The 115,343-nt window shown below is 59.0% G+C and carries 104 protein-coding genes and 2 pseudogenes (2 of these 106 cut by a window edge); 65 read left to right on the forward strand and 41 right to left on the reverse strand.

Annotated features, from left to right (window positions below; all coding sequences use genetic code 11):
• Positions 1-923: the 5' portion of a LysR family transcriptional regulator gene (locus ACR9YP_RS15240; protein WP_474220323.1), read on the reverse strand. 58 nt of this gene lie to the left of the window's left edge; the window shows 923 of its 981 coding nt (coding positions 1-923); the start codon lies at positions 921-923; its stop codon lies beyond the left edge, outside the window.
• 102 nt (positions 924-1,025) lie between these two features.
• Here ACR9YP_RS15240 and ACR9YP_RS15245 point away from each other — a divergent pair, with 102 nt between their 5' ends.
• The 13 genes from ACR9YP_RS15245 (at position 1,026) to ACR9YP_RS15305 (ending at position 11,220) form a co-directional block, all read left to right on the forward strand.
• Positions 1,026-1,970, forward strand: coding sequence for a ketopantoate reductase family protein (locus ACR9YP_RS15245; protein ID WP_474220325.1), 945 nt, complete (start codon positions 1,026-1,028; stop codon positions 1,968-1,970).
• A gap of 4 nt (positions 1,971-1,974) precedes the next feature.
• Entirely contained in the window at positions 1,975-2,361 is a 387-nt protein-coding gene (locus ACR9YP_RS15250) for a VOC family protein (RefSeq protein ID WP_128945180.1), read from the forward strand.
• 19 nt (positions 2,362-2,380) lie between these two features.
• Positions 2,381-2,851, forward strand: a complete 471-nt coding sequence (locus tag ACR9YP_RS15255; protein ID WP_128932302.1) for a MaoC family dehydratase — start codon at positions 2,381-2,383, stop codon at positions 2,849-2,851.
• A complete protein-coding gene (locus ACR9YP_RS15260; RefSeq protein WP_091878459.1) occupies positions 2,848-4,074 on the forward strand; it encodes a CaiB/BaiF CoA transferase family protein in 1,227 nt (408 codons plus the stop codon). The genes ACR9YP_RS15255 and ACR9YP_RS15260 overlap by 4 nt, the downstream gene beginning before the upstream one ends.
• Positions 4,075-4,077: 3 nt before the next feature.
• Positions 4,078-4,905, forward strand: coding sequence for a shikimate dehydrogenase (gene aroE, locus ACR9YP_RS15265; protein WP_091878457.1), 828 nt, complete (start codon positions 4,078-4,080; stop codon positions 4,903-4,905).
• Between the two features lie 15 nt (positions 4,906-4,920).
• Complete coding sequence (locus ACR9YP_RS15270) at positions 4,921-5,775, forward strand: shikimate dehydrogenase (protein WP_091878455.1); 855 nt, start codon at positions 4,921-4,923, stop codon at positions 5,773-5,775.
• A 51-nt stretch (positions 5,776-5,826) separates the two neighbouring features.
• Positions 5,827-6,495 carry an amino acid ABC transporter permease gene (locus ACR9YP_RS15275; protein ID WP_091878454.1) on the forward strand — a complete coding sequence of 223 codons (669 nt, stop codon included), beginning with the start codon at positions 5,827-5,829 and terminating at the stop codon, positions 6,493-6,495.
• Positions 6,496-6,505: 10 nt separating this feature from the next.
• On the forward strand, positions 6,506-7,162 hold the full coding sequence (locus tag ACR9YP_RS15280; protein WP_091878452.1) for an amino acid ABC transporter permease: 657 nt from the start codon (positions 6,506-6,508) through the stop codon (positions 7,160-7,162).
• A gap of 57 nt (positions 7,163-7,219) precedes the next feature.
• Positions 7,220-8,047: a transporter substrate-binding domain-containing protein gene (locus ACR9YP_RS15285; RefSeq protein WP_091878450.1), complete on the forward strand. Its 828-nt coding sequence runs from the start codon at positions 7,220-7,222 to the stop codon at positions 8,045-8,047.
• Positions 8,048-8,109: 62 nt separating this feature from the next.
• Positions 8,110-8,853, forward strand: coding sequence for an amino acid ABC transporter ATP-binding protein (locus ACR9YP_RS15290; protein ID WP_091880228.1), 744 nt, complete (start codon positions 8,110-8,112; stop codon positions 8,851-8,853).
• Positions 8,854-8,866: 13 nt separating this feature from the next.
• Positions 8,867-9,316: a type II 3-dehydroquinate dehydratase gene (gene aroQ / locus ACR9YP_RS15295; protein ID WP_091878448.1), complete on the forward strand. Its 450-nt coding sequence runs from the start codon at positions 8,867-8,869 to the stop codon at positions 9,314-9,316.
• Between the two features lie 191 nt (positions 9,317-9,507).
• Positions 9,508-10,632, forward strand: a complete 1,125-nt coding sequence (locus tag ACR9YP_RS15300; protein ID WP_091878446.1) for an AI-2E family transporter — start codon at positions 9,508-9,510, stop codon at positions 10,630-10,632.
• A 108-nt stretch (positions 10,633-10,740) separates the two neighbouring features.
• Positions 10,741-11,220: a potassium channel family protein gene (locus ACR9YP_RS15305; RefSeq protein ID WP_091878444.1), complete on the forward strand. Its 480-nt coding sequence runs from the start codon at positions 10,741-10,743 to the stop codon at positions 11,218-11,220.
• Positions 11,221-11,253: 33 nt separating this feature from the next.
• Here the strand turns inward: ACR9YP_RS15305 and ACR9YP_RS15310 are convergent, their stop codons facing one another.
• On the reverse strand, positions 11,254-11,937 hold the full coding sequence (locus tag ACR9YP_RS15310) for a helix-turn-helix domain-containing protein (protein WP_091880224.1): 684 nt from the start codon (positions 11,935-11,937) through the stop codon (positions 11,254-11,256).
• A 304-nt stretch (positions 11,938-12,241) separates the two neighbouring features.
• Here ACR9YP_RS15310 and ACR9YP_RS15315 point away from each other — a divergent pair, with 304 nt between their 5' ends.
• A complete protein-coding gene (locus tag ACR9YP_RS15315; protein ID WP_091878442.1) occupies positions 12,242-12,865 on the forward strand; it encodes a response regulator transcription factor in 624 nt (207 codons plus the stop codon).
• Between the two features lie 187 nt (positions 12,866-13,052).
• A complete protein-coding gene (locus tag ACR9YP_RS15320) occupies positions 13,053-13,421 on the forward strand; it encodes a response regulator transcription factor (protein WP_176945332.1) in 369 nt (122 codons plus the stop codon).
• A gap of 11 nt (positions 13,422-13,432) precedes the next feature.
• Here the strand turns inward: ACR9YP_RS15320 and ACR9YP_RS15325 are convergent, their stop codons facing one another.
• The 3 genes from ACR9YP_RS15325 to ACR9YP_RS15335 all read right to left on the reverse strand — a co-directional run bounded on the left by ACR9YP_RS15325 (position 13,433) and on the right by ACR9YP_RS15335 (position 15,149).
• The gene (locus ACR9YP_RS15325) at positions 13,433-14,017 is read right to left on the reverse strand and encodes an invasion associated locus B family protein (protein ID WP_474220330.1); all 585 of its coding nucleotides are present in this window, start codon (positions 14,015-14,017) and stop codon (positions 13,433-13,435) included.
• A 24-nt stretch (positions 14,018-14,041) separates the two neighbouring features.
• Complete coding sequence (locus ACR9YP_RS15330) at positions 14,042-14,917, reverse strand: alpha/beta hydrolase family protein (protein WP_474221062.1); 876 nt, start codon at positions 14,915-14,917, stop codon at positions 14,042-14,044.
• A 64-nt stretch (positions 14,918-14,981) separates the two neighbouring features.
• Positions 14,982-15,149, reverse strand: a complete 168-nt coding sequence (locus ACR9YP_RS15335) for a hypothetical protein (RefSeq protein ID WP_474220331.1) — start codon at positions 15,147-15,149, stop codon at positions 14,982-14,984.
• Positions 15,150-15,276: 127 nt separating this feature from the next.
• On the opposite strand from ACR9YP_RS15335, the gene ACR9YP_RS15340 reads away from it, so the two are divergent.
• The 3 genes from ACR9YP_RS15340 (at position 15,277) to ACR9YP_RS15350 (ending at position 17,888) form a co-directional block, all read left to right on the forward strand.
• The gene (locus ACR9YP_RS15340) at positions 15,277-15,432 is read left to right on the forward strand and encodes a hypothetical protein (RefSeq protein ID WP_176945276.1); all 156 of its coding nucleotides are present in this window, start codon (positions 15,277-15,279) and stop codon (positions 15,430-15,432) included.
• Positions 15,429-17,132: a SulP family inorganic anion transporter gene (locus ACR9YP_RS15345; RefSeq protein WP_091878435.1), complete on the forward strand. Its 1,704-nt coding sequence runs from the start codon at positions 15,429-15,431 to the stop codon at positions 17,130-17,132. Before ACR9YP_RS15340 ends, ACR9YP_RS15345 begins: the two co-directional genes overlap by 4 nt.
• A gap of 321 nt (positions 17,133-17,453) precedes the next feature.
• A complete protein-coding gene (locus ACR9YP_RS15350) occupies positions 17,454-17,888 on the forward strand; it encodes a hypothetical protein (RefSeq protein WP_091880218.1) in 435 nt (144 codons plus the stop codon).
• Between the two features lie 43 nt (positions 17,889-17,931).
• Here the strand turns inward: ACR9YP_RS15350 and ppk2 are convergent, their stop codons facing one another.
• Together ppk2 and ACR9YP_RS15360 are read right to left on the reverse strand one after the other, a co-directional pair.
• Positions 17,932-18,732: a polyphosphate kinase 2 gene (gene ppk2 / locus ACR9YP_RS15355; RefSeq protein WP_091878432.1), complete on the reverse strand. Its 801-nt coding sequence runs from the start codon at positions 18,730-18,732 to the stop codon at positions 17,932-17,934.
• 21 nt (positions 18,733-18,753) lie between these two features.
• A complete protein-coding gene (locus tag ACR9YP_RS15360; protein WP_091878430.1) occupies positions 18,754-19,206 on the reverse strand; it encodes a hypothetical protein in 453 nt (150 codons plus the stop codon).
• Between the two features lie 162 nt (positions 19,207-19,368).
• Between ACR9YP_RS15360 and ACR9YP_RS15365 the strand changes: the two genes are divergently transcribed.
• From ACR9YP_RS15365 to ACR9YP_RS15405, 9 genes are all read left to right on the forward strand, one after another.
• On the forward strand, positions 19,369-19,794 hold the full coding sequence (locus ACR9YP_RS15365) for a hypothetical protein (RefSeq protein WP_091880215.1): 426 nt from the start codon (positions 19,369-19,371) through the stop codon (positions 19,792-19,794).
• Positions 19,787-21,019, forward strand: a complete 1,233-nt coding sequence (locus ACR9YP_RS15370; RefSeq protein ID WP_091878428.1) for an HlyD family secretion protein — start codon at positions 19,787-19,789, stop codon at positions 21,017-21,019. The genes ACR9YP_RS15365 and ACR9YP_RS15370 overlap by 8 nt, the downstream gene beginning before the upstream one ends.
• Positions 21,020-21,056: 37 nt before the next feature.
• Positions 21,057-21,455 (forward strand): hypothetical protein, encoded by a 399-nt coding sequence (locus ACR9YP_RS15375; RefSeq protein WP_244550928.1) that lies wholly within the window; start codon positions 21,057-21,059, stop codon positions 21,453-21,455.
• A gap of 84 nt (positions 21,456-21,539) precedes the next feature.
• Positions 21,540-22,325: a DUF2092 domain-containing protein gene (locus ACR9YP_RS15380; RefSeq protein ID WP_091878424.1), complete on the forward strand. Its 786-nt coding sequence runs from the start codon at positions 21,540-21,542 to the stop codon at positions 22,323-22,325.
• A gap of 2 nt (positions 22,326-22,327) precedes the next feature.
• Positions 22,328-22,606: a hypothetical protein gene (locus ACR9YP_RS15385; RefSeq protein WP_474220333.1), complete on the forward strand. Its 279-nt coding sequence runs from the start codon at positions 22,328-22,330 to the stop codon at positions 22,604-22,606.
• A gap of 83 nt (positions 22,607-22,689) precedes the next feature.
• Complete coding sequence (locus ACR9YP_RS15390) at positions 22,690-24,582, forward strand: ATP-binding protein (RefSeq protein ID WP_091878420.1); 1,893 nt, start codon at positions 22,690-22,692, stop codon at positions 24,580-24,582.
• Between the two features lie 187 nt (positions 24,583-24,769).
• Complete coding sequence (locus ACR9YP_RS15395) at positions 24,770-26,443, forward strand: DUF3300 domain-containing protein (RefSeq protein ID WP_091878418.1); 1,674 nt, start codon at positions 24,770-24,772, stop codon at positions 26,441-26,443.
• The gene (locus ACR9YP_RS15400; protein WP_091878416.1) at positions 26,440-27,357 is read left to right on the forward strand and encodes a DUF2950 domain-containing protein; all 918 of its coding nucleotides are present in this window, start codon (positions 26,440-26,442) and stop codon (positions 27,355-27,357) included. The genes ACR9YP_RS15395 and ACR9YP_RS15400 overlap by 4 nt, the downstream gene beginning before the upstream one ends.
• Complete coding sequence (locus ACR9YP_RS15405; protein ID WP_091878414.1) at positions 27,341-27,805, forward strand: hypothetical protein; 465 nt, start codon at positions 27,341-27,343, stop codon at positions 27,803-27,805. The genes ACR9YP_RS15400 and ACR9YP_RS15405 overlap by 17 nt, the downstream gene beginning before the upstream one ends.
• Before the next feature lie 3 nt (positions 27,806-27,808).
• Here the strand turns inward: ACR9YP_RS15405 and ACR9YP_RS15410 are convergent, their stop codons facing one another.
• Positions 27,809-28,393, reverse strand: a complete 585-nt coding sequence (locus ACR9YP_RS15410; protein ID WP_474220334.1) for an N-acetyltransferase family protein — start codon at positions 28,391-28,393, stop codon at positions 27,809-27,811.
• Between the two features lie 113 nt (positions 28,394-28,506).
• Between ACR9YP_RS15410 and ACR9YP_RS15415 the strand changes: the two genes are divergently transcribed.
• From ACR9YP_RS15415 to fabI, 4 genes are read left to right on the forward strand one after another with little or no spacing between them, the layout of a single operon-like run.
• Positions 28,507-30,735, forward strand: coding sequence for a DUF3141 domain-containing protein (locus ACR9YP_RS15415; RefSeq protein ID WP_474220335.1), 2,229 nt, complete (start codon positions 28,507-28,509; stop codon positions 30,733-30,735).
• A 29-nt stretch (positions 30,736-30,764) separates the two neighbouring features.
• On the forward strand, positions 30,765-31,727 hold the full coding sequence (locus ACR9YP_RS15420; RefSeq protein ID WP_091878409.1) for a phosphate acetyltransferase: 963 nt from the start codon (positions 30,765-30,767) through the stop codon (positions 31,725-31,727).
• A 5-nt stretch (positions 31,728-31,732) separates the two neighbouring features.
• Complete coding sequence (locus ACR9YP_RS15425; RefSeq protein WP_091878407.1) at positions 31,733-32,947, forward strand: acetate/propionate family kinase; 1,215 nt, start codon at positions 31,733-31,735, stop codon at positions 32,945-32,947.
• Positions 32,944-33,732: an enoyl-ACP reductase FabI gene (fabI, locus tag ACR9YP_RS15430; protein WP_091878405.1), complete on the forward strand. Its 789-nt coding sequence runs from the start codon at positions 32,944-32,946 to the stop codon at positions 33,730-33,732. Before ACR9YP_RS15425 ends, fabI begins: the two co-directional genes overlap by 4 nt.
• A 166-nt stretch (positions 33,733-33,898) precedes the next feature.
• Here the strand turns inward: fabI and ACR9YP_RS15435 are convergent, their stop codons facing one another.
• The 5 genes from ACR9YP_RS15435 to ACR9YP_RS15455 all read right to left on the reverse strand — a co-directional run bounded on the left by ACR9YP_RS15435 (position 33,899) and on the right by ACR9YP_RS15455 (position 37,418).
• A complete protein-coding gene (locus tag ACR9YP_RS15435) occupies positions 33,899-34,357 on the reverse strand; it encodes a MaoC family dehydratase (RefSeq protein ID WP_091878402.1) in 459 nt (152 codons plus the stop codon).
• 12 nt (positions 34,358-34,369) lie between these two features.
• Positions 34,370-35,020, reverse strand: coding sequence for a 3-oxoacid CoA-transferase subunit B (locus ACR9YP_RS15440; protein ID WP_091878400.1), 651 nt, complete (start codon positions 35,018-35,020; stop codon positions 34,370-34,372).
• Positions 35,021-35,024: 4 nt separating this feature from the next.
• Positions 35,025-35,672 (reverse strand): CoA transferase subunit A, encoded by a 648-nt coding sequence (locus ACR9YP_RS15445; protein ID WP_091878398.1) that lies wholly within the window; start codon positions 35,670-35,672, stop codon positions 35,025-35,027.
• Between the two features lie 263 nt (positions 35,673-35,935).
• Positions 35,936-36,880 (reverse strand): alpha/beta fold hydrolase, encoded by a 945-nt coding sequence (locus tag ACR9YP_RS15450; protein ID WP_474220338.1) that lies wholly within the window; start codon positions 36,878-36,880, stop codon positions 35,936-35,938.
• Positions 36,840-37,418 carry a TetR/AcrR family transcriptional regulator gene (locus ACR9YP_RS15455; RefSeq protein ID WP_091880209.1) on the reverse strand — a complete coding sequence of 193 codons (579 nt, stop codon included), beginning with the start codon at positions 37,416-37,418 and terminating at the stop codon, positions 36,840-36,842. The genes ACR9YP_RS15450 and ACR9YP_RS15455 overlap by 41 nt, the downstream gene beginning before the upstream one ends.
• A gap of 220 nt (positions 37,419-37,638) precedes the next feature.
• Here ACR9YP_RS15455 and ACR9YP_RS15460 point away from each other — a divergent pair, with 220 nt between their 5' ends.
• The 5 genes from ACR9YP_RS15460 (at position 37,639) to ACR9YP_RS15480 (ending at position 44,368) form a co-directional block, all read left to right on the forward strand.
• On the forward strand, positions 37,639-38,745 hold the full coding sequence (locus ACR9YP_RS15460; protein WP_091878394.1) for an efflux RND transporter periplasmic adaptor subunit: 1,107 nt from the start codon (positions 37,639-37,641) through the stop codon (positions 38,743-38,745).
• Entirely contained in the window at positions 38,745-41,855 is a 3,111-nt protein-coding gene (locus tag ACR9YP_RS15465) for an efflux RND transporter permease subunit (RefSeq protein ID WP_091878392.1), read from the forward strand. Before ACR9YP_RS15460 ends, ACR9YP_RS15465 begins: the two co-directional genes overlap by 1 nt.
• Before the next feature lie 15 nt (positions 41,856-41,870).
• Entirely contained in the window at positions 41,871-42,509 is a 639-nt protein-coding gene (locus ACR9YP_RS15470; protein WP_474220340.1) for a TetR/AcrR family transcriptional regulator, read from the forward strand.
• Between the two features lie 343 nt (positions 42,510-42,852).
• Positions 42,853-44,031 (forward strand): MFS transporter, encoded by a 1,179-nt coding sequence (locus tag ACR9YP_RS15475; RefSeq protein WP_091878388.1) that lies wholly within the window; start codon positions 42,853-42,855, stop codon positions 44,029-44,031.
• Between the two features lie 118 nt (positions 44,032-44,149).
• Positions 44,150-44,368: a hypothetical protein gene (locus tag ACR9YP_RS15480; protein WP_474220342.1), complete on the forward strand. Its 219-nt coding sequence runs from the start codon at positions 44,150-44,152 to the stop codon at positions 44,366-44,368.
• Here the strand turns inward: ACR9YP_RS15480 and ACR9YP_RS15485 are convergent.
• From ACR9YP_RS15485 to ACR9YP_RS15515, 7 genes and pseudogenes are all read right to left on the reverse strand, one after another.
• Positions 44,357-44,800, reverse strand: a complete 444-nt coding sequence (locus ACR9YP_RS15485; RefSeq protein ID WP_091878386.1) for a DUF2267 domain-containing protein — start codon at positions 44,798-44,800, stop codon at positions 44,357-44,359. The genes ACR9YP_RS15480 and ACR9YP_RS15485 overlap by 12 nt on opposite strands.
• A 337-nt stretch (positions 44,801-45,137) precedes the next feature.
• On the reverse strand, positions 45,138-45,278 hold the full coding sequence (locus ACR9YP_RS15490; RefSeq protein WP_474220343.1) for a hypothetical protein: 141 nt from the start codon (positions 45,276-45,278) through the stop codon (positions 45,138-45,140).
• Positions 45,279-45,506: 228 nt separating this feature from the next.
• Positions 45,507-45,968: pseudogene (locus ACR9YP_RS15495) on the reverse strand (NuoB/complex I 20 kDa subunit family protein); the annotation flags it as partial.
• Positions 45,969-46,445: 477 nt separating this feature from the next.
• Complete coding sequence (locus ACR9YP_RS15500) at positions 46,446-46,925, reverse strand: YbhB/YbcL family Raf kinase inhibitor-like protein (RefSeq protein WP_091878383.1); 480 nt, start codon at positions 46,923-46,925, stop codon at positions 46,446-46,448.
• 17 nt (positions 46,926-46,942) lie between these two features.
• A complete protein-coding gene (locus ACR9YP_RS15505; protein ID WP_091878381.1) occupies positions 46,943-47,386 on the reverse strand; it encodes a CBS domain-containing protein in 444 nt (147 codons plus the stop codon).
• A gap of 47 nt (positions 47,387-47,433) precedes the next feature.
• On the reverse strand, positions 47,434-48,378 hold the full coding sequence (locus tag ACR9YP_RS15510; RefSeq protein ID WP_474220344.1) for an alpha/beta hydrolase: 945 nt from the start codon (positions 48,376-48,378) through the stop codon (positions 47,434-47,436).
• Positions 48,379-48,559: 181 nt separating this feature from the next.
• The gene (locus ACR9YP_RS15515) at positions 48,560-50,080 is read right to left on the reverse strand and encodes a S1C family serine protease (protein ID WP_176945275.1); all 1,521 of its coding nucleotides are present in this window, start codon (positions 50,078-50,080) and stop codon (positions 48,560-48,562) included.
• Between the two features lie 124 nt (positions 50,081-50,204).
• Between ACR9YP_RS15515 and ACR9YP_RS15520 the strand changes: the two genes are divergently transcribed.
• The gene (locus tag ACR9YP_RS15520; protein ID WP_474220345.1) at positions 50,205-51,542 is read left to right on the forward strand and encodes an erythromycin esterase family protein; all 1,338 of its coding nucleotides are present in this window, start codon (positions 50,205-50,207) and stop codon (positions 51,540-51,542) included.
• Between the two features lie 348 nt (positions 51,543-51,890).
• A complete protein-coding gene (locus ACR9YP_RS15525; RefSeq protein ID WP_164934580.1) occupies positions 51,891-52,061 on the forward strand; it encodes a hypothetical protein in 171 nt (56 codons plus the stop codon).
• A 631-nt stretch (positions 52,062-52,692) separates the two neighbouring features.
• Here ACR9YP_RS15525 and ACR9YP_RS15530 read toward each other — a convergent pair.
• The gene (locus ACR9YP_RS15530) at positions 52,693-52,851 is read right to left on the reverse strand and encodes a hypothetical protein (RefSeq protein ID WP_474220347.1); all 159 of its coding nucleotides are present in this window, start codon (positions 52,849-52,851) and stop codon (positions 52,693-52,695) included.
• A gap of 2,506 nt (positions 52,852-55,357) precedes the next feature.
• A complete protein-coding gene (locus ACR9YP_RS15535; RefSeq protein ID WP_370987610.1) occupies positions 55,358-55,579 on the reverse strand; it encodes a hypothetical protein in 222 nt (73 codons plus the stop codon).
• A 708-nt stretch (positions 55,580-56,287) separates the two neighbouring features.
• Here ACR9YP_RS15535 and ACR9YP_RS15540 point away from each other — a divergent pair.
• The 3 genes from ACR9YP_RS15540 (at position 56,288) to ACR9YP_RS15550 (ending at position 58,915) form a co-directional block, all read left to right on the forward strand.
• On the forward strand, positions 56,288-56,530 hold the full coding sequence (locus ACR9YP_RS15540; protein WP_091878366.1) for a hypothetical protein: 243 nt from the start codon (positions 56,288-56,290) through the stop codon (positions 56,528-56,530).
• Between the two features lie 203 nt (positions 56,531-56,733).
• Positions 56,734-57,849, forward strand: a complete 1,116-nt coding sequence (locus ACR9YP_RS15545; protein ID WP_438106234.1) for a serine/threonine protein kinase — start codon at positions 56,734-56,736, stop codon at positions 57,847-57,849.
• A 37-nt stretch (positions 57,850-57,886) separates the two neighbouring features.
• Positions 57,887-58,915: a nucleotidyltransferase family protein gene (locus ACR9YP_RS15550; protein ID WP_438110622.1), complete on the forward strand. Its 1,029-nt coding sequence runs from the start codon at positions 57,887-57,889 to the stop codon at positions 58,913-58,915.
• A 125-nt stretch (positions 58,916-59,040) separates the two neighbouring features.
• Here ACR9YP_RS15550 and ACR9YP_RS15555 read toward each other — a convergent pair whose 3' ends face one another.
• Positions 59,041-59,430, reverse strand: coding sequence for an H-NS histone family protein (locus ACR9YP_RS15555; RefSeq protein WP_474220349.1), 390 nt, complete (start codon positions 59,428-59,430; stop codon positions 59,041-59,043).
• A gap of 733 nt (positions 59,431-60,163) precedes the next feature.
• Here ACR9YP_RS15555 and ACR9YP_RS15560 point away from each other — a divergent pair.
• Positions 60,164-60,535 (forward strand): H-NS histone family protein, encoded by a 372-nt coding sequence (locus ACR9YP_RS15560; RefSeq protein ID WP_438106238.1) that lies wholly within the window; start codon positions 60,164-60,166, stop codon positions 60,533-60,535.
• Between the two features lie 76 nt (positions 60,536-60,611).
• Here ACR9YP_RS15560 and ACR9YP_RS15565 read toward each other — a convergent pair whose 3' ends face one another.
• From ACR9YP_RS15565 to ACR9YP_RS15575, 3 genes are all read right to left on the reverse strand, one after another.
• The gene (locus ACR9YP_RS15565) at positions 60,612-62,078 is read right to left on the reverse strand and encodes an exopolysaccharide biosynthesis polyprenyl glycosylphosphotransferase (RefSeq protein WP_474220351.1); all 1,467 of its coding nucleotides are present in this window, start codon (positions 62,076-62,078) and stop codon (positions 60,612-60,614) included.
• A 171-nt stretch (positions 62,079-62,249) separates the two neighbouring features.
• A complete protein-coding gene (locus ACR9YP_RS15570; protein ID WP_474220352.1) occupies positions 62,250-64,244 on the reverse strand; it encodes a hypothetical protein in 1,995 nt (664 codons plus the stop codon).
• A gap of 115 nt (positions 64,245-64,359) precedes the next feature.
• The gene (locus ACR9YP_RS15575; protein ID WP_474220353.1) at positions 64,360-66,684 is read right to left on the reverse strand and encodes an AAA family ATPase; all 2,325 of its coding nucleotides are present in this window, start codon (positions 66,682-66,684) and stop codon (positions 64,360-64,362) included.
• 537 nt (positions 66,685-67,221) lie between these two features.
• Between ACR9YP_RS15575 and rfbC the strand changes: the two genes are divergently transcribed.
• The 8 genes from rfbC to ACR9YP_RS15615 all read left to right on the forward strand — a co-directional run bounded on the left by rfbC (position 67,222) and on the right by ACR9YP_RS15615 (position 75,633).
• A complete protein-coding gene (gene rfbC, locus ACR9YP_RS15580) occupies positions 67,222-67,779 on the forward strand; it encodes a dTDP-4-dehydrorhamnose 3,5-epimerase (protein ID WP_438106245.1) in 558 nt (185 codons plus the stop codon).
• A 14-nt stretch (positions 67,780-67,793) separates the two neighbouring features.
• Entirely contained in the window at positions 67,794-68,852 is a 1,059-nt protein-coding gene (rfbB, locus tag ACR9YP_RS15585) for a dTDP-glucose 4,6-dehydratase (protein WP_438106247.1), read from the forward strand.
• Positions 68,853-68,860: 8 nt separating this feature from the next.
• Positions 68,861-69,847, forward strand: coding sequence for a dTDP-4-dehydrorhamnose reductase (gene rfbD / locus ACR9YP_RS15590; RefSeq protein WP_438106249.1), 987 nt, complete (start codon positions 68,861-68,863; stop codon positions 69,845-69,847).
• Positions 69,756-70,631: a glucose-1-phosphate thymidylyltransferase RfbA gene (rfbA, locus tag ACR9YP_RS15595; RefSeq protein ID WP_438106251.1), complete on the forward strand. Its 876-nt coding sequence runs from the start codon at positions 69,756-69,758 to the stop codon at positions 70,629-70,631. Before rfbD ends, rfbA begins: the two co-directional genes overlap by 92 nt.
• Positions 70,632-70,886: 255 nt before the next feature.
• Positions 70,887-72,053: a DegT/DnrJ/EryC1/StrS family aminotransferase gene (locus ACR9YP_RS15600; RefSeq protein ID WP_474221064.1), complete on the forward strand. Its 1,167-nt coding sequence runs from the start codon at positions 70,887-70,889 to the stop codon at positions 72,051-72,053.
• A 19-nt stretch (positions 72,054-72,072) separates the two neighbouring features.
• The gene (locus tag ACR9YP_RS15605) at positions 72,073-73,071 is read left to right on the forward strand and encodes an NAD-dependent epimerase/dehydratase family protein (protein ID WP_438106252.1); all 999 of its coding nucleotides are present in this window, start codon (positions 72,073-72,075) and stop codon (positions 73,069-73,071) included.
• 181 nt (positions 73,072-73,252) lie between these two features.
• A complete protein-coding gene (locus ACR9YP_RS15610; RefSeq protein ID WP_438106254.1) occupies positions 73,253-74,302 on the forward strand; it encodes an NAD-dependent epimerase/dehydratase family protein in 1,050 nt (349 codons plus the stop codon).
• Positions 74,299-75,633: a DUF4910 domain-containing protein gene (locus ACR9YP_RS15615; RefSeq protein ID WP_474220354.1), complete on the forward strand. Its 1,335-nt coding sequence runs from the start codon at positions 74,299-74,301 to the stop codon at positions 75,631-75,633. Before ACR9YP_RS15610 ends, ACR9YP_RS15615 begins: the two co-directional genes overlap by 4 nt.
• A gap of 252 nt (positions 75,634-75,885) precedes the next feature.
• Here ACR9YP_RS15615 and ACR9YP_RS15620 read toward each other — a convergent pair whose 3' ends face one another.
• Entirely contained in the window at positions 75,886-76,731 is an 846-nt protein-coding gene (locus tag ACR9YP_RS15620) for a thioesterase domain-containing protein (RefSeq protein ID WP_438106257.1), read from the reverse strand.
• Positions 76,732-76,805: 74 nt separating this feature from the next.
• Positions 76,806-77,336 (reverse strand): dTDP-4-dehydrorhamnose 3,5-epimerase family protein, encoded by a 531-nt coding sequence (locus ACR9YP_RS15625; protein WP_438106259.1) that lies wholly within the window; start codon positions 77,334-77,336, stop codon positions 76,806-76,808.
• Positions 77,337-77,557: 221 nt separating this feature from the next.
• On the opposite strand from ACR9YP_RS15625, the gene ACR9YP_RS15630 reads away from it, so the two are divergent.
• From ACR9YP_RS15630 to ACR9YP_RS15645, 4 genes are all read left to right on the forward strand, one after another.
• Positions 77,558-78,877, forward strand: coding sequence for a methyltransferase domain-containing protein (locus ACR9YP_RS15630; protein ID WP_474220356.1), 1,320 nt, complete (start codon positions 77,558-77,560; stop codon positions 78,875-78,877).
• Positions 78,874-79,671, forward strand: a complete 798-nt coding sequence (locus ACR9YP_RS15635) for a glucose-1-phosphate cytidylyltransferase (RefSeq protein ID WP_438106260.1) — start codon at positions 78,874-78,876, stop codon at positions 79,669-79,671. Before ACR9YP_RS15630 ends, ACR9YP_RS15635 begins: the two co-directional genes overlap by 4 nt.
• Positions 79,668-80,321 carry a PIG-L deacetylase family protein gene (locus ACR9YP_RS15640; RefSeq protein ID WP_438106262.1) on the forward strand — a complete coding sequence of 218 codons (654 nt, stop codon included), beginning with the start codon at positions 79,668-79,670 and terminating at the stop codon, positions 80,319-80,321. Before ACR9YP_RS15635 ends, ACR9YP_RS15640 begins: the two co-directional genes overlap by 4 nt.
• Positions 80,322-80,498: 177 nt before the next feature.
• Positions 80,499-81,479, forward strand: a complete 981-nt coding sequence (locus ACR9YP_RS15645) for an NAD-dependent epimerase/dehydratase family protein (RefSeq protein ID WP_474220358.1) — start codon at positions 80,499-80,501, stop codon at positions 81,477-81,479.
• Positions 81,480-81,694: 215 nt separating this feature from the next.
• On the opposite strand, the gene ACR9YP_RS15650 is transcribed toward ACR9YP_RS15645, so the two are convergent.
• Positions 81,695-82,642, reverse strand: coding sequence for a 2OG-Fe(II) oxygenase family protein (locus ACR9YP_RS15650; RefSeq protein ID WP_438106267.1), 948 nt, complete (start codon positions 82,640-82,642; stop codon positions 81,695-81,697).
• A gap of 147 nt (positions 82,643-82,789) precedes the next feature.
• Here ACR9YP_RS15650 and ACR9YP_RS15655 point away from each other — a divergent pair, with 147 nt between their 5' ends.
• Positions 82,790-83,932, forward strand: a complete 1,143-nt coding sequence (locus ACR9YP_RS15655; RefSeq protein ID WP_474220359.1) for a hypothetical protein — start codon at positions 82,790-82,792, stop codon at positions 83,930-83,932.
• 115 nt (positions 83,933-84,047) lie between these two features.
• Positions 84,048-84,965, forward strand: a complete 918-nt coding sequence (locus tag ACR9YP_RS15660; RefSeq protein ID WP_438106270.1) for a hypothetical protein — start codon at positions 84,048-84,050, stop codon at positions 84,963-84,965.
• Positions 84,966-85,171: 206 nt separating this feature from the next.
• Here the strand turns inward: ACR9YP_RS15660 and ACR9YP_RS15665 are convergent, their stop codons facing one another.
• Positions 85,172-86,065, reverse strand: a complete 894-nt coding sequence (locus ACR9YP_RS15665; protein ID WP_474220360.1) for a glycosyltransferase family 2 protein — start codon at positions 86,063-86,065, stop codon at positions 85,172-85,174.
• A 41-nt stretch (positions 86,066-86,106) separates the two neighbouring features.
• Positions 86,107-87,630 (reverse strand): lipopolysaccharide biosynthesis protein, encoded by a 1,524-nt coding sequence (locus ACR9YP_RS15670; RefSeq protein ID WP_474220362.1) that lies wholly within the window; start codon positions 87,628-87,630, stop codon positions 86,107-86,109.
• Between the two features lie 663 nt (positions 87,631-88,293).
• Here ACR9YP_RS15670 and ACR9YP_RS15675 point away from each other — a divergent pair.
• Entirely contained in the window at positions 88,294-89,439 is a 1,146-nt protein-coding gene (locus tag ACR9YP_RS15675; RefSeq protein WP_438106276.1) for an acyltransferase family protein, read from the forward strand.
• A gap of 65 nt (positions 89,440-89,504) precedes the next feature.
• Here ACR9YP_RS15675 and ACR9YP_RS15680 read toward each other — a convergent pair whose 3' ends face one another.
• Positions 89,505-90,881 (reverse strand): O-antigen ligase family protein, encoded by a 1,377-nt coding sequence (locus ACR9YP_RS15680; RefSeq protein ID WP_438106278.1) that lies wholly within the window; start codon positions 90,879-90,881, stop codon positions 89,505-89,507.
• A gap of 342 nt (positions 90,882-91,223) precedes the next feature.
• Positions 91,224-91,349, reverse strand: coding sequence for a hypothetical protein (locus ACR9YP_RS15685; RefSeq protein WP_474220364.1), 126 nt, complete (start codon positions 91,347-91,349; stop codon positions 91,224-91,226).
• A 1,054-nt stretch (positions 91,350-92,403) separates the two neighbouring features.
• Here ACR9YP_RS15685 and ACR9YP_RS15690 point away from each other — a divergent pair.
• Positions 92,404-93,294, forward strand: coding sequence for a polysaccharide deacetylase family protein (locus ACR9YP_RS15690; RefSeq protein ID WP_474220365.1), 891 nt, complete (start codon positions 92,404-92,406; stop codon positions 93,292-93,294).
• 126 nt (positions 93,295-93,420) lie between these two features.
• On the opposite strand, the gene ACR9YP_RS15695 is transcribed toward ACR9YP_RS15690, so the two are convergent.
• Both ACR9YP_RS15695 and ACR9YP_RS15700 read right to left on the reverse strand, forming a co-directional pair.
• Positions 93,421-94,446, reverse strand: a complete 1,026-nt coding sequence (locus ACR9YP_RS15695; protein WP_438106284.1) for a lipid II:glycine glycyltransferase FemX — start codon at positions 94,444-94,446, stop codon at positions 93,421-93,423.
• Positions 94,443-95,303, reverse strand: a complete 861-nt coding sequence (locus ACR9YP_RS15700; RefSeq protein WP_438106285.1) for a glycosyltransferase family 2 protein — start codon at positions 95,301-95,303, stop codon at positions 94,443-94,445. The genes ACR9YP_RS15695 and ACR9YP_RS15700 overlap by 4 nt, the downstream gene beginning before the upstream one ends.
• A gap of 267 nt (positions 95,304-95,570) precedes the next feature.
• On the opposite strand from ACR9YP_RS15700, the gene ACR9YP_RS15705 reads away from it, so the two are divergent.
• A complete protein-coding gene (locus tag ACR9YP_RS15705) occupies positions 95,571-96,983 on the forward strand; it encodes a nucleotide sugar dehydrogenase (protein ID WP_474220367.1) in 1,413 nt (470 codons plus the stop codon).
• Positions 96,984-97,001: 18 nt separating this feature from the next.
• Positions 97,002-98,225: a glycosyltransferase family 4 protein gene (locus tag ACR9YP_RS15710; protein ID WP_438106290.1), complete on the forward strand. Its 1,224-nt coding sequence runs from the start codon at positions 97,002-97,004 to the stop codon at positions 98,223-98,225.
• Positions 98,226-98,585: 360 nt separating this feature from the next.
• Here ACR9YP_RS15710 and ACR9YP_RS15715 read toward each other — a convergent pair whose 3' ends face one another.
• From ACR9YP_RS15715 to ACR9YP_RS15725, 3 genes are all read right to left on the reverse strand, one after another.
• Complete coding sequence (locus ACR9YP_RS15715) at positions 98,586-99,494, reverse strand: DUF6492 family protein (protein WP_474220368.1); 909 nt, start codon at positions 99,492-99,494, stop codon at positions 98,586-98,588.
• Positions 99,495-99,638: 144 nt separating this feature from the next.
• Positions 99,639-100,568 (reverse strand): glycosyltransferase, encoded by a 930-nt coding sequence (locus ACR9YP_RS15720; protein WP_474220369.1) that lies wholly within the window; start codon positions 100,566-100,568, stop codon positions 99,639-99,641.
• Positions 100,569-100,956: 388 nt separating this feature from the next.
• A complete protein-coding gene (locus ACR9YP_RS15725; protein WP_474220370.1) occupies positions 100,957-102,591 on the reverse strand; it encodes a hypothetical protein in 1,635 nt (544 codons plus the stop codon).
• Between the two features lie 667 nt (positions 102,592-103,258).
• Here ACR9YP_RS15725 and ACR9YP_RS15730 point away from each other — a divergent pair.
• A complete protein-coding gene (locus ACR9YP_RS15730) occupies positions 103,259-103,873 on the forward strand; it encodes a class I SAM-dependent methyltransferase (protein ID WP_438106297.1) in 615 nt (204 codons plus the stop codon).
• A gap of 412 nt (positions 103,874-104,285) precedes the next feature.
• Here the strand turns inward: ACR9YP_RS15730 and tnpC are convergent.
• Positions 104,286-105,619, reverse strand: a pseudogene (gene tnpC / locus ACR9YP_RS15735) (IS66 family transposase); the annotation flags it as partial.
• An 814-nt stretch (positions 105,620-106,433) separates the two neighbouring features.
• Between tnpC and ACR9YP_RS15740 the strand changes: the two are divergent.
• The 3 genes from ACR9YP_RS15740 (at position 106,434) to ACR9YP_RS15750 (ending at position 113,046) form a co-directional block, all read left to right on the forward strand.
• Entirely contained in the window at positions 106,434-109,022 is a 2,589-nt protein-coding gene (locus tag ACR9YP_RS15740; protein WP_474220372.1) for an Ig-like domain-containing protein, read from the forward strand.
• 767 nt (positions 109,023-109,789) lie between these two features.
• Positions 109,790-111,724, forward strand: a complete 1,935-nt coding sequence (locus ACR9YP_RS15745; RefSeq protein ID WP_474220374.1) for a type I secretion system permease/ATPase — start codon at positions 109,790-109,792, stop codon at positions 111,722-111,724.
• Positions 111,721-113,046, forward strand: a complete 1,326-nt coding sequence (locus ACR9YP_RS15750; RefSeq protein WP_438106303.1) for an HlyD family type I secretion periplasmic adaptor subunit — start codon at positions 111,721-111,723, stop codon at positions 113,044-113,046. The genes ACR9YP_RS15745 and ACR9YP_RS15750 overlap by 4 nt, the downstream gene beginning before the upstream one ends.
• A 337-nt stretch (positions 113,047-113,383) precedes the next feature.
• Here the strand turns inward: ACR9YP_RS15750 and ACR9YP_RS15755 are convergent, their stop codons facing one another.
• Both ACR9YP_RS15755 and ACR9YP_RS15760 read right to left on the reverse strand, forming a co-directional pair.
• Entirely contained in the window at positions 113,384-113,617 is a 234-nt protein-coding gene (locus ACR9YP_RS15755; protein WP_438106304.1) for a hypothetical protein, read from the reverse strand.
• A 664-nt stretch (positions 113,618-114,281) separates the two neighbouring features.
• A complete protein-coding gene (locus tag ACR9YP_RS15760) occupies positions 114,282-115,136 on the reverse strand; it encodes a hypothetical protein (RefSeq protein WP_438106306.1) in 855 nt (284 codons plus the stop codon).
• Between the two features lie 181 nt (positions 115,137-115,317).
• Between ACR9YP_RS15760 and ACR9YP_RS15765 the strand changes: the two genes are divergently transcribed.
• A protein-coding gene (locus ACR9YP_RS15765) for a hypothetical protein (RefSeq protein WP_474220375.1) crosses the window boundary here: on the forward strand, positions 115,318-115,343 show its beginning. The gene runs 340 nt beyond the window's last position; the window shows 26 of its 366 coding nt (coding positions 1-26); its start codon is at positions 115,318-115,320; the stop codon falls past the right edge of the window.

Raw genomic sequence — 115,343 nt, forward strand, 5'->3', positions numbered from 1 at the left:
CGTACTTCCTGCTGTTGAAAGAGCTCACCGCACACGTCACGCAGCCATTGGCTTGCCGGGTCGTGATGGAAGCGGGCGTGCCAATATTGCTTCACCGTAAAGCCGGCGATCGCCAGCGGGCAGTCGAGCACGCGCAGTCCGTAATAGTGAGCCAACGTTTCGCCGATGTGCCTTGGAAGGGTGGCGATCAGGTCAGTTGTCCCGACGATTGCGGGTAACCCCAAAAAGCCCGGTAGCTCAAGCGCAACGTCGAGGACTATCCGCTGCTCCTGTAGCGCGGCCGCGAGCAACTGATGTCCAGTGCCGGACCGAATGAGGACGTGCGCCTCGCGCCTGAAATCCTTTGCGGTGATGCGGTCGCGGATCCGGGCATGTTTTGCGTTCGCCAAGCAGACCCAATCCTGCGGAAAGAGTGCCTGTTGGAAGTGCCCAGCGTCGAGGTCCGAGATGTAGCCGAGCGCCAGATCGGCCTCGCCAGACTGCAGCATTCGTGGGGTATCGCCGCCGATCTGCGCCGCCTCGATGCGGATGCCCGGAGCAACACGACGAACGTAGGCGAGGATGGCCGGAAGCAGCGTGATGTGGCTCGCATCCGTCATGCAGATGACGAAGCGGCGCTTTGCAGTCGCCGGATCAAACTCGGGGCGAAGTTCTGCCAGACGACGCAGCATCTCCAACGCCTGTCTGGCCGTGCCGATGAGAGCCTCGGCGCGCGGAGTCGGCAGCATTCCCTCAGCCGACCGGATAAAGAGCGGATCGTCCAGTTCCTTTCGCAGGCGCGCCAGCCAGATCGAAATGGTCGGCTGGCTTTGACCGAGCTTCTCGGCTGCCTTGGTCACGCTACCCGTGGTGAACAATGCATCGAAGAGCCGGAGCAGGCGCGGCTCCAGCAGGTTCGTCTCGGAGAGGTCCCGGTGCTTCATTGCGATATGCAATAATGGATATAAGGATCATAGCATATCCAAATACTGAGCCGACTGCTACCACGCTTCCGACGCCAAAAAGGGCGCGGGAGAAGCGTTCGGATGAGGATCTGCTTTATCGGAGCGGGAGCCCTAGGCTCGACCATCGGTGGCACGCTGGCGCGCGGTGGTGCTGAGGTTTGGTTGATCGATCCGTTCCAGGCTCATGTCGACGCGATCAATGCTGATGGTCTCCGGATGCTCGAAGGCGACGCCGAGACCGTTGTGAAGGTCTCTGCCTGCACTTCCGCGACCCAGGTCGGCATCGTGGCGGACCTCGTCATCGTCCTCGTCAAATCCTATCACACGCGGGATGCGATCCGGGCGGCAGCGCCGATCATCGGGCCGCAGACAGTCGTGATGTCGCTTCAAAACGGTCTTGGTCACGAGGATATTCTTTCGGAGGAAGTTGGTCGTGACCGGGTCATGGCAGGCAAGACCTACGTTGGCGGCGTGCTGCTCGGCCCCGGTCATGTCCGCTCCGGGGTCATCGGCAAGGAAACCATCATCGGCGAGCTCGATGGACGCCTGACGGAACGCGCTCAGCGAATTTCCGAGACGTTCAATCGTGCCGGCATTCTCACGCTGCTCAGCGACAACATCTTGGGCACGATGTGGGACAAGTTGTTCATCAATGTCGCCGGAGGAGGAATTACCGCCGTTACCGGGCTGACGTATGGCGGTCTCTATTCGCTGCCGATCCTGGAAGATTGCGCGCTGGCCGCGATCTCAGAGGGCATCGCGGTCGCGCAGGCGGCCGGCGTGAAGATCTCGATCACCGATCCGCGACGCGCTTGGACGATGGCATCCGCTGGTCTACCGCCCGAGTTCAAGACGTCGATGTTGCAGAGTTTGCAGTCCGGCAACCTGACCGAGGTCGACTACATTCACGGCTCCGTCGTGCGTTGGGGTTCCAGGCTCAACGTCCCAACTCCCGTAAATTCCACCCTCGTCGCGTTAGTCAAGGGCATCGAATACGCCCGCAGCGACTATCCTGGAAGGTCCTGAGACGATGTCGCCGCCCCGTGCCTATGTCGAACACGTCGCCATCCGTGTGCCTGACGTTGATCGTCACGTCGACTTCTTTCGTGAGGTGCTTGGTCTTGCCATTCGCGACGAGCAACCCGCCGATGGCGCGCGCCCACGTCAGGTGTGGGTGCTCGGAAGCGTGCAACTCATCGAAGATCCGAACTTCGTGGGACCGGAGGGGCGTCTCGCCCATCTCGGCATCATGGTCGACGATTACGAAGGTGTGCTCGCCCGTGCGGCCGCGTGGGGCGCCAAGGCGTTGCCTGCCGGGCCGAACTGGCTCGAGCTGCCGGGTGGGCTCAACGTCGAAATCTTGCAAGCCAGTGCAGGCGCCGTGGAAGCTGCCCTGGCGATCAATCCCCGTGCCTAGAGTTAGAGGAAGACGCGACATGACCGGTGAGCGCTACTGGGACGATGCCAGAGTCGGTGACGAATGCATCACCCCCTCGGTGACGGTCACCGAAGCGATGGTGAATGCCTATGCCGAACTGACGGGTGATTTCACGCCGGTCCATGTCGACGAGGAATACGCCAAGACCACACCATTCGGCACGCGCGTCGCGCACGGGCTGTTCGGTCTGTCGCTGGCCGACGGTTTGAAGACCCGTGCCGACTACCGTTTCCTTCCGGGAATGTCGCTGGGCTGGACGTGGGATTTCAAGCTACCGATCAAGCTCGGTGACACCGTGCACGTGAAGTTCCGCGTCGGTTCAATGCGCGCCACGAAGCGTGATGGATGGGGCATCGTGGTGCTGCCGTCAGAGCTGATCAATCAGCGCGGCGACGTGGTGCAGACTGGTGAGCATCGACTGATGATTCCGATGCGCCCGAAGACCAACGCCGCAGGAGAGCAGGCATGACGGCGCAAGATCTGCCGCTCAAAGGCATTCGCGTCATCGACTACAGCCATTTCCTGGCCGGCCCGTTCATGGGCCGTTGCCTCGCTGCGATGGGCGCTGAGGTCATCAAGGTGGAGCGTCCTAGGCAAGGCGATGCGGGCCGAGCCCATGGGTATTTCAAGGACGGACAATCCGGCTACTTCCTGCAGCAGAACATGGGGAAGCAGGGATTGTGTATCGATCTGCGCGACACGCGTGGTCTCGACATGATGATGAAGCTAGTCGACACAGCCGACGTCTTCATCGAGAACTACCGCCCCGGCGCACTCGACCGCCTCGGGCTCGGTTACAAGGCGCTGTCGACGCGGAATCCGGGACTGATCTACTGCTCGGTCTCCGCCTATGGCCACACCGGTCCCTATGCCGACCGTCCGGGCTTCGGCCTGATCGCAGAGGCGATGTCGGGGGCTCTGGCGCAACTGGGCTCTCCCGGTGAAGCGCCGCCGCTGCTGCGGATGCCACTGGCCGACATGTATACCGGCATTCACGGTGTGGCTGCCATCAATGCAGCGCTGGTCGGCCGCGCGTCGTCCGGCCGCGGCCAGCATATCGATCTGGCGCTGTACGACTGCATGGTCTCGATGCACGACTATGCGGTTCAGCGTTACTTCCTCTCCGGCGGTACCGACCTGCCGAAGCAGACCGGCAGCGGACAGCCGGACTCGACCGTTTACGGGGTCTTTCCGGCCAAGGACGGCAATCTTGTCATCGCTGCGCAAGTCGATGATGCGTGGCGACGATTGGCGGCGCTGATCGGAGGAAGCAGCTTGTCATCCGACGAACGCTTCACCACGCCTGCCGCGCGGAACGCCCATTATGCCGAGGCGATGGAAATTGTGCGCAACTGGACGCTTTCGCAGCCGTCTCGGGATGCCTGTCTTGCCGCACTCGAGCAAGCAGGTGTGCCGTCCGCTCCTGTGCAGACCATCGAAGAGGTCGTGAAGGATCCGCAGATCCACGCGCGCGGCATGCTGGTCGAGCAGGAGCATCCTGTTCTCGGCAGGGTGACTTTGCCGAACCTGCCCTTCCGCTTCTCCAGCTGCGACATCACGGTGCGCACTCCGGCACCACTGCTCGGCCAGGACAATCGCCGCATTGCAGAGTCGCTGGGACTGTCGGCCCAAACCATCGACGCGATGGTGCGAGACGGTGTTCTCTACAACGAAACTGCAGTGCAGGAGTAAGCCATGAGCGATCGTTATGCGGTGATTGGCAATCCGATCGGCTTCAGCAAATCACCCCTCATCCATGGCACTTTCGCCAAAATGACGGGACAGGACCTTGTCTATGAGGCGATCGAGGGACCACTCGATGGCTTCAACGAACGGGTTGATCAATTCCGGACGGAGGGCGCCAAGGGGCTGAACATCACAGCCCCGTTCAAGCTCGATGCTTTCGCCTACGCAAATGAGCTTTCAGAGAGCGCCAAACGAGCAGGCGCCGCAAACTGCCTGAAGTTCGAGGGCGATCGGATCATTGCCGAGAATTTCGACGGGATCGGCCTAGTGCGTGACATCACCGTCAATCTCGGCGTCAAAATGGCCGGCCGGCGCGTCCTAATGCTCGGCGCTGGAGGAGCAGCGCGTGGCGCGCTGCTGCCGTTCCTGCGCCAGGAGCCGTCCGAGCTGGTTCTGGTCAACCGAACGCTGTCGAAAGCGGTGGCATTGGCCGAAGAGTTTGCCGGCTGTGGTCCCCTGATTGTCAGCGGCTATGCTGAACTGGCCGATCTTGCCGAGGGCTATGACGTCGTCGTCAACGCGACGTCGGCCAGCCTGCGGGGTGAAATGCCGCCGCTTCCAGGCAATGTCTTCCGCGGTGCGGCGCTGGCGTACGAACTAGCCTATGGCAAAGGGCTGACGCCCTTTCTGCAAGCGGCCCGCGCCGAAGGCGTAACCAAGCTGGCCGACGGCGTCGGCATGCTGGTCGAGCAGGCGGCCGAAGCTTTTTCCTGGTGGCGCGGCGTTCGACCGAGCACGGCTCAGGTCATCGCCGAACTGACCGTCCCATTGAGCTGACGGGCGATACCGAGCATGCATCCGAAGTCCAGTTTTCTCGTCGGCCTGATCGGCAGTGGCATCGCTGCGTCCCGCACCCCGCCCATGCACGAAGCGGCCGCAGACGCCGCTGGCATCCGCTATATCTACAAAAAGATCGATCTGACAGAGTTGAAGCTCGGTGTGGAGGCGTTGCCGGAATTGCTCACGGCCGCAAGGCGGATGGGCTTTGACGGGTTGAACGTGACCCATCCCTGCAAGCAGGCGATCCTTCCACACTTGGACGAGCTTTCGCCTGACGCAGAGGCGCTTGGCGCCGTGAACACCGTGGTCATCAGGAACGGTCGAATGACCGGCCACAACACGGACTGGTTCGGCTTCGCCGAGAACTTTCGCCGCAACATGCAAGGTGCATCGCTCGGTCGCGTCGTCCAGTTCGGCGCGGGCGGCGCAGGCTCGGCGGTCGCTTTCGCGCTCATGAAGCTGGGCGTGCGGGAACTAACCATCATCGACGTCGACGTGGCCAAGGCGCAGAGTTTGGTGGATAGCTTGTCCCCTCGATTTGTAGAGGGGCGCTTGAGGGCCGGCCAGGATGTCGCGGCGGCCGTCGCTGCCGCAGACGGAATTGTCAACGCGACGCCGATCGGCATGGACAAGTATCCGGGCACGCCGCTGCCGACGGCCCTGCTGCGTCCCGATCTGTGGGTCGCCGAGATCGTCTACTTCCCGCTGGAAACCGCGCTGCTGCGCGCGGCGCGTGCCCTCGGCTGCCGCACCGTCGATGGTGGTGGCATGGCGATCTTCCAGGGTACCGAGGCATTCCGCCTGTTCACGGGCATCTCACCTGATCCAGACGTCTTCTTCGCCACTTTTGCATCCCGGGGAGGGTGACACCCGGCCGATGGGCGAGCGGCACGTACAACGCCCGAGAGGAAACGCAAGATGGGCTACACGCTCGATTTCTCGGTGGTTTGGCATGCGATGCCCGCGCTGCTGTGGGGGTGCGTGGGTACGTTGGGCCTGGCGCTTGCCGGCATGACGCTCGCAATGATGATCGGTGTCGCCGGCGTCGCGGCACGCGATTCGAAGGCGGCGTGGTTGCGTGCTCTCGTGATCGGCTTCGTCGAGACCGTGCGCAATACGCCTTTCCTGGTGCAGATCTTCTTTCTGTTCTTCGCCCTGCCGCTCGTCGGATTGAAGCTCAATCCGACAGCCACCGCCGTCATCGCACTCGGTGTCAATGGCGGCGCCTACGCCATCGAGATCATCCGCGGCGGGGTGCAGTCCATTCATAAGGGACAGGTAGAAGCCGGCTACGCGCTCGGACTGCACAAAGGGCAGGTATTCCGGTTCGTTGTGCTCAAGCCAGCGCTTCGCGCGATCTACCCCTCGCTCACGGGTCAGTTCATCATGCTGACGCTGACCTCGTCGATCTGTTCGGCCGTATCGGCCTACGAATTGACGTCGGTTGCGCAGCGCATCGAAAGCGACACATTCCGCAGCTTCGAGGTCTACTTCTTCGTCACTTTCCTCTACCTCGCGATCTCCTGGCTGTTGATGCTGGGCTTCGCGGTCATCTCTCACCGCTTCTTCTCATATCCGACACGCTGAGGGGGAGATGATGGCACCGCATTTTGGCCTCCCTGAGTTCGGTTTCCTGTTGCGTGGGCTGCAATGGACGATGCTGCTGACGCTGGTCGCGTTTGCGGGCGGCTGCACGGCGGGTCTGGCGGTCGCATTGCTGCGCACCTGTGGTCATAAGGGCGTGGAATGGGTCATCCGCATCTACATCGGGATATTCCAAGGCACCCCGCTGCTGCTGCAGCTCTTCGTCGTGTATTACGGATTGGCGCTGACCGGGCTGAAGCTCGACGCCTTCGTCGCGGTGGCGATCGGCTTCACCGTGAATGCCTCCGCCTTCCTTGGTGAGATTTGGCGCGGTGCGATACAGGCCGTGCCGCGTGGCCAGACCGAGGCGGCGATGGCGCTTGGACTGCACTATTCGTCCCGCATGCGCGACATCGTGCTGCCGCAGGCGATCCGCATCTCGCTGCCGGCGACCATCGGCTATCTCGTGCAGCTCATCAAGGGCACTTCGCTCGCTGCCATCGTCGGCTTCATCGAACTCGCCCGCGCCGGTCAAATCGTATCGAACCAGACCTTCCAGCCGTTGCTCGTCTTCGGCGTGGTCGGCGCGATGTATTTCATCCTCTGCTGGCCACTGTCGTGGTGGGGCAGCCGGATGGAGGCCAGGCTCGCCCTGGCCAATCAAAGGTAGGAACGGCCGCAATCTACCCAATCAAACACAGCCATCACCAGCAGGAGGAAACATCAGATGTTATTTTCGATCAATCGTCGCCAGCTCGGCATCGCGCTGCTGATGCTGGGGGCCATCGCTGTCGCAGGTAAATCGCAGGCGGGCATCCTGGAAGACGTGAAGAAGAAGGGCGTCGTCGTCATCGGCATTCAGGGCGATAATCCTCCATGGGGCTATGTCGATAGCTCAGGAAAGCAGGATGGCATCGATGCCGATATGGGGCGCGCCTTCGCTGAATATCTTGGCGTGAAGGCCGAGTTCGTCCCGCTGGCAGTGGCCAATCGTATTCCGGCGCTGACCACAGGCCGCGTGGACATTCTGTTCGCAACCATGGCGATGCTGCCCGAGCGTGCCAAGGCGGTGCAGTATTCCAAGCCGTATGTTGCCAACGAGATCACCCTTGTCGCTGCCCAGGCAACGCCGATCAGCAGCAATGCCGATATGGGCAAGTACGTTATAGGCGTTCCGAGGTCCTCCACGCAGGACACCCAGGTCACCAATAGTGCTCCAGCGGGCACCGAAATCCGCAGATTTGATGATGATGCGGCCACAATCCAGGCGCTGCTCTCGGGTCAGGTGCAGGCCGTCGGCGCAAATAGCTTCTACCCGCAGCGTCTGAACGCCGCAAAGCCGGAATTTGGGTTCGAGCCCAAGCTTCACTTCACTGCCCTGTACAACGGAGCCTGCACCCGCCTGGGGGAGAAGGAGTGGAACGAGACCGCCAACAAGTTCATCGACCAGATCAAGTCTAACGGCAAGTTGGCCGGCTTCTACGCCAAATGGATGAAGGCGCCCGTGCCGACCTTCCCCGACTCGGTCCCCGGCGTTCCGTTCACAGTCCAGTAAATACCGTTAAGCGGCCGACGCGCTGCGCGCGTTGGCCGCTGTCGATGTCGGAGGCCGAATTCATGCAGGACCAGATCCTGATCGAAATGACGGGTGTGCAGAAGTGGTACGGCGGGTACCAAGCTCTCCGCAACGTTGATCTCACTGTGCGCAAGGGTGAAAAAATCGTGCTCTGCGGTCCGTCCGGCTCAGGCAAGTCGACACTGATCCGCTGCATCAACCGCCTCGAGGCGATCCAGCAGGGCAGTATCGTAGTAAACGGTCATCGGCTGGACGACAGCAAGGCAATCGATGTCGTACGTCAGGACGTCGGCATGGTCTTTCAGAGCTTCAACCTCTTTCCGCATATGACGGTGTTGCAGAATTGCATGCTCGCCCCCATTCGCGCGCGCCGCATCAGCAAGACCGAGGCGGAGGCGACCGCGCGAAAATATCTCGAGCGCGTGCGCATCGGTGACCAGGCTAACAAGTATCCGGCTCAGCTTTCGGGCGGTCAGCAACAGCGCGTCGCGATTGCGCGCGCGCTCTGCATGCAGCCTAAGGTGATGCTGTTTGACGAACCGACCTCGGCTCTCGATCCCGAAATGGTCAAGGAGGTGCTCGATACAATGATAGGCCTCGCCAACGACGGCATGACCATGATTTGCGTCACCCACGAGATGGGCTTTGCCCGCCAGGTTGCCGACCGGGTCATCTTCATGGCTGAAGGCCAGATCATCGAAGAAGGCGAGCCCGGCGCTTTCTTCCGCAATCCACAGCACGCCCGCACCAGGCAGTTCCTTGGTGAGATCCTCGCCCATCACTGAACGGAGTACTTCCATGAGTCGTCTTGTCTACGTCCTCAACGGGCCAAATCTCAATTTGCTTGGCAAGCGCCAGCCCCACATCTATGGCCACGAGACGCTTTCGGATGTGGAGCGAGATTGCCGGGCGCTGGCCGGGGAGCTTGGCCTGGAGATTCGCTTTCATCAATCCAACAGAGAATACGAGCTGATCGACTGGATCCACGAGGCGCGCGAGACGGCGGCCGGTATCGTGATGAATCCCGCGGCTTTCACCCATACGTCGGTCGCCATCCTGGATGCTCTAAACACGTTCGAGGGGACAGTGATCGAGGTGCACATTTCCAACGTGCACAAACGCGAGGAATTCCGCCACCACTCGTTTGCGTCCAAACGAGCTGATGGAGTCATCGCAGGCTTCGGGACCCAGGGTTATCTGCTCGGCTTGCGTCGTGTGGCCAAGCTGCTTGATGAGAAGAAGGGGTAGCATCGTATGAGTGCACCCGTCCGTCGTGATGCGCCAACGTCTCATGCCGATCGCTGCGGATGTTTGGTAGTCTGCGCCGGCGTCGGCGGAGGGCAATAGTGGTCGGAACCGCTCGTTTGATCTGGATCAAGTCTCAGGCCCCCGCGGTCTTCAAGCTGTAAGCTGTCTGGCCTCTGAGATCCGGCAAAGCCTTGAAGACACTTCGCCAGCTTCTGTCCACCGACGGTGTTGTCCAGCTTGTGATCCGGCTGGCGCTGCTCGGCCTGCTGATCCTATGGACATTTCTGATCATCCGACCGTTCGTGCCGATCCTGACTTGGAGCGCGGTGCTGGCGGTGGCGTTCTACCCGGTTTTCGCCTGGCTCGCACAACGCCTCGGCGATCGTCCCCGGATCGCCTCGGCCGTTCTCACCCTCGTCACGCTAGGCATCGTCATCGGTCCCGCCGCCTGGCTGGGCCTGAGTGCGGTTGAAGGGCTCCGGGACCTTGCGGGCCAGATCGGCAGCGGGGATCTCGTGCTTCAGGCGGCGCCAGAGCAGATCAGGGATTGGCCCTTGATCGGTCCGCAGCTCTACGCGTTCTGGGATGAGGCCTACACGAATATCCGTGCTGCGCTGCGCGAGGTGGCGCCGTATTTGAAACCGCTCGCCGGGACGATGTTGTCGTTTGCGGGCGACACCGGCATCGGAATGCTCCAATTCCTGCTGTCGGTGGTCGTCACCGGTTTCCTGCTTCCGTACGGGGCGCAGCTTGTTGCCGCGCTCCGGGGCTTCCTGTTGCGCATCGTGCCCGACCAGAGCGAGCACTTCCTGGAGCTCGCCGGGGCCACCATACGCGCGGTCTCACAGGGTGTCATCGGTGTCGCCATCGTGCAGGCCCTGCTGGCGGGCATCGGTTTCAAGCTCGCTGGCCTCCCAAGCGCAGGGCTGCTCGCAATCATCGTGCTCTTGCTATCGATCGTTCAGATCGGCGCGGCTATCGTGCTTCTTCCCGTGGTCGTTTGGATATGGATGGACAAGGACGTGACCGTAGCCCTGCTCTTGACGGTCTATCTCGTCGCCGTCGGTCTTCTTGATAACGTCCTGAAGCCGCTTCTCATGGGGCGAGGCCTGACGACGCCGACGCTCGTGATCCTGATCGGGGTCATCGGTGGTACGCTCGCGCATGGGATCATCGGCCTGTTCATCGGGCCGATCATCCTGTCGGTTGCTTGGGAGTTAGCGGCTGCATGGATCGGGATCGACCGGGCTACGCCGATTCCGGTGGACCAGGCTGCCGTTGCCGCAACGGAAACCGTCGACGCACCGTTGACCTAGATCAATCGTCCCCTTCGTCGATAGGCGCGAGCATGGTCACCATAGATACGATTCTCATCGTCGATCATAACGAATTGGGTCTGCCGAATTGAGGTCGGGTTCGACGCTATGATGCTACAATTCCTTGTCGGCATCCTGGTCAGTGTGATCAATATCGGGCTCCACGCGCTGGTGACGGTGGTCGCGGTCGCCATCGCTCGCAGTGCAGGCCTGCGTCATACCAATCGGCCGAGGTTGCATCTCATGGGCGTCATGATCGCGGCCGCCGTCGTGTTGAAGATCGCCCACATGCTCGAAATCCTGATGTGGGCCGCGACCTACAATGTCGTCCAGGCTGCTGCCGTCGACACGGACTTGCTCTACTTTGCTTTCGTCAACTACACCACGCTGGGCTACGGCGACATCACGCCGGTGCGCGAATGGCGGCTGATCGGCCCGTTGACCGCCATGAATGGTGTTCTGCTGTTCGGCTGGTCCGCCGCCATTCTGTTCGAAGTCTTGCGCAAGACACTCGAACATCTCGGGCTGACGGAAGCGCCCGGCACAAGTTTACCACGGATCCAACGCAGTCGCGTGGACCCATCTTGATGGCCGTGGATTGTGGACCAGCACTCCGCCGGTTCAGGGCTGCAGATCGAGACTGGCGAGCTGGTGCCGGTCGAGCAGCACGATCTGACGCTGAGTGTTGCCGACGAAGCCGAGAACGCCAAGCTCATGCAGCCGCGACAGAGCGCGCGAGACAGTCTCCAGCGTCAGGCCGAGATAGTCGGCGATATCGCGCCGCGACATCGGAAGTGCCATGACGCCGGCGGCCGTCAGGCGCTTGTCCATTTCAAGCAGGAACGCCGCGACCCGCTCCAGGGAGGTCTTGCGGCCGAGAAGCAGCATGTGGTCTTCCGCATGCTGGAGGTTATCTGTCGTCATGCTGAGCAGGTTTCTGGTTACCATGACATCGCTCTCGGCCACGGTTTCGAGACTTTGCCGTCTGATCAGGCGTACCGTGGTGTCGATGATCGCTTCCGTCGTGAACCGGTGCTCGCTGCCGTTCTCGAGCCCGAAGATGTCGCCAACGAGGTGAAATGCGCCGATCTGCCTGCGGCCATCCGACAGCAGCTTGTAACTTCGTACCGCTCCGGACTTGACCTGGTAAACATACTCGGCCGGCTCTTTCTCGCCGTAGATCTCGGATCCTTTTCGGTACGAGAATTCGCTTAAATTGACCAGCGCATTTGAATGATTTGTCATGCCGAGGTCGCGGAGGGTATTGGGACGCAGGGTGGAATCCGTTGTGATGCGAACGAACATGGGCCAACTCCTCAGCTTGTCGCCGAATTGGTCGGTCGGATGAAATATTCTCAGCTGGAAATGCGCCGCGCTATCCCACTCCCGCCACAGTTGATTTTCGGCCAAGGTGGTAGTTCAATCCATTGTCCCAAGGTTCATTGTACCAAAGGACAGTACTGCTGATTGTTGCGCGGGATGAGAAGCTTGCCGCGGTGGAGATGCGACATATTGCGAAGCAGATATTCCGACTTCCAAACGTGAAGATGACTTGAAGAATGAGAGGGACGTCGAGCCGTCCTCATTAAATTGAGCGAGAGGTAAAAAAGTGCCAGGCCTCGTTCACGTTGTTGACGACGACGAGTCCTTTCGGACCGCGATCGAGCGCAGGCTGAAGCTCGCAGGATATGAGGTCGCGACCTATGCCTCAGCACTGGAGCTGCTGGATTCGGCGCCGGATGACGAGCAAGTGGGGTGTATCCTGCTCGACGTACGGATTCCGGGACTGAGCGGTCCCGACCTGCAGACCCGGTTGATCGCGTCTGGTTCGATGCTGCCGATCGTCTTCCTGACCGGCCATGCCGACACGCCAACCACCGTACGCGCGATCAAGGCGGGAGCGGAAGACTTCCTGACCAAACCTATATCCTCCGAGCAGTTGCTCGACGCGATCGAGCGCGCGTTGGCCAGTCAGCAAACGGCGCGCACCCAGCGCAGCAGACTTGATGCTTTTCGTGGTCATCTGGCCACGCTGACGCAGCGCGAGCGACAGGTGTTTGATCTCATTGTGCGCGGCCGGATCAACAAGCAGATCGCGCATGAACTCGGAACCGCCGAACGCACAGTGAAAGCGCACCGTCATCAAGTGATGGAGAAGATGCAGGTTCATTCGCTGGCGGAACTCGTTTCGATCGCAGAGCGGCTCGGAATACTCGATTCGAACGAGCATTAGCCGCATCGTCACAGCGGTACGGTTCTCCCCGCTGTGACTGCCCCAAAGGACAATGCTGAGGCGTGTTGACAGTGCACGGCGAGCCGTGCGCTATAGTGCATTAGATGTCCGCTCGGAAATGCGGAGCAATCGTATCCAGTATCCCACCATCGTAGCAGTTCGTCATCTCCCGGAAAGGCAGATCGCCTTGCCCCTACGCGAGTCCGTTTTCGTCGTCGATGACGATCCGTCCATGCGTGCCAGCATGGACAGACTTCTGCGAGGGTACGGTTTCGACACCACGCTGTTCGACACTGCGAGTGCCTTGCTCGATCATGGCAAGTTCTACACCGCGATTTGCATCATCCTCGACATCAATCTTGGCGCAAAGTCCGGCATCGAGGTACGGCGAAGACTGGCTGAGAACGGCGTCATGGCGCCCGTGATCTATGTAACCGGTAATGATTGCCCCGCGAACCGTACCGCGGCGATCGCGTCGGGCTGCATCGCTTATCTGACAAAGCCATTTTCCGCAGAATCGCTGATCGAATCGGTAACGCGCGCCACTGTCGCATAGGCCGCGAGCGCTCACTCCTCGACATACTGCTCCAGCGTCTTCGCCGGCGCACCGTTGCGCACGGACGCGAACTGAGCCAGCGGAACCGAGGTCGTGAGGGCCAGGAGATTCGAATCGACGAGCTCGAGCGTCAGCGCCTTGCCTGATGCCATCTCCTTGAGGGTCTTTGGCGCCGCCACGTCGGCTGCGATGCAGAGGTTGGTGACACACCAGGTATAGGGCACGCGGAAGGGAGTGCCGTGGTCGACCGTCAATTTGGGGGCTTGTTGCAGGTACATGCCGACAGGCACGAACAATTGCAGCCGGGCTGTGGAAGCGTCCTCGCGCTCGATCAGGTCGATGCGCACGGCCGTCTGACCGGTCGGGAATTTGCCTGTTATCGAAGTCCGGCACAGCATCGGCGCACCGCCGGCCTTGAAGCAGAGTTTCTGCCAAGCGCCATAGCTGATATCCTTTTCTTCGCGCTGGCCGCGCGTTGCGACCTCGGCGGGCTTGTCGGCTTGCGCGGCCTTCGGCGCGGCGACGCCTGAGCCTGTGGCTGTTCCGACGGCTGCAACCATCAAAAGGCCAGAGAGACAATCAAGAGGGCGAGGCATCGTCGCGTCTCCGGGATATGGCAATCACTTCTGCGCATCCAAGAACCTCGTCACCAGCGGCGACCAGAGCGGGATCGCGTCCGGCGAGCCGATGAAGAAATGACCTTCATTGCCGAACGGCGGCATCAGATGATATTCGGCGCGGCCGCCGGCGGTGGTGAAGGCGGCATGCATGCGCTTGGACAGATCGGGTCCGAAGAACGTGTCGTTCTCGATGTAGATCCACAGCATCGGCACGCGCGAGGTGCGGCCGAAATCCGCGGTGGCCTCGACCAGCTTGTCGGGTGCGCAATTGTTGTTGGGCTTGCCGCCGACCCGGCCGCCGCGGCCTGCGGCGAAGGTGATGATCGCTTTCACCTGCGGCGGGTTCACGCTCGACAAGGCGATCGAAGCCCAGCCGCCGGCGGACTGCCCGACCACGATCACGTCCTTCGGGATGATCCGCTTCTCGACGGCGAGGTAGTCGATGATCCAGAGATCGACCTGGGCGACAGCAAGGCCCGCATCATGAAAGTTGGGATTGGTGCACTTACCGACTTTGGAGAAGAACGGGCCAAACAGTGCGCGCTCGGGAATGTCGATCGCCTGTGCGCCATAACCGCTGCCGACCGGCGCCACCACGAGATAGCCGCGCCTGGCGAACCATTTGGCGGCATCACGGAATTCCACCAATGGAAAGAAGCTGCGATCAGTCGGGTTGAGCGAGACGCCATGGTTCATGATCACCAGCGGGAAGGGGCCGTCGCCGACCGGGCGCACCAGATAGGCGAACATCGGCAGCGGCAGCGGGAGTGCCCAGACTTCTTCCTGGATGCGGACCTCGTCCTCGGCGCGCACGGGCGATGCGACGACGAGAAGGACGAGGAGGGTGGTCGCAAGAGCCTGGAGCAATGCAGGCATGCGATGCATCGCGACCTCCCTCATCCCGAAAACGTTGCGGCCACCACGATCGGACCGAGCACCGTCAGCACGACGTTGCCGACCGCGTAGGGCACGGCGACGCCGAGCACCAGGCGGTGATGCCGATCGAGAAGCCGCGAGCCCTGATGCAGCCGAGGATGGTGCCGATCGCAATCGCCAGCAGCAGGAAGATTTCCGGTGCGGCGGTGATGATCCACCTGACGGTTTCCATGGTCGCGTTCCCCCGGCGCGTTGGTGCGATTTGATTGGCGGTGCGGGGACATTGCTTGATCCAGATCAAGGCTCGGCAGAGACGAGGCGATGCCCTATGACCTCATGAAATGTTTGCGACAGCCGCGATGTTCGTCAAGGTCGAGGGCGAGAACATCTTCGCGGTCGCATCCGGGGGCGCGCCGCTGGGGATGTTGCGCCGCTCGCGCTGGGGCCTGCCGGTGGTCGCGCTGTTGATTGTGCTGCCGCGCTGCGAAGCGTCTCGTTCGGAGGAGGGTCGATGAACACACCGTCCGATCCGACGTGGATGCGGTTCTTTCCGCCGGCCGGCTGGCTTGGCGCTTACAAGCGCGAATGGCTGCCATCCGACGCGATCGCCGGCATCACGCTCGCCGCTTATGCCATCCCGGTCTCGCTCGCCTATGCCGCGCTCGCCGGCTTGCCGCCGCAAGTCGGCGTCTATGGCTACATGCTCGGCGGCATCGGCTACGCCTTGTTGGGGTCATCGCGGCAGCTTGCGATCGGCCCGACCTCGGCGATTTCCCTGATGATCGCCGGCACCGTCGGCGCGCTGGCCGGCGGCGATGCACTGCGTTATGCCCAGATCGCGAGCCTCGCAGCCTTTGCGGTGGCCGTGTTGTGCTTCATCGCCTGGCTGTTCAAGCTCAGTGTGCTGGTCCGCCTCGTCAGCGACAGCATTCTGGTCGGCTTCAAGGCCGGCGCCGGGCTCACCATCATCATGAGCCAATTGCCGAGCCTCCTCGGTGTTGCCGGTGGCGGCCATAATTTCTTCGATCGCGCCATCAAGCTGGTCGGTCAGCTGGGCAGCATCGATCCGCTTGTGCTCGCGATCGGCGCCGTCGCGCTGTTATTGCTCCTGCTTGGCGAGCGGCTTTTGCCGGGCAAGCCCGTCGGCATCACCATCGTTGCGCTCGCGATCATTCTGGCAACACTTCTGGGCCTCCCGGCCCTCGGTGTGCCCGTCACCGGGAAGATACCGGAAGGACTGCCGGCGCTGGGGATCCCGACATTCGGCCTGCTGGAGTTCGACGATCTGTTTCCGCTCGCGGCGGGTTGCGTGCTGCTGGCCTATATCGAAGGCGTATCGGCGGCCCGCAGCTTTGCTGCCAAGCACGGCTACCCGCTCGATGTCCGTCAGGAGTTCCTGGGATTGGGCGCGGCGAACCTCGCCGCTGCCTTAGGCCATGTCTATCCCGTCGCCGGCGGCCTGTCGCAATCGGCCGTCAACGACAGTGCCGGCGCGCGGACACCGCTGGCGCTGGTGATCTGCTCGGTGGCGCTCGGGCTGTGCCTATTGTTCTTCACGGGGCTGCTGACCAATCTCCCCAAGGCGGTGCTCGGGGCGATCGTCTTCGCCGCCGTCTACAGGCTGGTCGACGTTCGTGCACTGCTACGAATGTGGCAGGTCAGTCGGATCGATTTCTACGCCGCGGCGATTGCCCTGATCTCCGTGCTGCTGCTCGGCATCCTCCAGGGCATTCTGCTGGCATCGATCGCGTCGATCTTCCTGCTGCTGGCGCGGGCATCGCGGCCAAACGTCGCATTCCTCGGCCGCTTGCCCGGCAGCGGCCGTTACTCGGACAGTGCGAGGCATGAGGGCGTCGAGCCGCTGATTGGAATCATCGCCTTCCGGCCCGAAGCGTCACTGCTCTACATCAATGCCGAGACGATCCTGGAAACCGTTCTGATCGCCCTCCGGGGGTCGCCGGGCGTCCGGCTGGTAGCCTGCGACTTATCGGCGTCGCCCTATATCGATCTGGCAGGCGCGCGCATGCTGCACGATCTCCACGACGAACTTGCGTCACGCAGGGTGACCTTCTGCATCGTCGGCGCGCATGCGCAGCTCCGCGACCTCTTGCGCGCCGAAGGACTCGCGGCCAAGACCGACAGCGGCCAGTGGCTGCGGTCGCTCGATAGCCTGCTGAGCGATGATCAGGCGAGCACTGCGCAACGAACGGTCTGACGCCTTCCTATTGCGTTGCGAACGGCATGGCATTGCCGATCAGAATGGACACGACCGTTGACTTGGATCAATGGAGCGACCGGCGCCGCACTCACGATCCCGCATCACCTTCGCCCTCAAGGATCGGGACAGACAGATGTCCAAAGAGCCCAAGGCCGCGCACTGCTCTTGGCGCAGCTCACCGGTCCGCTCGCCCTGAAGATCCTTATCGTTGGTTTCATTGCCTGCACCATCCCGTCGTTCATCGTCTGGGCGATCGGATTCCACGTCTTCAAGATCAATGATCCTGGCGCAATGACCAGAAGAGGGGAAGGAAACATCATGAGGAAAGTTACTATCGGCGCCGTCCTGATTGCATCGATCGCAGCCGCTACCGGTGTCAGCACGCCGTCGCGTGCTGACACCGGCCAGGTTGCCGTCGTGTTCACCAAGGGCGGATTTATCGTCGGTGTCGGGGGCGGCGAAGGCGTCCTGCTATACCGGGGCAAGAAATATCCCTTCACTGTGTCCGGCATGAGCGTCGGCTTGACGGTCGGAGCGTCGACCACGAAGTTCGTCGGCCGAGCCCTCAATCTGAAGGGGCCGGCGTCCATCGAAGGCTCTTATGCCGTGGGGGGAGCGGGTGGGGCAGTCGCCGCAGGCGCTGGTGGCGTTCAGTTGCAGAACAGCAATGGCGTGATCCTCCAGCTCAGCGGCCCGCGGGTCGGCGCGGAAGTATCGGCGGCCGTCGGCGGCGTCACAATCCGCTTGAAGTGATCCGAACACGCAACGGGCTGCGCCACCGCAGCCCGTTCGCGTTTCAATATCGCTCGGCGACGAAATTCATTCCCTTTAGGCTGGCTTGGTCGTTGTAGCGTCCCTTCTCGGAGCGCTTCGGCAGCTTGATCGTGTCCTTCTTGATGCGCTTGTAGGGGATCGCGCCGAGGAGATGCGAGATGCAGTTCAGCCGTGCCTTTCGCTTGTCATCGGAGCGGATGATGTACCACGGCGCTTCCTTGGTGCTGGTCTGCTTGAGCATCAGATCGCGAGCTCGCGAATAGTCGTACCAGCGCCGGTAGGACTCCAGATCCATCGGGCTCAGCTTCCATTGCCGCACGGGATCATCGATGCGCGCATGGAAGCGGCGTTCCTGCTCGTCCATGCCCACTTCGAGCCAGATCTTGATCAAGATGATGCCGCCATCGATGACGTATCTCTCCATCTGCGGGCACAGCGTGAGGAAGCGCTCGTGCTCGGCGGGGGTGCAGAAGCCCATGACGTATTCCACGCCCGCGCGATTGTACCAGCTTCGGTCGAAGATCACGATCTCACCGCCGGCCGGAAATCTCTCCATGTAGCGCTGGAAGAAGAGCTGCGTCTTCTCACGGTCGGATGGCGCGGGCAGGGCAACGACGCGGAACACGCGCGGGCTGACCTTCTCGGTGATGGCCTTGATCGTTCCACCCTTGCCGGCGGCGTCCCGGCCTTCGAACAGGACGATGACCCGCAGCTTGTTCTCCCGCACATAATCCTGAAGGTGGCACAGCTCGACCTGGAGCTTTTCAAGCTCCTTCTCGTAGTCCTTACGCTTCATCCGCTCCGCAGATACGTCCTTGGCCATGCCGATCCTTCCTGTTGCTCGTCAATCGTCCCAGGAAATGGTCACGCCGATATCGCCGGGCACACCGCCAGGGAACTCGATGATCTGATAGGAAATGCGATAGCCGCGTGGTTTCAGGTAGTCGGTCCAGAGCTGGAAGATCTCCTTGGGAATGCCGGTTAGGGTGTTCTCCCAGCCCTTTTCCATCTGATTGATAGCGCGGCCTTTGTCGGTGCAGAGGGAGTTGGGAAAACGATACACCAGCACTTCCGTCAGGCCGTTTCGCACCGCACGCTGGATGATGGTCGAGGCGAGCTTGATCTTCTCCTCCTCGGTCTTGCCGGAAGGTTTGCTCAAGCGCTCGATCAGCGCGCGCTTCTCGGCCTCGGCAGCGGCTGCGAGGCGGACATATTCGTCAGCCTTCTCAGCCTCCTTGAGGGCGGCTTCCTTTCGAATCTGGGCGGCGTTGGGGATGAGATCGTCGAGGCCGGGCATGGCTGCGGCTCCTGATGGTTATCAAATCAGCATCCGAGGAACGCTAAGCCCGGCGGAGGGCGTTCCCTTGATTCAAATCAAGCAAACCGGAAGCCTGTCTGAGCAGAGTGGCACACATGCGCATTTGACTGGGAGAGACGTTTGAGCGACCAGCTTCATCCGATGGCCCCGCACCATCTGCCATTCTATCTCGCGCCGGGCAGCGGGACCGATACGCTGATGGTGGTGATGGGCATATTTCTGATCGGGACTGTGCTCTGGGTCGGCACGCTCTATTGGAAGCTGCACAGCCTGCCGGAGCGGATGGCGCACAAATCGCAAAAATTGCAGTTCGAGTTCGTTGCGGTGCTCGGTCTGATCTCGCTATTTACGCACATGCATATCTTCTGGATTGCGGGGCTCCTGCTGGCTTTGATCGATCTCCCCGATTTCGGCACACCGCTGCGCAGCATTGCCGGGTCGGTCGAGAAGATTGCAGAGGCGACGCCGGCCGGAAATGGCGAGGAAATCCCGACAGACGCTGCGGCTACGCCGCCTCCAGCGGAAAAGCCCGGGTCTGCCAAGGAGAAGGAGCCCAGCCATGCTTGAGCTGCTGATCTGCTCCCTTGTCACGATCCTGCCGGACTACCTCTACCGTCGCTACGCCCAGGGCAAGCGCTTTGGCAAGGAGATCACCTTCTTCTCGATCTGGTACGAGCTGCGCTGGGGCATCACCGCCTGCCTGATGCTGACGGTGTCGCTGATCACGATGATCTTCTATTTCCATCCGTCTACGTCGTCGGCGACGCTCTATTTCCGTACCGTGCCGATCCTGCCCGAAGGCTCGGGCCGCGTGGCTGAGGTCAAGGTCGGCTTCACTGCTCCGGTGAAGAAGGGCGATGTGCTGTTCACGCTGGACGCCTCGAAGCAGCGGGCCGCCTACGAGACGGCGAAGCGAAAGGTCGCGGAGGTCGACGCCGCCATGCAGACGGCGCAGGCCGACGTGGTCAAGGCCGAGGCGCAGATCGGGGAAGCGAAAGCCAACTACCAGCAGGCCAAGGACGAACTCGAGGTCAAGAGCGAACTCCAGCGTCGCAATCCCGGCATCGTCCCGCAACGTGATATCGACAAGCTCCAGGTCCTGGTTGACCAGCGCCAGTCCGGCATCGATGCGGCGACGGCCGCGAAGCAATCGGCATCCTTGCAGGTCTCCATCCTGCTGCCGGCACAGAAGGCCAGTGCGGAGGCCGCGCTCGACCAGGCCCAGGTCGATCTCGACAAGACCCTCGTGCGCGCCGGCGTCGACGGGCGCGTCGAGCAGTTCCTGGTTCGCCCCGGCGACGTTGTCAATCAGCTGATGCGCCCCGCAGGCGTTCTCGTTCCCGAAGGTGCTGGCCGCAAGGCGCTTCAGGCCGGTTTCGGCCAGATCGAGGCGCAGGTGATGAAGGAAGGCATGGTGGCGGAAGCGACCTGCATCTCGAAGCCATGGGTGATCATCCCGATGGTGATCACCACGGTGCAGGACTACATCGCTGCCGGACAGTTCCGATCCGGCGAGCAGCTGATCGATCCACAGAACGCCGTCCGTCCCGGCACCATCCTGGTATTTCTGGAGCCGCTTTACAAAGGCGGCCTGGATGGGGTCACACCCGGCAGCAGCTGCATCGTCAATGCCTACACCAGCAATCACGAGGAAATCTCGGCCAAGGACACTCCGACCAGCCGGAAGATCGCGCTGCACGTCGTGGACGGCGTCGGCCTCGTACACGCGCTGCTGCTGCGTATCCAGGCGCTGTTGCTGCCGATCCAGACACTTGTGCTGAGCGGTCATTGAACGGCCTAGGAAGGAAGACGATATGTGTTCACGGAAGGTGGTCGCGCTCGGCACGGCGTTGCTGGTCCCGCTGCTTGTCATGGGTGGCCGTGCCGTTGCTCTCGACCTCAACGGTGCATGGGTGACCGATTCCGACAATTGCCCCAAGGTGTTCGCGCGCAAGGGGATGCAGCTCGGCTTCACCGACATGTCCGATGTTTATGGCGGCGGCTTCATTGTCGATGGCGAACAGATCATCGGCAAGTTCGCCCGCTGCCGGATCAAGGCGCGGAAGGACGACGGCCCGACCGTCAACCTGGTTGCGGCCTGCGCGACCGACATGATGCTCTCCAGCGTTCAATTCAGCCTGAAAGAGCTGGATGCAAACAGCCTCGTCCGGCTGTTCCCAGGCATGGAGGACATGGAGATTCGCTATCACCGTTGCCCGGCGCCCTAGCGACAAGTTATGCCAGCTTTGAATCAAGTCAAACAAGCGGACCGCCAGCGCATTTCAATGTCCTTCATTCTAGGAGGACTCGCAATGAAACCAATAACAGGCTTTGGAAGGACATTGTTCGCTACCGGCGCAGCGTTGCTGCTTGCTGCGACCTCGCCGGCACGTGCGGATGACCCGGCCAAGATCCTCAAGTCGATGACGGACTATCTCGGCAGCCAGACGACACTGTCCGCCTCATTCGACAGCGATATCGAGATCATCACCCCCGAGCTCCAGAAGATCCAGTTCGCAAGCTCCGGCCAGTTCAAGCTGGGGCGGCCCGACAAGCTGCGCGTCAGGCGCACCGGCGGCTATGCCGATGTCGAGCTGGTCTATGACGGAAAGACCGTCTCGCTCTACGGCAACGACGCCAAATCCTACATGCAGGCCGAGATGGCAGGCACGGTGGATCAGATGATCACTGAGATGCAGACCCATTCCGGACTCGGCATGCCCGGTACCGATTTGCTGCTCACCAACGCATTCGAGGAGCTGATGGCCACGGCCGCCGACGGCAAGCATGTCGGGCAGGGCGTGATCGACGGCGTCGAATGCGAGCATCTCGCATTTCGCACGGCCGACACGGACTGGCAGATCTGGATCGAAACGGGTGCAAAGCCGGTGCCGCGCAAATACGTGATCACCAGCAAAACGGTCACGGGCGCACCGCAATACACGTTGCGGACCAGAGACTGGAAGATCGACGCCTTTGCCGAGGATACGTTTGTATTCAAGGCGCCAGCCGGCACCACCAAGGTCGACATCAACTCGGTCGCGATGGCGGATTTCGACGAACTTCCTCCGGGCACACCGACAGGAGCCAAGAAATGATCATGCTGCGGAAAACCTTGATCGGCGCGGCTGCAATGGTCGCTTTTGCCGCCGGACTGTCCTGGAGCGATGCGCCGCGTATCGACGAGAGCGGCTTTCTTTCGGAGGCGCAGGCGAGGGTGGGACGCCCCCTCACGCCCATGAGCTATGCCGGCGTCGCGCGTCGAACGACGCGCCGGGCGGTTGCGGTTGGCGCCGCGGCGGGAGCCGCCGGGGCCTATTATGCGCCCTCCTGCGCGCAGGTCGTGGACGCTTATGGGCGGGTCGTCACGCGGTGCTGAGGCCCGCCTCGGGGCTGTCCGTGCGGTGCAATCCCCGCTAAAATTGCCTGGAAAGCAGCTGCCGGAAGCTGCGAGGGTGTAGCATGAGCGGGGGCGCGTCCATTAACGGGGTGAGGCCGCGGCTCGTGGCCGCGTTACTCTGTCTCGGCCTGCTCGTTGCCGAGTGCCTGTCGCCCGAGCGGGCCGGGGCCGTCGAGCGAAGTCTGCGCGGCGAGCTCAAGCGCGTGCTGGTGTTGCATTCCTTCGGTCGCGAGTTTCGGCCGTGGAGTGAGTATGCGCGTGACATCAAGGCCGAACTGGAGCGGCAATCGCCCTGGCCGCTCGATATCCAGGAGCACGCGCTGCTCACCGCGCGCTTCAACAATCCTGGTCCCGAGGCGCCTTTCGTCGAGTATCTGCACTCGCTGTACCAGGGCGCGATGCCCGACATCGTGTTGAGCATCGGCGCGCCTGCCGCGCGGTTTGCGCAGAAATACCGCGCCAGACTGTTCCCCCACACGCCGTTGATTCTCTCTGCAGTCGAGCATCGACTGATCAATCGCGCCGATCTCGGCGACAACGATGTCGTCGTGGCGATCCGGAACGATTTCGTGGCGGCCTTCGACAACATCCTTCAGGTTCTGCCGGACACCAGGTCGGTTGCGGTCGTCATCGGTGCCTCGCCGCTCGAGAAGTTTTGGCTAGAGGAGGTGAAGCGGGAGCTGAAATCTTTCGGCGAGCGGGTAGAGCTCGTCTGGTATTCGGATTTGTCGTTCGAGGAAATACTGAAACGCGCATCAAAACTCCCGCCGCACACTGTGCTGTTTTGGGGCCTGATGTCGGTCGATGCGGCTGGGGTCGTCCACGAGAGCGACATCGCCTTGCGCAGCCTGCACGCAGTCGCGAATGCTCCGATCTTCTCCTACCAGGAGCCGTTCTTCGGTAACAGCACGGTCGGTGGGCCGATGCATTTGATTGCGGACACGAGTTCGAGGACCGTCACCGCCGCGCTCGGCGTTCTCGGCGGCGCGAAGCCGGCGAGCATCCATTATGAGCCGATCGGCTTCGCTGCGCCGAGATATGATTGGCGGGAATTGCAGCGCTGGGGCATCAGCGAGAGTCGTTTGCCTCCCGGCAGCGAGATCCTGTTTCGCGAGCCGAACATCTGGGTGCGCTATCGTTGGCAGATGTTGATGATCGCGGCGGTATTTCTGGTACAGGCAGGTCTCATCAGCGGGTTGCTGCACGAGCGTCGCCGCCGCCGCGTCGCCGAAGTGGAATCGCGCCAGCGGCTCACAGAGCTGGCCCACGTCAATCGCTATTCGACTGTCGGCGAGCTCACGACCTCGATTGCCCATGAATTGAACCAGCCGCTCGGCTCCATCCTGACTAATGCCGAGACGGCTGAGCTGATGCTCAAGGCCAGTTCGCCGGACATCAACGAGATTCGTCAGATTCTTGCCGACATCAGACGTGACGATCAACGTGCAAGCGAGGTGATCCGCAGGCTGCGCAGCGTTCTGAGAAAGACGCCGTTTGAGGTCAAGGACATCGAGCTCAACGATACGGTCCGCGAAGCGATCGGCCTTGTGAAGGCCGTCGCCGACGGACGCCGGATCACGCTGATCTACATGCCTGTGCTGGCCGATCTGCGCGTCAAGGGCGATCCGGTCCAGCTTCAGCAGATCATCCTCAACCTGATCATCAATGCGATGGATGCGATCTCCGATGCGGACACCGGAAAGCGCGAGGTCAGCGTTTCAACCCTCCGTGCCGGCAATCAGGCCGAGATCAGGATCGCCGATACCGGACCCGGAATAGCGGCCTCAGATCTCGCAAACGTCTTCGATCCGTTCTTCACGACCAAGCCGCAAGGCATGGGCATGGGACTCGCGATCGCCAGAACCATCATCGAGGCCCATCACGGCGCAATTGTCGCGGCGAACCAGCTCGCTGGCGGAGCCCTGTTCACGATCCGGCTTCCGATCGCCCGCTGACAGGCGGTACTTTGATGATCATGCCTCTGGATCGGTGGGGGAAAGTCGTCCTGGCCTAAAATCTGGGCGGATGATCGTGCGTCCTCGCGCTGCAGCAGCCGCGACGAATTCGTTTCGTTGATCTCGATCAACAAACGCCTGCGCTCCGGCCTGATCTTCCCACATTGGAAGTCTGAGGGAGGATGTGATGTTTCGCTGTGGCAAGACCCTGATGGCGCTTGCGCTCGTAATGGCGACTTCGGTCGCTGCAACGGCGCAGACCACAACGACACCTGCAGCCCCAAATCCGCAGGCGCAATCAGCGAGCCCGCCTGCGGCGACTGCCGAGCTCTTGAAGCCCGAGCAACTTGAGGCCCTCGTCGCGCCGATCGCGCTCTATCCCGACGAGCTGCTGGCCAACGTGCTGGCGGCCTCAACTTATCCGCTGGAGGTGGTGCAAGCCGACCGCTGGCTGAAGGGGCGCAAGCAGCTCAAGGGTGATGCGCTCAAGACGGAGGTCGACAAGCAGAGCTGGGACGACAGCGTCAAGGCGCTGGCCAGCACTGCCGACGTGTTGACTATGATGAGCGACCAGCTCGACTGGACCAAGAAACTCGGCGACGCCTTTCTCGCGCAGCAACCCGATGTGATGGACGCGATCCAGCGTCTGCGCACCAAGGCCTATGACAACAAGAAGCTGGTCACGACCAAGCAGCAGAAGGTCAGTGTCCAGTCCCAGGAAGGCAAGCAGGTTGTCGTGATCCAGCAGGCCGATCCTTCAGCGATGTACGTGCCGTATTACGATCCGGCGACGGTCTACGGCAGCTGGCCCTATGCCGAGTATCCGCCGTACTATTGGGGCTATCCGTCCTATATCGGCGCCGGCATGGTTGCGGCCGGAATCGCCTTCGGCACCGCTTGGGCGATCGGACGCTGGGGCAATTACTGGGGCGGCGGCTGCAACTGGGGCAACCGCAATGTCTACGTCAACCATCGCACCACCAACATCGGCAATGGCTGGCAGCACAATCCGGCGCATCGCCAGGGCGTTCGCTACAACAACACCAACGTTCAGCAGCGCTTCGGCAACAACAATCTGAAGGCCGGCGTGTCGGACCGGATGGATTTCCGCGGTCGTGACGGAAATCAGGTCTTGCGACCCAATCAAGGTGCGGGAGATCGGGCGGGCGACCGTGCCGGTGATCGTGGGGGTCCGGGTGATCGCGCAGGTGACCGTGCGGGCAACCGCGGCGATCGGCCCGGCGGTGGCGATCGCGCTGGGGCCGCGGATCGTGCCAAGGGCGGCGGCGACCGGGCCAAGGGCGCAAACAAGGGCGGCGGAGATCGCGCCAAGGCTGCCAATCGAGCCGGCGGCGGTGCTGCCGCCAATCGTGGCGGTAGCGGCAACCGCGGCGGGGCAATGAACGTTTCCTCCGGCCGATCGGCGGCCGCGGCATCGGCGCGCGGGCGTTCGAGTATGGCAAGCATGCCGCGCGGTGGCGGCGGCGGTGGCTTTGCCGGGCGGGGCGGTGGTGGCGGAATGGCCATGCATGGTGGCGGCGGTTTCCGTGGTGGCGGCGGAGGAGGCGGCTTCCGCGGCGGTGGCGGCGGCCGGCGCTCCGATATCGCGCTGAAGCACGACGTTGTGCTGCTCGGTCAGCTCTCAAACGGCCTCGGCTACTATCGCTTCAGCTACATCGGCAGCGACAAGGCCTATGTCGGCGTGATGGCGCAGGAAGTCGAGCAGGTGATGCCTGCCGCCGTGACCCGTGGCAGCGATGGATATCTGCGTGTCCATTACGAAAAACTCGGGCTGACATTCCGCAGCTATGCTGAATGGCTCGCCGGCGGCGCGAAGATTCCTGCGGAGGTGACGCCATGACGGGCCTGAAATCGTTCCGCCGCGCGGTGTTGCCGGGCATCATGGCGCTGGCGCTTCTTGGCTCTGCGTCACAGGCACAGCAATCCTACAAGACGCCGGAGGACGCGGCGGCTGCGCTTGCGGCCGCAGTCAAGAGCGGACCAAGCGACATTCTGAAGGTGCTTGGGCGCGCTGCCGAAGATATCGTCTCGTCCGGCGACGAGATCGCTGACAACGACATCCGCCAGCGCTTCTCGTCGATGTATGACGCCAAGCACGGCATCAAGGCCGAGGGCAACAAGACTGCGACCCTGATGCTGGGGCCGGACGATTTCCCGTTCCCGATTCCGCTGGTCAACACCAAGAGCGGTTGGGAGTTCGACACCGACGAGGGACGGATCGAGGTGCTGCGCCGTCGCATCGGCCGCAACGAGCTCGACGCAATCCAGACCGCGCTCGCCTTTGTCGACGCGCAGAACGAATATGCCGACAAGGACCGCGGCGAAGGCGCCGGCGTCTATGCGCAGCGCATCGTTTCATCGCCCGGCAAGAAGGACGGCCTGTTCTGGCGCGACGACAGCGACCCGAGCCCGCTCGGCGCGCTGGCGGCCGAAGCCTCGAAGGAGGGCTATCGCGCGGGCGATGTCGGACCTGCGCCCTATCATGGCTACTACTTCCGCATCCTCAAAGGCCAGGGGCGGGACGCACCCGGCGGCGCGCTCAACTACGTCGTCAAGGGCAAGATGATCGGCGGCTTCGCCTTGATCGCCTGGCCGGCGGAGTACGGCAATTCGGGCGTGATGACGTTTCTGGTCAACCATGCCGGCACCGTTTACCAGAAGGATATCGGCAAGCGCACGGCCTTCATCGCCGAGCGGATCACGCTATTCGATCCCGACGAGACCTGGAAGAAGGTCGATGCCCAAAAACCGTGAACGGCGCGCGCACCGGCGCGCATTTCGCCTGATCGCGCTCCTGCTGCTGGCACTCGGGCTGACCATGCCGGCGACGCCATCTTTTGCGCAAGCGGCCGGTCACGTCAGTGCCAAGATCGTCAAGGCCGGTCTCCTCGTCGGCGGTGGCGCCGGCAACGGCGTGCTGACGTACCGCGGTAAGACCTATCCGTTCAAGATCAGCGGCCTGAGTTTCGGCATCACGGTCGGCGCCACGGTCGGCCGTCTCGACGGCTGGGCCTCGGGCATCCGCGAGATCAGTGACTTCGCTGGGACCTACAGCTCCGTCGGTGGCGGTTTTGCGCTGGTCGGCGGCGTCAGCGGCGTTCACCTTCGCAACGAAAAGGGCGTGACGATGGTGCTGCAGGGCCCGAAGGCGGGACTCGAGCTGGCGGCCAATATCAGTCAGATCACGATCGCCTTGAGATGAAGCTCAAGCCGGGCGCGCGGATCCAAGAGTGAGAGTCAGGCGTACTGTCCTCGGATCATCGCTTCTCGCAGGCTTGAAGCCTGACTTCGCGAACACGCCGCGCATGGGCGCGTTGTCGGACAGAACCTCGGCCGTAAGCTCTTGCATCCCATGCTCTTGCGCGATGTCGATGAGGTGCCGCAGCAGCAGGGAGCCGATCCCGCGGCCTTGCCAGGCATCCACCACTACGAAGGCCATCTCGGCCCGTCCGGGATCTGTGACGATATATCGCCCGCCGCCGATGATGGTGAGACGACCCTGTTCTTCGACGAGGGCGGCCAGCGCAACGTGATTGCTGAAATCCACGTCCATGAAGAAGGCGCGTTCCTTCTCCGAGAAGTATCGCTTCATGACGAAGAACCGGCTCTGGAGCGAGCTCGGCCCGGTGCGCTCGATGGCAGCGAGCATATCCGCCTCGTCGCTCGCTCGAAGCGCGCGGATCTGGACCGGAGTTCCGTCCTTCAGTACAGCTTGCGCGCTGTAACTTGCGATTTGTGACATGCCGATGTCGTCCGGCGAAATCAGCTCGTCAAGTGAGCCGTGTCTCATGAACTCGATTGCAGGATAAGAGTCCTTCGAGCGTGCAGATCATCTTGACCTAGATCAACGTTCGTCCTTGCCCGGCGCCGTCAATTGTCGAACCCGACAAAGAGGTCGAAAACATGTCAATAGACAAGGTGCAAATTCCGGGCGGTCCAATGTCGGGGCCGTTCGCCTCGGCGATCGAATATTTGGTCGATGCGGGACAACGCACTGTCCTGTTCCTGGATATCATGCGCCGGCGCGGTGATCAGTACAGGGAACACCTCGCGCAAACGGCGCCGCATGTTCTCCAATATGCGGCCGAACTGATCATGGACGGCCGCAAACTCGTCGAGCCGGTCAATTACGTGCTGGTGCGCATCGTTCCGCCGGACAATGTCGAGATCGACATGAACCGTCGGCCTTTCATTGTGGTCGATCCGCGCGCGGGCCACGGCCCCGGCATCGGCGGCTTCAAGGCGGACAGCGAGATCGGCGTGGCAATGAAAGCAGGCCATCCCTGCTATTTCATCGGATTTCTGCCGGATCCGATGCCCGGTCAGACCATTGAGCGTATCGCGCGTGCAGAAGCCATATTCATCGAAAAGGTCATGAGCCTTCACCCGGATGCCGACGGCAAGCCCTGTGTGATCGGCAATTGCCAGGCCGGATGGGCCGTCATGATCCTGGCCTCGCTGCGTCCAGAACTGTTCGGGCCGCTGATCATCGCCGGTGCGCCGCTCAGCTATTGGGCCGGCGTGCGCGGAAAATATCCAATGCGCTACTCCGGAGGCCTCTTGGGCGGGAGTTGGCTCACGGCGCTCACCAGCGATCTCGGCGCCGGCAAATTCGACGGCGCCTGGCTAGTGCAGAATTTTGAGAGCCAGAACCCGTCAAACACGCTGTGGACCAAGCAGTACAACGTCTATTCGAAGGTCGACACCGAGGCAGAGCGTTATCTCGAATTCGAGCGTTGGTGGGGCGGCCACGTCAATCTGAACGCCGCGGAGATCCAGTTCATCGTCGACGAGCTGTTCGTCGGCAACAATCTTGCGGCAGGCAACATCGAATTGTCCGACGGCCGCAAGGTCGATCTCCGCAACATCAGGTCGCCGATCGTGGTGTTCTGCTCGGAGGGCGACAACATCACGCCACCGCAACAGGCACTGCATTGGATCCTGGATTGCTACGCCGACGTCGACGAGATCAGGGCCTATGGGCAGACCATCGTCTACACCGTGCACAAGAGCATCGGTCATCTCGGTATTTTCGTCTCCGGTGGCGTTGCCAAGAAGGAACATGCCGAGTTTTCCAGCAACATCGACCTGATCGACGTTCTTCCACCCGGGCTCTATGAAGCCACCTTCGAGGCGAAAGGCGAGGACACCGCGAGTTCGGATCTGGTGGTCGGCCAGTGGGTAATGCGCTGCGAGGCGCGGACCCTCGATGATATCCGCGCCATGGGGGGCAACTCGCCCGAGGACGAGCGGCGCTTTGCCACGGCCAAACGCGTCTCGGAGATCAATCTGGCGGCGTACCAGAAATTTCTTCAGCCATGGATCAAGGCCATGGTGACGCCCCAGATGGCCGAATGGGCCCACAACATGCACCCGCTGCGGCTGCAATACGAGCTCTTCAGCAACCGGAATCCCTATATGGCGATGGTGAAATCGTTGGCCGAGAAGGCCGTCGAGGAGCGCAAGCCGGTCGCGAGGGACAATCCATTCCTGGCGTTCCAGGAGCAGATGTCGAAGCAGATCGTGCATGCCCTGGACAGCTGGCGCGATTCACAGGAGGCGCTCAGCGAAGCGATCTTCCTCAGCGTCTACGGGTCGCCGGCGCTGCAGGCCGCAGTCGGAATTGATCCCACTTCCGTGCCATCCCGGCGGCGTGAAATGTCCGTCGAGCATCGCGCCATGCTCGAAAAGCGCATCGACGATCTGAAGTCGCGGATCGGCGAGGGCGGCCTTCGTGAAGCGGCGCTGCGCGCCTTGCTCTATGTCGGCTCGGCGCGGGGGATGGTCGACGAACGAAGTATCGAGGCTTTGCGCCAGATTCGCCGCAAACATGGTGGCGCACGCATGAGCCTTGCCGAATTCAAAATGCTGGTGCGGGAGCAGTTCTTCATGCTGCTGCTCGATCGTGACGGGGCGCTCGGCGCTATTCCGAAGCTGCTGCCTGACGACATGAATCGTCGCCGCGGGGCTTTCGAGGCGATCGAGCAGGTGCTTTCGGCCAGTGAGGATGTCACGGGCGAGCGCGCAATCCGCCTGCGGCAGGTCGCCGGCCTGTTTGGCATCGACACAATGGAAGATGCCGACAAGGCGTCGAACGTTGCCCCTTTCGATCCGAAAGCGAGGGCCTCGTAGCGCGAGTTGCAACGATCGGGAGCGACATCATGCCACTAGATGCGACGGCCACGCACTCTCCCAGCAAGTATGATCGCCTGATCGCCGCGGCCAAGGCGATCCCGCCGGCGCCGACCGTCGTCGTGCATCCCTGCGACGAGACATCGATGCGGGGCGCGGTCGACAGCGCGGCGGCCGGCATCATCCGGCCCCTGCTGGTCGGGCCGGAACGGAAGATCAGGGATACGGCCGCCAGGTTCGCACTGGACATTTCCGGCTATGAAATCGTCGATGCCGCTCACAGCGACGATGCCGCGGCGAAGGGCGTCGAATTGATCCACGCCGCCCGCGGCGAACTGCTGATGAAGGGCAGCCTGCACACCGATGAGTTAATGCGGGCCGTCACCGCGAAGGCCGGAGGCTTGCGGACGGATCGGCGTATAAGCCACGTTTTCGTCATGGACGTGCCGGCCTATGCCGAGACCATCTTTGTCACTGACGCCGCCATCAACATCTTTCCCGATCTGGATGCCAAGCGGGACATCATCCAGAATGCGATCGACCTCTACAACCAGGCCGGCTTCGGCCAGTCGCCGCGGGTCGCCATCCTCTCTGCGGTCGAAACAGTCACATCGAAAATCCCATCCACGATCGAGGCCGCGGCGCTCTGCAAGATGGCGGACCGCGGACAGATCACCGGCGGCGTGCTCGACGGGCCGCTGGCGTTCGACAATGCGATCGACCTGGAGTCCGCGCGGATCAAGGGCATCAAATCCGAGGTCGCCGGCCGGGCACAGATCCTGGTCGTGCCTGACCTTGAATCGGGCAACATGCTCGCTAAGAATCTCGCCTATTTCGCCAAGGCCGACGGCGCCGGCATTGTGCTCGGCGCGCGCGTGCCGGTTGTCCTGACCTCGCGTGCGGACAGTCCGCGGGCGCGGATGGCGTCCTGTGCGGTCGCGGCACTTTATGCTCACGCCCGGCGCCAGAAGGCGCCGACCATTGCGGCGTGACCGCCATGGACAGCATCCTCGTCGTCAACGCCGGCTCCTCGAGCGTCAAGTTCCAGGTCTTCGTGATCGAGGGGGAAGGCACGCTTCGCCGGTTGATCAAGGGGCAGGTGGACGGCATCGGCAGCCGCCCGCGCCTGCGGGCGAGCGGCGCGGGCAGCGATCCCATGGCCGACCGGGCCTATCCGATCGAGGCCATTCCGGACGTTCCGGCGGCGATGAACCTGGCAGGCGAATGGCTGCGGAACGAAGTTCGTATCCATCCCATGGCGGTCGGGCATCGCGTAGTGCACGGTGGACCGGACTATGAGCGGCCGGTTCTGGTCGATCATGGCGTGGTGGCGCGACTGGAGCGCTTCGTCGCCCTGGCGCCGCTGCACCAGCCATACAATCTGGCGCCGATCCGCTCGATCCTGGACAATTTCCCGACCGTGCCGCAGGTCGCCTGCTTCGATACCGCGTTTCACCGCACGCACGGCCCGCTGGCCGATCATTACGCCATTCCGCACCAGCTCCACGCCGAAGGCGTGCGGCGCTATGGCTTCCACGGGCTTTCCTATGAATACATATCCAGAACGCTACCCCAGACTGCACCGGAGATCGCAGAACGGCGCGTGATCGTCGCCCATCTCGGCAGCGGCGCATCGATGTGCGCCATAAAGGGCGGACAAAGCGTCGAGAGCACCATGGGATTCACCGCGCTTGATGGGCTGCCGATGGGCACGCGCCCCGGCCAGCTCGATCCGGGCGTCGTGCTGTATCTAATGTCCGAGAAGGGCATGACAGCCTCGAAGGTGCAGGATTTCCTCTATCGCGATTGCGGATTGAAAGGTCTGTCCGGCGTCAGCAACGACATGCGCGAGCTGGAGGCAAGCACCGATCCGCAAGCGAAGCTGGCAGTCGATTATTTCGTCTATCGCATTGGCCTCAACGCCGGGATGCTCGCCGCTGCGCTGCAAGGTGTTGACGCGTTCGTCTTTACCGCCGGCATCGGAGAGAACTCGAGCGGCATTCGGGCCCGCGTTGCGGCACACCTCGGCTGGCTTGGCGCCACGCTTGATGCAGCCGCGAATGCCCGCCACGCACGGCTGATATCGACGAAGAACAGTCGCATACCGGTCTACGTCATCCCGACCGACGAGGAGCTGATGATCGCGCGGCATACGTTGTCGCTGCTGATGAACGGCCAATCGCCCAACCCCAGACATGAGAGGGTGTCATGATTCCAGTATATCCGGACAGCAAAGTCGCCCTGAAGGGGAAGAAAGGCCTCGTCGTCGGCATCGCCAACGACCAGTCGATCGCCTGGGGCTGCGCCAAGGCGTTTCGCGCACTCGGCGCCGATCTCGCCGTCACTTATCTGAACGACCGCGCCAAGAAGCACGTCGAGCCGCTCGCGCAGGCACTGGGGACGCCGATCTTCCTGCCGCTCGACGTCATGGTTGAAGGCCAGACTGAAGCGGTGTTCGAGCGGATCAAATCGGAGTGGGGGCAGCTCGATTTCCTGCTTCATTCCATCGCCTTCTCGCCGAAGGAGGCGCTGCACGGCCGCGTCGTTGATGTCGGCCGTGATGGCTTCCTGAAGACCATGGACGTCTCCTGCTGGTCATTCCTGCGAATGGCACATCTTGCCGAACCCTTGATGAAGAACGGCGGCACGATGTTCACCATGACCTATTACGGCAGCCAGATGGTGGTGGAGAACTACAACATCATGGGCGTCGCGAAGGCAGCCCTCGAAGCCTCTGTCCGTTACGCTGCCGCCGAATTAGGCCCGAAAGGCATCCGGGTCCACGCGATCTCGCCAGGACCGCTCGCCACGCGCGCAGCGTCAGGCATTCCCGAATTCGACGAGCTGATGGACAAAGCGCAGTCGAAAGCTCCCTCGCGCAGCCTCGTCAGCATCGATGATGTCGGCAATGCCACAGCGTTCCTGGCGCTCGACGGCGCCAAGCTGATCACCGGTGGTGTGCTTTACATCGACGGCGGCTATCACATCATCGATTGATCGCGCCGCCGCGTTGCCAAGCCGGGCATGGCAGTCTGAGCCATGGGCTGACGATGGCATATTGCCACTGTGTTGCCCGACGGGTCAACTTCTTTCGTAAAATAAGAAATCGTAATGCCGTCAACCTCATGGCTACTGTGCATGGGTTGTTTTTCGACTTTTTTATTCAGCGATAGTGCAGCGCGATCAACTCGGCGACGCAAGCAGGCTTCTTGCCGCCCTCGATCTCGATCACGAGGTGATAGTTGACGCGCAGCCCGTCCGGCGGCACGTCCTCGGCTTCGGCAATCGTGACGCGGCCGCGCAGTTTCGAGGCCGCCGGCACCGGCGCAAGATACCTGATCCGGTCGGCGCCGTAGTTGAGCGTGTTGCGCAGGCCCGTCAGGCCGATGACCGAACGGATGAAGAGTGGGGCCAGTGCCAGTGACAGCAGGCCGTGGGCGATGGTCTTGCCGCCGGGCATCTCTTGCTTCGCGCGCTCCTGGTCGACATGGATCCATTGCTCGTCGCAGGTCGCCTCGGCGAATTGGTTGATGCGGTCCTGCGTGATCTCGATCCAGTCGCTGGCACCGATCTCGGAGCCGACGGCAGATTTGATCTCGTCGAAGTCGCTGAATATCCGCATGAGTTAACCTGCTCAGAGTCTCATTTCCGGAACACTGTCGGGGATGGCGAGCTCGGCCTCCGTTAGCGCCAAGACCTCGCCGACGCTCATGCCGGGCGCGGTTTCGAGCAACGTGGCCTTGCCATCGGGGAAACCAATCACGGCCATGTCGGTCACGACCAAACTCACAGGACGCGCCGAGGTCAGCGGCAAGGAGCATTTTGCCACGATCTTGGACTTGCCCTTCGCCGCGTGCTGCATGGCGACGATCACGCGTTTGGCGCCGCTGACGAGGTCCATTGCGCCACCCATGCCTGGCACCATCTTGCCAGGGATCATCCAATTGGCCAGATGGCCTTGTGCATCGACCTGAAGGCCACCGAGCACGGTGACATCGACGTGGCCGCCGCGGATCAATCCGAACGACATTGCGCTATCGAAGGTGGAGGCGCCCGGCAGCGCACTGATCGGGCGCCCGCCGGCATCGGTCAGTGTTGGATGGGCCATGCCCTGCTCTGGAATCGGCCCGGTGCCGATCAATCCATTCTCCGACTGGAAGAAGACTTTCAGATCGGACGGCACGTAGTTCGCGACCAGCGTCGGAATGCCGATACCGAGATTGACGAGATTGCCGCTCCTCAACTCCTTGGCGACGCGCCGGGCGATGATGATCTGGGGATCCATGATGTCACCCGTTGGTGATGAGATAGTCGACGAGCGGTGCGGGGGTGACGACGTGATCGGGCGCAATCACGCCAACGGGCACAATGTGCTCGGCCGTCACGATGACGGTGTCCGCCGCCATCGCCATGACCGGGTTGAAATTGCGCGAAGTGAGCGCGTAGGCGAGGTTGCCGAGATAATCGGCGAGGAAGGCGTGCACCAATGCGAATTGCGCCCGCAGCGCCGTTTCCAGCAGGAATGGCTTGCCGTCGACTTCGATCTGACGCTTGCCTTCGGCAACCAGCGTTCCGACGCCCGTGGGCGTCAGCACGCCGCCGAGGCCGCATCCGCCGGCCCGGATGCGTTCGACGAACGTGCCTTGCGGAACGAGATCGACGGCGATCTGGTTGGCCAGCATTTGCTGCTGCGCCTTCGGATTGAGGCCGATATGCGTTGCCGTCAGCTTTGATACCAACGCCTGATCGAACAGCTTGCCGACGCCCTTGCCGGGCGTCGCCGCGTCGTTCGAGATCAAAGTCAGGCCTGCCTTCTTCTGGCGAACGACTTCGTCGAGCAGCCGCTCCGGAGTCCCGACTCCCATGAATCCGCCAATCATGACGCTGGCGCCCGCCGGGATCATCGCAACGGCTTCTTCGACGGAAACGGCCTTCATGATTGAAACTCCCGGTCGGCCGACGATGGGTAGAAGGGCGGCAATGCGCGGATGTTGGAGCTCGACGATTGCTCTCCCTTGATCTGCATCAAGGCTTCCAATCATTCGATTCGGGGTGCGTGGATGCCGATGCTTCCGAGTATTTCGTGCCAAAGCTTGCGAACGCCGGCGTGACGCTGTTCGAGGGCCGCACTCACCGCATTTCGATGCGGCGCCAGGTCCGCACCCGCTCCGCCAGCCGATAAGTAGCGAAATTGTGCTTGTTAACCACGCACATCATCGCGATCAATCTGCCCCAATATTACGCGAGCCAGTTCCGACGGATTCTCAACAGCTGAGAAGTGGCCGGTATTCTTGAGCGCCACCATCTGCGCAGCAGGGATCAGCGACCGCGTGCGTTCGCGCTCATTCGGCCGAGACCAGTCGCTGTCGCCATAAATGAGCGTCACCGGAGCCGAGATCTGCCGATAGTAGTCGCGGGCCTTGCTCCAGGATCGCCAACCAGCCAGCACCTTGCGTGCGATCCGCTTGTATCCCGGACGGTGGGCGACTTCGTCGAACTCGGCGAGCAGATCGGCCGGCAGCCTGCGGGGATCGTGATATCCCCCGCCCATGATCTTGCCGAGGATCATCTTGTTTTCGAGCGACGCATTCACCGCGCCGAGCACCGGGATCTGCAAACTTCCGATGATGAAATTCGCGAGCCAGTTGCCGCGTCGAATCCCGTCCCCGTAGCGGGTCTCGTAGTCGTAAGGGTTGATCGCATAGACCCGCTTCACGCGCTGTGGAAGCGACGCCGCCACCGTGAGGGCCAGTGCCCCGCCGATCGACTCGCCCACGATCGTGACGTTCGAGAGATCGAGCTCGCCGATGAAGCCAATGACAGCCCGCCTGAAGTAGGGTTCGTCAAAGCTCGCAGTTGAATCTATTGGTGAGTGTCCATGGCCTGGAAGGTCAATGGCGTACACCGTGTGCGATCCGGCGAGAAGGGGGGCAAGACTGCGGAAATATTCGAGCTGCGTCCGGATCGTATGTATGAGGAGCAGCGGAGGCCCGTTGCCGGTCTTTTGAAAACGTACGCTCAGCGTGTCGGATATCTTGAGCAGACTTGGCTTGATGTCACTCGGGCTAAGCATTCGATCTCTCTGTGCTTTAAGGGGTGATCTTTCAAACGGCAGCGGCGTCGCGAACCTGTTCGACCGCTGCATCCAAAAGCGCCTGAGCCAGATCAGGGTCGTTGACGACGCGCGATAGCATCACCGCGCCGACCATGGTTGAGAGAATGGCCATGGCCTTGCCGCGGGACGCCTCGCCGCCGGTCTCGGCAATGAAGCGGCCGAGCACGTCGAGATGCGCCTTGATTCCCGCTTCGAAGGCCGCCTTCACGTCGGGGCCCTGTCGGGCAGCATCTGAGCCGAGCGCCACGATCGGGCAGCCGTCCATCCTTTCTTCGCGATGGTCGCCGCTGAGGTAGAACGCAATCACCGCGCCAAGCGGATCGTCCGGATTCTGCTCGGCCGCGTCCGACCATCGATGGGACGCACTTTCCAACGCGCGCCTGGACGCTTCTATCGCCAAATCCTCTTTTGACGCGAATTGCTTGTAGAAGGCGCCCTGGGTTAGCCCGGCCGCCTCCATCAGATCCTTGAGCCCGATGCCATCAAAGCCGCGCTCCCTGAAGAGGCGGCTTGCCACATTGATCACGGTTTGGCGGTTCTCCGCAGCCTGAACGCGACTTACTCGCATCAGCATCCTCCATTTTTAGATTACATTCGAACTCTAATATGTCAGATAGAAGCCGAGCGCAATCTATCAAGGGCCCCAAGTGCGCTCTTTTGGGGGGAGACCGCCCTCCAATCTCGCTTGAGGCCTGAAATCACACTTTCGTTGCTCCTCCGTTTTAGATTGCAAACGACATCTAAATGGAATATAGAGTTCGAACGAAATCTAAATCTGGGAGACGGACATGAAGATGCGGGGTTTTGCGGTCTTGGCCGGTATTTTGATCCCGGCGGGGGTGGCCACATTCGTTGCTCTCGCCATTCCAGCTAAAGAAGCCTCTGCCGTGGGCGACCCGAGGCAGGAGCCGCCGATGGTCAGGCTGATCACGGCCGCGCGGGTGGGCGGATCCGAGCGCGGGTTCACTGGTACCATCGGCGCGAAGGTGGAAAGCAACCTCGGCTTTCGCGTCGCCGGTAAGATTGTCGAACGGCTCGTGAATGTCGGTGAGCAGGTCAAGTCCGGGCAGCCGCTGATGCGGATTGACGAAACGGACCTGCGCCTTGCGCTTACGGCGAAGCGCAACGCAGTCGCCGCAGCGCGCGCGACGGTCGTTCAGACGGATGCGGATGAGCGGCGATACGCCAACCTCGTCAACGACGGGTGGACGTCCCGGCAGCGATACGAGCAGGCGAAGGCCGCGTCGGATACAGCCAAAGCGCAGCTCGCATCGGCGGAAGCCGAAGCAGGGGTCGCCGAGAACCAAGCAACTTACTCCGTCCTGGTGGCGGATGCGGACGGAACGGTCACCCAAACGCTTGGCGAGCCCGGACAAGTGGTCTCCGCCGGCCAGACCGTGGTTCGGCTTGCACAGGCCGGTCCTCGCGAAGCCGTGGTGACGCTTCCCGAAACGATCCGGCCGGCGATCGGCTCGCTCGCCGAGGCAAGCCTGTATGGGAACGATGGGCGACGCTATGCGGCGCATCTCCGGCAGTTGTCCGATTCCGCCGACGCCCAAACCCGCACCTACGAGGCCCGCTATGTGCTCGACGGTGAAGCTGCGGCCGCACCGCTTGGGGCGACGGTCACTATTCGGCTTGCGAGCCAGGAGGCTAAGCCGGAGGTCCAGGTCCCGCTGGGAGCCGTGCTCGATAACGGCAGAATGACAGGCGTCTGGGTGTTCGACAGCGCCAGCTCGACCGTACGCTTTCAGTCCATCAAGCTCCTGCGAGTGACCAGCGAAACAGCCGTTATTTCTGGATCGAATTCCGGTGACCAAATTGTTTCCCTCGGTGCTCACCTCCTGCACGAGGGCGCGCGCGTCAGGACTGCCTCTGAAAGCAGGAGCAACTGATGAGCTTCAATCTTTCCGCGCTGGCCGTCCGCGAGCGGGCCGTAACCCTCTTCTTCATCCTCCTGCTGGCGGCCGCGGGCGCCTACGCCTTCGTCATGCTCGGGCGGGCCGAGGACCCGTCCTTCACCATCAAGACGCTGACGGTGACCACGGTATGGCCGGGCGCGACGGCACGCGAGATGCAGGATCAGGTCGCCGAACCCCTGGAGAAGCGGATTCAGGAGCTCACCTGGTACGACCGGGTGGAGACGACCACGCGGCCCGGTTATGCGTACATGACGGTGACGTTGAAGGACAGCACGCCGCCATCGAGCGTGCAGGAGGAGTTTTATCAGGCCCGCAAGAAGCTAGGCGATGAAGCCCGCAAGCTGCCCTCTGGCGTGCTCGGCCCCTTCGTCAACGACGAATATTCGGACGTGAGCTTCGCCCTTTATGCCCTCGAGGCCAAGGGCATGCCGATGCGCGAGCTCGCAAGGCAAGCCGAGACCATTCGTCAGGATCTCCTGCACGTGCCCGGCGTGAAGAAGATCAATATCCTCGGTGAGCGTCCCGAACAGATATTCATCGAGTTTTCCTATGCCAAACTGACGACCCTCGGCGTATCGGCACAAGATATTGTTGCCGCCTTGCAGCGGCAGAACACGGTCACACCGGCAGGCTCGATCGACACCAAGGGTCCGCAGGTCTTCATCCGGGTCGATGGCGCTTATGATAGCGTTCAGGCGATCGCCGACACCCCGATCGTCGCTGCGGGGCGGACGCTGAAACTCTCCGACATCGCGGAAGTCCGCCGCGGTTACGAGGATCCTCCCACCTACCTGATCCGACACCAAGGCGAGCCCGCTGTGATGCTCGCTGCGGTCATGCAAGAGGGTTGGGATGGCCTCGCGCTCGGCAAGGCGCTGGAAGCGAGGTCCGCAGCTATCTCTCGCACGCTCCCACTCGGGATGACGCTGGCCAAGGTCAGCGACCAGGCCGTCAACATCACCTCGGCCGTTGACGAATTCATGATGAAGTTCGCGATGGCGCTCGGCGTGGTGCTGCTGGTGAGCCTGCTCAGCCTTGGCTGGCGCGTTGGCATCGTTGTCGCGGCTGCCGTCCCTTTGACGCTTGCCGTCGTGTTTCTCATCATGTTGGAGACCGGTCGGTTCTTCGACCGGATCACGCTCGGCGCTCTCATCCTGGCGCTCGGCCTTCTCGTCGACGATGCCATCATCGCCATCGAGGTGATGGTGGTGAAAATGGAAGAGGGCATGGATCGCCTATCGGCGGCGGCTTATGCGTGGAGTCACACGGCGGCGCCGATGCTGTCCGGAACACTCGTAACGGTCGCCGGGTTTCTGCCGGTGGGCTTCGCCCGCTCGACGGCTGGCGAATACGCCGGCAACATCTTCTGGGTGGTGGGCTTTGCCCTCATCGTCTCCTGGATCGTCGCGGTGGTCTTCACGCCCTATCTTGGCGTCAGGATGCTGCCCGCGATTAAGCCCGTCGCAGGCGGTCACCAAGCGATCTACGACACACCGAACTATCGGCGCCTGCGAGCGCTCATCACCCTCGCGGTACGCCATAAGTTCGTGACCAGCGCCATCGTCGCGGTCGCTTTCGCGCTTGCCGGGGCCGGCATGGGCGCCGTCAAACAGCAGTTCTTCCCGACCTCCGACCGCCCGGAAGTGCTGGTGGAGGTCCGTCTGCCGGAAGGTACCAGCATCGAGACGACGACGGCCACGGTCGAGAAGCTCGAACACTGGCTTGACCACCAGTCGGAGGCCAAGATCGTCACGAGCTATGTCGGTCAGGGAGCGCCGCGCTTCTTCTTCGCGATGGCGCCGGAGCTGCCCGATCCAGCCTTTGCCAAGATCGTCGTACTGACACCGGACGCAGAGGCCCGTGAGGCTTTGAAGCACCGGCTCCGAGAAGCGGTTTCACAGGGCCTTGCAGCTGAGGCCAATGTGCGCGTCACCCAGCTCGTTTTCGGACCATATACGCCTTTCCCGGTGGAGTTTCGGGTGATGGGGCCTGATCCGGCGCAATTGTACGATATTTCTCAAAAGGCCCTCGGTGTCATGCGTGGCGTTCCCGACGTACGGCAGGCCAATCGCGACTGGGGCAATCGCACGCCCGTGCTCCGCTTCATCCCGGATCAGGATCGACTGAATCTCATCGGTCTTTCGCCAGCTGAGGTGGGCCGGCAGCTCCAGTTCCTGCTCACGGGCATCACGGTTACGCAGGTCCGCGAGGATATCCGCAATGTCCCCATCGTGGCGCGCAGCGCCGGCGGCGAGCGGCTGGATCCGGCGCGTCTGGCGGATTTCTCGTTGATGAGCCGGGACGGCCGCTCGATCCCGCTCGACCAGGTCGGCCACTCGGAAGTCCGACTTGAAGAGCCGATTCTCAAGCGCCGTGATCGCACACCAGTCGTCACGATCCGCTCGGACATCAATGAGGCGACCCAACCCCCGGAGGTCTCCAAGGAGATCAAGACGGCCCTTCAACCGCTGATCGCATCCCTTCCGGCCGGTTATCGTATCGAGTTGGGCGGATCGATCGAGGAGGCAACTAAGGCCAATGACGCGCTGGCGACGATCTTTCCCGCCATGATAGCCGCCATGTTGATCGTCGTCATGCTCCAGGTGCGATCGTTCTCGACGATGGCGATGGTCATGCTGACGGCCCCGCTGGGCTTGGTCGGCGTCGTGCCGATGTTGCTCACCTTCAATCAGCCGTTCGGATTCAACGCGATTCTGGGCCTGATAGGACTGGCCGGCATCCTGATGCGCAATACTCTGATCCTGACCGAACAAATCAAGGAGAACCGCGCTGCCGGCCTTGATGACTATCACGCCGTCATCGAGGCCACGGTGCAACGTACGAGGCCGGTGATCCTGACCGCGCTTGCTGCGGTGCTGGCCTTCATCCCTCTAACGCACTCAGTCTTCTGGGGATCGATGGCCTATACGCTGATCGGCGGCACGGCGGTCGGAACGGTCCTGATTCTGCTGTTCCTTCCTGCGCTTTATGCCGCCTGGTTTCGGATCAAGCCGACCGCAGATGACATCCACGAGGTTTCGCGGGAGAAGCCGGAATTGCGACCAGCATTGGCGGCCGAGTAGGGCTCCGTCAGATCCATGAATCGTCCGATCCGAACGGGGAATGATTCAGACGAGGCGCGCGCGCGCATTCTGGAGGTGGCCGAGGAGCGCTTTCGCAGCGTCGGTTACCACAGGACGTCAGTGGCCGACATCGCCGCCAAACTCGGCATGAGCCCGGCGAATGTCTACCGTTTCTTTCCTTCCAGGAATGCGATCAACGAGTCCATCTGCGGCCGGCTTGTGAACGAGATCGCCGAAATTGCCTTTGCGATCGCCCGCACGAACGGGCCCGCCACGGAGAAACTCGACCAACTCCTGACCGCCATTCACAGCCATACCAAGATGACGCTGGTCAAGGAAAGGTACATGCATGACCTGATTGCTACTGCCACGCGGGAGAACTGGGCGATCGCCAAAGCGCATATTGAGCGGATGGTAGCGATCGTGGAGGCGATCATACGCGAGGGCATCGAATCCGGTGAATTCCAGGTCGAAGACGCCGCGGAAGCGGCACGAGCGGTCAGGTTGGCGTTCATGCCATTCTTCCATCCGATTCTGATCGAGCATTGTGTTCAACAACGCGGAGACACGGAGGCAGACATGCGCGGCCAGATTCGTTTTATCCTGAAGGCGCTCGGCAAGTCTGACCAAGCAGCCTGCCGTATTCCGGCATGATGCACCCACGCGCCGGCCGCGAGGTGGGACGCTCTTCCCCCCGGAATAAACGTTCTGATCCAAGAGTTCATCCTGACCCGTCGGCGATCGTAGATTGAGGATGCCGTTCTGGAACAAAGTCCCGCCTGGGCGTTGTTTTGGTATGGTTCGTGAAGGCCCAGCAGAGCCGCCCCCTCCGCCCAAGGAACCCTATCCGGCAGAGAAGGCAAGGGGCGGAGAGATCATTCTTCGCACGCCGGCGAGAAGAGCGATCTTCTTGGCCGGGCTCATCGGTGCCCTGGTGCTGGCGGCATTCTTCTTCGCTTTGGCCCGCTAGGCGCCGAGATCGGGCGGAGAGTAGCGGATGGCGCAGTCCCGAAAGGCTGGTGGCGGCTCGCCCGCGTTTCTCTTCGTGATGACGACGGGTGTTGTCAACCTGTTTGGGGACATCACCTACGAAGGCGGCGCCAGCATTAACGGGCCCTTCATGGCGACGCTGGGTGCGAGTGCAGCCGTCGTCAGCGTCACGGCCGGGCTGGGTGAGTTTCTCGGTTATGCCTTGCGTCTGCCCGCCGGCTACGCAGCGGACCGCACTGGCCGCTATTGGCTGATCACCTTCGTCGGCTACGTGATCAACCTCCTCGCGGTGCCGGCAATGGCGCTCGCCGGGAGCTGGCAGTTGGCCGCCGCTCTGGTTCTCGCCGAGCGGATAGGGCGGGCGCTGCGGAAGCCGACGATCGAAGCCATGCTCTCCTACACGACGGGTGAGCTCGGCAAAGGCTGGGTCTACGCGCTGAACACCGCGCTCGACGAGATCGGCGCGACCTTAGGGCCGCTTATCGTTGCGCTGGTGCTTCTGCTGAAGGGCGATTTCAGGACGGGGTACGCCTTTCTGACGATCTCGGCGGCGGCGGCGCTCATCACGCTGGTGGTCGCCCGGGTGAACTTCCCGACACCGTCGCATCTGGAACAGGGCCGCACGGCACCGGCTAGAGACTTCTCCAAAGCCTATTGGCTGCACATGCTGGCCGGCGCGCTGTTTGCGTCCGGGTTGATGAGCTTCGAACTGATCTCCTACCATCTAGCCAAGGCGAAGATTGCCTCCGAGCAGTGGATCCCCGTGATGCTTGCGATCTCGACGGCATTCGGCGTTCTTGCGAACCTGGCCTTCGGAAAGATCTACGATCGCATCGGGCTTCCCATCGTGATCGTCGCGGTGTGCATCGCGGCCGCGTTCTCGCCCTTCGTGTTCTTGGGTGGCTTCTGGCTGGTGCTGTTCGGCATGCTGCTCTGGGGCGCCGGCTATGCGATTCAGGACACGCTGCTCAAGGCGCTCGTTGCCGAGGTGCTTCCCGAAGGAAAGCGAAACTTCGCGTTCGGGCTGTACTATGCGGGCTACGGCGTTGGGTGGCTCGTCGGCAGTATCGCGACCGGCCTGCTGTACGAAAACTCCCGAGCCGGATTGATCACGTTCTCGATCGTGATGCAGCTCGCCTCTGTACCGGTGTTTATAGTGGCGGAACGGCAGGGGCGCCCCAACTGATGCTTCTCCGAAAGGGCTCGTGTTCCGTTATCGAGGGTGTCTCCTAGGCGGTGCTGCTTCCGTAGACGATGTTCTTGATCGCATCCACGGACGCCTTCGGTGCTTCGCGAGGGACGAAGTGACCCACACCAGGAAGCAAGTGACGCTCCTGGTGCTGTCCGCGACGTCCGAGATCGGACGAATTCACGGTTCGCAAAGCGTCGCCGATCGCTATCAGCAACACTATGGGCCGATCGGCAACTACGCACTCAATTCCTTCGATGCGACGCGCATGCTGCTCTCCGCAATCGAGTGGAGCGCAGGGGAGGTGGCGGAGTTTCCTCGTTCAGGCTGCTGACGACCTTTGCGTCGGCCACAATGATCGGATCTCCTCGGGCAGCGAGTGTCGCACCTTCTCTATCTGATTGGGATCGACATGGTGACTTAGCACGCGGAACACTGCACGCGCCGCTTCGACGGTATCGACCGGTTTCACCGACTTCATCTGTGCCGATACGAGCGCAATAAATTCATCCGCCGACCTCCAGGTCTGTGGCGTGTCGCTCGGACGCCACTGTTCGAAATAACTGCCGCGCACCAAGAGCGGTAGTTGCGCGCCAAGGTGAACGGCGAGGTTGAGCGGAACGCGATCGCGCACGGTCCGTAGTACCGCCCCCAAGGCGTGCCACGCCAATTGCCTGTCGCGCGGCAGTGTCGTCATGATCTCATCCAGCCAGACGTTCGTCAGGTGGATCGTTCTGTCGAATACATCGAGACCTGTGGCGCTCATGGGATCACTCCATCGCTGGTTTGCGAAGGCAATGGAGCGTCCGCGGATACGTTCCAAAAAGGCTCAGCCAGAGTCGAAGATGTGAAGCCTGCGGTTCTTCGCAAGGTTCTGACGGGCCATGCCAACCCGTCGTCAAGCCGCCCGTGGCGCAATGGACGATCCTTGCGACCCGCTGCCCGTCAAACCAATCTTGACACGTACCACCTGATCTCGATCCTGCAATTCGGGCAGGTCGGTGGCTCCAAAATGGGTCAGCGAGCTCCTGAGGCGATGCACGACGCCAGAGTGTGCCCACGCGTCAAGCGCGTTTCTCTTCATTCGGGAATGGTTCGAACGTTCAGCGGCCCAGAAATGTGTCCGGGATGGGTCGACGCAGCACCTCGGCGGCTTGCCTAGCCATTTCGTGCATGCGAGCGAGCTGTTCGGCATCCCCGCGCTTCGAATGGTCGAAGCGATAAATCCGTGTGGCATGCTTCATGATTGGCTCCGCCTATCAGGATCTTCTCCGCCAACACCACCACTCCAGGATGGTTCGCAAGGGAACAGCCATTCAGCGATTCACATTTGGTTGTGCTGTGCTTCGAACGCATCTCGCGAGCTATCCTTCCGGCGGGGCTAGATGGGGGCTGCAAGGAATATTTTCTGAATGTGCGGACGCGCCTGCTGAAGTGACATGCCGGACTCATCCGGTTCGGTCCTCGTCGAGTCACCGCTCGATCGTTCCGGTTCGCCGAATCTTCTTCTGAAGGAGCACGAGTCCGTAGAGCAGGGCTTCAGCCGTCGGAGGGCAGCCGGGCACATAGATGTCAACGGGCACGATACGGTCGCAGCCGCGCACGACCGAGTACGAATAGTGATAGTAGCCGCCCCCGTTGGCGCACGATCCCATCGAGATGACGTAGCGCGGCTCCGGCATCTGGTCATAGACCTTGCGCAGGGCTGGCGCCATTTTGTTGCAGAGCGTGCCCGAGACGATCATGACGTCAGACTGCCTTGGCGATGCGCGCGGAGCGGCACCAAATCGTTCAATGTCGTACCGCGGCATCGATACCTGCATCTGCTCGATCGCACAGCACGCAAGCCCAAATGTCATCCACATCAGAGAACCCGATCGCGCCCATGTGATGAGGTCGTCGAGCGGAGCCACGAAGTAGCCACGGTCACCGAGATGGTCCTGGACATTGTCGAAGGGAACGTTTTCGAGATAGTTCATGGCGATATCGCCTCGCAAGCCCCGCCCGATGCTGCAAGCGCTGCTCCGTCTCGGTGTTCCTAATTCTCCTCCGTCCTAATCGACTTCAAGCTCAAATGTTCTTGGCAGTTCGGCCGGAGGAACAGTCTGGCGGATGCGCTTGCGAAGAGGGAAGTCAACTCCGACGCTCTTGCGGCCTGACTGGAACAGTCGCTTCGGTCGCTGCATTTCGCCCGGGAGCCGCCGATCAAAAAAAGACCCCGCCGGTTACCGAAGTAACCTGACGGGGCTTGTGAACGAATCTTTGGTTTGGTCTATCCGTAGCTTTCGCTCTGGTCTCGCCATTCCATCGATCGCTCACCGAATTACCAACTGATGACTTCCGTGGACGTTCCGGACGGCGGCTATTTTTAATGTTTCAGGTTCCTGCATTGGCGTGAGACTGGCCAAGGCTCAGCGGCTGTAGGTGCCAACGAGCTCGGCCTGTCCGAGCAGGTGCGTCTGGGCTGCCTTCCAGATATCGCCGACCGCGAGCTTGGGTGCCGGCGAGAGCGCTTCGACATCGAGCGCCGCAAGCTTGAAATGATAGTGATGCGTCCCGTGACCTCTGGGCGGTGCAGGTCCCTGGTAGTTTGGCTCGCCGAAATCGTTGATACCCTTGCCGATGTTTTTGCCGATGTCCTCCATTTTCGCCCTACCGCCGCCAACACCTTCCGGCAGGACGGTACGCTCGCCCATGATGTTATAGAGTCCCCAATGGCGGAAAGTACCCGACGGTGCATCCGGATCTTCGACGACGAGTGCGAAGCTCTTGGTGCCCGGCGGTGGATCTGACCATTGCAGGGGCGGAGAGAAGTTCTCGCCATCCGCAGTATATCTGGCCGGTATGCGTTCGCCGTCGCGGAACGCAGGGCTCGTCAAGCTGAATGCCATTGCGGCCTCCTGCTTTGCTAGTTGCTGTGCATCTGGCGACGTTCCTGGTCGGTCGCCTCCGAGATACCTTGCAGAGCATCCCGTGCGGCGCCAACTTCGCAGCGGCCGAGATCGGCAAGTGCGACCACTCCGACCAGCCGCTTGTCGCGATTGAGGACAGGAAGCCGCCTCACCTGGTGCTTTGCCATGATTTGCGCGGCAGCTTGGGCGTCATCATCTTCGAAGCAGTAGCTGATTCCCTCCGACATCACCTCGCGCACTGCGATGTTCCCGGGCGCACGATCGGTTGCGACGCCGCGCATGACGATGTCACGGTCCGTCACCATCCCGATCAGGCGATCATGCTCGCCGACCGGCAATGAACCAATGTTGTCGGCGCGCATCCGGCGTGCGATGTCTCGAACCGTCATGTTGGGATCTGCGATTGCTACGTTTCGCTGCATGATCTGCTGGACTTGCATGGGCGTTCTCCTGAACAAGGGATTGCCGTCTTCTGCCCAACGACAGGTCAAGGCAAAGGTTTCTGCCGTTCCGGTAGACCGATCCGCGAAAACTCCGCATCGGCGTGGGTGTTTCCGCTCAGGTTCCGGCCCAGAAGGTGGCGTTGAAGAAATTCGACCTCGTCAGCGACCACCGCCTCGTGAGGCGGCCCATCGTAAATATCGAAATGATCGATGCCCGGATAAATGCGGAGCTCACCTTTCGGGGCCCCGCGCGCCGCCTCGATTGCAGGCCCCGGCTTGGCAACCTGATCGTCTGCGGCGACGCAAACCAGCCAGGGGCAATGAAGCGAGGCGCTGTGTTGGATCGGCCTATATGGTGGACCCAGCAGCCACGCCGCCGAGACGCGGTTCCGCCATCGGGATTCGTCGCCGATTGCAACGACACGACGCCAGCCGACCTCGGCTCCCGGCGCGTAAATCAGTGCCGCCTCATTGGGCTGACCAACGGCAGGCAAATAGCGCCCTTCGGCCGCCGCTGCCTTTATCGCCTCAAGGACGTGCTGAGGTCTGATGTAGGATTGGGTTTCTCTGTCGAGCATCGGGACCTGACTGATGGCCGCGGCTATCTTGCGATCCGCCGCTGCCGCGGCAAGCGCGTGACCCCCGCCGGACGAGGAGCCGAGCGTCGCCACGCGTTCGGCATCGACACCGGGCAGAGAACGGGCAAATGCGATGGCAGCGCGCCAGTCGTCCAATTGACGAGAAGGTTCGTATAGGTCCGGCTCACCCGTGCTGTCGCCAAAGCCGCGGTAGTCAAAGACGAGCGCCGCAATACCTGCGGCCGCGAACCGGTCCGCGAACGCGCCGAGACGGTCTCGGCGTGTACCGGTCAGTCCGTGAGCCATCACGATGATTGGCCTTGCACCCTCGTCAACGGCGGCCGGGTATAGCCAGGCTGCGCATGTATCGCTGCTGGAGGAAAACGTTAGTTCTTTGCGCCTCATGCTCATTAGGTATATCCCTCGGATGGGCCGCCGATTTCATGCGCGCAAGCTCGTTCCGTTTGGAATACCTGAGTGGCTATGATGCTCGACGCGGCATTCGTTGTGAACCTCGACTGCCGCAGCCGGTTCCTCGTCACATGATCTGCCAACGAGGTGAGTCTTTCGCCTCCGAAGACACGATGTTGGACTACTTCGCCTTGCCTGACTGGGACTGCTGAGGCTCATGCGGGAGCTGACCCAGCGTCACGTTCAATGAGCTTTGGTTCCCGGCGCGAACCATCGCGAGCTGAATTGTAGAGCCGGGCGCCATCGCGTGAACTTTCTTCGTCAATTCAGTGGCGCTCTTGATCGACTCTCCGTCCACGGACGTAACTACGTCGCCGCTTCGCAAACCGGCCTTCGCCGCGGGACCATTCTGTTGAACGTTGGCGATGATCGCACCATGAAGGTTGTCGGCACCGAGACTATCGGCAATCTCGGGAGTCACTGATTGGACTTCGGCACCCATCGACCCCCGCGTTACGGTGCCTTTTTCCCTCAATTGGGGGATCACTGATCGGACGGTGTCGGCAGGGATCGCGAAGGCAACCCCGGACCATCCACCGGACAGCGAAAAGATCATGCTGTTCACACCGATGACATCGCCGTTGGTGTTAAGGCTTGGTCCGCCGGAATCTCCGCTGTTGATCGGTGCATCGATCTGAATGAAACCCTCGCTCGGACCATTTTCGATTTCGCGGTCGCGAGCCGAGACAATCCCCGCCGTGACCGTACCTCCAAGCCCGAATGGATTGCCAACGGTGAGTACCCAGTCGCCGACGCGTGGCGATTGTTCCGCCATTTTCACGTAGCCAAAGTCCGTTCGTCCGTCGACCTTGATCAAGGCAAGGTCGCTGAGTGAATCCCGTCCTACCACCTTTGCTGGGTAGGTCTTCTTGTCGCTCGTGAGGATCGCAGCCGTGTCGTTGTCCCCCACGACGTGGCTGTTGGTCACGGCGTAACCGTCCGGAGAGATGAAAAATCCTGATCCCATCGCGATCGATTGGCGCGCATTCGAGCCATTTCTCGGGTCCAGGCCATTCGGTCCAGGAGATCCCTTGCCGGGATGGTCTTCGGGAGCGTCCTCGTCGGGTACATCGTCGAACGGTGGGCCTGGCATCAGTTGCTTGGATCCGGCAGATCGAGAGATGACGCCGATAACAGCGGGTTGAACTCTCTCAGCGACGTCGGCAAGGCTATTTGGCCCATTGGGCGTTGCGGCATCTCGAATTAAGTGAAGCGCGCCCTCGGGGCTGACTGCGGGATTGGAGCCTTGGTGCGTGGAGATCGGCTGGGCAACGGCCGCGCTGATTGTCGCTAGTGCCGCCACGGCTGCGCCGCAATTGGCCGATGCTCGATGGTAACGCAAGGTCAGTGCTCGAAACGCTATTTCGATTTTCATTCGTGTTCCCATTGTGTGTTGCACCTGTCTCGCCGGCCGCGCTTCGAACCTTGCCACTAGGATGCTGGCGCGGGCGAACGTCCAAATGTCGAGGGGCCACAGCCCGGCCAGCGGCTTGTCGCGATCGAGGACGGCAGAACGTCGCAAGAGGTGCTTGGTCATGATCTGCGCTGCAGCTTGAGCGTCTTCAAGCAAAAGCCAGCCCCTTCCGACATGACCACGCGAACCGTCGTATCCCCAACAAAAGGTCGGCGCAAAGGTTTCCATGGACCGTTGGGAACAGTCCATCGCGGCCCGAGTTTCCGCTGGACCGAGCGGCTCGCCGTCGTCTTTGCCTGCGGTATGCGATCCACATCGACGATGTGGCCAGCCACCCAATGGAGGGATTCCCATGGCCCTCTCGCGCGAAGCCGAGCGCGTTCACCATGAGTTCAATCGCGAACTCATCTCCCGGTTGCGCGATGCCGGCGAGCACTTGCCCCCGCCGGAGCGCGATGAATTCGGCGCCTTCTTTGCGCGCTTCGCCGACTCCAAGATCGTGTTGCTAGGCGAATCCACCCACGGGACGTCGGAATTTTATCAGGCGCGCGCGACCATCACGCGGCACTTGATCGAGCGGCACGGTTTCAACATCGTGGCGGTCGAGGCCGACTGGCCCGACGCAGCCGCGATCGACCGTCACGTCCGTCAGTTACCCGCCGCGCCCGATGCCGAGCTCCCATTCCAGCGCTTTCCGACCTGGATGTGGCGCAACGTCGAGGTGCGCGAATTCGCCAATTATCTGCATGTGCATAATCAAGCGAGTGCACCGGACAAGCGGGTCGAGTTCCGCGGGCTCGACGTCTACAGTCTCGGTCGGTCCATCTCCGCCGTGATCGATTATCTTGAGAAGGTCGATCCTGAACGCGCCCGCGCGGCGCGGCAACGCTACGGCTGTTTGACTCCCTGGCAGTCCGACCCGGCCGCCTACGGGGCCGCCGTTCTCGCCGGTCGCGACGATTGCGAGAATGCCGTTGCCGAGCAGTTGCGCGAGCTCCTGGAGAAGCGGCTTGCCCATGGTGCAGGGGAAGGGGAGGCATTCTTCAATGCGACGCAGAATGCACGCATCGTACGCGCGGCGGAGCGTTACTATCGCATCATGTACCGTGGCTCGACGGAGTCGTGGAATTTGCGTGATCGGCACATGTTCGACACGCTGCAATATGTGATGCAGCGGCGTGGGTGCGGCGCCAAGGCGGTGGTGTGGGCGCACAACTCCCATGTCGGTAATGCGTCGGCCACCGCGATGGGCTGGGCGGGCGAGTTCAACATTGGAGAGCTCGTGCGCAACGCCCATGGCGAAGACGCGGCCCTGATCGGTTTCGGAACCGATCGCGGGACCGTTGCCGCTGCCAGCGACTGGGGCGGGGCGATGGAGATCAAATCAGTGCGGCCGGCGCGTGAGGATTCCTACGAGTATCTGTTTCGGCACACCGGCGTTGCGCGCTCCCTGACTGACCTCCGACCGGGCACCCGACGCGGCCTGCGGGAAGCACTGACCGGACCGCGCCTAGAACGAGCCATCGGCGTGGTCTACCGGCCGGAGACCGAGCTGTTCAGTCACTATTTTGAGGCGGCACTGCCGGACCAGTTCGATGCCATGGTCTGGTTCGAAGAGACGCACGCTGTGACGCCGCTAGAAGCCCCAGTATCGGGAGCCGCCGCGGATACTTATCCCTTCGGTCTGTGAGCGGGATCTCCATCGCGTCAATTGGGCGAAGCTGCCGGACGGCCGGCAGCTTACCGACGTCGCCTCCGTCGCGGCCGATAGCAAGGACCAGATCTACGCCTTCAATCGCGGCGCCCATCCGATGGTGGTGGTGGTCCAGCGTGAACAACTCCGACTCGGCGTCGACTTTCTGGCGCATCTGCCGCGCGACTTTTCCATGTCAGCCGTCGTCATTCCCCTCCCAGCAGCGAAAGCCTGAGTTGGCACCGTAAGAGGCGGAATTCACAGATATCCACTCCGCGCCAACTCGCGGTTAGTTGCCACCTCGCACGGAGTAGGCCCAGCTTATATGGAACGTGATTCGGGAACATGATGAATCTGGAGCAGTTCAAGGACATGTCCATTGATGAACTGTGGGACCTCCACAGCGTCGTCGAAGCCATTCTTGCGGCGAGGCTCATTGCCAAGAAGGACGAACTTGAAAAGCGTTTGGGACTGCTCCACACGAAATCCCCGATCGGCCGTCAGTCAGAGCATTGATCTGCCGAAGGCTGCAAGATCGGTTTAGATCGGCGCCTCGACAACGGCGCCGCGCTCGTCGGAAGTTTCGCACCGTAGCATGGTCGACATGAAAATCGCCGAATCCGAACGGAGGCGGCGAAAATTAAACAATTAAATGCTCAATAAAACTAAAATTAATATAGAATAAACATTTAATTTGGGTTACGATAAGCCAATTGTGCCGGACGGACGCACAAGGACCTCGGAAGAGACGACTCCAGCATCCCGCTTAAGCCCCAGGATGCAGGAGCCGTTTCTCCGAGTACTCGCCTGAGGAGTATTGGATTGAGCGTGCCTCAGGCGCTGGACAAGTTGCGAAGACAAGATTCTTTGGAAGCTGGTGAACACTGAGCGTCACCGGGCTTTATCGCCCAGACTTTGAACCTAACTGGAAAAGAGGCGAGGCTATCTCCTCGATTGCCGCTGGCCATGCAGAAGCAGATCGCAATTGCCCTTTGGTCGTTGGCCGCCGCATGCGTGCTGGCTTTCATATTTGCGGCGATCGTCTCAGGCCGCGAATTCCGTAGCGCCCATAGACGTGCGAGCACGGAAACAATCCAAGTTTCAAGTTCGCTCAGCGGTGGCCTACTGAGGGCAAACGCAACGACCTTCAGTTGTTGGGCTTAGTTCTCCAGCCGTATTCCTGATGCTGGATCGTTGTGGCGATATCGACATCTTTGCCGGCCGACAGGCGCCAGGCTGCCACCCCGAAGCACAAGGTCAGGGTCAGGGCGAGGGCGAGCAGAAGCATGGAGAGGAAATGGCTCACGCGCGTGTACCCGCAAGGTCTGAAACTAACAGCAAGAACGAGCACAGAGGCGCGATTCGGAAAATGCAGGCGATCTGACCCATCGGCCGTTTTCCCCCATCCCGACACCAGCTAAGAGCGCTCACGATCGCGATCGTGATTGGGGCGTGCGCAATGACTGTCCGCCAAGCGGGTAAGTTGGGACGATAGAACTAGTATGAAGATACCCCATGCCCCGAGCGCCCCCTGAGATAGCCTAGGAGCTGCTTTTTGGATCTGACCCACAAAAACAACGAAAGATCGATTGCACAGAACAACTGTTGGCGGCACATGCCGCCCGCCGACGAGGCAGAAACCAGAGGCCCGCGGCTTCACGTTGGAGAGCATCGCTTTATGGAAGACAGGCGACGATCGCGAGAACTACATCGGCGGCGAGGTCACCCGAATACATCGACAAGAGCAACTCGGCGCCAAGCACAACTGCAATTGCTTTGAGCGTGATCATTTTGAAACTCCCTCGCCAACAGAGAGGGAGCTAGACCCGCACGGTTTCCGGACTGCTTCGGGGGAGGCGGTAAATGATTTCGTTCACCAATCCGTTATCTGCGAAGGTATCGGGAGGTTGGCGATGGGAGCACCAGCGAGCCTTCAATCCAAAACACCGGGCGTTGTCTGTCCCACGGCCGTCCCAGAGGGACGTTCGGGGACATTTTTTGATAAGGATCTGCTGATCGCGCAGTGTGAAATAGGTTATTTCCACAACCACAAAATGAGGCTAATGTGGCGGCATTAATTGGTAAAGTCATGTTGTTATTGTATATTATGAGGGGCCAATGGATGCTTATAGTGCGCGTCTCCAGCGTGTTTCTTCGGAAGGCCAAAAGCTGAAAGATATAATGCTGGAGATCCAGCGGCTACGCAGGCTTGTCAGCCTGGCAGAGGCCGAAGTGAGAAGCAGACAGCAGAACGGCCGGCCCACAAAAAGGAACAACCTCAGGCTCGTCATGGATACGAGCGTCGCAACGAGCGTCAATTCTCACTGACCTCTTTTCGAGGGGGATTCCGATGAGGCTAGCTCTGCCTTATACCGGCCTTGCAGTTTGTCTCGCAGTCGCGGCCTGGCTCACCTTCGTTCACATTTTATAGGACGATCAAAGCCAGGTGCTCAGTCGATGAGGGCCGATCGCAGATTCACCTTGCGGCTTTCATCGGTGTAGCCCTGACAGGAGGCGAGCAGGTCACGCACGCCGGTTCGCGCATCTCACCCAACCTTATCTTCACGGGGCGGCCGCGAGGACGCAACGGAAGGTCGGGCTCTCTCATGCTCGAGCGACTCTTGGAGTATTTGCAGCGCTCAAGAACGGGCGCAGCCGAGTTCGAAGGCAGCAAAGCGGGAAGATGCCGGCAACGTAGAGATCAGCGGAGCACTACGCAGTGATGGGCGCGCTCGATCCTGCGGTATTCGGATTATCTCCGATTGGCGGGAGCGAGGAGCCGGCCGTGCATTGTTCGACATGCTGGCGAAGGGTGTCATTAGCCAAGTGCTCCCAGAACTCAGCCTCGGCGAGAAGCTTCCAGCTTCGGTCAGGATAATGTGCAGAAGTCTGTCGGCACAGCAACGCCATCGCGCGCAAGCGGCGTACGGTCTCCATCCACTCCTCCCATTAGTTTTCCCCACCTTATTTTCCGTTTTGCTTAGGAGCAATTATTATTATGCCGAATAATCAATTTTAACTTTCAAGGCGGTGCGATTCGGAGGCAAGCAACTTACGCTTTGCTTTCGAATTGCCTCTCGAGCGTGCAACGGCCGGACTCAGTTGAATCGACGCCGCAATAAAAACGAGATAGGCAGATATCAGAAGGGATAAGTGCAGGTGGAGCACATGATCGGCGGCGGTGCGTCGCCGGCGGTCGTGGTGGCTCGGTCGAGCAAAGCCACTTGGAAGCTCTCGCTAGGATTGGAGCCGCATGCGGTAACTCGTCCCAGACCGGGGCCGTCGCATCCGCGACGCCGAGCCCGATCTCCGTCTTTCTCCGGAGCTTCGCGCTTCCGCCCTTCGTACTTTCTCTCGAAGCCTCTCCAATTGAGCAAGCATGCTAGCGAGTGCGATGGCCGTATGTCGCAGAACGGCCAAGCGGCTGCAAACCCCACTACTCACTACAGTACCCCCAAACACGTCTTTGCTGGATCAGCGACGGGACCTTTTGATGACGTGCCAGCGTGACGTCTAGCCGAGGGATCGTCAGATCATCAGTTCGCTTTATGACAATGCGTCGAAATATTTCGAACGTCTCTTCAAAAACGTTCTTCAATATAAGAACTTGATGAATGCATGCGACATGACGCGGGTGAAGATTGAGCGCTCGATGGTCAAGAATCTCCTGAAGCCCGGCTCCCAGTTGAGCCGGTGCATGCCGGCGGCAACGCCGCTCCAGCTGAATTCAGTAAGCGTGGTGCGAGATGAGACCGTCCGCCCGAATTGGCGGGATGCCACATAGTTCGGCTCTGCGTCCGAGTCGAAACACGCTACGCGTCGGCACAACGCGCGGCACCGAACATTTCCACGGGCCGGACGACCGGCTCCTCGACCCAGGCCTCGCGAGCGAACCAGTTGTGATTGGTACGACAGTCCGGGCAATGAGTATTGCCATAAAACACAACGCTCCGCAGGAAAGTCTCACGGTCGGACTTGATACCAGTTGGAATCACACGACCAGTTTGCGGGCATTTGACCATGACCATACCCATGTGAGCCTCCCTTGGAAATTTATTCGTTGTTGAAGCGAAGAGGACCGGCCGGATGGAGAGCGTCGTCATCAGTGCGGGTTACTTGGGGGGCATCGCGCACTGGGGGTCGTTTGTTCGAGCAAAGGGCGGCGTGCTCGTGACGGTGCTTCTCCAACCGGCCGGATCGCTGCTTGAGCGATTCCTTGGATGCTGCCGGAATCTGGCTCGGCAGCGCGTGAGTATCGATTATGCGGCCGCGCCCGAGAACTCCTTGGGCGCCATTGAAAACTGGCCTAGCTGAGCGGATGCGGAATTGTGTCTCGCGACGAAAAGGATCATGTCGCCCGTGATGGGCCAATCGGCTAACTCGATCACTGGCTTCGCTCCCACGCTCGTCTACCAGGCAAATATTTGTTGTCGGATTTTAATGTGCAAACTAAAAGTGGCGCTGTCGGTCTGGTTTGCGACTCTTGTTCAGATTTATTTTGTGCCGTTGTTCGTGCGGCGAGGAAGGCAACTGAAGTCGTCAGGCTCAACAGCGCCGGGCCCTTGATCGACGGCTTCCGTCCCCTCTATCGCTTCGATGCAATGTGCTTCTTTGTCTTTGAATGGTCGCGTCCGGTTCGAAGATGAAACAAATTTTTATTATATGGTAAAGATATAATTGCGTTGTTAATTGCCGCCAATGGCGTAAGCTGATTTCTTCAGATTTTTCGGTTGGAGGTGACGATGTGGGAATCAATTCATAAGCACGATTCCGCCTCGGCTGCGCAGCAATTGGCCCAAATGCGCGAGGAATTAGCGAGCATCGGCGAAAAGGAGCGCGTTCTAAGAGAGCGGAGTGCTGCTCGAGAAGTTTACCGGTATTTGCTGGAAGCTCACCGGTTGATCGCGCGGACGAGCTTTCTCGAAGAACAAGTGTTGAATATTCCTCCACCTGCGGCGGGCGAGGGCAGTCAGCTGGCGGCATGACTGGGGTCACATTGTCATTTTGAAACGAAGCGCAGCCGGGGACGGGCCCCGCGCCGGATGAGGACTTGTATCGCGTCGTGGTCTGGCTGAATTTTCTGGGCAACAGCAGTTCGTTTGATCGCGGTGAATAATGCATCTCAAGAAGTTGTCGCCGCCGCGTCGAGACCACGGCGAGACAGATATCGTTGATATTGGTTGGAGCCGTGCTGGAAAGATCATCGGTAGAGATGGCGTTGAGGCCGGCCGCGGGTGCAGTCTTCGCGCTGCTGGACGGTCGATCAGTGCTTTTCAGCGAGATAAGTCAAACGATCTATGAGCTGGACCAGGCGGGGGCATTCATTTGGTGCAAGTTGGCACAAGGCGCTTCTTTGGAAGACGTCCATCGGGAACTCGGCCAGCTGGGCATTGATGATCACGCCGCGCGCCAGTTCACGCGGCAGGCCATGAACATCTGGATCGATCGAGGGTTGCTCGACATCGACTGGCGAATGCCCGCCAATTGTGCCTTCTCAGCGGATCTGGGGCGGCGCAGGATCAGTTTCCGGGCCGCAAATTGGGACCTCTTGCAAAGGTTGATTCCGCTATTTTGCGCTCTGGACGACGGCGGCGGCGAAGATGATATCGTGATCGAGGCAATGGCGCTCGACGATCAGGTATTCTTCCGTGGGAATGAGGCCAGGGTCCACAGGTGTGAAGCCGGTGCCCTGGCACCTACAATCAAGGCTCACATCACCGAGCGACTGATCCGAAGCGATCGTTGGGTTTTCGCGCTCCATGCCGCTTCTCTTGCGAAGGGCGGTGCGGGGTTGCTGCTGTGCGGCCAACCGGGAGCCGGAAAATCAACTCTTACACTGCGGCTGGCGAACGCTGGATTTCAGTATGCCGGTGATGATGTTGCGCTGATCGGGACTGACGGAACGATCTGCGGAATCCCATTTGCCCTCACCCTCAAGGAGGGGTCGTGGGAGGTGCTGTCGCGACTATATGGCGATTGGAACGACGTGACGCATTGCCGGCCCGATGGCGCTCAGGTGCGGTATTTGCCAATTCCGGATGCGCACAAGGGATGCCTTTCCGCCAGCTGGATCGTCTTTCTGAACCGGATTGCAAGCGGCCCCGTCGAGCTGACCCCGCTGGATCAGCTCGGTTCGATGAAGCGGCTCATTGAGGGTGCATTTGCCGCGGACGGGAGACTGTCGCAGGCCGGCTTTTTCGCTTTGAAGCGTATTGTTGCGGGCGCGCGATCGTTCCAACTTACCTATTCCGAGTCCGCGGAGGCTCGGGGGCTGCTGATGGACTTGTGCAATGGCACGGCATAGTGCGGCGCTGACGACCCTTTGCAATTGCTTACGGGGCATGCCTCCCGTTGATGTGGAGTGGACGTCCGTAATCGGGCTCGCAAATCAGACGTTGACGACGCCGGCGCTTATCGACTTCGTCGACCAATTTGCATCGGAGTTGCCGGAAGACGTCTGCACCTATATCCGCCAGATCCATCGTCGAAACTCGCTTCGCAACGATCGGTTGGCCGGTCAATTGGAAGAGGCCATCATTGCGATGAACGGCCAGGGAGTTACGCCGGTATTGCTCAAGGGGGCAGCAACGCTAGCCACCGCGCCTGATGAGCGGCGAGGAGTTCGGCTGATGTCTGATCTGGACATTATGGTTATGCCGGGCGAGGCTGAAAGGGCGATCGCTGCTCTGGGCGCAATTGGTTATGAAATTTATGAGCAGGCGTCCCCCGAAAGCTCAAGATGGTATGTCGAGCTAAATCGGCCGCAGGACGTCGGAACCATCGATCTGCAGCAGGCCGCTCCAGGCCCTGCGTACCTCTACCCTGGCAACGGACATACTCTGAACCACTGCGCCCCCGTGCTGTTGGGGCGGGGAAGCGTGTACGTTCCGACGCCCACCTATCGAGCGCTCCAGTTGATCATGCATGATCAGTTTGAGGACTACGGTTATTGGCTTGGCGACCTCGATCTGCGGCATCTTGTTGAGTTGCGCGACCTGAACAATTCCGTCGAGGGCCTGGACTGGAAGGAGCTTGCTTCTCATGTCTCAAGCGAATTGATGAAGAACGCAGTCGAAACCCAGCTGCTCGCTCTCGCTGCGCTGCTCGGGGTCGAAGTTCCGCACTCGATGCGCTCCCGACTGATTCCTCGTCTGCAGTTCATGCGACAGTTGATGCAAGCACGCTTCCCGTCCACACGTGTGCCCTTCCTCGCAATGACGTTCCTGGACCTCAGAAATTACCGGAGGGAGGCGGTGACCCGCTATACGCAAACCAGCGTGCGCCGGCCTGGATTGTGGTCCATGCCAAGAGCGGACACCTTACAGTTTCTGCTGAGGGAGGCCATCGCAGTTCGTGTGGGAAAGGTCTAAACCAGCGACGGTCACACGAGCGCTTTCGAGGGATTGCGGTAGATTCCTGCTTCAAGGATCAGCTGCGGTCCGGAAACGCAGAGCCCAATACTTCAGGCAACCGATATCTCTGCAGCTCCATAGAGCTAGGAATGCCCTCGACCACCAGCATTCCGATCGGACAATTCGCCGTTCTCGCGAATCCTGAACTCTTCGAGCGTGTGCCCTGATTGGAGCGCCGCAACCAGCCAACGAGGCTGTTTACCGCGTCCCGACCAAGTCTCCGTCGGCTGGAGTGGATTGAAGTATTTAGGCACGACCTTCGGGTATTTGCGGCGCGGCGGCTGGCCCGTTCCCATCTCGGCGGCGCCGCTTTCAGCTGCGGCGAACTGCTCCGGCTGGTTGAGCTGTGCAAGGCGCTTTTCGAGTTCCCGCTTCTCGGCCGTGATCTTTTCGGCAAGTATCTTTGTTAGCTCCTCGTGGAGGAGCCAAAGTTCTTCAAAGTCCATGGCTTCGAGATCTTGCCGATGCAGCATTCTCGTCACCGTTTGCCTGACCCCTGGTCCATCATCCTCACCTTTCGAGTATCGTTGTCCGCGCGGCGAATGAAACGATGGACCAAAGTCAGCGCTTCAATTGACGCGACAATAAATAAATAGTATATTATTTAATAATTATTGCGAGGATTATTTTATTAAATTGGCTCGACAAGTGAGCAAAAAGTGACTGCAGGCACAAGGGCAAAATGGATATTGTCGATTACCCTCTCAGACGTCTCGAGAGTTCGATCAGCCGGTTTATCGTTCCCTCGGCTGCATTGACGGACGTCCAGGCTCTGAAAGAGCAAATTGAGCTTCGACGGCGTGCGCTCAGCGACATCGCGGCTATTCGCCTCCAGTTGCAACTAACGGAAGGGCGCATCACAAGAAGTTTCCCCAGAAGGGGGAGAGGCCGCCTCGCCCGCCGAGCACATTCGCTGAGAGTGCGGCGTGGCAGATTGGTCTTGCGGCCCGCCTAATTTATTCCTTCATTTTTAGAATCGTCGCTTTGCCTGCGGATGCGGCTACACGCACGGCTAGGCGATGTTCGCTTCCCCGCAATTAAATTCTGCGGATAGCTTATTTTTCTGCCTTGATTAGCGCCGATTACTTAGTTAAGTGGAACGCGAATTTCGGTTCGGTTCCATACATTTTTTGTTGGAAAGCTGACACTCGGACTTGATTAATCAACCGGGGCGGTATCAAATGGGCGCAACTACAGGATGCTCACATGACGACTAAGAAGCTTGAACTAGAAGCAATGTCCCTCGACGATCTTTGGTCGCTTCATGAGGAAATTAGCGGGATTTTATCAGCCCGGATTAAGGCTGAAAAGCAGGAACTAGAGAAGCGGCTGGCGGTGCTCGGGGGCGGTATGGGCACTTTTGCCAATCACTCGGCGGGACCCGAAATTTCACCTGCCGGAAAGCCCAGACGCAAATATCCCCGAGTGCTCCCGAAATACCGCAATCCTCAGACGTCCGAAACCTGGTCGGGTCGGGGAAAGCGGCCACGATGGCTGGTTGCAGCTATAAAGTCGGGCCGCAAAATTGAGGAGTTCAGGTTGGGCGAAACAAATTCGAGGGTCCGGCAGCGGGCGTGATTTGATCCGATCGCAGCATCCAGTTTCGCGCGGCTGAAAAGTGATTTGCCGGGTGGGCCGCCAAGAGCAATGCAACTCAACAAGCATTGCGACCCCGCAAAACCTCAAGAGGAGTCCGAAGCAGGATTTCGAGATCAAGCCGAAGACTCCAATTGTCGACGTACCAGAGATCGTACTCCACACGTCTCTCAACCATGGTCGCTGTAGGCGTTGGTCCACGGCAGCCATGGATTTGAGCCCACCCAGTCAATCCGGGTCTCACTCGGCGCCGCAAGGCGTACTTCCGGACGAGCTTATCGAACTGTCCGTCGTGGGCGACGGCATGGGGGCGTGGGCCTACCAATGACATGCTGCCGTCGAGGACATTCAACAACTGCGGCAGCTCGTCGAAGCTCGTTCGCCGCAGCCATCTGCCGACCCTGGTGATGCGAGGGTCAAGAGGCGTTGCCTGAACGACGACGGACCCATTCTCAAGCACATGCATCGTCCGAAACTTTCGGATGGAAAATATTCGGCCATTGAAGCCGCATCTTTGTTGCTTGAAGAGGATCGGACCGGGAGAATCTAGTCTGATCGCGACCGCAGCTATCGCGAGCAATGGTGCAAAGACTGTCAAAGCAAGTCCCGCACCGATAATATCAACTATTCGCTTGCTGGCGCACTCGATTGCGGTGAGGGGGCCGGGCTGGATCTCTACGCAAGCGGCACTTCCCAAGCTCCTCGTCGGATGTCGAAGCAGTTCGGATGCAGCGCCAACCGGGACGAACACGATAGGGAAAGGTAGCACCCTCAGGTCGGAGATAAAGGCACGAAGATCGGCCCATCGTTCGGGATTGGCCTCCAGCACGATTTTATCGACTTCGGAATTGCGAATATGTTCGATCACGCGGGAGCTGAGCCGTTTTCTGGAATCAGGGTCCGAGCCCATCGTGGGCAAACCAAAGCGGCCCTTAACGCGATAGCCGAGGACCGCGAGAGTCTCCGACAGGCCAGCATGAGCCGAGGGCGGCTGATCGGTGATCAGGACGAGATTCGTCCGAGCGAACCGCCTGCCACTGAAGCATTTTATCAGCAGTATTCTGGCAACGCACCGTTGCGCAATCAAAGATGCCAGGCCGAGTGCCGCAAACAGGAGGCCGGCACCTCGAAAGAACTGTGGATTGTCATCGAGCATCTCCACAGCGGCGGCCAGGACATGCAACAAGATCCACGTGAGGCAAATGGCGCGAACTTGACTTCGGAGTACGAGGAGTTCGGTTGGCCGATACAGTCCCCTGCCGTTCAGAATGTAGACAAAAGAGACTGATGCTGCGGCCGCGTAGGCGCATGCCTGGGCGAGGCCGGCTGGTGCCGGGCTGCCGGGTGAAAGAAGCGCGGAAAGGAAGCCGGCGAATAGAATGGTCGCGATATCGGCGCAGATCGCTACAAATTCGACAGCGTCGTACCGGACGGGCCATTTGCCTTCATCAGCAATGGACGATTGTGAGCTGAGGAGAGTTAGATCGCTCTCATGATCGCCGATATGCCGGTTGATAAAATTCATGGCTAATCAACAAGGAACGCAGGCGGTTAATAATTAATATACTATAAATTTAAATAAATTAATCAACAGAATTCGTCGCGGGTGCGATAAATTTAATCTGAGCACGTTAAACGCGTCGCGATATCAATCAGGACCGATCTGGGTGCGATCGGGGCATACTGCTAAAAAAGGCTATGGGCCTCGCGAGCGCAACTTCTGAACGTAGCCTGGGTCGAGCTCCGAAATAGAGCTCTCGGCAAACGCCCTGCCGTCTGCTGATGCCGACTGGTATGCGGTGGCGATGGCTGGCCGGAGTGCGGTCCGGCCGGTCATGGCAACTTTAAGGTCGCGTCGGATAAGATCTCGAAGCTCAGGCTCCTTGATCGCAGCATCAGTACCGAGAGCGACGGAAAGCCGTAGTGGAATAAGATCCAGCGCGTTTGGTGCAGTATAGTAGGACATCTTAAGTAGGCTTGCCGTGTCATAAGTCGCCGCGTGCTGCTTTGAAAGCGCCGCAAGCATGAGCCAAACGTCGCCTCGAAGGGGTGAGTATTCCAGCACTGCGGAAAAGGAATTCAAGTCCGCGGACCGCCCGGTGTTCTGCGGGTCCGCAGCCTTGTCAGACCTAAGGCCCACAGTTGCAGAGAACCCTGAGATCGTCGCGGCATTCTCGCGCGTGGATTGGAGCGCTGACGCCCAGGCTTCGTTCGAACCGGCAACCGCTGAAACTGAGAGGCGATCACCAAAAGGCCAGATTTGCGAGACCATCCACGCTGCTTGCGCAGCTAACAGCAATCCGATCACTGTCAGAGCAACGCGTGTCAGAGGCCATGGGGAAGCCATGGCGGTTGTAGGAATTCGTCGCGCTGCCGTGGTTCGGTCGCCGGCTTCCTGCGTGAGCTGCCGCAACTCGATGGAATCCACGTCGCGGGCTGTACTGGACAGGCTTTGAGCAAAAGCTAGGCCGTAAACCGCCGCCACCAACAATGATGCCCATAAATCGAAAAGGCTATTTTCTGCAAATGCCAGTATTGTCAACGATACGGAAGCGCCTGCGCCGATCGCCGGGTATAGGTAAGCGTGATTGCGAGACAGGGCGCGCCCGAACAAGATGCAGGCGCTGATGAGGGCGACTATCAACAGGCCGCAGAGGAACGTACGTCCCATCTCGACCGCGACCGCGGCGGCAGCGGTCGGCCGTTCGCGCATTGCGACCACGCCAACGTCCCCATAAATCGGCAGAAGCGCAACAAACGTGCCTGCGCCGGTTCCGATCGGGTGAGTGTCCTGTAGCATCCGCTCGGTTGCGGCCCGAGTTTGTGTCGATAAGGAAATCGTCAGGTCGGCATTTCGATTGATCGGAATGAAAGTGAAGGCGGCGACGAACAACATGGCGGCGGTCGCGAGAACGCCAGCTCTGCCCCACATGCCAAAGAACAATTTGCGAATAGCGACCACCGTGAGGATGGTTGTCGCTCCGAGCAGAACGGCAATCAGCGCGGTCCAGCCGCTGCAAAGCGCGACTGCCGATAGGGAGACGATCAATGATAGAATTGCGCAGCTAAGCATGGCGAGCGGTCCTGTCGGCGCGCGAGGGGACCGTCTAGGCCGCCGCAGCTGGTCGACCGCGCGGATAGCCATTGCAGTGGAGAGAAGGACACCAAGTGCCGCCTCGGTCGAGCCCGTCCAGACTTGTTCGCCGGGCACGGAACCACTCGGGTTGCTTCTTCTCCATATCGAAAATATGCAGATGACAGCAGTGACCGATACAAGGACACTGAGGACCTGCGCCGCCCGCTGCTTGTCCAGGGTAACGACGGCGGTGACGAGGGCCACGGCGAGAACAAGGCTGTAATGTGATAGCGCCAGTATCGTCTCGCGTACATCAACTGAGAACCTGTCCGCGAGAGGTTGGTGTAGGGCTGCCGACGCCGTCGCCCAGATCTGATTTCCGAGGCCGCGGAACGGGATCGGAACAACTTGCAATGCGATCCAAAGCACGGGTGCGACAAGAGCCAGAATGAAGAGGGGCCGCAGAAGCTTCGCGAAGGAGGCGAGGGTTGACGACGTGGAGAAGAGGCCGACGCCCAGTATGGCGGCCGCAAGAAAGCCAGATAGCACCCCTGGACCCAGTAGGCTCTCGACCACAGTAAAAGCCGGCGCAATGGCCGCAGGCACAGCGAGCATTGTAGACTGGACAACCATTTTACACCATCTCTGACTCTGACCCGCTCACAGCGGAGAGCATGTTGCAGAAGGCGCTGACTCCATCGTTTGGTCCGACGCATCTCAGAGGGGCATCCTAAGAGTCCGACAAGCCATATCTGACGTAGTGGCTGTCATCGTAGTAATCACTCCGGTGAGCGTCGTACCGTGCCATTGCCCTTATATCGGTCTTGTTAAGGACGACGCCGATCAAGGAATCGGAGATGGTCGGCGCAGTATGCAGGGCATGCTGAACCACATCGATTTTCGTCCGTCCCCATTCGACGACGAGAACGTAGCAGTCGACCAACGGCGCAGTGACGCGCACATCTACCAGAGGCGAGAGTGGCGGGAAATCCACTATGACGTAGTCATAGGCCTGCCGCAAACGATCGAATAGTTTGCTTACGTTTTCGGCGGACAGGATCTCGCTCGTGTGAAGCAGGGGCCCGCGGCGGACGGCTGGCAAGAATGCGAGATTAGTTCGGGCATCGTGCCAGAGCGCTTCTTCGAGGGAACGCTTTCCGTTTGCCACCTCGAGCAATCCGAATTCAGCTTTCGGAGCCATAGCTGTGGAAAGTGAAGGGTTTCTAAGATCGCAATCGACGACAATAGCCCGCTTGCCGCTATGTGCGATGAGGTGAGCTAGAGAGGCTGCAATCGTCGTCTTGCCCTCATTTGGCAGTGCCGACGTGAGTCCTATCACCTGGTTGGAGGCCTTCACTGGGGTGTGGTCTATAGCAAGCTTGATCGAACGGATGGCTTCCGTGAAGCGGGAGAGCGGCATTCCGATGACGGCTCGGTGAAGCGTCGGCACGTTTGACATCGTGTGTGATCGCAGATCTTCATCCGATTGCTGAGATCGGACGGTCGACTTCTGCGCCTTCGGAGCCGACAGCAAAGGGACCAACGACAAGCACGGTAGCTCCAGTGCGGCCTCTATCTGTGACGACGTGCGAAAAACTCTGTCCATAACATCTCGCAGAAGAGCCAAGCCGATCCCGAGCGCCAGCCCGGCGGCTAGGCCTAAACCCAGCACAAAATTTGCCTTCGGCTTGCTCTTGCGCTCTGGCGGGGAGGCGGGAAAGATCACCCGTGTTTCCGAAATCGGAAATGTCTCCTGCTGAGTTGCCCCCATGGAGTGCTGCAGAAACGCCTCATGCATGGCGCGCAGACTTTTCGCTCGGCTCTCCAGCTCCCGTATGGTTAGTTCTGCGGAGTTCGTCAGGCGCGATTGCGAGACGGCTCGCGCAAGCTGCTTCTCGAGCTCCTGCTGCCGCTGCTGAGCAGCTTCCAATTCGTTCTTGCTGGTTTCGGCGAGCCTCTTAACTTCCTCAAGGATGGAAGTGCGAATGTCGCGTATCCGCGTCCGCAGGTTGACAACTGCCAAATGGTCGCGGCCGAATCGGGCTGACCAATCGGCTTCGCGACGCGACAACTCGAGATATTGCTGCCGAAGCGTATTGATAATCGCGCTCTGGAGGACATCTGCGCTCGCCGCGTCAGGAGCGCTGATCGTGGAGGAGCCAGCTGCATTGGCACGCAGGACCGCGTCGTACCGATTGAACTTGACCTGTGCATCGGAGGTCTGAGTTCGGGCGGCCACCAATCGCGCGTTAAGATCGTTGACGGGTTGTTCGTCAATCGGTTTCCCGCCGGTCGAGACGATGTTGTTCTGAGACTTATATGCGCTCACGGCGCGTTCGGCCGTCAGTGCTTGCTCATTGAGGTTTTGGAGACGTTCCTGCAACCAACTGGCTGCGGTTCGCGTGGCCTCGAATTTCGCATTCATCTGGTCGTTAATGTACGCGTTAGCTACGGCATTAGCGATCTCCGCCGCGCGCTCTGCGCTGCTCGAACTGTAGCTGACCTCGATGATTTTGCTATATCCGATCCTGTACGCGGAAAGCCTATCCAACAACGCGGCGATGGCGCCTTCCCTAGGCGTATCAGCCTTCGAATCGTGCTCCGGCTGCTGACCGCGGTTTCGAATACGCTGCAGTAACGAGCTGAAGGACCACCGTGAACCCGTAAAGTCTGGATCGTTGGCTAGATCCAGCTGCGTTATGACTGCCGCTGCAATTCCCCGCGACCTTATCATCTGCAGTTGCGTTTCGATTTGGGCCGCATCGACGACGGGCTCCGGAAGAAGTGACTGTTGCTGAACGAATTGAGCTCGAGGATTGGACAGCAGGATTTGTACTTGAGCTGTGTAGGTGGGGGGAGCAAACCGCAGGTAGAGCATCGCGGCTGCAAATACGAGAGCTGCGGTGACGATGATCATAAGATATCGACGTTTTAGAAAAACAACCGCGAACTTGACGAGATCGCCGATTCCCCCGCCGTCGATTTGGTTCGACTGGGCCTGCTCGCCCAGAGACACGCGCGTTCTGTCGGTCTGTAGAAGATTGCTCTGAAGCATGAGGTACCTGTCTGGGTCGGGAGCGCGTCGGTTCGGCCGCCCGCATGCGAGCGTCTGGTATGATTTATTAAATGAATATAACTCGGAAAAATATGATTGCCAAATTAAATATTATTCGGGTATTAATTGGACGACAGCCATGGGAAGCGGCCTCTTGGCCAAGTGCGGCGTCGCTCTTGCGCGCTCGACGATAATCGGCGGGCGGAATTAAATGAGATTTGAATTCTGGTGGTTAAAGGGTAGCCCGGCGGGACTGATCGTGAAGGTAAGAAGCGTGTCGGGCCTCCCCGATCATTCAACGACAGTTGAACGCCTTGAATGGTCCGCGTGTTTGCTGGCACGGCGAGGCGAAGCGAGCCGGCTCAAGGCCTCGAATTCCTCCCGCGCTGCAGACGCGTGGCATGTGCGAGCGCCCATCATGACGGCTCGAATGACAGCGGCGAGAGCGGTTTCGACGAGAGCAATTTCGATCGGTGCTTTGAAGACCTCGTTGCGCCTTCTGGCGGGACTGAGCACCACGTACCGGAGGACGTTTTCATGCTGGAAGTACGGTGTTTAGAGATCCCAGATATTAAGATCATTCAAACGGATCGAGTATCCGACGCGCGGGGGTATTTCTGTGAGACGTTTCAGCGATCGGCCTTCGCTGAGAAAGGGATTCATGTCGATTTCGTTCAGGACAATCAATCCAGCTCAGACAAGATTGGAACGGTCCGGGGCTTGCATTTCCAGCGACCGCCGTTCGCCCAGGCCAAGCTCATACGAGTGCTAAGCGGCGCTATTCTGGATGTCGTGGTCGATCTTCGGCGTTCATCGGCGACCTTCGGAAAGCATATAGCTGTCAAGCTGGATAGCAAAACGGGTGAGCAACTGCTTGTCCCGAAAGGCTTTGCGCACGGTTTCTGCACGCTGCAACCTGAGACCATCGTGTTCTACAAGGTCGACCAGGTCTACGCTCCAAGCCATGACGGAGGGCTCTATTGGGCCGATCCGGCACTGGCGATCGAGTGGCCGGTGACAACAGTCGAGGCCCAAGTGTCGCCAAAAGACAGGTCCCTGCCCAGGCTGGACCAGCTTACGGCCATTTTCGAGTGACGGAGAGCGGTCAGATGCGCGTTTTGGTGACCGGGGGAGCGGGATTTATCGGGTCTGCAGTGTGCCGTAGCTTGGTGCTGCAGAAGGACGCCGCAGTGATCAATGTCGATAAGCTGACCTATGCGGCCAACTCAGCCTCGTTGGCGCCTATCGAGGGGTTAAAGTCATACTTGTTCGAGCAGCAGGATATCTGCGACCGCGAGGCCATGGATTTCGTGTTTAGCAGCTACCAGCCTGACGCGATTGTTCACCTCGCAGCCGAGAGTCACGTCGACCGCTCGATCACAGGCTCGGCCGCTTTCATTGCCACGAATATCGTGGGCACGTACACGTTATTGGAAGCAGCCAGAAAATACTATGAGGGCCTCTCGGTGCCACGACGAAAGCGGTTTCGCTTCGTTCACGTCTCGACAGACGAGGTCTACGGCTCACTCGGACTTGCCGACTACTTCCGGGAGGAAACGCCTTACCGGCCGAGCTCGCCCTATTCGGCGAGCAAGGCGGCCTCGGATCATCTCGCGCTTGCGTGGTTCAAGACCTATGGCCTACCGGTCATTGTGTCGAATTGCTCGAACAACTACGGGCCGTTCCAATTTCCAGAAAAACTCATCCCTTTGACGATTCTCAATGCGATCGAGCGCAAGCCGCTGCCAGTGTATGGCGACGGCCGAAACGTACGCGACTGGCTGCATGTTGAGGATCATGCGGCAGGTTTGATCACGCTTCTGTCGGAAGGCAAGCCCGGCGAGAAGTACAATTTCGGCGGCGATAGCGAACGGTCCAACCTCGACGTGGTCACCCAGATCTGCGACGTCGTCGACGGACTGTATCCCGGTCCGGCAACGAGACGATCGATGATTACCTTTGTGCCGGATCGTCCGGGACACGATGTCCGCTACGCGATTGACGCATCGAAAGCTCGCCGTGAGCTCGGCTGGCGGCCCACAAGGACGTTCGAGCAGGGGCTGACCGAAACAGTCGCATGGTATCTCAAGAGCCGCGCATGGTGGGAGCGTGCCCGCAGCGGGGTTTATGACGGCTCGCGTCTAGGGCTCTTGGCTACACAACATTGAGGCTGCGAATGACGGAAAGGCCCATTTTGATTGCTGGTCGCAACGGTCAGTTGGCAAGGTGTCTTCATGACCTCGCGGTGCTGCACAGCATGCCCGTGGTCTCCCTTGGACGCAGCGAATTCAATCTGGAGGCCCATGGGGAGCTCTGTCGAGCGATCGATCCATTCGCACCGTCCATGATCATCAACGCTGCCGCTTACACGGCGGTGGACCTAGCAGAATCGGAAGTAGCAAGAGCATTCAGCATTAATCGCGACGCAGCGGCCGCGTTGGCCGATGTCGCATGGCAAATGAATATACCGTTCATCCACATCTCAACCGACTATGTCTTTGACGGCACAAAGCTGGATGCTTACGAGGAAAGCGATGTTCCTGCGCCAATGAATGTGTACGGCGCATCGAAGCTCGCTGGCGAAGCTGCCGTACTAGCAGCTCACCCCCTGGCAACGGTAATTCGCACTTCATGGCTATATAGTCCCTATGGCAACAACTTTGTTCGGACGATGCTGCGGCTCTGTGAATCGCAACCGGTCGTCAGAGTCGTTCAGGACCAATGTGGAAATCCAACTTCCGCGCTCGACCTTGCGTCGGCGATCCTTCAGCTCTCGGCGCGACTGCTAACCCACGATCGTAGAGCCATGGCCGGCATCTTTCATCTTGCCGGACAAGGTGAGACGACTTGGCATGGGTTTGCCCAAGCGATTTTCGACTTGCTCGCTCATCGCGGAATCCGAGTGCCGCAGCTTGAGGCGATCACGAGCGAACAGTACCAGACGGCCGCGCGACGGCCGCGGAATTCGCGTCTCGATTCATCCAAGGCCGAACGCGTCTTAGGCATTCGATTGCCGTTATGGCCTTGTTCTCTCGAAACTTGTCTCGACCAACTCGCGGAAGGTAGAATCGATGCTGAAAGGAATTGTGCTGGCCGGGGGCAGCGGAACTCGACTGTATCCAATCACGAGAGCGATCAGCAAGCAACTACTGCCCATCTATGACAAGCCGATGATCTACTATCCCTTGTCAACGCTGATGCTGGCAGGCGTGCGCGAGGTTCTTATCATAACCACGCCATCAGATCGGTGTCAGTTCGAGCGTTTACTGGGGGACGGCAGTCAATGGGGAGTTAGGCTCAGCTACGCGGAGCAGCCCCGACCCGCCGGTCTGGCGGATGCGTTCATTATTGGCGCCGACTTCATCGGGAGCGATCGCGTTGCGATGGTGCTTGGAGATAACATCTTCTTTGGCGACGGCCTGAGCGAAATGCTCGCAAGGGCTGCCGAGCGTGAGGAAGGTGCAACCGTTTTCGCTTATCATGTACGAGACCCGGAGAGGTATGGCGTCGTTACGTTCGATGAGGGCGATCGCCCGCTGCGAATCGAGGAGAAGCCGAAGCAGCCGAGCTCGAACTGGGCGATCACAGGTCTCTATTTCTTCGACAACAACGTCGTGCGCTACGCACGACGCGTCGAGCCGTCATCGCGCGGCGAACTCGAGATCACGGATCTGCAGATGCGCTATCTTTCGGCCAAGAAGCTCCATGTAGAGCGGATGGGTCGAGGTTTCGCCTGGCTCGATACAGGCACGGTGGAATCGCTGATCGATGCGGCGATGTTCGTGCAGACGCTCGAAAAGCGACAGGGGATGAAGGTTGCCTGTCTGGAGGAAATTGCCCTGAGGCAGGGCTTTATCGATCGCGATCAAGTCGCCGCGCTCGCCGGGCCCCTGGAGAAAAGCGGCTACGGCAAGTATCTGAACGAAGTCTCGCATTTCATTCGATAAAACCAGTCTACCGTTCGGAGCCGGCCGCAGATTGGTGGCGCAAACTTTGCGCTGTCCAAATGTTCTCTACGGGCCAGTTTCCAATGGCCGGCTTTCGGGTTATTTAACCCGGTTTCGCGGTATGTGTGCCGCTTGAAAATGTATGGTCGGCGTTTCGTTAATTGCGATTTTATTGTTGTTATTTATTATTTGATTTAAATAGAAAGATGCGATTAAATTGGTTTGGGTTGTTCGACAGCGAGCATGGTAACCGATTTGATACCCTTCTTGGACTTGAAAGCACAAGCTCGCACGGTCGGATCGCAAATCGACGTTGCGATCGCGCGTGCCATTCGAGACGAACGGTCTAGATGGAGACGTGAAGCGGGCGCTTTCGAGAAACGCTTCGCGGATTACTGCAACGTCGCTTGCTGCAGCGCCGTTAACAGTGGCACATCGGCGCTCCGTCTCGCATTGCTGGCCGCTGGCGTGGAGCCGGGCAATGAGGTGATCACGGTCTCGATGAATTTCGTCGCGGCGACGGCTGCCATTATCAGCTGCGGTGCAACACCTGTCTTTGTGGACGTTGATCCAGTCACCTGGACGATGAACCCTGCTCTACTCGAGGCTGCGATTACGAACAAAACGAGGGCGATCCTGCCGGCCCATCTGCATGGGCTCATGGCGGACATGGATCCAATCATGTCGATTGCCCGCCGCCATGGTCTGTTTGTAATCGAGGACGCTGCGCAGGCGCATGGTGCTGTGTACAAGAGCAGGCGTGCCGGCTCGATCGGAGATTTCGGCTGCTTCAGCTTCTATCCCGACAAGAATCTCGGAGCCCATGGCGAGGCCGGAGCAGTTGTTACCGATCAGCCGGAACTTGCGCGACGCGTGTCCTTGCTCCTCGATCGAACGCCGGAGGACGAGCGAAATCATATTTTCGCAAGATACGATGGCCGAATGGACGAAGTTCACGCGGCAATACTGAACGTGAAGATGGACCACATCGAAGCCTGGACCGAGGCTCGTCGATCGATCGCCACGAAGTATGATCAGGAGCTGTCCGATCTGGCACTTGCGCGTCCGCGGCCACCCAGCCACAGCCGGCATGTCTATCATATCTACGCCCTTAGGCTTCTGCATCGCGATCAGGCTCTTGCCATGCTGGGCCGCGCGGGAATTGGCGTTGGCATTCATTACCCCGTTCCGGTCCATTTACAACAGAGCTACGTAGAACTTGGATATCGTGTCGGCGATCTGCCTGTAAGTGAGAGGCTTGCGCGTGAGTTTCTATCGCTTCCCATTTATCCCGAGCTGTTGCCGGAGCAACCGGGCATTGTTGCCGCCGAAGTGAGAAAGGTCGCGACACGAGAGACGCGAATATTTCGAAGCAACTGGGCATTTCAGGACAAAATGCCTCGATATGGCCGATTAGCCTAGAACCAGGAGAGCGGTCAGGATGGATCTCAAGGGCAAGCGCGTTCTCGTTACCGGAGGCGCCGGATTCATCGGTTCGCATATCGTAGATTTGTTGTGCGACGAAGGTTGCGTCGAGATCGTCGCGCTCGACAATATGACGACCGGCCGACCGGAGAATCTTAGGAAGTCGCTTAATCGAGGACCCGTGCGATTGGTCCGCGGCGATTTGCGCGACACCAAGTTGGTGGAAGCGCTTGTAAAAGGAGCCAACATCATCTTTCACCACGCTGCACCATGCAGCGCCCATTGCATGGCCGAACCGCGTCTTGCCATGGAGGTCATGGTGAACGGTACCTTCGACCTGCTTGAACTTTGCGTCAGGTATGACGTCGAGAAGCTCATAGCCGCGTCTTCCGCTTCGGTGTACGGTGCGGCGGAGGAATTTCCGACGACGGAGCATCAGAACCCGTATGGAAACCGTACGGTCTGTGGAACAGCGAAGGTCTGCAATGAAGGCCTGCTCCGCGCTTATAACGATATGCACGGTCTCGACTATATCGCTTTGCGATATTTTGACGTGTATGGCAGCCGAATGGACGTGCACGGTCGATACGCCGAGATGCTGATCCGCTGGATGGAGGAAATGGAGGCTGGAACGCCGCCGGTGATAGTTGGGCACGACCAGGAGACCTTGGACCTAGTGCATGTCCGTGACGCAGCACGCGCAACCATCCTTGCGGCGAGGGCAAAGGTCAGCGACGAGGTGTTCAACGTGGGGAGCGGCATCGAAACAAGCCTGGTGCAGCTCGCTTCGGCCTTGGCTTCCGTTATGGGCCATGACGGCGTGCTCCCGCAAATCGCACCCGAGCACTCGATCAATCCTGTACCGCGCCGCGTGGCGTCGACAGGCAAAATGGAACGTCTGCTAGGCTTCCAAGCTACGGTGCCGCTCGAACTCGGACTGACGGAGTTTGTGAAGTGGTGGCGCTCCGAACGAGGACTTGCGACCGCGCGGCAACGGCAGGCTCTGGCTTCATGAGTCCTCTTGCTGTGTCACAACATCCCTTGAAGAAGCCGTGCGTGCAGCCATCCTGGCACTGCACTTTGTGTGCTCGAGACGATCTTCCCGATAGGAGGGCCGGCGCTTGACAGGGCGCAAGCCGAAACACGAAAGCCGGGCAGAATTTCATTCATAAAATTGAGTGCGATGGAGAATGGCAATGCGAGTTCTTGTAACAGGTCATCTTGGCTACATCGGCACGGTCTTGACGCCAATGCTGGTCGGCGCCGGTCACGAGGTGGCTGGAATGGACAGTGACATCTACTCCCGGTGTACATACGCCGCCGGCGGTAGCATTCTCGAGGTCCCGACGATTTGGAAGGACGTCAGAGACGCGGAGGTTGCGGATCTCGTTGGCTTCGACGCTGTGCTGCATCTAGCCGCGCTCTCCAACGATCCGCTCGGTAATCTGAGGCCTGAGCTGACTGACCAGATCAATCATCGCGCAAGCGTTCGCATGGCCGAGATTGCGAAACATGCCGGCGTACGTCGTTTCGTGTTCGCCTCATCCTGCAGCAACTATGGAAAAGCCGGCGAGGAAATGATCGATGAGACCGCCGCGCTCAATCCGGTGACGGCCTACGGAGAATCCAAGGTAGCCTCCGAACGTGATATTTCGGCGTTGGCCGGCGACGGGTTTTGCCCGGTGTATCTGAGGCCAGCGACAGCGTACGGAGTCTCGCCGCGACTGCGCTTCGATATTGTCCTGAATAACCTTGTTGCATGGGCGTTTACGACAGGAAGAATTCACCTGAAATCGGACGGCTCGCCCTGGCGGCCGATCGTCCACATCGAGGATATTTCTCGAGCTTTCATAGCCGCATTGGAGGCGCCTGCCGAATCCGTTTTCAATGAGGCATTCAATGTCGGTCAGACCGCTCACAATTATCGAATTCGGGATCTAGCCGAGATCGTCGCGAGTGTGGTGCCGAATTCTACGGTGGAGTTTGCGGAGGATGCGAGTCCAGATGAGCGGTCCTACCGAGTGAGCTTCGAAAAGATCCGCTGCAACTTGCCAGGATTCCAGCCGCGCTGGGACGCTCGAATGGGCGCCGAACAGCTGTACAGGGTCTATCGCTCGTCAAACTTGACTTTGGAGGAATTCGAAGGGCCGCGATATCAACGCATCGGCCATATTCGGAAGCTGCTGGCGGAGCAGGTCCTTAATGGCGACCTGCGCCAATCGAAGCTGCTTCAAGCTGTATCGTGAAAGATCAGCTTTCGGTCGGCGAAAGGCTAGCGACCGGGAATCCGGGCGAGGATATATTTGCCTTTGCGGCCGAGATATACCCGATCTGCCGCAGCATTACGGGTAATGGGGTACGGAAGACGTTGCGCGCGATCGGCATGCACATCGACCTCAAGATCCACGAAGTGCCGACCGGGACAGAGGTCTTCGACTGGACCATTCCCCGCGAATGGAATATTCGCGATGCGTATATAAAGAATGAGCGAGGCGAGAAGATACTCGACTTCGCTCACTCAAATCTGCACGTCATGAGCTATAGCCTGCCGGTGCGAAAGCGCATCTCGCTAGCTGAGTTGAAGCAGCACGTCTACACGTTGCCGGATCAACCCGACCGGATCCCTTATCGAACATCATATTACGCGGAGAATTGGGCATTCTGCATGCCCCACCGCTTGTTTGAGGGGCTCAGGGACGAGACCTACGAGGTTGTCATCGACTCGACTCTCGAGGACGGATACCTGACTTACGGTGAATATCTGCACCAGGGCGAATCCGAGGATGAATTTCTGCTTTCGGCCCACGTGTGCCACCCCTCGCTCGCCAACGACAATTGTTCCGGTGTCGCGCTGCTTACACACCTCGCGAAGCGGATGGCGGGCCTGCAGACGCGATACACTTACCGGTTTCTGTTTGCGCCGGGCACGATCGGTGCGATCACATGGCTAGCGCGTAATGAGGATCGCTGCCAACGCATCAAGCACGGGCTTGTCGTTTCGATGGTTGGAGATGGCGGCGGCCCCACCTACAAGAAGAGCCGGCGTGGTCATAGCGAGATTGACCGGGCAGTTGTCCATGCGATGCATCATTCCGGGCTGGCGCCGACGATTCTTGAATTTTCTCCATACGGATATGACGAACGGCAGTATTGCTCACCCGGATTCAACTTGCCGGTAGGGCTCTTCCAGCGCAGCAAGTTCGGCGAAATTCCTGAGTATCACACGTCGGGCGACAATCTCGAGTTCATCGCACCCAACCACTTGTCCCAGTCGTACGGGCTCATTGCTGAGACAATCGATATTGTGGAAAACAACGAGGTGTATTGCAACACAATGCCGAAATGCGAGCCCCAACTGGGGCGGCGCGGACTTTATGGACCAGTCGGCGGAGATAAGGGCGCCGCAGCTGCCAACATGGCTATGCTGTGGATCCTGAACCTTTCTGATGGAATGCACTCGCTGCTCGATATTGCCGAGCGTGGCAATTTGCCATTTTCGGTAATCCGAGACACAGCGCGACAACTGTATCGGAGCGGGCTTTTGAGGCCAGTGTTCGCTGCCAACCAAAATAGATGATTGCGCACGATGCCAGCCCCTTCCAAAAGTGCGCCAATCGGGACGGACGTGCAGCGTCAATCTGGATGAGAGGTGCGCCGTGGACGTCGCTGCCCAACACGTCGCGTCATCCCCCAAGTTTATATCGCAAATGCGGAGGTGGCCGAAGATTTCGACGCGGACGGCGGAGCGGAGCATCATCGAACGCTGACCGCAGGGCAAGGTCAAGCCGCCGGCCCCACTGCAAAGGCGGAGATGGCCGAAAATCCCAAGTCAAGGAAAGAGGGGCGGTAGGCAGGCCGTAAGGGTGGAGTCGAGGGCAGCGGCAAGGTCATTGAGTGATGTGCTGTCAGTTACGATGCCGACATGGGTGCCAGCTATAGACTGGCATTCGATGTCAGCAGCCATTCCCTGCCAGACCTCGGCCGGGCTACAACCGTATGCATCGTGATTGTCGGCCTCGAACGAAGTGATCTTACCCGCATAGTACTTTGGACGGTATTCGGCCATCACCGCTCTGCAGTGTTGCTCGGTTGCGCTCATCGTGTCTGCTGTTGTCGTCGAGGTGGGTCGAGAGACAGGCATTTTTCGTCTCAGCAAACGATAGAGGAGTCGCCGAGAGCGATGGAAGAACGTCGGAGCAATTTGGTTCAGTGGAAGTCCGACAAGGATCGCCAGATGTCGGTAGATCACGTGCACCTGTGAGCGGAGAAAGATATGTGTCGGCCAGAAGCGTTGGTCGAACCGAGTATCGATAAGTCCTACCAGTCCAATCTCCTCGTTCGACTGTTGAAGCAAGCGCGCAACCTCGATCGCGACCAGGCCTCCAAACGAATAGCCAACAAGGTGATAGGGCCCGCGAGGCTGCAGCGCGCGGATTGCAGAGCAGCTGCGATCCGCCATGATTTCGACGGTCGAAGGTAACTCACCATGACTGTCGCCTCGGCAAAAATCGATGCCAATCAACGCTCTGGAGTTGTGCATGCGCGATGTCAGTGCGGAGAGACCGCGGGGGTTGCCGTCGCCTCCGAAGAAGAGAAAAAGAGGCGCATCCGCTGCACCTGTTCTCAACTGGACCAGAGAGCCAGCATTGGCGTTGAGCTGGAGAATGGCCGCCATAAACCACCATTTGATTCAGGAAGTTGCGTTGCAGTGCCGGCAAGAGACGCTTAGCCGAACAAGACTCGAGCGCTCTATTGAGAAAAATCAGGCCAATGCAAATCCTTCTCGGAAATTTCCGTAATCGATTCCGGCCAATTCAGCCCGAACGCCGGATCGTCGTAGCGAATGCCGCGGGCGGATTCACGCTGGTATGGCGTGGAAATCAGGTAGCTCACCTCGACGTCATCGCAAAGCGTCTGGAATCCGTGCGCGAACCCTTTCGGAATGTAGAGTTGGTCGCCGCTCGCGCTCGAAAGCTCAAATCCCTGGGAATTCCGATAGGTCGGTGAGTCCGGCCTGATGTCGATAATAACGTCCAGGATCGCGCCTCGGCTGCAGCGGACCAATTTTGCCTCGCTGTACGGGGCGTCCTGGTAGTGCATGCCGCGCAGAGTTCCCTTGCGGGCAGAAAACGAGATGCTGTGCTGCGGATAATGAGCTTCAAGTCCATGGGTCCTGAATTCTTCGATACAGAAGCTGCGAGCGAAGAAGCCGCGTCTGTCGTGCACCGGCTCAAGTCGTACGAGATAGGCTCCATGGAGTTCTGTAGGGCAAAATTCCATCTGAATGACTGCCTCCGGATTTCCAAAGTTGCCGTCCGCAGCCTTTGTTTTGGCGAGAGCTGGCGGAAGGAGGTTCGTTTGGCCATTTAATTAACGAAAATATAGCATTTATTATTTCAAAACTATATTTAAATTTAAATCTGGGTGTGTATTATGTCGGCAGTTGTTCATTTCCGGCCTAGGGTTGAGGGCCGGCGTTAGGGCAGGGCGTGCGCATAGCAATGTTTAGCAGTCAAGCAAAATCGATCCAGGTGGCGACACGCCAGACCGCCAAAGTGAGCACCGAGACGTCTCCGCGCGGGTGTTGCCGTCTTTGCGGCGCAAAGCTCGCGACGACGTTCGTCGACCTTGGAATGTCACCACTGTGCGAAAGCTTTTTGCGTGGCGATCAACTCGATCAGATGGAACCTTATTTTCCGCTACACGTGCTGGTGTGCGACGGCTGCTTCCTGGTGCAGTTGCAGGAGTACGTCAAACCGGCGCACATATTTACGGAGTATGCGTATTTCTCTTCATATTCCACCTCCTGGGTTCAGCATGCGCGTCGGTATTGCGAAACGGTCGCGACGCGGTTTGCGCTCGGGCCCAAGAGCAAGGTCGTTGAGCTTGCGAGCAACGACGGATATCTGCTTCAACACTTTCTGCCGATGGGGATTCCCGTTCTCGGAATCGAGCCAGCCGCGAACGTGGCCGAGGCTGCCCGGGCAAAGAATGTTCCAACATTGGTTGAGTTCTTTGGGCTGAATCTTGCCCGGCGCCTTGCATCGGAAGGCGGCACGGCCGATCTCATCGTCGGTAACAATGTGCTGGCGCAGGTGCCCGATCTCAACGACTTCACGGCCGGAATGGCTTGTCTTCTGGCTCCAGATGGAGTGGTCACACTTGAATTCCCACATCTCGAGCGCTTGATCGAGGAAAACCAGTTCGACACCATTTACCATGAGCACTTCTCGTATTTTTCGCTCGTCACCATTGATCGTCTCGCGAGTAGGCACGGCCTGAAAATATTTGATGTCGAACAACTTGCAACACACGGAGGATCGCTGCGTGTGTATCTCTGCCATCTGGACAGCAGGCACGCGATAGCTCCGCAAGTCGATAGCTTGCTGGCTCACGAGCGAGAAATTGGATTCGAGGACATTGGGAGTTACACCAGGTTCGCTGCAAATGTTCATCGCACCAAGCGCCAACTCGTGTCATTCCTCATTGAATGCAAGCAGAAGGGTGCAAAGGTCTGCGGGTATGGGGCCCCTGGCAAAGGCAACACGTTGCTCAACTACTGCGGGATCGGCACTGATTTTCTCGATTTTGCCGTCGACCGCAATCCTTACAAGCACGGGCGCTACACGCCCGGAATGCACATTCCGATTCATCCGGTCTCCGCGATCGACGAGGCGCGACCGGACTATATCCTGATTTTGCCGTGGAATCTGAAGAGCGAAATCGTCGGACAGATGCGTCACGTGAGCTCTTGGGGCTGCAAGATGGTGGTGCCCATTCCGAATGTAGAGGTTATCGATCCGCGAGAGTTTGCGCCATGAAGGTAGTTCTGTTCTGCGGGGGACTTGGTACCCGGATCCGCGAGTATTCGGAGAGCATCCCGAAGCCGATGATACCGATCGGTCATCAGCCAATCCTCTGGCATGTCATGCAATACTACAGCCAGTATGAGCATCGGGATTTCATCCTGTGCCTTGGGTACAAGGCAAACGTGGTGAAAGACTATTTTCTCAACTACAAGCAGGCGGCAAATAGTGACTGCGTAATCTCTCATTTTGGCAAGAAAGTCGAATTGCTGGGTGCGCGACCTGCAGATTGGCGCGTGTCACTCGTGGACACGGGAATATGGCGCAATATTGGTCAGCGTCTGCTTGCGGTCCGTCATCTGGTCGAGGATGAGGAGATGTTTCTTGCCAATTACAGCGATGGACTGACCGACGCACCGCTCCCGCACATGATCGAGCGCTTCCGGCAGAGCGGCAAGATTGGTTGCTTCATAGCCATACATCCGCCAATTACCTTTCACCTTGCTGAATTTGATGAGAGTGGCACCGTGCAGCAGATACGCGAGAGCCAGGAATCGGAGATCTGGATCAATGGCGGGTATTTCATCTTCCGCAAGGAGATATTCGACCACATCCGGGAAGGAGACGAGTTGGTGGTTCAGCCATTCAAGCGCCTCATCGAGCGCGGCGACCTGATGGCATACAGATATGAAGGATTTTGGCGCGCCATGGATACGCTCAGGGACAGGCAGGTCCTCGAGGAGATGATCGAACGTGGCGATACGCCGTGGCAGCTCAGCAACCAGGTTGCCGTCGCGGTGAATTCGTGAAGACGCTTCGGATCGTAGGACCGGGTGATCGGCTATCGGTGCTATGCCTGGGGGCGCACTCTGACGATATCGAGATTGGTGCAGGAGCAACACTGCTTAGCTGGCTGGATCAGGGGATTCGCCTCGACGTTCATTGGTGCGTGCTCAGTGGTGCCGGCGAGCGCGAACAGGAAGCGAGAGCGTCCGCGAACGATTTTCTGCGGGAAGCTGCGAGCAGCAACATCGAAGTCATGGCCTTTCGAGACGGTTTCTTCCCTGAGCAGGGTGAGAAAATCAAGGTCTGGTTCGAGGAATTGAAAGACCGCGTTGATCCCGATGTAGTCCTCACGCACCGCGGCGACGATGCACATCAAGACCATCGTCAGCTCGCTCGCCTTGCCTGGAATACGTTCCGAGACCATCTCATCCTTGAGTACGAGATACCGAAGTGGGATGGCGATATGGCAAGACCGAATTTCTATATGCCGGTGTCAGCATCTGCAATGCAGCGCAAAGTAGATTTGCTCGTCAGGCATTTCGGCAGCCAACGCTCGAAGCAGTGGTTCGATGCCGAAACCTTTCTCGGCCTGGCACGGCTGAGGGGGATGGAATGCCGGGCGCAGGAACGCTATGCGGAGGCGTTTTTCGCGCGCAAAGTCTCGCTGGCTTGATCGGTTGGCGCCCAGGCAAACGAGCAAAGGTGAAGTCCGATCTGATGCACCACAGCAGCTTTTGCCATGTGGTGGGGATGACTTTGCTTCAACTCGTGGACGCGCTCAATCTTTCGTCCGAACATGATCTTTTCGGGAGCCTGTTCTACTTTCGGGATTAGGCTCCAGGGTGCAGCTATGGAAAAGGTACTGGTAACTGGCGCGCGAGGTTTCATCGGGGCGCAGCTGTGCAGGAGGCTAGCGGTTTCCGGGGTAGAGTTGCACGCGGTCTCGCGTCAGCCGCCCATTGATGTGGTGGCTTGGTGGCGATCTATCGGTGGAGATATGAGCGATGCTCCATGCGCCGCTGCGATCCGTTGGTGGAACGTCGATCTGATCGACCTGCGGGCAACGCAAGAACTGATCCGGGCCGTTCTGCCTGACAAGACTTATCATCTCGCTAGTCTGGTGACGGGGTCGCGCAGCCTCGACGTCGTGCTGCCGATCATGCAAAGCAACTTCCTTACCGCATTCAATCTTCTTTTTGCCGCTGCTGAGAGCGGTGCGGGTCGAATCGTCTTCGCAGGCTCACTCGAGGAGCCGGATGAGGCGGATTCCGTGCCTTGCTCGCCATATGCCGCTGCAAAAGGAGCCGCGGCGGCTTACGCGCGAATGTTCGAGGCGCTGTACCGGACCGAGGTCGTCATGACGAAGATCTCGATGGTTTACGGGCCGGGGCAGACCGACCTCACGAAGCTGGTCCCCTATGTCACCACCGCCTTTCTGCGCGGCGATCGCCCCAAGCTGAGCAGCGGCTTTCGGCTGGTTGACTGGATCAGCGTCGATGACGTCGTCGACGGCCTTGTCGCATGCGCGTGCGCATCTGGTGCCAATGGTCGCACGGTTGATATCGGGTCGGGCCAGGTATGCTCGATCCGGGAACTCGTTCAGGAGCTGAGACAATTGATTCCAGGCGCACCCGAACCGCTGTTCGGCGCCGTTCCGGATCGACCTCTCGAGCGGCCAATGGCGGTCGATCTGGTTGCTACCTACAAGTCGATCGGCTGGAGCCCGTCGACAATACTGCACGAGGGCCTGCGCCGCACGGTCGATTGGTATAGATCAAACCTCGCTGCACCGCCGGACAAAGCGGGTGCGTGCGACCAACTCCTTGGCTAGACATTCTCCCGTTTCAGCGGCGACATCGGTCGGGCTTTCCCAGGCGAGTTGACGAACCTTCGTGCCACACGAGATTTGACCCGCCGTATCGGCTTGGCCTGTAATGCCACACCGAAAATGCCGCGGGTGCGAAACCTATCTTGACCGCGATTTTCAATCGACCGACCAGGCAGGCACTGCCGGTTTTAGAGCGATCAGAATCGCTGCATCAGAGTCTATGAAGCCCGACTTTTGGCGCCGACCGTCTTCGGCGCGTAGATCAGCTCTCCGCCAGCCTCGGTGCCGTCATCATGGAGTGCAGTGACGTCCTCGGGCATTCGCGACAGATCTGTGCACCGAAGATAGTCTCGCATAACGGTTCCAGTGGATGCGGAATCGATATTCGGCGCACCTCGCTTTGCCGTAGCGTCGTCCAAATGGACGGTCCGGAAGTCAATACTGAAGCGGGTTACGCCCGATGTGTTCGGTACACTTGAGTGCATTTGCGCCGCGGAGAACAGCAGGACGCCGCCCACAGGGCAAATGAGGCGAATCTGCGGGTCAAGCTCCATCGGTTCGGTCGCGCGTGGCAGCGGACGCGGGTCACTCTTGATCATCTTCGCGATGCTTTCCCCGCGATGCATCTTGTTCCAAACATAATAGTTATAGTCGGACGAGCTGTTCTTGACGGGCTTCGTCCAATAACGCGGGTGGAATGCCATGGCGTTGTTCGATTCGATGTCGTAGATCGGCAGCCACCAGTTGATCTGGCAAAGGGGAGCCGAATACCAGGTATCCCGGTGAGCGTGCCAGGCGAATGCAATACCGGTCGTGAGATAGTTGTCGCTCGTGGAGCTGCGCATTCTGGGCACGTCGAAAAAGGTCTTCTCTGGATCGCAGCCAAAATCTTCCAAAACCGCCTTGAGGTGACGCTTCGATTCCGGATGGTGTATGAAGGCTGGTTTCAATCTTCCGAGAATGTCCGCGTAACGCTCGACTTCCATGTTCCTTTGTGCGGTTCTTGGATCGAGCCCGCCAAACGCGTCTTCGATCATCGACCGCGCAAAGTTGGTTAGAGCAAGGACACTCGGCCGGACGCCGTAAACGAAGAGTTGCCCATCATACAGTTGCCGACGTCGGACATCATCTGAAACGTTCGAGTCGAAGAAAACGGTGTTATTCATGGAGCGTCCCATCGAGTTCCGATTTAAATAGATTTGCGATTAAGGCGCCATAAATCAATATTTAAATAAATAATTAAGTTAATTCATTCGCAGTTTATGTTAATCAGAGCCGGACGCGGGTCTTTCGGCTTATCAGACAAATTGATCTTGTTCTTATTGAGTATTTTCCAGTCGCGTGAGTTCGACCCTCGGCTGGACTTGCGGCGCCGCGCGGCGCTGGCGACGGCACGGGCATCACAATTGATGTTGTCATGGAATAATAAATATAATAAGGCTAGATTAATTGACCAATTTATTTACAAGGCACACACCATGTCATCTGCAGATAAGCGTCCGTTGCGCCCAGGCGATGTTGTTGAGGTCCGGTCCGCGGCGGAGATTCTCGCGACGTTGGACGGTGATGCCGCTCTTGAGAAGTTGCCGTTCATGCCAGAGATGGCCCGTTATGCGGGGCGACGCTTCACGGTAACTCGACGTGTGGACAGGATCTGTGACACGATCACGGCAACTGGAAGCCGTCGCATGTCCGGCACGGTCTATCTCGACAGTCCCCGTTGCGACGGGGCAGGTCACGACGGCTGTCAGGCCGGCTGCTTGCTTTATTGGAAGGACGCTTGGCTTCGTCGCGTTGACGATAAGTCAGGTGTGGGCGATGAGAGCCACGAGGCCGCCGCCGAGCTTGATCGTCTTGCGCAGGCGGGAACGCGGACTGTGCGCGAGATCGAAGGCCAACGATCTGAGGTTTGGCGCTGCCAGGCAACCGATGCCCTCAAGGCCACCACGGAGCTGAAAAAGTCTAATCTTGCACAGTATTGGCGTGAATTGACGAACGGCAATTTTGGTTTTCTGTATTTCATCCGCCTTTTGGTGCGGGGGCTTATCTTGGAGCTCGCACGTCGTGCTGGCCTGCGGCGGCCGCTACCGTTGCGAGGCCCGGGAAATTGTACCAGGGGGGGAGCGTCAAGTGATCTTCAGCCCGGTGATCTCGTGCAAGTGCGGTCGCCGACCGAGATTGCGGCCACACTAGACGACAGCGGTCTGAATCTCGGGCTTTCCTTCGACCGTGAGATGCTTCCCTATTGCGGCCAAAACTTGCGCATTAGGGACAAGGTGCGACGTATCGTGGATGACAAGACCGGTCGCATGCTCAAGATCAAGGACTGCCTCATCCTTGAGGGCGCCGTCTGTTCTGGCGAGCGCACCCCTGGCTGTTGGTTCTGCCCACGTCAGATCTATCCCTTTTGGCGCGAGGCATGGGTCCGCCGAGTCCCGGAGCCCAACCGCCGGTGAATGCAGAACGACGCCTAGCTGCAATGGCTCAACTGCGCGATGCGCTGCAGTGGCGTCGCCGGCGAGGTAAGCTCAGTAAGCTGACAAAGACGTTCTCGGATCCGTGCCGAACGCCATGGACAAGATCAACAGACGCGTGCTGACGACCGGTCTCCTCTCCGGCGCTATGTCGTTTGCCACGGCTGGGATAGCACAATCTCCCGTGCCAGCCCCTGCGACGCAGTTTGCCGGCTTTCCCGATGAAACCAACACGGGCCCGGTCGCTCACACGATATTTCAGGACTACACGGGGAATTACGAGGTTCGCACAGACAACGCTGTGGTCAGCGGGCTCCGTGTGACCGGGGCGATTGTGGTCCACGCCAATAACGTTACGGTCCAGAATTGCATCGTCAACGGCTCTGGCCAGCTTTGGTGTGTTGGTGTGCCGGGCGAGCTTGGCAACAAGAATCTCAAGGTTCTGAATTGCAGGCTCTATGGCGTGCCTGTTAAGGATAATCATGACGCTTCCCACTTGCTGGATGGTGTATACAACGCCATCGAAGTCGGGTTCTGCGAAATCTACGGCTGCGAAAACGGAGTTGATGGCGGCGGTTCACTCTACATGCACGACAACTACATCCACGACTTTGCCGATTGGGGCGAAGATCACGACGACGGCCTGCAAACGTATGGCTGGGATCATACGGGCGGCCTCCGAGTGATCCATAATACCATTGTCGGCATTGAGACGGGCGGCGCCTTCTCGCCTACTCACTGGCGAGGATCTAGCTCATGCCTCGCCTTGTCCGAGGGCCAATTCGACATGACCATTGACGGCAATCTGTTCTTCGGTGGCAGTTATACCCTATATGGCCCCTCGCAGCACGGCGCGTCTCCCGTCAACGTCCACGTCACCAACAATCGCTTCTCGAGACGATATTATCCGAGATGTGGAGCTTATGGAACGCACTCCGGGTTCAACCGCAACGGGCCGGGTTTCCTATGGTCCGGAAATGTTTGGCATGAGACTGGAGCGATAATACCGCCGTGACGTTCGGCGTGTGGCAAAGACGGCGCGGAGCTCGGGTTGGATTTCCGTGGCCCGGGGCCGCCATTGTAAGCTCGAGGCTAAATCAAGCTTTCCTCATCGTGGCCTGCCAATCGTTTCCACGCCACGCTTCACAACCCTTTTGGCGATTTCACCCTTTAGTTTGAGCCCGCCGGCCGTACATCGCCCGGATGGCGCTCGTTAGCCATTCAGCGTCGTAATATTCGATGCCGTGTTTCGGAGATTCCCGAGCGCGCCAGGCGGATCTGCTCTTTGATCCAGAAGCGCCGAAGCGCGGACCTGCAACGTCGCAGCTGCGCATCGGAGAGATCCGCCGATACGGCAAGGGCATACAATTCGCGGCACAGGCGGAGTGGGTTGGTCCTCAGTTGCTCTGCCAGTACGGGATCGAGACGACGCCTGAAGGCCACTTGATCGACGCCACGGGGGTACTCGCGTGTGCGGTTTGCAAGCCGCTCCTGCACATGGATGACAGGGCCAAGGAGCGCCAGTTCGGCGCTAATCAGCCAGTCGGTCCGCTCCGAGGGATGCGGAAAGCGTGTTCGAATGAGGCGATCCCGCCGATAGACGCCATACACCGGATCGTATTTCGCGTCTCCGGCGTGCAAGAACCACAACATACGCTCGAAACGCTGAGCCGGGTCCGGCGAATCAGGGACGTCGCCCCGATACTCTTCGTATCGGGGCGGCCGACCGGGCGTGTGTATCGTGAACCACGTGGTTACTCCGGTCGCGTCGGGGCGGCTCTCAAGCGCACGAACGCAAGTGGAAAGGTAACTCGGTTCCAGCCAATCATCGGCGCTGATCCAGCGAAAGAAGGTCCCTCGGGACAGGTCGAGGGCGCGCCGCATGTTCTCGTGCAAACCGATGTTGGTCTGATTGACGTTGATCCTAAGACGCGGGTCGGCGCACCCGTATTCCTCGAGCATTCGCCTCGTTCCGTCATCCGAGGCGTTGTCGCTGATGACAAGTTCAAAATCGGTGAAGTCCTGAGACAGGATCGATTCGATGCAGCGTCCGACAGAGTGTCGGCCATTGCGCACAGCGAGCCCGACCGAAAATTTGGGAGAGTCCTTGGTCACCGGAGTTCCTCTGGGTCACAACACTGGCGGATTGACGCGCGCTAGGTGCATAGATTTTTTTCGGTTGTTTCGGAGTCCACGAAAGCAGTCCCAGCTGGAGTTTTGGCCGAAGTAGAGCCTTTCAATCCCCTCAGAAGGTCGGAGTAGAGCGTCTTTTGCCCCAAGACGAACAAGAAAATCACAAGATAGACAATAAGCATGACAACGCTTGTCATCAGAAGCCGCAAGAAAGGCGACTGCAAGTAGCCTGGGTTAATCATATAGAATTCAACGCCAAGGGCAAAAGCCGCGGCCACGACGCTCGCAAGAAACGGCCGGCATGTCGCTAGTAGCACGTCCCAAGGGGAAACGACTGTGTTGTGAAGCGACCAGAAAACATGTGGTACCAGCCACACCGCCATCGCAACCGAAAAGGCGAACGCGACGCCATTGGGACCATAAGGTAGTCCAACCAGATATGCGGTCATGACGAGCGGAGCGATGACAAAGGCAATTCTTAAACTTCGTACCTGCAGCCCAACGGATTGGATGAGCCAGCCCGTAGGATTGATAACGCCGAGCACGAAGATGGTCGGAGTCAACAAGCGAAACATCGTTGTCGCATCCGTCCACTTCGGTCCAAGAGCAACAAGAACTATGTCGTTAGCAAAAAAGGCTCCGAAAACGGAAACGGGCACGGTTAACGAGGAGACAAGCGAGTAGCCCTTCAGAAAGTAGTTCCTAAGACGTACTGGATCATCGTGGAGCCGCGATATTGCAGAAAACACGACACCACCGACTGCCGCGTTGAGATTGCTCGTTGGTACATTGATGAGTTGGTACGCTCTTCCATAGAGTCCGAGCGCATCGGCGCCCCAGAAGCGGCCCAAAAGCAGCTTGTCTAGATTATAGGCGAAATACATCACCAGGTTGTTCAGAGTGATTGTGCCACCAAAACGTAGCATCTGGTAGATCCCCGCGTTGCGGCGCGGCATGCCCGGCATCCACCCAGTGATCGCCCACGTCAAGGCGGTGTTGATGGCCGGCGCGGCAATCGTCGAAACAACGAGAGCCCAATATCCGAATGCACCGAACGCCATGATTAATCCAAGCGCGAAGCTTACCAGTAGGGAAAGTGTTTCAACTATGGCAAGGGCGACGTAACGCAATTGGCGTTGGAGCAGCGCAGAATGCTGCACTCCGCCCGCGCTGAATACAAAGCCTGCACTCAGGATCACGGTAACCCAGAAAAGGCGGGGCTCGTGATAGAAGGAAACGAGAACCGGAGCGGTCGCTGAGCACAAAAGACAAAGTACCGTCCCGACAAGAATATTGATCCAGAACAGTGTCGAAATCTGTTCGCCGGTGATGCTGGCCTTTTGGATCGTGGCTGACGAAAGGCCGGCGGTTCTGAAGATTTCGAAGAACCCGGTTAAGACGGTCGCCATAGTCACCAATCCGAACTCCTCCGGATCCAGCAATCGCGCCATGATCATCATGAAGCTAAGGCGAAGGAATAGATTTGCTGCTTGGCCGCAGAGCCTGGCCAAGCCGCCGCGAACCACTCTTTCCTTGAGATCTTTCATCCCAATCTCCAGAGAGATCCAACATTGGGCGACTGCACTAGGGCGGTGAGAATTGTTGTTGTCCTGTCTCTCAGTTCGTTGTCATGGCCGAACTGATCACAACCAAGAAATCGGCTGGCACGGCGATGTAACTTCATGCGAACTCGTTCGGCTTGGCTTCACTACGGTCCCTCCCGATCGCGTCGCTCAGCACGTTCTCTGGCGGTAAGCGCATCGTGGATTGCCGCTATAATGGTCTAGGCTGGCCCAGTTATCTAGCGTTTGATATTTAAATTTATTTTATCTCTTAGTATATTGCTATTCCGATGGCGGCAGGAATTGAATGGAGCTGTCAGAGCAAAGGCCGCCGTATGGCTCTGAAAAATCGCCACAAATGCCCGCCCAACGCGACCAGGTTTCAGTCGGCGGGAAAAATAATCGGACCACTCGGTTAATTAATCTCCTTGCTTCGTCGAGTGGATGTATTTAATGTGTTTAATATTAACGTCATTATTTGTCTATGTTGATCGCCGGCCTCCGAGGAACTCCGCTCGATCCGAATGGTCAATTTGAGAAATTTGAAATGACCTCAACTTCGGCAACGCTTCAGCACTGGGCGACCGATATTGAAATGGCTGGGTACGCTCCAGCGCCGATCGTCGATCGAGTGGGAGAGGTACGCTCTTGACCATCCAGGACAGATTGGTTTTGACCTCTTCCAGAGGGCCTGGCTTCGATCACGTGCGGCTTGTCGCTGCAATCATCGTGCTCCTGCACCACAGCCGCGGGCTTCAATATCCCGATGTCCGAGACGATCCGTTATTGCACTATAGCGGGGGGTACATGGATTTCGGCCGCTTCGCTGTGGTCATCTTTTTCGCCATCAGCGGCTTCCTGGTGACGCCCGGCTTGCTGCGCACGGCGAACGTTGTGTACTACGCACTGCATCGGAGCCTCCGCATATTTCCTGGTCTGATCGTCAACGTCGTGCTGACGGTGCTGGTACTTGGTCCAGTGCTGACAACGCATTCCCTGGCGTCCTACTTCAGGGATCCTCAGACGTACCTTTACGCCAAGAACATATTGACCCTGATGGTGAACTATTTACCGGGCGTGGTCGCGAGCGACGGAAACCCCGTGAGCGTCAATGGCGCGCTTTGGACACTGCATTTCGAAGTTCTTTGCTACATCTTGCTTGGCCTGTTCGGCGTCCTGGGCCTGTTGAACCGACGCAAGCTCGTTTTGGTGTTTTGGTGCGCGTTCTATGCAGTCTCCATCGCGATCGCGCTCAGTCCCTCCTTCGCCGCCGCCTTAGGCGGCCGTTTTTCGACGTTCGTGAGCTTGTTTGTCTATTTCGGATGCGGCATCGTGCTGTACTTGTTTCGCGCGCGCATTCCGTTCTCCATCGTCTTGGCGTGTACCTTGTTTGTGGTGCTTCTCGGGGCATTGCCTCTCGGCGGAGGACCCTTCGTCATGCCCATCTGCCTGCCGTATCTGATGATGTTTTGCGGACTTTCGGCTCTGCCCGGGAAGGTCCCGCTAAAGCATGACCTCTCCTATGGCGTGTATTTGATTCATGCACCGGTTCTGCTTGCCTTCAGTCTCACATTTCCGAGTATGCATATTTGGTGGATTGGCGCTGCGGTAGTCTTTCTCGTCACCCTGGTGCTGGCCTACGCCTCATGGATTTTTGTCGAGGGTCCGGCGTTGAGCAAGAAGAAGGTGGCGTCGAAGTGGGCTGAGCGATGCATTGAATCGCTTAAGCCACATCTTGGGTCGCGTACTCGGGCCCGGACGGCTGCTGAGAGGATTGGAAACCTGCAAAGCTGAACGTCTGCGTTCTATGCACGTTTCGACGAGGATTTCCCGGCGCGGATGACGTGTGATTTCTCGGACTATTCAGCCGGTGCCCCGTAACGTACCTTCCGTGCAGGCGAACGCGAGCTGGCTCTCTCCGAGGTCTCTGCGTCTACGTCGAGCACCCAGGCTCCGCTTCCCAGTAGAAATAGAAAAGCAACATACGCAGTGTCCCAGAAATGGACGGTCCAACCGACCAGGTAAATCCCTGCCATGGCGATCAGAAAAGCCGTTCGATACGCCGTTATCTTCCCGTCGAGACCCTTCTTGGAACCTACGGTAAGGAAGATCAACAAAATGGCCAGATGCAGGAGAACAGGTGCCGGCAAGCCGGAGCGCATTGCCAAGACGAGCCAGAAATTGTCAATGCTTGGCCCCATCCAATTGGGGCGTTCCCAATCGCTCAGGCCGATGCCGAAAACGGGATGATCCAGGGCTACCGCGGACCCATAGTCCCATATCAGCAGCCGAAAATAGTATGACTGAGGATCGAATGTGAGATAGCCGGAGACAATTGACGGCAAGGATCGGTTGGCCACGGCTTCGATCAAAGTGACGACTACGGCCAAAAGCCCGATCAAAATTTTCCATCGGGCCTTGACGCCCCTTAACAGCGAGTCCCATGACAGAAGGAGCCCTTGAGCGACGATCGCCATTAAGGGCCCGGCGGACAACGACATGCTCGCGGTAGCCGCCACGGCCGCAGTCATGAGGTTGCGCCGAAGCAAACTCATCTTGTGGCCGAGAACCAAGTAAACCGGGGCAAGCGCACTGGCTGCGAACACGCCGAAGAGAATTGGATGATCAAAAACCGACTGGACCCGAGTTAACCCAGATCGTTGCTCCGGGCTGAACAAGGGCGTTGGGCAGATCATCGCAAACAATTCGCGCAAAATGTTGTGCCCAGAGACAAGCTCGATAATGGCGAACGGCAACAGGACGAGCACGATCCTGAACAGTAGCTGGATCATGTTGTAGAAGTCGTCCGCGTCACGGATGAAGCATCGCGCCAAAAGATAGGGGCCGATGGTTTCGATCCACTCAATTCCGAACGTTTGGCTGGACGATTCTATTCCATCAACAACGATTAAGCCGAGGACGCGCCAGAATGAAAACAGCAGCACTGCAACATCGGAAATCTTGATTCCCACTCTCCCGGCAGCAAACTTGCTCAAGCAAGGCAGGATCATCACGAGAAGGACGATTCGGTAGAGCGACAGTCGCAGTGACCCGACATAAAGTTGGCACGGCCAGAGGAGGGCAAGAAAGAACAGAAGTACGGGCCAACTTAATTGTTTCCGTCCGGCCTGATATGAACCGGCCAGCCCTTGCTCCTTGTGCAACGGACTGACGACCTGAAAAGCGGGGATATGACGACGCCGGAGTTTACCGGAACCTATTGAATATCTGGGCATCTGATCGGCTCCGATAGACAATCCTATCTGGACTATAACGTCCGCCTGTTCGGAACGCCGGAGCGTCGAGTCAGCAGAGATCCGGTGGCGTCATCAGCATTACTTGTGAATGTTGGCGCGCAGATCCCGTCGAACCTAGTACATCCGCAAGTACGTTCGGCAATGCGATTATTGGCGATCCTGATGTTGGTCATCGGGTTTGGCCACGTCCATCACGACGCGCGGTGTAGCCACCGCCGGTGGGGCGATTATCCTCCAGTCGGACATCGTCTACCGGACCTTCGCTATTCTCAATCGTAAACGAGGAATTAGTGGTGCTGTCGTAGATAGCGGTGTTGTGTTTCACGACGTCCCTTTGGGCGCAAACGCCATCTTGCACTTTGTGAACATTGCAATGCCGGACAGTCCATCCGAGGTTCCATCGAACCCCACATCCTTGCTGCCACCGGTCGCGAAGGTGCTGAACATGTCACTATCCCCGATCAGAACTCCGCCACCCTTGCCGGTTATGATAATCCGTCCCAGGCCGTGGCATTGACGCGCATGTTTCTTATCGGCACACTGGGGCATTGATGTAGAGAGATAGCCTTCAATATCTAACCCGCTGATTACGGCTTGACCTCGGCGGGTATTATCGCATTTAATAATTTACACTTCAATGCATTTTGAATCCCCGACGCTTTAAGCGTGGAGAGATCATAGATAAAGATCTGTTCGGTTTGGTTTTTTAATGGAAGATTATTTCCAATAAGTTGCGGCGAGCTTAGGGAAATGTATCATTTTCTTTCGAGTTTACCATCTGCCGTATTTGTGGATTTAACATTGGCAGTCCTAATGCCGCCGCCGCCGAGAGGCCGCGGCAAAACAACTCGTTCACGATTCAGGCGGTATCTATTGAGGAGCTCAACCCACGGGTGTGCGCCTGGGGCACTGCATCCGGCGTGGACGCGCCTGACAGTGGAATTCCGGTGGCCTCCGACTTCTTCCCGATCGCCGCTTGGTTGCAGGGTACGGTGCGTGATCCGATGCGGCTAGCGCAAAATTGGGGGCAACATTCTGCGGGTCTTCCCTACATCGACAGGGTGGTGAGCGCCCGATGAACCGAACAACGCATAATCCAACGGAAGGGGGCGGTTACCTTCCCATCGAGCCAAGCGCGCTCCACGAGGCCTGCAGACAGCACGCGACCTGTTTTCCTCGGTCTTGGACGAGGCGTCGCGTATGATGGTTGGGAACTCCGCTCGGCGCCGCACTATTGGGAGACTCAAATGGCTGTGGTCTCCGGGGGCGACCGCGCTTTCTTGTCACGTCGCTTTGCGGAGTTATTTGAGATAAGCTGGATTTAAATATTTTAAGAGGGTATGAGCTACAGGCTCAGGCAAAGCATATGAGCAACGTAGACGAGCTTTCCGGCGGCTGCGACCCAAAGCGCCGGAATTTTGCAGGCGAGCGGCTGGCCCAAAGAGATCGGCCCGCGCGAGCACGCGAAATGCTTGGCGCATGTAGTGAGTAGCTACGCGTGATGAGAAACATCTCCATTTGGGCAAGCACCAAGCGGATTGCAAAGCTAGCAATTAGCCTGCTCTACTATATCGCAGGGAGATTTTCGCGATCCGTACTTCAATTGGTGGGTCGTTCGCCGGATCGCAGCTTGGTTATCCTGTACTATCATGGGATACCACACGCGTACCGAGCCAATTTCGTGCGCCAAATGGAATCGATCCAGCGCAGAGCTCGAGTATTGCCAGCGTCTCATCGTGGAACCCTGCCTGGCGGCAAGCCGAACGTCGCAATCACGTTTGATGACGCTTATGTCAGCGTGGCCGAGCACGCCTTGCCGGAGCTTCACGCTCGCGGATTTCATTCTACTATTTTTGTTCCGGTGGGGGCCTTGGGGCGTCGTCCAACCTGGCCCGTCGAACCCGGTAGCCTTGATGCCGATGAGACGGTGATGTCCGCGGACCAGCTCACCCCACTGCGTTCCACGCTCGTAACGCTTGGATCTCACACCAACACGCATCCGCGTCTCTCCCAAATAGATGCACGTCTTGCCCAGGAAGAAATCGAAGACTCACGCCTGAAGCTTCAGGAATTGACGGCGCGGCAGGTTCGGCTATTGGCCTTTCCATATGGAGATCATGACGCCTCGACGATCGAATTGTGCAGGGCTGCGGGCTACGACTATGTTTTCAGCGTGGTGCCTAATGCTGTCGATACGACAAGTTCCAGCTTCGTCAGAGGGCGCGTGAAAGTCGATCCCTTCGATTGGCCACTAGAATTTTTTCTAAAGTATCACGGAGCCTATGCCTGGTTCTCACAGGTGTCTCTGCTGAAGCAGAAGCTGAGCGATCGGCGTCGAGAGGTTCGGCGCCATCTTACGGACACCCAGGCCAAATCGGCCCATTCTTTGTAGTGCAATTGTGATGAGGATTGCGGTCGGACCGAACACGAACCTCGGGTGACGAGTGACGAAATAGAACAGCAGGTCACCGCCGTTGCACGCAAAGCTCAGCGACTTTGGAAATAGCGACGAACCATACTAACTCAGCAACCTGTTGCGCGCGGCCTCCAAGAAGTGCAACACGCCGCTCTGCAGACTACCGGGGCTGCACTCGTAGGGGCCGACGTCGGTGACGGCGCGGCCGTTCAACCCCTGTTTGAAACGAAAAACGCCTGGATTCCGCTGCTGATCGATACCGCCCAGATCGTAGTAGGAGTTGCCGGTCCTTTGCGCATATTCGATCACAGTCCAATGCAAGAGGTATGAAGCGCGCAGATCGCGCCCCTTGGAATTAGCCGCGCCGAGCAGATAGATGGCCGTGTCGCCTACGAAGCTGCCGAGATGCCCTGCAACAAGCTCCTGCCCATGCCAAGCAAGGTGCAAAACGAGTTTCTGATCGGCAGGAATCTCAGGCTGAATGTTCTTGAAGAAGAGCACGTCCTGGTTCGTCTTGAAATCCTTCTGCTTGGTGAGTTCGAGGAATATGGGCTCGAACTGGTCAAAATCATCCGGCTCGAACGACCGAGTTATCCGGATGTCCGCCTTCTCGGCTTTGGCCAGGTTGCGACGCCAATGGAGATCAGCATCCTTTCGTATGGCGGAAAGCGGTCTAGCCAGATCGAGAATGAACGTTCCTCGCGGCCTCTGCCGCGTGCAAGGCCGGAACCCGCTGGCCTCCAGCATCGCTATCTGTAGCTCCTGGAATTGGCCGCCGACGAGCGCCGGGACAACGCGTAGAACTAACCGCCGACGCTCGACGTACTCTCGACGAAGTGCCTCGACACAGCGCCCGAACTTTTCCGGGGAGAAGCTGCTGTCGTTCCTGGTGACGGGAGCGTGACTCAAATAGCCAATTCCGAAGGGCGTCAGCGGAACGGTCTTAACGCGAACGTCAGCGAGGCCGACCAGAGTCTGATCCTCATACAATCCGTTCAGTTCGGAAGTTGCGCCGACCCGGCGCGCCGCGGCATCGGCATAGCCGCTGAGTTGGCGATAGGAAGTATCACGAAACATGGGCGTCAGCGCATCCCACGTTTCCTTCGACAGTCGCTTGACGGTGATCATTTGGATGAAGCTGCGGATTGCGCGATGCGAGAAGTATTGTCCCGCTCCCAGGCGGAACCTCTAGTCCAGCAACGAATGCTAGCCCTGCATCGAGCTAGCATATTGACAAAGCAATAAATCAACAATCCGGACCATATGCGAGGTTCCTTGAACAGTGCGATGAGCGTCCGGTGATTTGCTTCGCCTTTATTTGCGTGGAGCTCAGAAAAATCGCGAGCGAGCTCGAATATCCCGGCATAGGCACGAGTTCTGACCGCAATCAACTGTGAGATCGTGCGTGGGGGAAATACCGTGGACTTAGCGGAGGGGAGGGTCTCTCGTTCTTTCGGCGTGAACTGAAGCCGAACGTAAATGTCATCGGCAATGAGATCTGGAAATCGGGTAAAGCGCTTGTGTCCTTCCGCAGACAATGCATAGACGCCGGACCCACCGATTCCCTCGCGGGACGACGGCAATCTGGATCGAATGCCATAGTATTTGCGGACTGGCCAGGAGCAGCCGGTTAGATCGATCTCGGGCGTTGGTGCCACGGCCAACACGTCGCCCCGCTCGAGACGGCTCGCCAAAACCCGAATGGCATCGTCCGTAATGACGATATCGGCATCAACATAAATACGCGGGAAGGCGCAGGCGATCTGATCGCCGAGGTTTAGGGCGTGAGTCTTGCTCGCGACCTCGGACTCGATAACACGTGCCGTTGGACTGAAATGCCGCGCGATGTCCGCCGTGTTGTCAGTGCATCCATTGCAAACGACGACGACGTCCATCTCGTCTGAACCCGAGTTGCTAACCCAAGCACCTAACGTTCGCGCTATTACCGAGCTCTCGTTGTGTGCGGGGACGACAATCGAAATCATGGCTTCCTCAGGCACGAGCAACGGCAGCAACTGCTCGGAAGGGGCTCGCGCGACGACCCACCACAGCCGCGGGTCTGGCGCCGCCCGGACCGCCACTGCAGCAGTGCGACCCTCGTCCGGTCAACTGAGCGGATTCTGATAAACATAAACTGGGCGGCTCCGGTGACATTAAATTCCTATTGTTTATCTTCGAGTTTAAATTATAATCAATTTAAACGGCCTAAATTTAAATTGCAATATTTTTTCATGTCGTCGGAGGCATTGAATATGGAAGGCTTAATCTCCAGCCCGGTCAAGATCGCGCAGGACATCGCAGACCTTGCCAGTCCTCAGGAAAAGATTCTTTCGAATCGTCCAGCCAAGCTCAAAATCAGCGTCTTCGGCATTGGTTACGTCGGGACAGTATCTGCAGCGTGCCTTGCACGCGACGGGCATGAAGTGGTGGCGGTTGATGTCAACCAAGAGAAGGTCGATATCCTGAACGAAGGTCTGTCGCCAATCGTCGAGCCATGGCTCTGTGAAAACATCGATGCCGCTGTCCGCGCTGGTCGATTGAAGGCAACGACCGACCCTTTGGCGGCCGTTTCGTCAACCGACGTCTCGTTGATCTGCGTCGGAACCCCTTCGCAAGAAAATGGATCACTCGAAACGGCGTTCGTGAGCCGAGTGGCGCAGGAAATTGGAGAAGGTCTCCGCAAGAGCACGAACTTTCATTCGGTTGTAATGCGCTCGACGATGCTGCCGGGCACGATGGAAGAATTGATCATACCCATGCTGGAGCGCTCGTCGGGTAAGCAAGCTGGTCGAGACTTCGGAGTTGCCTATTTTCCCGAATTCTTGCGAGAAGGAACAGCCATAGGCGACTATGACAATCCGGGAGCGATCGTGTTCGGCGTCGAAGATGACCCGCAAACGCTTCGGCGGCTCATGGACATCCATGAAAAATTTTCTGTAGCGCCCCAGATCATGTCAATTCGCGCCGCCGAGGCAGTCAAGTATGCAAATAATGCCTGGCATGCGACGAAGATCAGCTTTGCAAATGAGTTGGGATTGCTTTGCAAAGCGATGGGTGTCGACAGCCACGAAGTAATGAAGGCTCTGGTTAGCGACACGAAACTCAATATCTCTCCGGCGTACCTCAAGCCCGGATTCGCGTTCGGCGGTTCTTGCTTGCCAAAGGACGTCAGCGCTTTGCGCCATGCCGGAAGAATGGTCGACATTGACACGCCCTTACTTGATGCCGTTCTGCAAGCGAACGAGAACCAAATTCGAAGTGCCTTTCGACTCGTCGCCGCGACCGGAAAGCGGCGTATTGGCCTCGTCGGCCTGAGCTTCAAGCCGGACACGGACGATCTGCGTTACAGTCCAATGCTGGAGATTGCAGAAAGATTGATCGGCCGTGGCTATGAACTCGCGATCTATGACTCGAACATTCGTTTGTCGCGGCTCACAGGGGCCAACAGAGATGAGCTGATCAGGCGCCTGCCGCATATCGCCTGCCTGCTGCGAGAGACAATGACCGAACTCGCCGACTTTGCCGAGGTTCTGGTAGTCGGAAACCGCGAAGAGTTTCAGAAGAATTCGTCCCCCTTGATCGGTCACAAGAAGATAATCATCGATCTTGTACGCATTAGGCCGGACGGGCAAACCGGAATTAATTATCGCGGCATCTGTTGGTAAATCGCTGGTCTGGCGATCATGACGCTAGTATCTGGTGTTGAGGGGACACGTAGCATCCGACCGCGGAGAATTCTGATCATTGTCGAAAACCTTCCGGTCCCATTCGATCGCCGGGTCTGGGCGGAGGCGCAATCGCTGCGCAGGTCCGGCTACGAGGTATCAGTGATCTGTCCCCGTGGTCCGCTCGCGGAGACTCCTTTCGAGCTGATCGACGGGATCGAAATCCACCGCCACCCGCTGCCGATCCAAGCCAAGGGCAAGCTCGCCTATCTCGCCGAATACAGCAGCGCCCTATTTTGGGAGTTTGCCTACTCGCTCAAGGTGCTCGGGCGGAATGGCTTTGATGTGATTCACGCCTGCAATCCACCGGATCTTATTTTCCTAATCGGAGCCTTCTATAAGTATCTGTTCGGCAAGAAGTTCGTGTTCGATCATCACGATCTGAATCCAGAGTTATTCGAAGCAAAATTCGGACATCGTGGGCTGATTTGGAAAGCGCTAGTCCTTCTCGAACGAGCGACGTTCAGGGTGGCCGACATCTCCATCGCTACCAATCTGTCCTATGCCCGCGTCGCTGTCCAGCGTGGCAAAATGAGGCCGGATCGGGTGTTTGTCGTCCGGTCGGGACCGAATCTCGCGCGGGTGCGCGAGTTGGCTCCCGACAACACGTGGCGCAATGGCCGGTCGCATCTCGTCGGCTATGTCGGCGTCATCGGGGAGCAGGAAGGCATCGATCTCCTGCTTGAGGCAATCAATCACATAACGTTCACGCGGCAACGAACTGATGTCCAGTTCGTCATTATGGGAGCGGGACCAAACCTGGAGTCGCTAAAGCAGGCTTGTGCGCAGATGGGCATTTCAGAATTTGTGACCTTCACCGGCAGGGTGGACGACGCTACCCTGTTCACGGTGCTTTCGACCGCGGACGTCTGCGTCAACCCGGATCGCCCAAATGCGATGAATGACATGTCTACGATGAACAAGATCATGGAGTACATGGCGCTAGGCAAGCCGATCGTGCAGTTCGATCTATCGGAAGGACGAGTGTCGGCGCAATCGGCCTCTCTCTACGCCCGCAACACTGATACGGTCGATTTCGGAAACAAGATCCTAGAACTCATCGATGATCCAGATCGTCGTCGAGAGATGGGCATGCACGGACGCCAGCGCGCACGCGACGAGCTCTCGTGGGAGCATGAAGGGCCGAAACTGATTGCAGCTTACGAGGCGCTTTTCAAATGAGGCTGCAGCAGCCGAGGCTTTCCTTGCTGGAGCCGGTCGTCTGGGTGCAGCAATTGGTGGCGACGTCCAGCCCCGAGTGTGCGTGGGCGCCTCCAAATGCTGCCAGGATCATGAGCCGAAGCGGATATGTTTCCCAGAACCGTTCTATTGATAGGGTGCAGAATGGTCGGCCCGAGTTTGTTGACGGGTGTGGCCAACGCCTGATGCTCCCCGATGTGCACCGAACCGCCAACTCTGAGACCATGACGGCAGTATCGGTAGATTTGGCGCGTGGATCAATCTGTGGCGCCATACCTGCTTAACGGGCCCTCATTCCAGCAGACCAAGCAAAGGGAGGTCCTCACTCAAGGCTTTGATCGATTATCCTTGCGCGTTCGATAGAAGTTCCGCTTCCGATGGATCAACCCAGGCTCGGTGTCCGGCGAAGGCGGCGCGCCGAGCCGCCAGCGGGGTGCGGGACTTCGCTGATATCATGACGGCAATATCGGTACGTTTGGCGCGTCGGATGAAGTCTATGGCGCCCTGGCTGCTCAGCGGGCCCTCATTCCAGTAGGCCAAGCAAAGCGGGTCCTCTGAGGCGAATGAGTTGGCGGGTGCACCCAGCGCTTCATCCACGAACACGCCGTAGAGCGTCCACTCGGAGAAATGGAGTTGCCCGGCAATAGCGGTGGCCCATGGGCGGCCTGTAATGGTCGCCACTCTTGCGAGCATTTGCCGAACGATCGCCGGATCCCAGGCTAGGAGCGACGAGATGTAATCGGCATGCGGCGGCGGAGGCAGCTTCAACCCGAGCAGCGCGCGGGCGACCTGGTGCCAAATCACGTGCTTCGGCAGTCTTTGGTCGATCTCGTTCGGTTTTCTGTAAAAGCGGACCGTTTCATTGTGGATGAACGTCTCTACACCGAACGCACGGATGAGCTCAATGTCGGAATCAACGAGCAGCACCACGTCATCTTCACTTGCGGCGACGGCGGCCAGCTTGACCACTTGTTGCAGGATCCAGCCACGGACCGGCGGGATCGGCTGTCGCAGATTGACCGTGAACTTGGTCAAAGGCATGGGTACAAATGAACTGGGCAGGAATTCGGCTTCGCAGCGGATATGCGTGCGGGGACCGGCGAGACGCTGGAAGAGCGAGATGTCTGATCGCGGCACAATGATGTGATGGTGGACCGATTCAGGCGCGTACTCGAGAATCGACCGGTGCAGGTCTTTGCACAACTCGAAATCGGGTGCGAAGCTCGGTGTAATTACGGACATACGCTTCATGACCATTCTCCTGGCGGCCCGCATCACCTGTGTCTACACGAATCCAAACGTAAAATAGTCAACCTAAGAAATGGTCAAGGAAATCGCCCGCGCCAAAAAAGATCGTGAATGTCGCTCACTTCCGAGTGCGGACGTCGATGGGCTCTATTTGCTGGATCTCCGAAGGGACGAGCCGCCGCGATGATCTGAGCAGGCCGTTGGTACTCGGTACTCAGGCGGCAACGTCCAGGGCATGAACGCTGCTCGCACGGCGGCTCTGTGGCCGCTCGGTCCATGAAGCGCACGGATGCCTTGGCCTAGAATGACACTTAACCAAAATGCAGCCGTAGATAACGCACCGTGATGCCTGCGATGGTACCGAATTCGATTGGCTGACAACAGGGCCGAAAGCCGGGGATTTTCGCCGTACTCTCCCCCAATGTGGATCGCTTTCGCCTCTGGCACATACATCACGGAAAATCCGCACTCCCGCACTCTTCGCATGTAGTCGACTTCTTCCATGTACAGAAAGAACGACTCGTCCCAATCGCCGACAATCCCACGTGCCCTCGCCGAAACCGCAAGAATGGCTCCGGTTGCCCAATCGATCGGGCTTTCCCGATCATACACCGCGGGATCGCCGACCATCTCACCCGTGCCGATCCGGGCAGCCAATGTTCCGCCAAGAATGGCGTCCGTCCATGCGGTCACAACGGACGGCTCCCGGCGAATTGACCAACAAGTCGTTCCATCCTCGGCTAAATTTCGCGGCACCACTACACCAACGGACGAATCTATCAACCGATCAAGTAGCAAACTCGCCACGCCGGGGGTGAGACGGACGTCGGGATTGAGAATCAACAGATTTGCACCGGGGCTAACAGTGGCTGCCCCTGCATTGATGGCCGCGGCATAGCCGGCGTTTCGGCCCATTCTGATTACTCTCGGTCGTACAGGATGAGCGGCTGCGATGTCGACACTACTATCACGTGAGTCGTTATCGACGACGATTGTTTCGAACTGCTTCACCCCCTCCAGTCCGGCCGGCAAGGAATCCAGCAGACCTGGCAGAACACGCGCGCTGTTGTAGGTCACAATGATGATTGACAGTCGAGATTCGGTGTCGGGCCTGTCATCAGCTAAGCGCTGTGAATTCGCGTTTCCTTCGTTGCCGCACGGCTGTTGCCGGCCACTGCTCCTTCGGGTAATGATGGTCCTACCTCCGCGTCCCAGCTCAGTAAATTATTTATATTTAATGTGGCGCATTTAATATAAAACACAATTAAATTGACCTGCAAGGGATTTTTGGGGGCGCCGAGGTCAACCTTTACACGCGGATCGCAATCTCGGCCGGCGTCGCGCCCTGAGGCTGGATCGCCGGCGGACCTCCGAGCAAAAGCTCAAACTCGAACCGGCACATCAACGGCGCTCGGACATTATCTCTCGCAACGCGTCTCCACGGCAGCCTAATCGGATGAACCTGCTAAGGAACTGTCGGCTTGCCCAGATTTGTCTGCAGTACATTTAATATAGCCACGTCGCCGGTATAGCCCGTGGATCGCACGGTGTGGGGATCGAAAACCATAATTCCCTCGGATTCAGCGTGCGAATAGGAAATATATCCGCCCCCCTGATTGGCTGCCGGAGAAAGTTTAAAGAGAATATCCTTCGTGCCGATCAAAAACCGGTTGATGATATCGTCCATGTGTCTCTGGCCGTCAGACGCGGTTGTCGTAACCACAGTTTGTAGGCTCGATGAATTTAAACCTCCAAACATTTGCATAGCAGCGCGCGAGTTGAGAAGAGGATACCAGGAGTCCCAAGAGTAGCCCGCGGAACTGCGTTGACCTTCGGCATCGAAAGCGTCGAATTCGAAGAGCATTCCCTGTGCGCCCGAATTCGGCAGGAGATCACAATTGCGCACGACCTTTGCCGCACCACCGATTCCTGCGCCGCCGTACAAGCCGCATGCGACGGTTTTCGAGAACGTTCGGTCCGCAATGTAGCCGAAAAGCTGAAGAAGATCGCGCTCGGTGATTCCGTGGAACGAGTAGATGTGGCCGTCCACAATCTGTCTTAGACCGGCCTGAATAATCGCTCCCGACGGCCGATTGGGATTTGTGTACGTCCACAGTAGATTGGTCATACCGTATTGTTTCAGTTTCGCGATAAAGACCGCGTCGTCGTAGGCTGCGAGTTTCGCTTCGAACTGATCGGCTCCCCAGTACAGTGTGGTCATGATGATCATCCCGATCATTCCGTTCTGGATATTCGGATTGTAATCGCGATTATTGGGATCGCCGGCCATGTTATCCACGATGTTGGCGTGGACCACGTCCTTCGTCGTTAGCACGGAGCTGTACAGGAACGCTTCCATGTTGATGCCAATCAAATCGTGTTCAGCCGCCGTCAGCTGATTCCAAATGCGCGGCGTGTTCTTCGCTAGGAGGAACATCATCGCGGCGCCCATTTGCTTTTGATCTTGATAGCCGCCGGTTGCCGTTGGCCCCCGATTCGGTGCCAGAACGTACCGGATTTGTTGGAGGAGTGCGGCGTCAGTTCTAGTGTCGCCACAGAAGGAGTTTATCGCCTTCATCACTTCAGCGTTGTTAAACACGTGTTGATGCGCTCCTCCCGAGAGGCTGGGGTCGTACCACACCTTTCTTGCACCGAGGGCGTACTTTACAGCGGCTTCTGAGAGGCAGAAGGACGCTGCGGCCGTTGAGGACGCCGTGCCCTCGGCGTTGTCGGCCTCGATCGAAATATTTGTAGCCGACGTTTTGGCCGCATTACCGGCTCGGGCCGAGAGTGTGTATGTGGCATCGGCCAAGTTGGCCGTTTCGGGCGAAGCTTCAGAAGCTCCGTTTAGCCTTTCGGCACCAAGAATCGCGCCGTCCAAAAGAAGCGGCACTCCCGCCGCGCCCTTGTTCTCCGTCGTGCCCGAAACCGTCGCGCCATTGGCGGATGAGGCGAGAGTGACAGGGGGGACAACAGTGTCCGTTGCGGCAGGCGCGGTCGCTGAGGAGCCAAAAACAACCGGAGCTGGGGTGAAGCTTTTGGCACAACTCAAATAAATGAAACAAAGTATTGATAAAAACGCGACGCCCTTGGCGGACATGGATCACCCCTATTCCCACTCAAGCAGTTCAGCCGCGAGCTTCGGGACTATCCGCCTCTACGATCATGTCGAAATGAGTTTCGAGACTCCTGAAGAAAGTTGAAAGCGAAGCGACGCCGGCGTTCTGCGTTGATTGTTCTCGCTCCAGAGCGGCAGGCTGCGTCACCCCTCCAGGCGCGATGACGCAATAGCAAGAAGCACTAAATCGACCGGGCCCGGTCCGGGGCCGCGTCAATCATCTTGCTTTATAAACCCGCTTATCTATCGAGTCGCTTTTTCGTCGATATGCAGGTTTGCATCAAACCAGCCCATGGGTCGGTTGAGAAGGCCGGTTCGAAGATGCAGTCCACGAAAACGCAGTGGACGAACCGCGGTCGTCCCCCCTTCAGGACAAAGCGACATTCGCGAAACAACTCTTCGCGGAATTCGTGGTCGGCGGCGAACTCAAATGTTACGTGGTCTATCTCTTTGCCCAACACACACCTCGCGATCGATAATAAATAATGTGCCAAAGGATGCGTTTGGTTTACTTAGCATATTAATAGTTATTTAAAAGCATTTTCGATTTGACTATTACATTTAATGTATGAAAATGGCCGAGCGAGGTCTTAGAATCGCGTAGACCCTGCCTGCGTTCCGCTACAGCTCGCCGAGCGGGAGGGATTTCATGTTGGACGCCCGGAACCAAATCTTTGAGCGTCTCAATAATTTCCGTTGGGAAGCTCAGCTCAATATATCGACAAGGGGAATTGCGGAAGTCGACAAGCCCGACGCCGGGCACTACGCCACAATCCACTATTCGGCGGTTTACAGGGTTCTTCGTCATCTTTCGCTGCAGCCTTCAGATACCTTCGTCGATGTCGGTTGCGGCAAGGGAAGGATATTGTGCTGTGCGGCGCGGCGCCCATGCAGGAAGGTGGTGGGTATCGATTATTGCGAGGAGTTCTGCAAGGAAGCGCAGACGAATGCGGCGCGAATGCGCGGACGCAGGGTACCCGTGGTGGTGCATAACGGCGCCGCCGAGGAGTTTGATTACACCGAAGCGACTGCTCTGTTCTTCTTCAGTCCCTTCGGCGCCTCGACGCTGGCCGCCGTACTTCAAAAGATGGACCACGACAGCCAGCACCGTCGCATCCGGTTGGCGTTTGTGAACTGCAACGAGGAGCAAGACAAGGTATTTGCCAGGCAGTCTTGGCTCGAACTATACGGCTATTGGCGAGCCGCGGGCCGACGCGCGCATTCGGTACATTTTTACAGGCGGACAGGAGCAGAGATCGACTGAAGATCTGGGCGACCTAACTGCCTCCCGCCTCGATGTCGGAGGTACCGCTCAACGACCTGCTCATCGAGATCGACCAGCTTGTAGTGACGGCCCGTGATCCAACTCAGGAGCCCGCCAACCACGTTGAGGCAACGCCACGCGCCGCGCCGAACGAGCCTCTCTTCGACGAGACGAGCGGCGTAGCGCTCGATGAGCTGTCCGTGCGGCGCGCTTCTGAGACGCCGGTACAGACGGCTTTTGCCCGAGTGCTCTTCTACTTCCATCTTCCTGTTCTCCGCTGTTGAAAGCGGGGGCACAGAACGAACTATGCCGAACCGACCAAACGCCGGCCAGCGAGAAATCTGGGGAAAACGACCCGACTCGGCATAGTTCGGCGGGCGGCATAAACCGCCCTATGCCGAACTCGGCATAGGGCGGAGGCGATCAGGGTGTAGATCTCAGCCTCACGCCGGCCGCCCTCATCGGAGCCGGCGAAGGTCCAATTTCTTCGGCCCACGGCGACCGCCCGTAGCTCGCGCTCGGCAACATTGTTCGACATGCAAAGTCGTCCGTCAAAGGAAGCGGGTAAATGCGTCCCAGCGGCTGAGGCAGTAGTTGATCGCCTTGGTCGTCTCGTTGTTTTTGGAGAGCTTGGCGCGCTGCTCGCGCAACCACCCCTGCAGTTCGACGATCAGAGGGCGGCTGCGCTCCCGGCGCACGCGCAGGCGGTCCTGCGGCGCAAGACCGTTGATCTCGCGTTCAATGGCGAACAGAACATCAATGCGCTTGACCGCCTCGGCCGCGATCGGCGCCTTGGTGAGCCGCGTGAGATCAAAGAACTTGCGCCTGCCGTGCGCCCAGCACGCGGCCTCGATGACCGGCCCGCCCTTGCGATTGGCCTCGTAGAGCCTGCCAAAGCCGGCATAGGCGTCGGCCTGCATCAGTCCAGCATAGCCCGCCAGATGCTGCTCCGGATGCTCACCGCCACGGTCCGGCGAGTAGAAGAACACGGCCGCTGGCGGATCTGGCCCAGCAAACGGGCGGTCATCGCGCACATAGGTCCAGAGCCGGCCGATCCGGGTCTTGCCCCTGGCCAGGACCGGCGCCGTGGTGCCATCCGCGTGAATGAGCTCGGCTGCGAAGACGTGGCTCCGGATCGCGTCGACCAGCGGCATCAGGGTTGCGGCGGAGGCACCTACCCAGTCCGCGGCGTCGAGACGTCAAGCTCAATGCCTTCACGCTGGTAGACCTCGCTCTGACGATTGAGTGGCAGGTGCAGGCCGTACTTGGTGAACAGGACATGGGCCAGCAACTTCGGCCCTGCACGCCCGCGCGCAATCGGATGCGAGGGGCCGGCGGCTGGGTGATCGCTTCGCAGCCCTGGCAGACGAGCTTCTCGCGCACGTGCTGGATCATCTTCCACTGCCGCGGAATGAGCTCCCGCGTCTCAATCACGTCCTCGCCGATGGACCGCATCTGGCGTTGGATGGACAACGTGCTCATCGAGGGGCTGTGGCGGTCCCTCAAGACCTGAAGACGCCGACGGGCGTGAGGCGCGGCAATGCGGAATCGATGGACTTTTACAACGAGTGGCGCGTTCACTAGGCGCTGGGCTATCGCGCGCCGGCAAGACTGGCGCGAGCAAATTGTGCGGGCCCGAGCGGTGGACATGATGGACAATGCATGCGCGCGGCCCATGCCTACAGCGGCAGCAGACACAGCCTTTGGCTGCATGATAGGCGGAAGAACGAGTGGCCGAGTTTCCAACTAAGGACCAGGATCAAGTGGGTCCCGCTTCGCGGGTTCATTTTACATTTCTCGGATGCAAATTCGGGCAAAATTGAGAACAATGGTATCGCTCGTTGTGCCGAGTAACGTGTCTTGGCATTCGCGGTGGCTCGGAGCCAATTCGAGTAATCTAGATTTCGGGTTATTTGATTTTCAATTCAGGATTTAAAAGCGTCAAAAGGTTGTCTTATTGGCTATGCTTGCGACTCAAAGCAGTAGGGTGGCATGGCGGGGCTTTTCATGAGCCGTGAACGCCAAATTGGAGTGTTGCCTTCAAGCGCGAGACGCTCGTCGCCTGTAAGCGCGATCGCTGTGCTTCTAGTTCATCGAAGGCAGCATATTTGACATTTCGCCCTTCAGGTTGCGATCATGAGTGCGCTTCGTTTCGCGAACATGATCAAAGATGGCAGCCTCTGCTGGGCTTCTGATGGTTGCCTTCAGAACACTTTCACGTCTTTTTCAATTTGAACGCGTTTCCACTGTAAGCAGGGTCAGATGACCTCTGGCTAGGTTGATTTTTCCCACGCACCAAAATGAATTTGTGGGGTAAAATTCAATTGTGATTCGCGATTTAAGGGGCGGTTCGGTTGCTTCTTACGCGGATCAATTTGGACTTCGAAAAAGTCAAAGAATGGTCGCAGAAAAGAGAGGAATGGTCTTAAAAAAGACCAGAGCGAAGGGCCAATGGAAGTCGGATGGGTGCGGGGCAGAGTAATAAGCGTTGAGTGCGAGTGCGTAGTCTGAGTAACGGCGAGGGCTTTGATCTCAACGCGCGACACACATGGAGACAGATTTGACTACGATCACCAAGTTCACGACTGACAGTGGCATCATCGGCGACGGCATCACAGATGACAGCGCGCTCCTGCTGAGCGGCACGGCGACGGCGAACAGCACGGTGAAAGTGTATGACGGGACGACGCTCCTCGGCAGCGCGACGGCTAATTCCAGCGGGGCGTGGGGCTACACAACCGGCACGTTGTCGGATGGTGCGCATAGTTTCACGGCGGCGACCGATACGGGTGGCAGCACGGGCGCTCCATCTACCACGTTCCCGGATGCATCAACAACAGGTGTGCGTGATGGCGTGACGCTCAAGCCATCGGGCGACATCACGATCACTACAGCCGGGGCTGTTGTCAGCGGCCTTGATATCACCGGCAATGTCGTCATTGCCGCCCCGAATGTGACGCTTGTCGACTGTAAAGTTACTGGAAACGTTTCTCTAGAATCTACCGGTGCTGTTGTCGAGCATTGTACGGTGGTTGGAAAAAATACGTTGGACAGCATCGACATCAATCCAAATGGTGTCGCTGGTCAGGGAGCCAGTACGACTATTAAAAATTGCGATATCAGCGGTTCTGAAAATGGAATTTGGCTGGAAGCAAATGGAGCCGTGATCGAAAACAATTACATTCACAATCTGTTTAGCAATAACGGTAACCCAGATCCTCACATTGATGGGATCCAGGTACCCGGTAGCAACATTGGGTCTGCGACGAGCGAGAATGCCATCATCAGGGGCAACAACATCGACTTAGATAACAGTACGGCTAATGCCTGCATCACGACTATGGATGCGGTCAACTTTGATATCAGCAATAATCGCTTCAACGGTGGCTCGTATGTCCTCTATTTTGAGGGCACCGCTACAGGCTCCCAAGTAGTCAACAACGTTTTCGCCCAGTATACGTATGGCTACTCTTCCGGTCAGTCAGAGACGTCACAGACCTACAGTGGCAACGTCACCGACAAGGGCGTTCCGCTTGTGCAGTCGAATAGTGTGCAGGATTTGGTCCCCACTCCCGGCGCCGCCTCGGCAACAACGACCAGCAGCGTCACTACAGATACTTCGGCGCCGTTGTCGGTCACCATCGACACGAAAGCGCCCGATGCGCCGACGATTGCCAGCGATGTGGTCAACAGCGCCAATCAGGTGGTGTTGTCGGGGAACGCCGAAGCGAACAGCGCGATCAAGGTGTATGACGGAACGACGCAGGTCGGGACGGCGACAACCAACTCGAGCGGCGCGTGGAGCGTCACGACGTCTGCGTTGTCGGCCGGTTCACATGCGCTGACGGCGAAGGCCGCTGACGTTGCGGGCAATGTCAGCGCTGCGTCGACGGCCGTGGATCCGATCATTGGTTCTGGATCGTCGGGCTCCACCGGCTCGGGCACGTCCGGTTCGGGCACCTCGGGTACGGGCACGTCCGGTTCAGGCACCTCTGGTACTGGCACCTCGGGCTCGGGCATCACAGCGCCGGCCGCGCCGAAGATCGCCTCTTTCTCGACAGACAGCGGTGTCGCCGGTGATCACATCACCAACGACAAGACGCTGACCCTGGCGGGGACCGCGGCTGCCAACAGCACGGTCAAAGTGTTCGACGGCACGACCCAGCTCGGCACCGCGACCGCGGACGCCAATGGAGCCTGGCACTATACGAGTGTCGCGTTGCCCGATGGCAAGCACAGCCTCACCGCGACGGACACGGTCTCTGGCGTCACCAGCAAGGCATCGGCTGTGCTGGATGTCACGCTGGATACCGCTGCCCCTGATGCTCCGGTTCTGCTCAGCGATGTGACCAGTCATCATCGTGCGACGGTGACCGGAACGGCCGAGGCGGGCAGCACCATCAAGGTCTACGAGGGGACGACCCTGCTTGGCACGGCGGCGGCAGGCGCCGATGGACATTTCAGCGTGACGACCTCTGGCCTCAAAACCGGATCTCACACGTTCGTCGCCTCGGCCACCGACGCAGCCGGCAACACCAGCGCGTTGTCGCAGCCGATCGATCCGCCAATTGGCTCGCACGGCGGCAACGGCACCTCGACGGTGGAAGTCACCAACGTGCGTCCGCACTGGGATCACACCGCGACGATCAAGGGCACTGCCGATCCCAACAGCCAGATCAAGCTGTTTGACGGCACGACCTCGGTCGGTTCGGTCACGGCGGGCGACAACGGCAAGTGGAGCTTCCACACCTCTGATTTGGCGGGCAAGACCCACGCCTTTACCGCGGAGCAGGTCGACACGACCGGCCACGTGGTCGGGACCAGCTCGGGCGAGGCGATCATCGGCACGGGCCGCAGCAATACGCTGACCGGCACCACGGGCAATGACATCATGGTCGGCAAAAGGGGGGCGGATACCTTCGAGTTTGCGTCGAACTTCGGCCACGACGTCATCAAGGACTTCGCTGCCCGCGGACCTGCTCACGACACGATCGAGTTCAGCAAGGGCGTGTTCGACAGCTTTGCGAGCGTTCTCTCCCATGCGGCCCAGTCGGGTCACGACGTCGTCATCGCGACGGGGAGCGACACGCTCACGCTAAAGAACACGCAGCTCGACAAGCTGAACAGCCATGACTTCCATTTCGCGTAGTCACGCGTTCAGCGACACGGTGTAGCCACCAATCTGCGGTGCAGATCATGGAAGGCGGGGGGTGGTCCCCCGCCTTCTTTTTATTCTGGCTGCCTCTGCTGATCTGCGCGTGAGCGGCTTCGCGGCGTTCGCGGGATACAGCGCCGACTGTCTGGCTCGGTCCCCATCGCATTAAGACAGCGAGTACGTGGAAATAAATAGAATTAAATATGGTGTAAGAGTCGGCCTCGTACTCGGATGGGCTCGCCGAGCGTTTAAGCAAACGATTTCTGTGGGCTGAGGCCGTGCCACAATACAAGCGTGTTGAGTCTCACTGTCTGGCATGACATCAGAGAAATTCGCGACGGTTTTTAATGGAGGAAAACCGCGCGATTATTGCAGTACCGTGAGTTGACGTGCTGGTTAAAAAACCTCAGCCCGGCCCCCATCTGGTCCCAAAAAAGCCCATGGCGACCGGCACGTGAGGCCAAGCTGATTAACCATGAGGTGGTGGATACAGATCGCCACGACATCGCGCTCTGCGAACGACTTCGTAGTGGAGTACGTGTCGAAGAGGCTGGGAGAGCAGATTAAATGGCGGGATGGCCATTATGTCACGCTGGTACCGGCAGGCGACACGCTCAAGTTGGCCAGGCTCGGTGCGCAAAATCGATCTGACTTCTACTTCGCGTAAACAGTAGCTCGACGACAGGGAAATCAAACTCAGGACTGCCTTGGTGATCTTCTTGGGGATCGTCACATCAGGCACGTTTTCAAGGGCGGGAGTCATGACAAACTTCGAACGGTGGGGGGTGATCCCCCTGCCAGCAGGACGTTATCGGATCCAACTTTCGCAGTTGACGAGACTTGGGGCCGTCGCACGACAGTGGGCGGAAGATGCCGAACTGCGGACGCAAGGACCGATCATCTGGGCAAAGCACCTCGTCGAAGTCTTGCGTCGACGACTGTTCTCCGGTCTTCCGCGGCCGGCTAGCGACTATGATGAGTCGCAGTCGGAGCTGTCGGCTTTCTTGCGGTCCTGCCGCCGGATATTCTGGGCTCTCGCGGCCTTCAGCGGGATGAGCAATCTCCTCATGCTCACCGGCTCGTTTTTCATGCTGCAAGTCTACGATCGGGTGCTGCCCGGGCGCAGCATACCGACGCTGATCGCCTTGATGGTTCTGGCCACCGTGCTTTACCTGTTTCAGGGCGGCCTCGACCTCGTCAGGAGCAGGATCAGCGCCCGGGCCGGCCGGTATTTCGATGAAAGGCTCGGCGTTCGCATATTCGATGCGCTTGTTCGCCTGCCTTTGAAGACCAGAGCCGATGGCGACGGCTTGCAGCCGGTGCGGGACCTTGATCAGGTCCGCAGCTTCCTGTCGAGCGGAGGGCCGACGGCGCTGTTCGATCTGCCATGGATGCCGATCTATCTAGGCGTCTGCTTCCTCTTTCACTTCTGGATTGGCGTCACTGCGCTGGCCGGCGCGCTGGTGCTGGTCGGGATTACGATGCTCACGGAAACACACACGCGAGGCCCGGCAAAGGCAAGCTCGCGTCTGGCCGTTTCGCGAACCGCACTGGCGCTCGAGGGGCGGCGAAACGCCGAAGTTCTGCAGGCCATGGGCATGCGGCAACAGGCGGCCTTGCGTTGGCGGGATGTGAACGCGAAGTATCTCGCGGCCCATGAGCGGGCCAGCGATGTCGCAAACGGACTCGGTGGTGCCTCCAAGATCTTTCGAGCGATCCTGCAATCGCTGGTTCTTGCGGTTGGCGCCGTCCTCGTCATCAACCAGGAATCGACGGCCGGCATCATCATTGCTGGATCGATCCTCACCGCGCGGGCACTGGCGCCCGTCGAAATGGCCATTGCGAACTGGAAAGGATTCGTCGCCGCGCGGCAATCGGGGCAACGGCTCGACCAGTTGCTCAAGCTTCTGCCCACGGAAGAGGAGCGCTTGGCCTTGCCGGCTCCCGTCGAAACACTCACGGTCGAGCAGCTCTATGTCGGCGCGCCGAATGCGGAGAGACCCACCCTCGGTGACGTGTCATTTCGGCTTCGGAGCGGGCAGGCCGTCGGAATCATCGGTCCGAGCGGATCAGGCAAGTCGACCCTGGCACGGGCCCTGGTTGGGGTGTGGCCAAGCGTTCGGGGCAGGATCAGGCTCGACAAGGCGGCGCTCGATCACTGGTCTTCCGACGCACTCGGCAAGCACATCGGCTACCTGCCTCAGGACGTTGAACTCTTCGACGGCAGCATAGCAATGAATATTGCGCGGTTCGACCCGCAAGCCACGGCTGCCGCTGTTCTGGAGGCCTCTCACGCGGCGGGCGCGCACGATCTCATTCTCTCCTTTCCGGATGGCTACAGCACCAAGATCGGCGAGGGGGGGGCGGCGCTATCGGCAGGTCAGCGACAGCGCATCGGTCTTGCGCGCGCCTTCTACGGCAAACCGTTCCTGGTGGTGCTCGATGAGCCATCTTCGAACCTCGACTCGGAGGGCGAGGAGGCACTGACCGAGGCGATCATGAACGTGCGCCGGCGCGGCGGGATCGTCGTCGTTGTGGCGCATCGTCCGAAGGCGCTGGAAGGCGTGGACCACGTCTTGTGCCTCGGGGACGGTCGAGTCCAGTCATTTGGCCAGAAAGAGGAGGTTCTCAGGCGGGTCTTGCGGAATCCTGTGCCGCTCAAGGTGGTTGCGGATGGTCATGGGGGCACCCGATGACCAACCAAATCACGCTCGATGTCGCGCCCGCCATGCAATCCATCCAACGCTACATGATCGTTGGCATGATCATGTTCGGCTTCGTCGCGTTTGGCATCGGTGGCTGGGCAACAACGACCCAACTGTCCGGTGCCGTGATCGCCCAGGGTGTCATCGTGGTGGATTCTAGCGTGAAGAAGGTTCAGCACGCGACGGGCGGGATCGTCGGAGAGCTGCGCGTAAGGGAGGGCGATCGGGTCAATGCCGGCGACGTCTTGATCCGTCTCGACGAGACCCAGACGCTGGCAAACGCGACAATCGTCACCAAGGGTCTCGACGAGTTGCTCGCGCGCCAGGCCCGTCTAGAGGCCGAGCGCGACGGCGCCGATCAATTGGCCTTTCCCAAGGCGCTGCTCGACCGGACCAAAGAGATCAGTTCCGATGCAAACCGTGCGACCGCGGCAGAGCGTACTCTCTTCGAACTCCGTCGCCAGGCGAGGAGCGGTCAAAAGGCGCAGCTCCAGGAGAAAAAAGAGCAGCTGGAAAACGAGATCAAAGGCTATAGCGGTCAGGTCGAGGCCAAGCAGAAGGAGGTCGATCTCATTCGGCAGGAGCTGGAGGGCGTGCGATCGCTTTGGCAGAAGAATCTGGTGCCGATCACGCGGCTCAATTCTCTTGAGCGTGATGCCGCCCGTCTCGAGGGTGAGCGGAGCCAACTGGCGGGTATGATCGCCCAGTCGAAGGGCAAGATCGCTGAAATTGGCCTCCAGATCATCCAGATCGACCAGGACCTGCGGACGGAAGTCGGCAAGGATCTGATCGAAACACGCTCGAAACTCTCGGAGCTTTCCGAACGCAAGATTGCGGCAGTTGACCAGCTGAATCGGGTCGACATCCGGGCACCGCAGTCCGGCCGCGTCCACGAGCTCAGCGTTCATACCGTCGGAGGTGTGATCTCTCCCGGCGAGCAAATCATGCTGATCGTGCCGGATGCGGACTCGCTTGCGGTTGAAGTCAAGATCGCGCCGCGCGACATCGACCAGGTCTATGTGGGGCAAACCGCGACGATGCGCTTCGCGGCTTTCAACCAGAAGACCACGCCGGAAATCGATGGCGAGGTCAGCATGGTCTCCGCGGATATCACACAGGACCAGCGTACCGGGACGAGCTACTACACCGGTCGTGTCCTGCTGAGGCCGGAGGAACTGACCAAGCTTGGGTCGGCGAAAGTGTTGCCGGGCATGCCGGTCGAAGTCTTCATCAAGACGCCTGGTCGGACTGCGCTGTCCTACCTGCTCAAGCCGCTGCAGGATCAGGCCGGGCGCGCATTCAAGGAGCGCTGATGCTTGATCGGTATCAGTCCGCTCATGCGTGCGGGAGGTGACTTCGTTTCGGTTTCAGCCCATCGGTCGAGCCTTGGAGGCTCGGCCGATGTCATTCTTGCGGAAGACGCACCTGCAATCGAGACCCGTAGCAGGGGAGACAAAAGCCCTGTTCTCCTTGGGCTTGAATGCCTCCCGATCCCTGTGATTGACCGGCGCGAGGCCTAGCTCTGATATTCAATAGCCGGAGGTTTAATCAGAGCCCCCGGGCCGCCGTGGGATAGCGCACATGCAATAATCCACCAGCAGGATTATTCGACCATCCGCGCTCGCAGCGTGGAAACGATCACATCGACGCCTAGTCCAGTTTGCGCCGACGCCGCTTGATCATCCAGTAGGCGCCATAGGCAACTGCGGCGAAGGATAGCCCTGCGCCTGCGAGGGGGCCTGGGGCGCCGTTGGCTGTCCCCTGGCCGACATAAGTGTAGGTCTGGTCAGGGGGAAAGAACAGCGTAGCCGTGAAATAGACGCCGGCCGGCACTGCTGCGGCCATTGCAAGGAAAATCGCAAGGACCCATCCAGGTATGGTCATATTTTCTTCCTTTCGACTTGCGGTCGCCATCTGGCCAGATAAATAGAAATAAGCTTGTCGATTTAATAATCTCTAGAATTAATTATCTTGTCAATATCAATCTTAGGTATCTCTCATCGGAAATTTACCCGTGACGAGATGACGCGCCGGGCGCGGCCCCGACGTCTGACCGCCGCTCTCGTGGGTTTTCGAAATTCAGTGTCGTATCAGGCCGGACGATCTTAAAAGTTCAGTCCATGGGAGCCATTCTGCATTGCAAGACAAGTTCTCCGCCACGTCGATGACGGGAGTGATCTGTCTAATCAATCCAAGCTCACGAAGAAATCTGGACCATAGATAATGGAGCACTGTCCAGGGTATTGGTTGTTGCGCGTACACTTCGCCGCGAAACACGACAAACGAACGATCCGTGCCTATCGCAAGATGTCGAACGAGATTCCGGTTCGATCCATCCGGAATTAGCTTTGCGACCTGCAGTTGGCATGACGCTCGGGTGGCCCGGATGATCGGCATGTCGGCCGCCGCCATTTCGTCGGCTACCACGACATTGAAGTGATTTCGTTCGAGAAACCTAACAAGATCCTCCTTTAAATAGTTGGGATCTTCGAACGGTACCGCAATCTTCCACCCAATGGCGAGCAAGAGCAGGGTCGCGATGCACCACCTAAATGCGCTGTAAGAGCTCACGCCTCACCCCTAGCACGGAAAAGCCAAGTATCAGGCCCAGTATGCTCGTGTTCGCAACCGCATCGCCCCAAGAGCTGTGGAACATCGCGTAGTGCCATTGGCTCAATCCCATGAAGCTTATACGAGTGACATTAACCGCCACGACGCAAAGGCAGGCCATAAGGGGCCAGAATAGATCGTAGGTAGATTTCTTGTGGCTGACCAACTGGCTCACGGTAACCCAGCATAGAAGTGCAAGCGACACGTTTGCTAGTGAGGAACATGCTGGCAGAATAACCAGAACGCCGGAGCCGTCGGCGAAGTCAACAATGTCCCCGTTTCGATGCGTGCTCAAGATCCAACCAACGAGCGATGCGTCGATCCGCAAAATTCGCTCGGCAAAAAACTGAAAGAGCACCCGGCTCCAAAGCATCGGCACGGTAGAAGCGAGCAATATGAAAGCGCCGCGCCGCGACGAGGAGACATCGGCGGTGTTGATGACATAGAGGCTGAGCGCAGTTACTGCCAGCCAGCTAAGGGGGCCGATTGGTAGAAGGACGAGCAGGACAAAGATTGCTCCCAGGACGAGTTCTGAAGAACGAATTCCAACCGTTCGATCTTGAAGAACGAGAGAGACCCCGGCGGCACACGATATCCAGACGATTACACTGATCCCAAAGGTGCCGAGAACGGCCTCTACCCATCCATGCCGGTGCACCGATTGAATGACGTGAGATACAAGGCCACTTACACAACCGAGAGCGAACAGGCCTGCAAAGAATTCACCGCGCGCTAGCTCCTTCGCTACATGCGATACGGAATCGCGAGCAATCGATTTTTCCGAATCCGTCATGATTTAATGCCCCGAGTCGCCTCAATCATGCGGAAAGGCCCGGAGGACGACGGGAGCAAATCGCGAGGTCGTTTTCAAGATATCCTGGCTCCGGAATTAAATAAATTTGGTGGTTGCATTAATCGCTAGATTTAATAATATAACCTTAGAAGTAATATTTGAATAGATATATCGAGAAAAAATGGGGCGTGTCCGCAAGATCGAGTT

It is taken from the genome of Bradyrhizobium sp. BR14999, from assembly GCF_056106085.1.

Excerpts from the sequence above, each read along its gene's own strand:
- ACR9YP_RS15405 (WP_091878414.1), top strand. The coding sequence starts at position 27,341 with ATGCCCAAAAACCGTGAACGGCGCGCGCACCGGCGCGCATTTCGCCTG.
- ACR9YP_RS15680 (WP_438106278.1), bottom strand. The coding sequence starts at position 90,881 with ATGCCCAGATATTCAATAGGTTCCGGTAAACTCCGGCGTCGTCATATC.
- ACR9YP_RS15695 (WP_438106284.1), bottom strand. The coding sequence starts at position 94,446 with ATGATCACCGTCAAGCGACTGTCGAAGGAAACGTGGGATGCGCTGACG.
- ACR9YP_RS15260 (WP_091878459.1), top strand. The coding sequence starts at position 2,848 with ATGACGGCGCAAGATCTGCCGCTCAAAGGCATTCGCGTCATCGACTAC.
- ACR9YP_RS15380 (WP_091878424.1), top strand. The coding sequence starts at position 21,540 with ATGAAACCAATAACAGGCTTTGGAAGGACATTGTTCGCTACCGGCGCA.
- ppk2 (WP_091878432.1), bottom strand. The coding sequence starts at position 18,732 with ATGGCCAAGGACGTATCTGCGGAGCGGATGAAGCGTAAGGACTACGAG.
- ACR9YP_RS15520 (WP_474220345.1), top strand. The coding sequence starts at position 50,205 with ATGGCCCTCTCGCGCGAAGCCGAGCGCGTTCACCATGAGTTCAATCGC.
- ACR9YP_RS15730 (WP_438106297.1), top strand. The coding sequence starts at position 103,259 with ATGTTGGACGCCCGGAACCAAATCTTTGAGCGTCTCAATAATTTCCGT.
- ACR9YP_RS15745 (WP_474220374.1), top strand. The coding sequence starts at position 109,790 with ATGACAAACTTCGAACGGTGGGGGGTGATCCCCCTGCCAGCAGGACGT.
- ACR9YP_RS15285 (WP_091878450.1), top strand. The coding sequence starts at position 7,220 with ATGTTATTTTCGATCAATCGTCGCCAGCTCGGCATCGCGCTGCTGATG.
- ACR9YP_RS15760 (WP_438106306.1), bottom strand. The coding sequence starts at position 115,136 with ATGACGGATTCGGAAAAATCGATTGCTCGCGATTCCGTATCGCATGTA.
- ACR9YP_RS15485 (WP_091878386.1), bottom strand. The coding sequence starts at position 44,800 with ATGAGCGCCACAGGTCTCGATGTATTCGACAGAACGATCCACCTGACG.
- ACR9YP_RS15690 (WP_474220365.1), top strand. The coding sequence starts at position 92,404 with ATGAGAAACATCTCCATTTGGGCAAGCACCAAGCGGATTGCAAAGCTA.
- ACR9YP_RS15255 (WP_128932302.1), top strand. The coding sequence starts at position 2,381 with ATGACCGGTGAGCGCTACTGGGACGATGCCAGAGTCGGTGACGAATGC.
- ACR9YP_RS15630 (WP_474220356.1), top strand. The coding sequence starts at position 77,558 with ATGTTTAGCAGTCAAGCAAAATCGATCCAGGTGGCGACACGCCAGACC.
- ACR9YP_RS15445 (WP_091878398.1), bottom strand. The coding sequence starts at position 35,672 with ATGAAGGCCGTTTCCGTCGAAGAAGCCGTTGCGATGATCCCGGCGGGC.
- ACR9YP_RS15250 (WP_128945180.1), top strand. The coding sequence starts at position 1,975 with ATGTCGCCGCCCCGTGCCTATGTCGAACACGTCGCCATCCGTGTGCCT.
- ACR9YP_RS15410 (WP_474220334.1), bottom strand. The coding sequence starts at position 28,393 with ATGAGACACGGCTCACTTGACGAGCTGATTTCGCCGGACGACATCGGC.
- ACR9YP_RS15710 (WP_438106290.1), top strand. The coding sequence starts at position 97,002 with ATGACGCTAGTATCTGGTGTTGAGGGGACACGTAGCATCCGACCGCGG.
- ACR9YP_RS15535 (WP_370987610.1), bottom strand. The coding sequence starts at position 55,579 with ATGGGTATGGTCATGGTCAAATGCCCGCAAACTGGTCGTGTGATTCCA.
- ACR9YP_RS15470 (WP_474220340.1), top strand. The coding sequence starts at position 41,871 with ATGAATCGTCCGATCCGAACGGGGAATGATTCAGACGAGGCGCGCGCG.
- ACR9YP_RS15460 (WP_091878394.1), top strand. The coding sequence starts at position 37,639 with ATGAAGATGCGGGGTTTTGCGGTCTTGGCCGGTATTTTGATCCCGGCG.
- ACR9YP_RS15305 (WP_091878444.1), top strand. The coding sequence starts at position 10,741 with ATGATGCTACAATTCCTTGTCGGCATCCTGGTCAGTGTGATCAATATC.
- ACR9YP_RS15345 (WP_091878435.1), top strand. The coding sequence starts at position 15,429 with ATGAACACACCGTCCGATCCGACGTGGATGCGGTTCTTTCCGCCGGCC.
- ACR9YP_RS15395 (WP_091878418.1), top strand. The coding sequence starts at position 24,770 with ATGTTTCGCTGTGGCAAGACCCTGATGGCGCTTGCGCTCGTAATGGCG.
- ACR9YP_RS15245 (WP_474220325.1), top strand. The coding sequence starts at position 1,026 with ATGAGGATCTGCTTTATCGGAGCGGGAGCCCTAGGCTCGACCATCGGT.
- ACR9YP_RS15270 (WP_091878455.1), top strand. The coding sequence starts at position 4,921 with ATGCATCCGAAGTCCAGTTTTCTCGTCGGCCTGATCGGCAGTGGCATC.
- ACR9YP_RS15515 (WP_176945275.1), bottom strand. The coding sequence starts at position 50,080 with ATGGAAACCTTTGCGCCGACCTTTTGTTGGGGATACGACGGTTCGCGT.
- rfbD (WP_438106249.1), top strand. The coding sequence starts at position 68,861 with ATGACGGAAAGGCCCATTTTGATTGCTGGTCGCAACGGTCAGTTGGCA.
- ACR9YP_RS15560 (WP_438106238.1), top strand. The coding sequence starts at position 60,164 with ATGACGACTAAGAAGCTTGAACTAGAAGCAATGTCCCTCGACGATCTT.
- ACR9YP_RS15475 (WP_091878388.1), top strand. The coding sequence starts at position 42,853 with ATGGCGCAGTCCCGAAAGGCTGGTGGCGGCTCGCCCGCGTTTCTCTTC.
- ACR9YP_RS15540 (WP_091878366.1), top strand. The coding sequence starts at position 56,288 with ATGTGGGAATCAATTCATAAGCACGATTCCGCCTCGGCTGCGCAGCAA.
- rfbA (WP_438106251.1), top strand. The coding sequence starts at position 69,756 with ATGCTGAAAGGAATTGTGCTGGCCGGGGGCAGCGGAACTCGACTGTAT.
- ACR9YP_RS15575 (WP_474220353.1), bottom strand. The coding sequence starts at position 66,684 with ATGCTTCAGAGCAATCTTCTACAGACCGACAGAACGCGCGTGTCTCTG.
- rfbB (WP_438106247.1), top strand. The coding sequence starts at position 67,794 with ATGCGCGTTTTGGTGACCGGGGGAGCGGGATTTATCGGGTCTGCAGTG.
- ACR9YP_RS15605 (WP_438106252.1), top strand. The coding sequence starts at position 72,073 with ATGGATCTCAAGGGCAAGCGCGTTCTCGTTACCGGAGGCGCCGGATTC.
- ACR9YP_RS15400 (WP_091878416.1), top strand. The coding sequence starts at position 26,440 with ATGACGGGCCTGAAATCGTTCCGCCGCGCGGTGTTGCCGGGCATCATG.
- ACR9YP_RS15330 (WP_474221062.1), bottom strand. The coding sequence starts at position 14,917 with ATGCCTGCATTGCTCCAGGCTCTTGCGACCACCCTCCTCGTCCTTCTC.
- ACR9YP_RS15685 (WP_474220364.1), bottom strand. The coding sequence starts at position 91,349 with ATGTTCAGCACCTTCGCGACCGGTGGCAGCAAGGATGTGGGGTTCGAT.
- ACR9YP_RS15550 (WP_438110622.1), top strand. The coding sequence starts at position 57,887 with ATGCCTCCCGTTGATGTGGAGTGGACGTCCGTAATCGGGCTCGCAAAT.
- ACR9YP_RS15635 (WP_438106260.1), top strand. The coding sequence starts at position 78,874 with ATGAAGGTAGTTCTGTTCTGCGGGGGACTTGGTACCCGGATCCGCGAG.
- ACR9YP_RS15335 (WP_474220331.1), bottom strand. The coding sequence starts at position 15,149 with ATGGAAACCGTCAGGTGGATCATCACCGCCGCACCGGAAATCTTCCTG.
- aroE (WP_091878457.1), top strand. The coding sequence starts at position 4,078 with ATGAGCGATCGTTATGCGGTGATTGGCAATCCGATCGGCTTCAGCAAA.
- ACR9YP_RS15625 (WP_438106259.1), bottom strand. The coding sequence starts at position 77,336 with ATGGAATTTTGCCCTACAGAACTCCATGGAGCCTATCTCGTACGACTT.
- ACR9YP_RS15620 (WP_438106257.1), bottom strand. The coding sequence starts at position 76,731 with ATGGCGGCCATTCTCCAGCTCAACGCCAATGCTGGCTCTCTGGTCCAG.
- ACR9YP_RS15705 (WP_474220367.1), top strand. The coding sequence starts at position 95,571 with ATGGAAGGCTTAATCTCCAGCCCGGTCAAGATCGCGCAGGACATCGCA.
- aroQ (WP_091878448.1), top strand. The coding sequence starts at position 8,867 with ATGAGTCGTCTTGTCTACGTCCTCAACGGGCCAAATCTCAATTTGCTT.
- ACR9YP_RS15755 (WP_438106304.1), bottom strand. The coding sequence starts at position 113,617 with ATGACCATACCTGGATGGGTCCTTGCGATTTTCCTTGCAATGGCCGCA.
- ACR9YP_RS15420 (WP_091878409.1), top strand. The coding sequence starts at position 30,765 with ATGCCACTAGATGCGACGGCCACGCACTCTCCCAGCAAGTATGATCGC.
- ACR9YP_RS15275 (WP_091878454.1), top strand. The coding sequence starts at position 5,827 with ATGGGCTACACGCTCGATTTCTCGGTGGTTTGGCATGCGATGCCCGCG.
- ACR9YP_RS15725 (WP_474220370.1), bottom strand. The coding sequence starts at position 102,591 with ATGTCCGCCAAGGGCGTCGCGTTTTTATCAATACTTTGTTTCATTTAT.
- ACR9YP_RS15510 (WP_474220344.1), bottom strand. The coding sequence starts at position 48,378 with ATGAGCATGAGGCGCAAAGAACTAACGTTTTCCTCCAGCAGCGATACA.
- ACR9YP_RS15440 (WP_091878400.1), bottom strand. The coding sequence starts at position 35,020 with ATGGATCCCCAGATCATCATCGCCCGGCGCGTCGCCAAGGAGTTGAGG.
- ACR9YP_RS15715 (WP_474220368.1), bottom strand. The coding sequence starts at position 99,494 with ATGAAGCGTATGTCCGTAATTACACCGAGCTTCGCACCCGATTTCGAG.
- ACR9YP_RS15610 (WP_438106254.1), top strand. The coding sequence starts at position 73,253 with ATGCGAGTTCTTGTAACAGGTCATCTTGGCTACATCGGCACGGTCTTG.
- ACR9YP_RS15750 (WP_438106303.1), top strand. The coding sequence starts at position 111,721 with ATGACCAACCAAATCACGCTCGATGTCGCGCCCGCCATGCAATCCATC.
- ACR9YP_RS15645 (WP_474220358.1), top strand. The coding sequence starts at position 80,499 with ATGGAAAAGGTACTGGTAACTGGCGCGCGAGGTTTCATCGGGGCGCAG.
- ACR9YP_RS15310 (WP_091880224.1), bottom strand. The coding sequence starts at position 11,937 with ATGTTCGTTCGCATCACAACGGATTCCACCCTGCGTCCCAATACCCTC.
- fabI (WP_091878405.1), top strand. The coding sequence starts at position 32,944 with ATGATTCCAGTATATCCGGACAGCAAAGTCGCCCTGAAGGGGAAGAAA.
- ACR9YP_RS15390 (WP_091878420.1), top strand. The coding sequence starts at position 22,690 with ATGAGCGGGGGCGCGTCCATTAACGGGGTGAGGCCGCGGCTCGTGGCC.
- ACR9YP_RS15365 (WP_091880215.1), top strand. The coding sequence starts at position 19,369 with ATGGCCCCGCACCATCTGCCATTCTATCTCGCGCCGGGCAGCGGGACC.
- ACR9YP_RS15670 (WP_474220362.1), bottom strand. The coding sequence starts at position 87,630 with ATGAAAGATCTCAAGGAAAGAGTGGTTCGCGGCGGCTTGGCCAGGCTC.
- ACR9YP_RS15370 (WP_091878428.1), top strand. The coding sequence starts at position 19,787 with ATGCTTGAGCTGCTGATCTGCTCCCTTGTCACGATCCTGCCGGACTAC.
- ACR9YP_RS15340 (WP_176945276.1), top strand. The coding sequence starts at position 15,277 with ATGTTCGTCAAGGTCGAGGGCGAGAACATCTTCGCGGTCGCATCCGGG.
- ACR9YP_RS15290 (WP_091880228.1), top strand. The coding sequence starts at position 8,110 with ATGCAGGACCAGATCCTGATCGAAATGACGGGTGTGCAGAAGTGGTAC.
- ACR9YP_RS15660 (WP_438106270.1), top strand. The coding sequence starts at position 84,048 with ATGGACAAGATCAACAGACGCGTGCTGACGACCGGTCTCCTCTCCGGC.
- rfbC (WP_438106245.1), top strand. The coding sequence starts at position 67,222 with ATGCTGGAAGTACGGTGTTTAGAGATCCCAGATATTAAGATCATTCAA.
- ACR9YP_RS15500 (WP_091878383.1), bottom strand. The coding sequence starts at position 46,925 with ATGGCATTCAGCTTGACGAGCCCTGCGTTCCGCGACGGCGAACGCATA.
- ACR9YP_RS15465 (WP_091878392.1), top strand. The coding sequence starts at position 38,745 with ATGAGCTTCAATCTTTCCGCGCTGGCCGTCCGCGAGCGGGCCGTAACC.
- ACR9YP_RS15505 (WP_091878381.1), bottom strand. The coding sequence starts at position 47,386 with ATGCAAGTCCAGCAGATCATGCAGCGAAACGTAGCAATCGCAGATCCC.
- ACR9YP_RS15555 (WP_474220349.1), bottom strand. The coding sequence starts at position 59,430 with ATGCTGCATCGGCAAGATCTCGAAGCCATGGACTTTGAAGAACTTTGG.
- ACR9YP_RS15490 (WP_474220343.1), bottom strand. The coding sequence starts at position 45,278 with ATGAAGCATGCCACACGGATTTATCGCTTCGACCATTCGAAGCGCGGG.
- ACR9YP_RS15650 (WP_438106267.1), bottom strand. The coding sequence starts at position 82,642 with ATGAATAACACCGTTTTCTTCGACTCGAACGTTTCAGATGATGTCCGA.
- ACR9YP_RS15350 (WP_091880218.1), top strand. The coding sequence starts at position 17,454 with ATGAGGAAAGTTACTATCGGCGCCGTCCTGATTGCATCGATCGCAGCC.
- ACR9YP_RS15280 (WP_091878452.1), top strand. The coding sequence starts at position 6,506 with ATGGCACCGCATTTTGGCCTCCCTGAGTTCGGTTTCCTGTTGCGTGGG.
- ACR9YP_RS15525 (WP_164934580.1), top strand. The coding sequence starts at position 51,891 with ATGATGAATCTGGAGCAGTTCAAGGACATGTCCATTGATGAACTGTGG.
- ACR9YP_RS15565 (WP_474220351.1), bottom strand. The coding sequence starts at position 62,078 with ATGAATTTTATCAACCGGCATATCGGCGATCATGAGAGCGATCTAACT.
- ACR9YP_RS15415 (WP_474220335.1), top strand. The coding sequence starts at position 28,507 with ATGTCAATAGACAAGGTGCAAATTCCGGGCGGTCCAATGTCGGGGCCG.
- ACR9YP_RS15700 (WP_438106285.1), bottom strand. The coding sequence starts at position 95,303 with ATGATTTCGATTGTCGTCCCCGCACACAACGAGAGCTCGGTAATAGCG.
- ACR9YP_RS15360 (WP_091878430.1), bottom strand. The coding sequence starts at position 19,206 with ATGCCCGGCCTCGACGATCTCATCCCCAACGCCGCCCAGATTCGAAAG.
- ACR9YP_RS15325 (WP_474220330.1), bottom strand. The coding sequence starts at position 14,017 with ATGCCTCGCCCTCTTGATTGTCTCTCTGGCCTTTTGATGGTTGCAGCC.
- ACR9YP_RS15450 (WP_474220338.1), bottom strand. The coding sequence starts at position 36,880 with ATGCAGCGGTCGAACAGGTTCGCGACGCCGCTGCCGTTTGAAAGATCA.
- ACR9YP_RS15385 (WP_474220333.1), top strand. The coding sequence starts at position 22,328 with ATGCTGCGGAAAACCTTGATCGGCGCGGCTGCAATGGTCGCTTTTGCC.
- ACR9YP_RS15425 (WP_091878407.1), top strand. The coding sequence starts at position 31,733 with ATGGACAGCATCCTCGTCGTCAACGCCGGCTCCTCGAGCGTCAAGTTC.
- ACR9YP_RS15455 (WP_091880209.1), bottom strand. The coding sequence starts at position 37,418 with ATGCGAGTAAGTCGCGTTCAGGCTGCGGAGAACCGCCAAACCGTGATC.
- ACR9YP_RS15435 (WP_091878402.1), bottom strand. The coding sequence starts at position 34,357 with ATGCGGATATTCAGCGACTTCGACGAGATCAAATCTGCCGTCGGCTCC.
- ACR9YP_RS15570 (WP_474220352.1), bottom strand. The coding sequence starts at position 64,244 with ATGCTCGCTGTGCCTGCGGCCATTGCGCCGGCTTTTACTGTGGTCGAG.